This is a genomic window from Methanoculleus nereidis (assembly GCF_032944295.1).
Classification (GTDB): Archaea; Halobacteriota; Methanomicrobia; order Methanomicrobiales; family Methanoculleaceae; genus Methanoculleus; species Methanoculleus nereidis.
Map to the genome: position 1 here is coordinate 57,443 of NZ_JABFFQ010000002.1, position 112,318 is coordinate 169,760.

Annotated in this window: 115 protein-coding genes (1 of these 115 only partly in view); 62 read left to right on the forward strand and 53 right to left on the reverse strand. The window is 63.3% G+C overall.

What is annotated here, in order from left to right; translation table 11 throughout:
- Positions 1 to 101: 101 nt before the first annotated feature.
- The gene (locus tag HL657_RS04705; RefSeq protein ID WP_317295673.1) at positions 102 to 359 is read right to left on the reverse strand and encodes a hypothetical protein; all 258 of its coding nucleotides are present in this window, start codon (positions 357 to 359) and stop codon (positions 102 to 104) included.
- 5 nt (positions 360 to 364) lie between these two features.
- Here HL657_RS04705 and HL657_RS04710 point away from each other — a divergent pair, with 5 nt between their 5' ends.
- Genes HL657_RS04710 through HL657_RS04720 form a run of 3 tightly spaced genes read left to right on the forward strand, consistent with a single transcriptional unit; the run spans position 365 to position 1,055 of the window.
- Complete coding sequence (locus HL657_RS04710) at positions 365 to 661, forward strand: nucleotidyltransferase family protein (protein WP_317295674.1); 297 nt, start codon at positions 365 to 367, stop codon at positions 659 to 661.
- 16 nt (positions 662 to 677) lie between these two features.
- A complete protein-coding gene (locus HL657_RS04715) occupies positions 678 to 812 on the forward strand; it encodes a HepT-like ribonuclease domain-containing protein (protein ID WP_317295675.1) in 135 nt (44 codons plus the stop codon).
- A 9-nt stretch (positions 813 to 821) separates the two neighbouring features.
- On the forward strand, positions 822 to 1,055 hold the full coding sequence (locus tag HL657_RS04720) for a HepT-like ribonuclease domain-containing protein (RefSeq protein WP_317295676.1): 234 nt from the start codon (positions 822 to 824) through the stop codon (positions 1,053 to 1,055).
- A gap of 231 nt (positions 1,056 to 1,286) precedes the next feature.
- On the opposite strand, the gene HL657_RS04725 is transcribed toward HL657_RS04720, so the two are convergent.
- On the reverse strand, positions 1,287 to 1,817 hold the full coding sequence (locus tag HL657_RS04725; protein WP_317295677.1) for an SRPBCC family protein: 531 nt from the start codon (positions 1,815 to 1,817) through the stop codon (positions 1,287 to 1,289).
- Between the two features lie 164 nt (positions 1,818 to 1,981).
- Positions 1,982 to 3,103, reverse strand: coding sequence for an acyltransferase (locus tag HL657_RS04730; protein WP_317295678.1), 1,122 nt, complete (start codon positions 3,101 to 3,103; stop codon positions 1,982 to 1,984).
- 131 nt (positions 3,104 to 3,234) lie between these two features.
- On the opposite strand from HL657_RS04730, the gene HL657_RS04735 reads away from it, so the two are divergent.
- Together HL657_RS04735 and HL657_RS04740 are read left to right on the forward strand one after the other, a co-directional pair.
- A complete protein-coding gene (locus tag HL657_RS04735; RefSeq protein ID WP_317295679.1) occupies positions 3,235 to 3,684 on the forward strand; it encodes a PPC domain-containing DNA-binding protein in 450 nt (149 codons plus the stop codon).
- Positions 3,681 to 5,483: a YgiQ family radical SAM protein gene (locus HL657_RS04740; RefSeq protein WP_317295680.1), complete on the forward strand. Its 1,803-nt coding sequence runs from the start codon at positions 3,681 to 3,683 to the stop codon at positions 5,481 to 5,483. Before HL657_RS04735 ends, HL657_RS04740 begins: the two co-directional genes overlap by 4 nt.
- Positions 5,484 to 5,485: 2 nt before the next feature.
- On the opposite strand, the gene HL657_RS04745 is transcribed toward HL657_RS04740, so the two are convergent.
- On the reverse strand, positions 5,486 to 5,728 hold the full coding sequence (locus tag HL657_RS04745) for a hypothetical protein (RefSeq protein WP_317295681.1): 243 nt from the start codon (positions 5,726 to 5,728) through the stop codon (positions 5,486 to 5,488).
- Positions 5,729 to 5,778: 50 nt separating this feature from the next.
- Positions 5,779 to 6,075, reverse strand: a complete 297-nt coding sequence (locus HL657_RS04750) for an HNH endonuclease (RefSeq protein WP_317295682.1) — start codon at positions 6,073 to 6,075, stop codon at positions 5,779 to 5,781.
- Positions 6,076 to 6,362: 287 nt separating this feature from the next.
- Here HL657_RS04750 and HL657_RS04755 point away from each other — a divergent pair, with 287 nt between their 5' ends.
- Genes HL657_RS04755 through HL657_RS04765 form a run of 3 tightly spaced genes read left to right on the forward strand, consistent with a single transcriptional unit; the run spans position 6,363 to position 9,255 of the window.
- A complete protein-coding gene (locus HL657_RS04755) occupies positions 6,363 to 7,052 on the forward strand; it encodes a TIGR00266 family protein (protein ID WP_317295683.1) in 690 nt (229 codons plus the stop codon).
- A gap of 31 nt (positions 7,053 to 7,083) precedes the next feature.
- On the forward strand, positions 7,084 to 8,103 hold the full coding sequence (locus HL657_RS04760) for a DUF2117 domain-containing protein (RefSeq protein ID WP_317295684.1): 1,020 nt from the start codon (positions 7,084 to 7,086) through the stop codon (positions 8,101 to 8,103).
- A 3-nt stretch (positions 8,104 to 8,106) separates the two neighbouring features.
- Positions 8,107 to 9,255 carry a hypothetical protein gene (locus HL657_RS04765; protein ID WP_317295685.1) on the forward strand — a complete coding sequence of 383 codons (1,149 nt, stop codon included), beginning with the start codon at positions 8,107 to 8,109 and terminating at the stop codon, positions 9,253 to 9,255.
- Here HL657_RS04765 and HL657_RS04770 read toward each other — a convergent pair.
- Positions 9,252 to 10,904, reverse strand: a complete 1,653-nt coding sequence (locus tag HL657_RS04770; protein ID WP_317295686.1) for an ATP-dependent DNA ligase — start codon at positions 10,902 to 10,904, stop codon at positions 9,252 to 9,254. The two genes, HL657_RS04765 and HL657_RS04770, sit on opposite strands and share 4 nt — an antisense overlap.
- A 101-nt stretch (positions 10,905 to 11,005) precedes the next feature.
- Here HL657_RS04770 and HL657_RS04775 point away from each other — a divergent pair, with 101 nt between their 5' ends.
- Entirely contained in the window at positions 11,006 to 11,239 is a 234-nt protein-coding gene (locus tag HL657_RS04775; protein ID WP_317295687.1) for a hypothetical protein, read from the forward strand.
- 18 nt (positions 11,240 to 11,257) lie between these two features.
- On the opposite strand, the gene HL657_RS04780 is transcribed toward HL657_RS04775, so the two are convergent.
- Both HL657_RS04780 and HL657_RS04785 read right to left on the reverse strand, forming a co-directional pair.
- The gene (locus HL657_RS04780; protein WP_317295688.1) at positions 11,258 to 11,752 is read right to left on the reverse strand and encodes an SdrD B-like domain-containing protein; all 495 of its coding nucleotides are present in this window, start codon (positions 11,750 to 11,752) and stop codon (positions 11,258 to 11,260) included.
- 355 nt (positions 11,753 to 12,107) lie between these two features.
- Positions 12,108 to 14,918: an SdrD B-like domain-containing protein gene (locus HL657_RS04785; RefSeq protein WP_317295689.1), complete on the reverse strand. Its 2,811-nt coding sequence runs from the start codon at positions 14,916 to 14,918 to the stop codon at positions 12,108 to 12,110.
- A gap of 322 nt (positions 14,919 to 15,240) precedes the next feature.
- Here HL657_RS04785 and HL657_RS04790 point away from each other — a divergent pair, with 322 nt between their 5' ends.
- The 4 genes from HL657_RS04790 to HL657_RS04805 all read left to right on the forward strand — a co-directional run bounded on the left by HL657_RS04790 (position 15,241) and on the right by HL657_RS04805 (position 18,090).
- Positions 15,241 to 15,756: a DJ-1/PfpI/YhbO family deglycase/protease gene (locus HL657_RS04790; RefSeq protein ID WP_317295690.1), complete on the forward strand. Its 516-nt coding sequence runs from the start codon at positions 15,241 to 15,243 to the stop codon at positions 15,754 to 15,756.
- On the forward strand, positions 15,750 to 16,463 hold the full coding sequence (locus tag HL657_RS04795; RefSeq protein WP_317295691.1) for a dolichyl-phosphate beta-glucosyltransferase: 714 nt from the start codon (positions 15,750 to 15,752) through the stop codon (positions 16,461 to 16,463). Before HL657_RS04790 ends, HL657_RS04795 begins: the two co-directional genes overlap by 7 nt.
- 176 nt (positions 16,464 to 16,639) lie before the next feature.
- Positions 16,640 to 17,596 carry an HD domain-containing protein gene (locus tag HL657_RS04800; RefSeq protein WP_317295692.1) on the forward strand — a complete coding sequence of 319 codons (957 nt, stop codon included), beginning with the start codon at positions 16,640 to 16,642 and terminating at the stop codon, positions 17,594 to 17,596.
- 128 nt (positions 17,597 to 17,724) lie between these two features.
- Positions 17,725 to 18,090, forward strand: coding sequence for a hypothetical protein (locus HL657_RS04805; protein WP_317295693.1), 366 nt, complete (start codon positions 17,725 to 17,727; stop codon positions 18,088 to 18,090).
- Between the two features lie 160 nt (positions 18,091 to 18,250).
- Here HL657_RS04805 and HL657_RS04810 read toward each other — a convergent pair whose 3' ends face one another.
- Together HL657_RS04810 and HL657_RS04815 are read right to left on the reverse strand one after the other, a co-directional pair.
- Positions 18,251 to 18,400: a YHS domain-containing protein gene (locus tag HL657_RS04810; protein WP_317295694.1), complete on the reverse strand. Its 150-nt coding sequence runs from the start codon at positions 18,398 to 18,400 to the stop codon at positions 18,251 to 18,253.
- Positions 18,390 to 20,855, reverse strand: a complete 2,466-nt coding sequence (locus HL657_RS04815) for a heavy metal translocating P-type ATPase (RefSeq protein WP_317295695.1) — start codon at positions 20,853 to 20,855, stop codon at positions 18,390 to 18,392. The genes HL657_RS04810 and HL657_RS04815 overlap by 11 nt, the downstream gene beginning before the upstream one ends.
- Positions 20,856 to 21,019: 164 nt before the next feature.
- On the opposite strand from HL657_RS04815, the gene HL657_RS04820 reads away from it, so the two are divergent.
- Positions 21,020 to 21,967, forward strand: a complete 948-nt coding sequence (locus tag HL657_RS04820; protein ID WP_317295696.1) for a HEAT repeat domain-containing protein — start codon at positions 21,020 to 21,022, stop codon at positions 21,965 to 21,967.
- Positions 21,968 to 22,793: 826 nt separating this feature from the next.
- Positions 22,794 to 23,738 (forward strand): HEAT repeat domain-containing protein, encoded by a 945-nt coding sequence (locus HL657_RS04825; protein WP_317295697.1) that lies wholly within the window; start codon positions 22,794 to 22,796, stop codon positions 23,736 to 23,738.
- A gap of 132 nt (positions 23,739 to 23,870) precedes the next feature.
- Here HL657_RS04825 and hisD read toward each other — a convergent pair whose 3' ends face one another.
- Complete coding sequence (hisD, locus tag HL657_RS04830; RefSeq protein WP_317295698.1) at positions 23,871 to 25,121, reverse strand: histidinol dehydrogenase; 1,251 nt, start codon at positions 25,119 to 25,121, stop codon at positions 23,871 to 23,873.
- A gap of 189 nt (positions 25,122 to 25,310) precedes the next feature.
- On the opposite strand from hisD, the gene HL657_RS04835 reads away from it, so the two are divergent.
- From HL657_RS04835 to HL657_RS04865, 7 genes are all read left to right on the forward strand, one after another.
- A complete protein-coding gene (locus HL657_RS04835; protein ID WP_317295699.1) occupies positions 25,311 to 26,243 on the forward strand; it encodes a substrate-binding domain-containing protein in 933 nt (310 codons plus the stop codon).
- 169 nt (positions 26,244 to 26,412) lie between these two features.
- The gene (locus tag HL657_RS04840; protein WP_317295700.1) at positions 26,413 to 27,384 is read left to right on the forward strand and encodes a substrate-binding domain-containing protein; all 972 of its coding nucleotides are present in this window, start codon (positions 26,413 to 26,415) and stop codon (positions 27,382 to 27,384) included.
- Positions 27,385 to 27,444: 60 nt separating this feature from the next.
- Positions 27,445 to 28,140, forward strand: coding sequence for an ABC transporter permease (locus HL657_RS04845; protein ID WP_317295701.1), 696 nt, complete (start codon positions 27,445 to 27,447; stop codon positions 28,138 to 28,140).
- 4 nt (positions 28,141 to 28,144) lie between these two features.
- Positions 28,145 to 29,230 (forward strand): ABC transporter ATP-binding protein, encoded by a 1,086-nt coding sequence (locus tag HL657_RS04850; RefSeq protein ID WP_317295702.1) that lies wholly within the window; start codon positions 28,145 to 28,147, stop codon positions 29,228 to 29,230.
- Positions 29,231 to 29,352: 122 nt separating this feature from the next.
- On the forward strand, positions 29,353 to 30,444 hold the full coding sequence (wtpA, locus tag HL657_RS04855; protein ID WP_317295703.1) for a tungstate ABC transporter substrate-binding protein WtpA: 1,092 nt from the start codon (positions 29,353 to 29,355) through the stop codon (positions 30,442 to 30,444).
- Between the two features lie 69 nt (positions 30,445 to 30,513).
- Entirely contained in the window at positions 30,514 to 31,395 is an 882-nt protein-coding gene (locus HL657_RS04860) for an ABC transporter permease (protein WP_317295704.1), read from the forward strand.
- A complete protein-coding gene (locus HL657_RS04865) occupies positions 31,382 to 32,449 on the forward strand; it encodes an ABC transporter ATP-binding protein (protein WP_317295705.1) in 1,068 nt (355 codons plus the stop codon). Before HL657_RS04860 ends, HL657_RS04865 begins: the two co-directional genes overlap by 14 nt.
- Here HL657_RS04865 and HL657_RS04870 read toward each other — a convergent pair.
- Both HL657_RS04870 and HL657_RS04875 read right to left on the reverse strand, forming a co-directional pair.
- Entirely contained in the window at positions 32,430 to 32,609 is a 180-nt protein-coding gene (locus HL657_RS04870; RefSeq protein WP_317295706.1) for a SemiSWEET family transporter, read from the reverse strand. The two genes, HL657_RS04865 and HL657_RS04870, sit on opposite strands and share 20 nt — an antisense overlap.
- A 331-nt stretch (positions 32,610 to 32,940) precedes the next feature.
- Positions 32,941 to 34,074: a molybdate transporter family protein gene (locus HL657_RS04875; RefSeq protein WP_317295707.1), complete on the reverse strand. Its 1,134-nt coding sequence runs from the start codon at positions 34,072 to 34,074 to the stop codon at positions 32,941 to 32,943.
- 173 nt (positions 34,075 to 34,247) lie between these two features.
- Here HL657_RS04875 and modA point away from each other — a divergent pair, with 173 nt between their 5' ends.
- The 4 genes from modA to HL657_RS04895 are packed head-to-tail and all read left to right on the forward strand — an operon-like array spanning position 34,248 to position 37,459.
- On the forward strand, positions 34,248 to 35,066 hold the full coding sequence (gene modA / locus HL657_RS04880; RefSeq protein ID WP_317295708.1) for a molybdate ABC transporter substrate-binding protein: 819 nt from the start codon (positions 34,248 to 34,250) through the stop codon (positions 35,064 to 35,066).
- A gap of 25 nt (positions 35,067 to 35,091) precedes the next feature.
- Positions 35,092 to 35,595, forward strand: coding sequence for a tRNA (N6-threonylcarbamoyladenosine(37)-N6)-methyltransferase TrmO (gene tsaA / locus HL657_RS04885; protein WP_317295709.1), 504 nt, complete (start codon positions 35,092 to 35,094; stop codon positions 35,593 to 35,595).
- A complete protein-coding gene (locus tag HL657_RS04890; RefSeq protein ID WP_317295710.1) occupies positions 35,592 to 36,389 on the forward strand; it encodes an ABC transporter permease in 798 nt (265 codons plus the stop codon). The genes tsaA and HL657_RS04890 overlap by 4 nt, the downstream gene beginning before the upstream one ends.
- A gap of 11 nt (positions 36,390 to 36,400) precedes the next feature.
- Entirely contained in the window at positions 36,401 to 37,459 is a 1,059-nt protein-coding gene (locus tag HL657_RS04895) for an ATP-binding cassette domain-containing protein (protein ID WP_317295711.1), read from the forward strand.
- Here HL657_RS04895 and HL657_RS04900 read toward each other — a convergent pair.
- Positions 37,429 to 37,800: a hypothetical protein gene (locus HL657_RS04900; protein WP_317295712.1), complete on the reverse strand. Its 372-nt coding sequence runs from the start codon at positions 37,798 to 37,800 to the stop codon at positions 37,429 to 37,431. The genes HL657_RS04895 and HL657_RS04900 overlap by 31 nt on opposite strands.
- 48 nt (positions 37,801 to 37,848) lie before the next feature.
- Positions 37,849 to 38,085, reverse strand: a complete 237-nt coding sequence (locus HL657_RS04905) for a hypothetical protein (protein ID WP_317295713.1) — start codon at positions 38,083 to 38,085, stop codon at positions 37,849 to 37,851.
- A gap of 92 nt (positions 38,086 to 38,177) precedes the next feature.
- Between HL657_RS04905 and HL657_RS04910 the strand changes: the two genes are divergently transcribed.
- From HL657_RS04910 to HL657_RS04930, 5 genes are all read left to right on the forward strand, one after another.
- A complete protein-coding gene (locus HL657_RS04910; RefSeq protein ID WP_317295714.1) occupies positions 38,178 to 38,984 on the forward strand; it encodes an amino acid kinase family protein in 807 nt (268 codons plus the stop codon).
- A 53-nt stretch (positions 38,985 to 39,037) separates the two neighbouring features.
- On the forward strand, positions 39,038 to 39,769 hold the full coding sequence (locus HL657_RS04915; protein ID WP_317295715.1) for an ABC transporter substrate-binding protein: 732 nt from the start codon (positions 39,038 to 39,040) through the stop codon (positions 39,767 to 39,769).
- 125 nt (positions 39,770 to 39,894) lie between these two features.
- Positions 39,895 to 40,821 (forward strand): substrate-binding domain-containing protein, encoded by a 927-nt coding sequence (locus tag HL657_RS04920; protein WP_317295716.1) that lies wholly within the window; start codon positions 39,895 to 39,897, stop codon positions 40,819 to 40,821.
- Between the two features lie 50 nt (positions 40,822 to 40,871).
- Positions 40,872 to 41,573, forward strand: a complete 702-nt coding sequence (locus HL657_RS04925; RefSeq protein WP_317295717.1) for an ABC transporter permease — start codon at positions 40,872 to 40,874, stop codon at positions 41,571 to 41,573.
- Positions 41,574 to 41,577: 4 nt separating this feature from the next.
- Entirely contained in the window at positions 41,578 to 42,657 is a 1,080-nt protein-coding gene (locus HL657_RS04930) for an ABC transporter ATP-binding protein (RefSeq protein ID WP_317295718.1), read from the forward strand.
- Positions 42,658 to 43,008: 351 nt separating this feature from the next.
- On the opposite strand, the gene HL657_RS04935 is transcribed toward HL657_RS04930, so the two are convergent.
- Positions 43,009 to 44,385 (reverse strand): P-loop domain-containing protein, encoded by a 1,377-nt coding sequence (locus tag HL657_RS04935; RefSeq protein ID WP_317295719.1) that lies wholly within the window; start codon positions 44,383 to 44,385, stop codon positions 43,009 to 43,011.
- 97 nt (positions 44,386 to 44,482) lie between these two features.
- Here HL657_RS04935 and HL657_RS04940 point away from each other — a divergent pair, with 97 nt between their 5' ends.
- The gene (locus HL657_RS04940) at positions 44,483 to 45,268 is read left to right on the forward strand and encodes an MBL fold metallo-hydrolase (protein ID WP_317295720.1); all 786 of its coding nucleotides are present in this window, start codon (positions 44,483 to 44,485) and stop codon (positions 45,266 to 45,268) included.
- A gap of 4 nt (positions 45,269 to 45,272) precedes the next feature.
- Here the strand turns inward: HL657_RS04940 and HL657_RS04945 are convergent, their stop codons facing one another.
- On the reverse strand, positions 45,273 to 46,538 hold the full coding sequence (locus HL657_RS04945) for a PAS domain S-box protein (protein ID WP_317295721.1): 1,266 nt from the start codon (positions 46,536 to 46,538) through the stop codon (positions 45,273 to 45,275).
- Positions 46,539 to 46,705: 167 nt separating this feature from the next.
- Positions 46,706 to 47,887, reverse strand: coding sequence for a hypothetical protein (locus HL657_RS04950; RefSeq protein ID WP_317295722.1), 1,182 nt, complete (start codon positions 47,885 to 47,887; stop codon positions 46,706 to 46,708).
- 202 nt (positions 47,888 to 48,089) lie between these two features.
- Between HL657_RS04950 and HL657_RS04955 the strand changes: the two genes are divergently transcribed.
- The 7 genes from HL657_RS04955 (at position 48,090) to HL657_RS04985 (ending at position 54,433) form a co-directional block, all read left to right on the forward strand.
- On the forward strand, positions 48,090 to 48,500 hold the full coding sequence (locus HL657_RS04955; protein ID WP_317295723.1) for a PaaI family thioesterase: 411 nt from the start codon (positions 48,090 to 48,092) through the stop codon (positions 48,498 to 48,500).
- Between the two features lie 137 nt (positions 48,501 to 48,637).
- Positions 48,638 to 50,227 (forward strand): CTP synthase, encoded by a 1,590-nt coding sequence (locus HL657_RS04960; RefSeq protein WP_317295724.1) that lies wholly within the window; start codon positions 48,638 to 48,640, stop codon positions 50,225 to 50,227.
- A gap of 9 nt (positions 50,228 to 50,236) precedes the next feature.
- On the forward strand, positions 50,237 to 51,154 hold the full coding sequence (gene guaA / locus HL657_RS04965) for a glutamine-hydrolyzing GMP synthase (protein ID WP_317295725.1): 918 nt from the start codon (positions 50,237 to 50,239) through the stop codon (positions 51,152 to 51,154).
- A gap of 4 nt (positions 51,155 to 51,158) precedes the next feature.
- A complete protein-coding gene (locus HL657_RS04970; RefSeq protein ID WP_317295726.1) occupies positions 51,159 to 52,283 on the forward strand; it encodes an acetylornithine transaminase in 1,125 nt (374 codons plus the stop codon).
- Positions 52,267 to 53,325, forward strand: coding sequence for a histidinol-phosphate transaminase (hisC, locus tag HL657_RS04975; RefSeq protein WP_317295727.1), 1,059 nt, complete (start codon positions 52,267 to 52,269; stop codon positions 53,323 to 53,325). The genes HL657_RS04970 and hisC overlap by 17 nt, the downstream gene beginning before the upstream one ends.
- On the forward strand, positions 53,322 to 53,834 hold the full coding sequence (locus HL657_RS04980) for an adenylate kinase family protein (RefSeq protein ID WP_317295728.1): 513 nt from the start codon (positions 53,322 to 53,324) through the stop codon (positions 53,832 to 53,834). The genes hisC and HL657_RS04980 overlap by 4 nt, the downstream gene beginning before the upstream one ends.
- Positions 53,831 to 54,433 (forward strand): CDP-alcohol phosphatidyltransferase family protein, encoded by a 603-nt coding sequence (locus HL657_RS04985; protein ID WP_317295729.1) that lies wholly within the window; start codon positions 53,831 to 53,833, stop codon positions 54,431 to 54,433. The genes HL657_RS04980 and HL657_RS04985 overlap by 4 nt, the downstream gene beginning before the upstream one ends.
- A gap of 154 nt (positions 54,434 to 54,587) precedes the next feature.
- Here the strand turns inward: HL657_RS04985 and HL657_RS04990 are convergent, their stop codons facing one another.
- On the reverse strand, positions 54,588 to 55,073 hold the full coding sequence (locus tag HL657_RS04990) for a TspO/MBR family protein (protein WP_317295730.1): 486 nt from the start codon (positions 55,071 to 55,073) through the stop codon (positions 54,588 to 54,590).
- Between the two features lie 130 nt (positions 55,074 to 55,203).
- Positions 55,204 to 57,546 (reverse strand): PAS domain S-box protein, encoded by a 2,343-nt coding sequence (locus tag HL657_RS04995; RefSeq protein WP_317295731.1) that lies wholly within the window; start codon positions 57,544 to 57,546, stop codon positions 55,204 to 55,206.
- Between the two features lie 534 nt (positions 57,547 to 58,080).
- On the opposite strand from HL657_RS04995, the gene HL657_RS05000 reads away from it, so the two are divergent.
- Positions 58,081 to 60,492 (forward strand): PKD domain-containing protein, encoded by a 2,412-nt coding sequence (locus tag HL657_RS05000; protein ID WP_317295732.1) that lies wholly within the window; start codon positions 58,081 to 58,083, stop codon positions 60,490 to 60,492.
- A gap of 230 nt (positions 60,493 to 60,722) precedes the next feature.
- On the opposite strand, the gene HL657_RS05005 is transcribed toward HL657_RS05000, so the two are convergent.
- The 6 genes from HL657_RS05005 to nifS are packed head-to-tail and all read right to left on the reverse strand — an operon-like array spanning position 60,723 to position 64,171.
- Entirely contained in the window at positions 60,723 to 60,998 is a 276-nt protein-coding gene (locus HL657_RS05005) for a DUF1894 domain-containing protein (protein ID WP_317295733.1), read from the reverse strand.
- Positions 60,977 to 61,450, reverse strand: a complete 474-nt coding sequence (locus HL657_RS05010; protein WP_317295734.1) for a DUF1890 domain-containing protein — start codon at positions 61,448 to 61,450, stop codon at positions 60,977 to 60,979. The genes HL657_RS05005 and HL657_RS05010 overlap by 22 nt, the downstream gene beginning before the upstream one ends.
- Entirely contained in the window at positions 61,447 to 62,190 is a 744-nt protein-coding gene (gene fdhD, locus HL657_RS05015) for a formate dehydrogenase accessory sulfurtransferase FdhD (RefSeq protein WP_317295735.1), read from the reverse strand. Before fdhD ends, HL657_RS05010 begins: the two co-directional genes overlap by 4 nt.
- Positions 62,190 to 62,507, reverse strand: coding sequence for a divalent-cation tolerance protein CutA (gene cutA, locus HL657_RS05020; RefSeq protein WP_317295736.1), 318 nt, complete (start codon positions 62,505 to 62,507; stop codon positions 62,190 to 62,192). Before cutA ends, fdhD begins: the two co-directional genes overlap by 1 nt.
- A 24-nt stretch (positions 62,508 to 62,531) precedes the next feature.
- Positions 62,532 to 62,972, reverse strand: coding sequence for an iron-sulfur cluster assembly scaffold protein (locus HL657_RS05025; RefSeq protein ID WP_317295737.1), 441 nt, complete (start codon positions 62,970 to 62,972; stop codon positions 62,532 to 62,534).
- Positions 62,972 to 64,171 carry a cysteine desulfurase NifS gene (nifS, locus tag HL657_RS05030; RefSeq protein ID WP_317295738.1) on the reverse strand — a complete coding sequence of 400 codons (1,200 nt, stop codon included), beginning with the start codon at positions 64,169 to 64,171 and terminating at the stop codon, positions 62,972 to 62,974. Before nifS ends, HL657_RS05025 begins: the two co-directional genes overlap by 1 nt.
- A 114-nt stretch (positions 64,172 to 64,285) precedes the next feature.
- Between nifS and HL657_RS05035 the strand changes: the two genes are divergently transcribed.
- The 5 genes from HL657_RS05035 to HL657_RS05055 all read left to right on the forward strand — a co-directional run bounded on the left by HL657_RS05035 (position 64,286) and on the right by HL657_RS05055 (position 69,804).
- A complete protein-coding gene (locus HL657_RS05035) occupies positions 64,286 to 65,434 on the forward strand; it encodes an LL-diaminopimelate aminotransferase (RefSeq protein ID WP_317295739.1) in 1,149 nt (382 codons plus the stop codon).
- On the forward strand, positions 65,431 to 66,723 hold the full coding sequence (lysA, locus tag HL657_RS05040; protein WP_317295740.1) for a diaminopimelate decarboxylase: 1,293 nt from the start codon (positions 65,431 to 65,433) through the stop codon (positions 66,721 to 66,723). Before HL657_RS05035 ends, lysA begins: the two co-directional genes overlap by 4 nt.
- A gap of 16 nt (positions 66,724 to 66,739) precedes the next feature.
- Positions 66,740 to 68,023 (forward strand): nucleotide-binding protein, encoded by a 1,284-nt coding sequence (locus HL657_RS05045; protein ID WP_317295741.1) that lies wholly within the window; start codon positions 66,740 to 66,742, stop codon positions 68,021 to 68,023.
- 108 nt (positions 68,024 to 68,131) lie between these two features.
- Positions 68,132 to 69,106, forward strand: coding sequence for a DNA repair and recombination protein RadA (gene radA, locus HL657_RS05050; protein WP_317295742.1), 975 nt, complete (start codon positions 68,132 to 68,134; stop codon positions 69,104 to 69,106).
- Positions 69,100 to 69,804 carry a phosphoglycolate phosphatase gene (locus HL657_RS05055; protein WP_317295743.1) on the forward strand — a complete coding sequence of 235 codons (705 nt, stop codon included), beginning with the start codon at positions 69,100 to 69,102 and terminating at the stop codon, positions 69,802 to 69,804. The genes radA and HL657_RS05055 overlap by 7 nt, the downstream gene beginning before the upstream one ends.
- Here HL657_RS05055 and HL657_RS05060 read toward each other — a convergent pair.
- From HL657_RS05060 to HL657_RS05070, 3 genes are all read right to left on the reverse strand, one after another.
- Entirely contained in the window at positions 69,780 to 70,037 is a 258-nt protein-coding gene (locus HL657_RS05060; RefSeq protein ID WP_317295744.1) for a PRC-barrel domain-containing protein, read from the reverse strand. The two genes, HL657_RS05055 and HL657_RS05060, sit on opposite strands and share 25 nt — an antisense overlap.
- Before the next feature lie 261 nt (positions 70,038 to 70,298).
- Positions 70,299 to 70,508, reverse strand: a complete 210-nt coding sequence (locus HL657_RS05065) for a histone family protein (protein ID WP_011844756.1) — start codon at positions 70,506 to 70,508, stop codon at positions 70,299 to 70,301.
- A 144-nt stretch (positions 70,509 to 70,652) separates the two neighbouring features.
- Entirely contained in the window at positions 70,653 to 71,534 is an 882-nt protein-coding gene (locus tag HL657_RS05070) for a CBS domain-containing protein (RefSeq protein WP_317295745.1), read from the reverse strand.
- A 48-nt stretch (positions 71,535 to 71,582) separates the two neighbouring features.
- On the opposite strand from HL657_RS05070, the gene HL657_RS05075 reads away from it, so the two are divergent.
- Positions 71,583 to 72,560: an NOG1 family protein gene (locus HL657_RS05075; protein ID WP_317295746.1), complete on the forward strand. Its 978-nt coding sequence runs from the start codon at positions 71,583 to 71,585 to the stop codon at positions 72,558 to 72,560.
- On the opposite strand, the gene HL657_RS05080 is transcribed toward HL657_RS05075, so the two are convergent.
- Positions 72,496 to 73,407 (reverse strand): presenilin family intramembrane aspartyl protease PSH, encoded by a 912-nt coding sequence (locus tag HL657_RS05080; protein ID WP_317295747.1) that lies wholly within the window; start codon positions 73,405 to 73,407, stop codon positions 72,496 to 72,498. The genes HL657_RS05075 and HL657_RS05080 overlap by 65 nt on opposite strands.
- Positions 73,408 to 73,464: 57 nt before the next feature.
- On the opposite strand from HL657_RS05080, the gene HL657_RS05085 reads away from it, so the two are divergent.
- The 5 genes from HL657_RS05085 (at position 73,465) to HL657_RS05105 (ending at position 77,749) form a co-directional block, all read left to right on the forward strand.
- On the forward strand, positions 73,465 to 73,779 hold the full coding sequence (locus HL657_RS05085) for a hypothetical protein (RefSeq protein ID WP_317295748.1): 315 nt from the start codon (positions 73,465 to 73,467) through the stop codon (positions 73,777 to 73,779).
- A 48-nt stretch (positions 73,780 to 73,827) separates the two neighbouring features.
- Complete coding sequence (fen, locus tag HL657_RS05090) at positions 73,828 to 74,829, forward strand: flap endonuclease-1 (protein ID WP_317295749.1); 1,002 nt, start codon at positions 73,828 to 73,830, stop codon at positions 74,827 to 74,829.
- 387 nt (positions 74,830 to 75,216) lie between these two features.
- On the forward strand, positions 75,217 to 76,716 hold the full coding sequence (locus HL657_RS05095) for a DUF2193 domain-containing protein (protein WP_317295750.1): 1,500 nt from the start codon (positions 75,217 to 75,219) through the stop codon (positions 76,714 to 76,716).
- A gap of 11 nt (positions 76,717 to 76,727) precedes the next feature.
- Positions 76,728 to 76,937, forward strand: coding sequence for a DUF2180 family protein (locus tag HL657_RS05100; protein WP_317295751.1), 210 nt, complete (start codon positions 76,728 to 76,730; stop codon positions 76,935 to 76,937).
- A gap of 68 nt (positions 76,938 to 77,005) precedes the next feature.
- Positions 77,006 to 77,749: an MIP/aquaporin family protein gene (locus tag HL657_RS05105; RefSeq protein WP_317295752.1), complete on the forward strand. Its 744-nt coding sequence runs from the start codon at positions 77,006 to 77,008 to the stop codon at positions 77,747 to 77,749.
- 508 nt (positions 77,750 to 78,257) lie between these two features.
- Here HL657_RS05105 and HL657_RS05110 read toward each other — a convergent pair.
- The 3 genes from HL657_RS05110 to HL657_RS05120 form a co-directional block, all read right to left on the reverse strand.
- Entirely contained in the window at positions 78,258 to 79,877 is a 1,620-nt protein-coding gene (locus HL657_RS05110) for a thiamine pyrophosphate-binding protein (RefSeq protein WP_317295753.1), read from the reverse strand.
- Complete coding sequence (locus HL657_RS05115; RefSeq protein WP_317295754.1) at positions 79,858 to 80,061, reverse strand: rubredoxin; 204 nt, start codon at positions 80,059 to 80,061, stop codon at positions 79,858 to 79,860. The genes HL657_RS05110 and HL657_RS05115 overlap by 20 nt, the downstream gene beginning before the upstream one ends.
- A gap of 82 nt (positions 80,062 to 80,143) precedes the next feature.
- Positions 80,144 to 81,100, reverse strand: coding sequence for a slipin family protein (locus HL657_RS05120; RefSeq protein ID WP_317295755.1), 957 nt, complete (start codon positions 81,098 to 81,100; stop codon positions 80,144 to 80,146).
- 81 nt (positions 81,101 to 81,181) lie between these two features.
- Here HL657_RS05120 and nfi point away from each other — a divergent pair, with 81 nt between their 5' ends.
- The 4 genes from nfi (at position 81,182) to HL657_RS05140 (ending at position 85,917) form a co-directional block, all read left to right on the forward strand.
- Positions 81,182 to 81,904, forward strand: a complete 723-nt coding sequence (nfi, locus tag HL657_RS05125; RefSeq protein ID WP_317295756.1) for a deoxyribonuclease V — start codon at positions 81,182 to 81,184, stop codon at positions 81,902 to 81,904.
- 157 nt (positions 81,905 to 82,061) lie between these two features.
- Complete coding sequence (locus tag HL657_RS05130; protein ID WP_317295757.1) at positions 82,062 to 83,252, forward strand: FprA family A-type flavoprotein; 1,191 nt, start codon at positions 82,062 to 82,064, stop codon at positions 83,250 to 83,252.
- 102 nt (positions 83,253 to 83,354) lie between these two features.
- The gene (locus tag HL657_RS05135) at positions 83,355 to 84,377 is read left to right on the forward strand and encodes a phosphoribulokinase (protein ID WP_317295758.1); all 1,023 of its coding nucleotides are present in this window, start codon (positions 83,355 to 83,357) and stop codon (positions 84,375 to 84,377) included.
- Between the two features lie 82 nt (positions 84,378 to 84,459).
- Complete coding sequence (locus tag HL657_RS05140; RefSeq protein ID WP_317295759.1) at positions 84,460 to 85,917, forward strand: TrkH family potassium uptake protein; 1,458 nt, start codon at positions 84,460 to 84,462, stop codon at positions 85,915 to 85,917.
- Positions 85,918 to 85,961: 44 nt separating this feature from the next.
- Here the strand turns inward: HL657_RS05140 and HL657_RS05145 are convergent, their stop codons facing one another.
- On the reverse strand, positions 85,962 to 86,582 hold the full coding sequence (locus HL657_RS05145; protein ID WP_292560254.1) for a hypothetical protein: 621 nt from the start codon (positions 86,580 to 86,582) through the stop codon (positions 85,962 to 85,964).
- A gap of 229 nt (positions 86,583 to 86,811) precedes the next feature.
- Between HL657_RS05145 and cfbC the strand changes: the two genes are divergently transcribed.
- Together cfbC and HL657_RS05155 are read left to right on the forward strand one after the other, a co-directional pair.
- Positions 86,812 to 87,630 carry a Ni-sirohydrochlorin a,c-diamide reductive cyclase ATP-dependent reductase subunit gene (gene cfbC / locus HL657_RS05150; protein ID WP_292560251.1) on the forward strand — a complete coding sequence of 273 codons (819 nt, stop codon included), beginning with the start codon at positions 86,812 to 86,814 and terminating at the stop codon, positions 87,628 to 87,630.
- The gene (locus tag HL657_RS05155; RefSeq protein WP_317295760.1) at positions 87,590 to 88,657 is read left to right on the forward strand and encodes a nitrogenase component 1; all 1,068 of its coding nucleotides are present in this window, start codon (positions 87,590 to 87,592) and stop codon (positions 88,655 to 88,657) included. Before cfbC ends, HL657_RS05155 begins: the two co-directional genes overlap by 41 nt.
- Before the next feature lie 32 nt (positions 88,658 to 88,689).
- On the opposite strand, the gene HL657_RS05160 is transcribed toward HL657_RS05155, so the two are convergent.
- Entirely contained in the window at positions 88,690 to 89,958 is a 1,269-nt protein-coding gene (locus HL657_RS05160) for an RNA-guided endonuclease InsQ/TnpB family protein (RefSeq protein WP_317295761.1), read from the reverse strand.
- Between the two features lie 101 nt (positions 89,959 to 90,059).
- Here HL657_RS05160 and HL657_RS05165 point away from each other — a divergent pair, with 101 nt between their 5' ends.
- Positions 90,060 to 90,533 (forward strand): universal stress protein, encoded by a 474-nt coding sequence (locus HL657_RS05165; protein ID WP_317295762.1) that lies wholly within the window; start codon positions 90,060 to 90,062, stop codon positions 90,531 to 90,533.
- A gap of 36 nt (positions 90,534 to 90,569) precedes the next feature.
- Here the strand turns inward: HL657_RS05165 and HL657_RS05170 are convergent, their stop codons facing one another.
- From HL657_RS05170 to HL657_RS05195, 6 genes are all read right to left on the reverse strand, one after another.
- Positions 90,570 to 91,157, reverse strand: a complete 588-nt coding sequence (locus HL657_RS05170; RefSeq protein WP_317295763.1) for a PH domain-containing protein — start codon at positions 91,155 to 91,157, stop codon at positions 90,570 to 90,572.
- A 15-nt stretch (positions 91,158 to 91,172) separates the two neighbouring features.
- A complete protein-coding gene (locus HL657_RS05175; RefSeq protein ID WP_317295764.1) occupies positions 91,173 to 91,652 on the reverse strand; it encodes a GNAT family N-acetyltransferase in 480 nt (159 codons plus the stop codon).
- Positions 91,653 to 91,750: 98 nt separating this feature from the next.
- Positions 91,751 to 92,917 carry a nitrogenase component 1 gene (locus HL657_RS05180; RefSeq protein WP_317295765.1) on the reverse strand — a complete coding sequence of 389 codons (1,167 nt, stop codon included), beginning with the start codon at positions 92,915 to 92,917 and terminating at the stop codon, positions 91,751 to 91,753.
- A gap of 86 nt (positions 92,918 to 93,003) precedes the next feature.
- Complete coding sequence (locus tag HL657_RS05185) at positions 93,004 to 94,125, reverse strand: 3-isopropylmalate dehydrogenase (protein ID WP_317295766.1); 1,122 nt, start codon at positions 94,123 to 94,125, stop codon at positions 93,004 to 93,006.
- Positions 94,110 to 94,601 (reverse strand): 3-isopropylmalate dehydratase small subunit, encoded by a 492-nt coding sequence (locus tag HL657_RS05190; RefSeq protein WP_317295767.1) that lies wholly within the window; start codon positions 94,599 to 94,601, stop codon positions 94,110 to 94,112. The genes HL657_RS05185 and HL657_RS05190 overlap by 16 nt, the downstream gene beginning before the upstream one ends.
- A gap of 3 nt (positions 94,602 to 94,604) precedes the next feature.
- Complete coding sequence (locus HL657_RS05195; RefSeq protein ID WP_317295768.1) at positions 94,605 to 95,858, reverse strand: 3-isopropylmalate dehydratase large subunit; 1,254 nt, start codon at positions 95,856 to 95,858, stop codon at positions 94,605 to 94,607.
- A 146-nt stretch (positions 95,859 to 96,004) separates the two neighbouring features.
- On the opposite strand from HL657_RS05195, the gene mutS reads away from it, so the two are divergent.
- From mutS to HL657_RS05210, 3 genes are all read left to right on the forward strand, one after another.
- Positions 96,005 to 98,626 (forward strand): DNA mismatch repair protein MutS, encoded by a 2,622-nt coding sequence (gene mutS / locus HL657_RS05200; RefSeq protein WP_317295769.1) that lies wholly within the window; start codon positions 96,005 to 96,007, stop codon positions 98,624 to 98,626.
- Positions 98,623 to 100,377, forward strand: a complete 1,755-nt coding sequence (mutL, locus tag HL657_RS05205) for a DNA mismatch repair endonuclease MutL (RefSeq protein WP_317295770.1) — start codon at positions 98,623 to 98,625, stop codon at positions 100,375 to 100,377. Before mutS ends, mutL begins: the two co-directional genes overlap by 4 nt.
- Before the next feature lie 177 nt (positions 100,378 to 100,554).
- Entirely contained in the window at positions 100,555 to 100,719 is a 165-nt protein-coding gene (locus HL657_RS05210) for a hypothetical protein (protein ID WP_317295771.1), read from the forward strand.
- 147 nt (positions 100,720 to 100,866) lie between these two features.
- Here HL657_RS05210 and HL657_RS05215 read toward each other — a convergent pair whose 3' ends face one another.
- The 3 genes from HL657_RS05215 to HL657_RS05225 all read right to left on the reverse strand — a co-directional run bounded on the left by HL657_RS05215 (position 100,867) and on the right by HL657_RS05225 (position 103,485).
- Positions 100,867 to 101,442 (reverse strand): PsbP-related protein, encoded by a 576-nt coding sequence (locus HL657_RS05215; RefSeq protein WP_317295772.1) that lies wholly within the window; start codon positions 101,440 to 101,442, stop codon positions 100,867 to 100,869.
- Positions 101,443 to 101,578: 136 nt separating this feature from the next.
- Positions 101,579 to 102,445, reverse strand: a complete 867-nt coding sequence (locus HL657_RS05220) for a S16 family serine protease (protein WP_317295773.1) — start codon at positions 102,443 to 102,445, stop codon at positions 101,579 to 101,581.
- A gap of 242 nt (positions 102,446 to 102,687) precedes the next feature.
- Positions 102,688 to 103,485 carry a methyltransferase domain-containing protein gene (locus HL657_RS05225; protein ID WP_317295774.1) on the reverse strand — a complete coding sequence of 266 codons (798 nt, stop codon included), beginning with the start codon at positions 103,483 to 103,485 and terminating at the stop codon, positions 102,688 to 102,690.
- Positions 103,486 to 103,737: 252 nt separating this feature from the next.
- Between HL657_RS05225 and HL657_RS05230 the strand changes: the two genes are divergently transcribed.
- Entirely contained in the window at positions 103,738 to 105,558 is a 1,821-nt protein-coding gene (locus tag HL657_RS05230) for a C45 family peptidase (RefSeq protein ID WP_317295775.1), read from the forward strand.
- A gap of 134 nt (positions 105,559 to 105,692) precedes the next feature.
- Here HL657_RS05230 and HL657_RS05235 read toward each other — a convergent pair whose 3' ends face one another.
- The 9 genes in view from HL657_RS05235 to ftsY are tightly spaced (at most 21 nt apart) and all read right to left on the reverse strand, a layout consistent with a single transcriptional unit that may run on beyond the window.
- Positions 105,693 to 106,259, reverse strand: coding sequence for a HemK2/MTQ2 family protein methyltransferase (locus HL657_RS05235; RefSeq protein ID WP_317295776.1), 567 nt, complete (start codon positions 106,257 to 106,259; stop codon positions 105,693 to 105,695).
- Between the two features lie 2 nt (positions 106,260 to 106,261).
- Positions 106,262 to 107,035 (reverse strand): 16S rRNA (adenine(1518)-N(6)/adenine(1519)-N(6))-dimethyltransferase RsmA, encoded by a 774-nt coding sequence (gene rsmA / locus HL657_RS05240; protein WP_317295777.1) that lies wholly within the window; start codon positions 107,033 to 107,035, stop codon positions 106,262 to 106,264.
- The gene (locus tag HL657_RS05245) at positions 107,032 to 107,595 is read right to left on the reverse strand and encodes a DUF655 domain-containing protein (RefSeq protein ID WP_317295778.1); all 564 of its coding nucleotides are present in this window, start codon (positions 107,593 to 107,595) and stop codon (positions 107,032 to 107,034) included. The genes rsmA and HL657_RS05245 overlap by 4 nt, the downstream gene beginning before the upstream one ends.
- Positions 107,596 to 107,612: 17 nt before the next feature.
- Positions 107,613 to 107,963 (reverse strand): RNA polymerase Rpb4 family protein, encoded by a 351-nt coding sequence (locus HL657_RS05250; protein ID WP_317295779.1) that lies wholly within the window; start codon positions 107,961 to 107,963, stop codon positions 107,613 to 107,615.
- A 21-nt stretch (positions 107,964 to 107,984) separates the two neighbouring features.
- Positions 107,985 to 108,278: a 50S ribosomal protein L21e gene (locus tag HL657_RS05255; protein ID WP_214019624.1), complete on the reverse strand. Its 294-nt coding sequence runs from the start codon at positions 108,276 to 108,278 to the stop codon at positions 107,985 to 107,987.
- A 2-nt stretch (positions 108,279 to 108,280) separates the two neighbouring features.
- Positions 108,281 to 109,519, reverse strand: coding sequence for a tRNA pseudouridine(54/55) synthase Pus10 (locus tag HL657_RS05260; RefSeq protein ID WP_317295780.1), 1,239 nt, complete (start codon positions 109,517 to 109,519; stop codon positions 108,281 to 108,283).
- A complete protein-coding gene (gene trmY / locus HL657_RS05265) occupies positions 109,519 to 110,088 on the reverse strand; it encodes a tRNA (pseudouridine(54)-N(1))-methyltransferase TrmY (protein ID WP_317295781.1) in 570 nt (189 codons plus the stop codon). Before trmY ends, HL657_RS05260 begins: the two co-directional genes overlap by 1 nt.
- Entirely contained in the window at positions 110,085 to 111,416 is a 1,332-nt protein-coding gene (locus HL657_RS05270) for a signal recognition particle protein Srp54 (protein WP_317295782.1), read from the reverse strand. The genes trmY and HL657_RS05270 overlap by 4 nt, the downstream gene beginning before the upstream one ends.
- A protein-coding gene (gene ftsY / locus HL657_RS05275; RefSeq protein WP_317295783.1) for a signal recognition particle-docking protein FtsY crosses the window boundary here: on the reverse strand, positions 111,416 to 112,318 show its 3' portion. 177 nt of this gene lie beyond the right edge of the window; 903 of the gene's 1,080 nt are visible here — the last part of the coding sequence; its start codon lies off the right edge, out of view; its stop codon occupies positions 111,416 to 111,418. The genes HL657_RS05270 and ftsY overlap by 1 nt, the downstream gene beginning before the upstream one ends.

Below are 112,318 nucleotides of genomic sequence, written 5' to 3' on the forward strand. Positions count from 1 at the left end.
GATAACCTTGACCGCCATTTCCATCCACACACCTGCGAGGGGTGCGACAATACCGTTCCCTGCTTCATCCATGAACCCACCCGAGTTCGGCCGCTCCTCCTTCACCCCCCGCCGAGCACCTTCACCAGCACCGCCACGATCCCTCCGGCGACGACTACTACGTCACCTTCACCAGAAAGACCGTCCGGATCTCGTCCTACCAGGACGACGCCATCCGCACCGCGGTCGAGACCTGGGCCGACGCTGTTGCGTCGCTGGACTGAATCGGGGACTCTTCCCTCGCTCTTTTTTCCCCGGGTGCCGGGCAGAGCCTTTGTACCGGGGATATCTATACTTAAGAGAACAGCGCATGCCTCCATCGGGAATGGATACCGTCACCCGCGAGGCCGACGGGGAGTGTGCACGGATCATCGGCATTCTCCGGAGGAAGAAGGCGTACCTGGAAGAGACCTATCACGTCGGGTCCATCGGCATCTTCGGCTCGTGCCGGCGCGGCGAGGAGCGCGAGGAAAGCGACGTGGACATCCTGGTCGAATTCTCAGAAGTCCCGGGGATCTTCGGGTTCTCAGGCTTGAGCGCTACCTCTCCGAGATCCTCGGCAGACCGGTCGACCTGGTCGAAAAGAGCGCGCTCAAACCCCGTATCGGCCGCCGTATCCTGAATGAGGTTATCTACGTATGACGGCTCCGCGGAACACCCTCGACTACCTGGACGATATCCTTGACGCCGTCGATAAGATCGAGGTTTTCACCCAGGGTATGTCGTATGAGGAGTTCTCCGAGGACGATAAGACCGTCTACGCGGTCACGTGAGCACTGGAAGTGATCGGTGAGGCGACGAAGTGCATTCCCCGACGCGCCAGAGAGAGTTGTCCCTCTCTTCCCTGGAGCGAAATGGCTGGTATGCGCGACAAACTGATCCATGCCTACTTCGGGATCAACAGAGCGATCATCTGGAGGACGATTCGGGATGACATCCCTTCCCTCAGGTCCGCGATGCAGGCCCTCCGGGATGACCTGGCCGCGGACGGATCCACGAGCGGCGAGCACCGGTAAGCACGAATGGTGACGAGGGGGTCCCGGCCTGCAACCGGTCCCTCATCGCCGGTTTCACCCGATAACCTGGAGGAGAACCGGTACGCGTGGCGGGGAGAACCCCTCTGTTCCGGGTGGCGGGGATGATCCGGGAGCCATCCCGACTACCGATACCGTCCCCGCGCTGGACTGAGGGGAGATGACTCTCCCCCGTCGAAACTCTTTGAGTTTCTCAAGCTCCCCCCGACGACCCTACTCCTGCAGCCTCTCCAGAAGCTCGTCGAGCCTTGAGAAGGAGTCCTTCATGCCTTCCTCCATATCGGACTGCATCATCCCGTCGCGGTCCTCCACCGAGAGGAAGACCGACCGGCCGGTGAATCTCGTCCGGTTGCCGGGCAGTTCCTCGAACTTCGCCACGTCCAGGACGGCGTGCCCGGACTCCGGGAGTCCCTCGAACTCAAAGGTCTGGATGATCCGCTCGGGCGGCGTCACATCGTGGTTCACCCCGTGGAACCCAAACTCGTTGCCCTCCTCATCCATCTGAACATACCGCCAGCTCCCCCCGCTCCGGGGTTCAAACGTCTCTATCCTCGTGGTGAGGCCCCGCGGGCCGATCCACTGCTCATAGAGTTTCGGGTCGGTGTAAGCCCGAAAGACCAGGTCCCGCGGAGCATCGAACTCCCGGACGACGATCAGTTCCTGCTTTCCCGGTTCAGCAGTGATCCGGGTAGGGTTCCTCTCTCTGCGGGCCGACTCTTCGCTCTTTTGCAGTTCCTGTGCCATTCAATCCATCTCCTTTCGCATCCCCCGGGAGCCCTCATCTTGCTTATAGATTATCGGCCGTGCTGCAGGACACCACTGTGAACGATCGCGAACGATCGGAAGACTTTGCCAGGGGCGAGATTGTACGGCGAACCCGACGGTGTCGGATTTGAGGCACACTCCCTTCACTGCAACGGCCCCCGCCGCACCCGCGACTCCCCCACCAGGTACCCCGCGTACGGCACCCTCGACACCGCCCGCACCGCCCCGTAGCTCGCCGCCGCCGCCCCGAGAAAGATCACCGGGTAGGTCTCCCAGTCCGCCCACGACAGCCCGGTGAGGGAGAACCAGGCAGCCGCACCGGCGGCGATGACGAGCGGGTGGATGAGGTAGATCCCATAGGAGTGCTCCCCGAAGGACCGGGAGGCGCCCGCAGTCCTCCCCCCGCCGGCCTCCTCCAGCCGCCAGGCCGCGAGGACGAGCACGGCGATGACGGGAACGTAGTAGAACGGCTCAAGGATCCGGTAGATGCAAAAGACGGAGAGCGTCGCGCCGGAGAGGCTCCCGTAGTGGTGCACGGCCACCGCCCACATGCCCCCGAGGAGGAGGGCGCCCGCACCGGCCGCGGCGAGGACCCCCGCAGGGGAGAGAGACCGGAGCTGCGACCGGAACCGGTCCGTATGCCGGGCGACGTAGATCCCGAGGACGAAGTAGAAGAGGTGCGACGGGAAGACGCGGATCAGCACGGTGTACCACTCCGTGCCCGCAAACGCTCCCGCAAGGTGGGCGCCCACGTTCCAGAGGACCTGGACGAAGAGGAGGGCGAGGAGGAGAAAGAACGCCGCACCGCCCCGGTCGAACCGGTCGTAGCCTCTTGCGATCAGCGGGAAGAGGAGGTAGAGCTGGATGATCAGAACAAAGAACCAGAGGTTGTAGGCGGCGGTCCCGAGGAGGAGGGCTTCCGCAACCCTCCCGGGCGCCGGCACGCCGGCGAACCCGAACGTCCCCTCGACCGTCACCATGAGGTAGAGGGCGGTGAAGAAGAGGTAGGGCAGAAGGATTGTCTGGGCCCGGCGGCGGTAGAAGTCCCGGATGGAGTATTCACCTGAATACCGTGCGCCAAGCACCCAGCCGGATATGAAGATGAAGACCGGGACGGCGAAGTGGGCGACGACGTAGACGGCGACGTTTACGAGGGCAAGCAGGTTCACGCCGGGGATCCGGGTGTAGTTCATGGAGACGTGGACGGCGATCACGGCGAGGGCGGCAAACCCCCGCAGATATTCAACCTCCCGGAACCAGACCACCGCAGTCACACCTCTCTCTATCGCCCGGAGGGCACTGCATCATTGCAGGCCGGGTATATAACTGCCCCCACACGCAACGGGTCAAGCACTAATACTATCAGACGACACCATCATATCAGGAGAGTGAATCCATGCAGTACTCGGAAGGCCAGGTCGGCAGGATCTTCACCGTCCGGATCGACGACGGAGAGGACTTTTTACGGGAGATCCAGCGGTTTGTCACGGCGATGAACATCCAGAGCGGCACGATCCAGTTCCTTGGCGCCGTCCGGTCCGCAAAAATTGTCACCGGGCCAAAGGAGCCGGTCATCCCGCCGTCCCCGCGGGGCGAAGAGATCTTCGGGGGCTGGGAACTCCTCGGGTTCGCCACCATCTACCCCGGGGAGGACGGGCCGTCCATCCACCTCCACACCGCGGCAGGAAAGGGAATACGGTCGCTCGCCGGGTGCCTCCGTGAAAAAGCGGAGGTCTACCTGGTGATCGAGGCGATAATTACGGAGTTCGTCGGCATCTCCGCCCGGAGGCTCCCTGACGAGAAGACCGGTGTCAACCTCCCGGTCTTCGACCGGACGCTCCCATGACCGGGCAGCCGGAATACCTCCCGATGACGGTTGCGGAGGGGGAGCGTCTCGGGATCGACCAATTCGACGTCGTCCTCGTCACCGGCGACGCCTACGTCGACCACCCCTCCTTCGGGACCGCGCTCCTTGGCCGGGTGCTCTGGGATGCCGGATACTCGGTCGGCGTCATCGCCCAGCCCGACTGGAAGAGCGACGAGGACCTCCGGCGTCTCGGCGAGCCCCGGCTCTTCTTCTCGGTCTCGGCCGGGAACGTCGACTCACTGGTGAACGCCTTCACGCCGAACCTGAAACGCCGGCGAACGGATGTCTACTCCCCGGGGGGAAAACTCCTCCGGCCCGACCGGGCGACCCTGGTCTACACCGACCGGGTCCACGCCCTCTTCTCGAAGACACCGGTCGTCATCGGCGGGATCGAGGCGAGCCTCCGGCGGTTCGCCCACTACGACTACTGGTCCGACTCCGTCCGGCAGGCCATCCTCGCCGACGCCCCGGCCGACCTGCTCGTCTTCGGCATGGGCGAGCGCCAGGTGGTCGCGATCGCCGACCGGCTTGCCGCCGGCGAAGCCGCAAGAACCCTCACCGACATCCCCGGCACCGCCTACCGTGTCGAGAAGAAGGCCTGGCGAGGCATGGACCAGACCGGTTACGTCGTCCTTCCGGACTACGCAGAGATAAAAGAGAACCGATACGCCTACGCGAAAGCGTTTGCGCTGCACTACAACGAGCAGGACCCCTTCCGGGGCCGACCCGTGGTCCAGCCGCACCCAAAGACCGTCATCGTCCAGAACCCGCCGGCGATGCCGCTCTCGTCCGTTGAACTCGACCGGGTCTACGAACTCCCCTACACGCGGAGGGCCCACCCCTCCTACACCGAATCCATCCCTGCCCTCGAACCCGTCAGGTTCTCGGTCGTCAGCCACCGGGGGTGTTTTGGGGCCTGTTCGTTCTGCGCCCTCACCCATCACCAGGGGCGGATCATCCAGAGCCGGAGCGCGGACTCGATCGTCCGTGAGGTGGAGCGGATGGCGAAGATGCCGGACTTTACGGGCGTCGTCCAGGACGTCGGCGGGCCGACGGCGAACATGTACGGCATCCACTGCGGCCAGTGGGAGACCGCCGGCACCTGCCCCGACCGCCGCTGCACCGACTGCCCCGCACTTGACCGCAGCCACGAGGAGCAACTCCGCCTGCTCCGGCGCCTTCGGGAGATCCCGGAGGTGAAGCGGGTCTTCATCGCGTCGGGCATCCGCTACGACCTGATCCCGGAGGAAGAGAATTACCTCGCCGAGGTCTGCGCCAACCACGTCTCCGGGCACCTCAAGGTCGCCCCCGAACACGTCTCGGAACGCGTCTGCGTCTGCATGGGAAAGCCCCCCCGCGAGGTCTTCGACACCTTCAGGGAGCGGTTCGAGGCCCTCCAGGAAGGCAAGCAGAAGAGGCAGTACCTCGTCCCCTACTTCATGTCCGGCCATCCCGGGTGCCGGATCGAAGATATGGTCGAACTCGCCGAGTACGTCCGGGACACCGGTCTCTACACCGAACAGGTCCAGGACTTCACGCCGACCCCGATGAGCATATCGACGACCATCTACCATACCGGCCTCGACCCCTTCACCCTCGAGAAGGTCTACGTCCCGAAAGGGCGGGAGAAACGGGTCCAGCGGGCGCTCATGCACTACCGGGACCCGGAGAATTACGGGCTCGTCTGCGAAGGGCTCCGCGCGGCCGGGAGGGAGGACCTCATCGGGAATGCGTGGCGGTGCCTTGTCCCGGCGAGGAGAAAGGGCCGGGGAAGATAAGATTATCTCCCCAGAATCGAGCCCGCGGCAAACCCAGCAGCCACCGCGACAGCCCTGCTCGGGATCCGGGGGATCACAAACATCGTCACCGCCAGGGAGACAGCGGTGTTGGCCGTCGTGCCGGGGGTGACAGCGGCATCGATCATCCGCATCGTGCAGGAGCGCCATTGGCGGGACGGGGAAAGCGCGAACTTCCCGGCGATATCACTCGCCGTCTGCATGGCCGTCGACCGCCACTCACCCACTTCCGTTACTCTCCGCCTGCAGGGCATGATACAGGGTGTGGCGCCGTATACTACTTATTCCTATGGCCGGCCGTACCGCCGAACCGCTCCCGGATCCGGCGCATGCGGTTGCGGTGGCAGAAGGGGCAGAGGGCCTCGAAGTTCCCGAGCGTATGGGCCCCGCCGCAGATTGCCGGCTGCCGGAGGTCGAAATGCGTTGAGTCGGCACTGAGCGGGGCGTTACATCCGGCACACCGGTGGCACTGCCGTTCGAGGACGGTCTGCATGGCCTCGTCCGTGATGTACGCCCCCGGAATAAACGCATCGTCAGCATGCCCCGCTACCGGTGCTCCGCGCTCGCTTACCACGCGGAGAAATTATTTTTCCGGATTTTAAACCTTTTGGCAAGTCGGCAGGCGGCGAACCCGGGTACCAGGGCCATCAGAGGGATTCGCACCGCAACAAAACTTTTCAAAGCGCAATAACGGCCTCCCGAGGCGTTTCGAACGGCAGCAGAACCTCCGCTTCACGAGCGATTCCGGGAGAGCGAACCCCCGAGAACAGCCCGGAGAATGAGCGCAAGAACGCCGGAACCAGGGACATTTCAGCGAAATAAAAGAAAAACCTATTATTTTGCGACAGATTATGCATCAGCATGCAGTACGAGATCACCGGAGACAACCTGCAGATGGTGACCCTCCGCCTCGCCTCCGGCGAGAGCGCCTGCGCCGAGGCCGGCGCCATGGTCAACATGAGCGGGAACATGCAGATGACCACCAACATGAAGGGCGGGCTCTTCAAGGGACTCAAACGGATGATGACCGGCGAGGGGCTCTTCATGACCGAGTTCACCCCGGAGGGTGGGGATGGGTTCGTCTCGTTCGCCGGGAACGTCCCGGGGAAGATCTTCACCCTCGACCTCTCTGGAAACGAGTTCATCGCCCAGAAGGATGCATTCCTCTGCTCCGAGCAGGGCATCGACCTCGATATCGCGTTCACGAAGAAGCTCCGCTCAGGCGCTTTCGGCGGCGAAGGGTTCATCCTGCAGCGGCTCTCCGGGAGCGGGAAGGCGTTTCTCCACTGTTGCGGCGACATCATGGAGATGACGCTTGCACCGGGCGAGGTGGTCAGGGTCGAGACCGGCCTCGTCGTCGGGTTCGAGAGCACCGTCGACTACAGCATAGCGCTCGCCGGCGGCGTGAAGACCGTCTTCTTCGGCGGGGAGGGGCTCTTCCTGACCACGCTGACCGGGCCGGGCCGGGTCGTCCTGCAGTCCATGGATATCGCGAAACTCGCGAATTCCCTGATGCCCTACCTCCCCGTCCAGAACTCCTCGGGACGGTAACCTGATAGTCGGCGAGGGCAGAGAAGTACTGATGAACCTCGTCATGGTGGTGCACGGCCCCGAAGTCTTCGATGCCGGGGACGTCGAACGGCTGATCGGGCTCCTCTCTCCCCGGCGGGTGCTTGTCGCGGGTGTGATGGCCCGGACGGCCGCCGAGGAATCCGGGCTCTCGGTCATCTGCACGGACGAGCGGCCGAGCGTGGTCCTCGCCGCCCTCTCCGGGAGAGCGTGCCTGGTCAACCGGGGAAAGACCCCGAAGTCCGGCCGGATCTTCGGCGAGATCGTCGCCGGCCGGCTCCCGGGGCTCGTCCACGTGGAGACCTCAAGCGGAACCGTCTATCGCTGGAACCGTGGTGACCGGGATCTCGCGGAGGAGATCGTCCGGCGGACGGGGTACGATCTCGTTCACGCAAAGAGCACCGGCGACCGGGGAGACGGCGTCCGGGAGATCCGCGGCTGCATACCGGGGGAGGCGGTCTTCGTGAACGGGATCGTCATCGGGACGGCGACGGCGGAGACGGTCATCCTCTCCGGGGAGAACGGAGCCCTCAGGGTGGTCTCCGGCCTCGACCCAAAACCCCACGGGCTTGAGAAACTCCTCCGGGCGGGCCTCCCCGAGATCCGGAAAGCCTGGTGCAAGAGCGGACCGGTGCGTTCGGCCCCGCCCCGGCAGGGCGAGCGCGCCTCCCGCACGGGCAGGGTCGCGGTCATCGACCACTGCGGTCACGCCCTTTACCGCGAGATCGGGGAAGATGTCTGCGGCGTCCTCGCCGTCGGCGATGATACCACCGCCGTCTGCGGACATATCTGCTCGCATTCCGGCATCCCCGTCTTCGGGGTGGTCGACGGGGACGCCGACACCATCGTGAAGCCCGGGTACGCGCCGGGGTCGGTGGTGGTCGAGGTCCAGGACGGCCGTGACGACGACATCGGGTGGGAGCTTGCAGCCTCCCGGGACCTCGACCCTTCCAGCTGGGAGGAATGGGTGGAGGAGACGCTCCGCATCCTCGCGGGGAGGGTGCGGATCGTCGTCGACCGCCGCGGGGAGTGAGGCATGCGATGCGCCGAGTGTAAGGGAAAGGGACTCTGTGGGCTCGAGCGATGCCCGATCATGAGCAGGTTCTACGCCCAGGTCCCGGTCCGGCAGAGCGACCAATACCAGGGCTCCGCACCGTCGGTCTTTGTCGGGAGCTACGGCTACCCGAAGGTTGCGGGAGGCCCGCTGATGATCGACGACGCCGACCATCCGCCGGACTGGATTGCGAGAGGCCTTCAAATCGACGATATCGTGGGACTCCGGGCCCGGACGATACGCGGCGCCGGCGAAGCGAAAGGGCTCTCGGGGAACATCCAGGAGATCGCGCTCTCGAGCAAGCCGCTCGACGTGGAAGTCCGGTTTACAAAACCCGTCTCTTTCGACCTCCGGTTCGACGGGACGATCGCCCCGGTCGGGCTCACCGGCGCCATCCGGAAAATGGACGTCCTCGAGAACGCCCGGGTTGACCGGGCGGTCGACCGGGCGACCTCAGACACCGATCTCTCCGCAACCGACGCCTGCGAGATCCTCAACGCCTCGGGAACCGACGTCTACCGGATCACCCAGCTCCTCACCGCCGGCCTCCTCGGGAGCGAGAAGAAGCGGCGCGTCGTCCCCACCCGGTGGGCGATCACGGCGGTCGACGACACGGTCTCAAAGCAGCTCAAGAAGAAGATCGCCCGCTACCCACCGCTCTCCGGAATAGAGGTCTTTTCCGCCTCGCTCTACGGGAACCACATCGTCTGTCTCCTCGTTCCGGGGGACTGGAAGTTCGAGATGATCGAGGTCTGGGGAAAACAGTCGCTCTGGGGCGGCGGAAGCGAGACGATCGCCGTGGACGGCGAAGGCCTCACCAAGTCCGGCTACTCCCCGCTCGCGGGAGCCTACTACTCGGCGCGCCTCGCGATCGCGGAGTACCTGGAGAGCGTGCGGCGGTCGGCACGGGTGCTTGTGCTGCGAAACGTCACCGGCGAGTACTGGGCGCCGCTCGGCACCTGGGTGGTGCGGGAGGCGACGCGGAATGCCATGCGGGGCGAAAAGACCCCGTGCGCCGATCTTCGGCAGGCAACCGACCTCGCGTCCCGGCTCATCGGGTTTGGCCACTGGCGTCCCTACAGCCGGCTCATCCCGGAACTCGTGACACAGAAGACACTCTTTGACTTTTAAGAGGGGAAGGACCCCTGCCCGTTCTTCTGCCGGGCGTAGCGCTCGACGAGCGAGTCAAGGGTCTCGGCCTCGTCGACGCTCTTGTCCTCGCGCACCCGGACAAACCGCGGGAACCGGAGCGCGTAGCCGCTCTCGTAGTTCGGGCTCGTCTGAATCTCGGAATAGCCCACCTCGAAGACCACCTCCGGCTCAAGCGTAACCTCCTTTCCGGAGCGGGCAATCACCTTATCCTTGAAGAGGGCGTAGAGGTCGGCCAGCACCTCGTCCGTGATCCCGGTCGCAACCTTCCCGACCGGGAGGAGCCGGCCCTGGTCCTGGACCGCGAGCAGGAACGAGCCGAACGTCCCGGCTCGCCGGCCTTCGCCCCACTCGGCCCCGACGACCACGAGGTCGAGCGTCTCGACCCCGGGTTTCACCTTCACCCAGAGCCGGCCCCGGACGCCCGGGGTGTAGGGCGAGTCGAAGACCTTCACCATGATACCCTCGTGCCCGAGGTCGAGTGCTTCGGCGTAGATCGCCTCCGCCGCGGCCGCGTCGCCGACCAGATGCTGCGGAGCGACGTGTGCGCCGAGCACCTCATCGAGGGCTTTGCGCCGCTCCGCGAGGGGGCGGTCCATCAACGTCTCGCCGTCCAGGTAGAGGATGTCGAAGACCCTCGGCACGAGCTCGATCTGCTCCATCATCGAGTCCACCTCGTGCTTGCGCCGGAATCGCCGGATCACATACTGGAACGGCATCGGCTTCCCGTCGCGGACGGCGACCGCTTCCCCATCCAGGATGACGTCGTGATCGGTGGCCTCCAGGAGGAGGTTCGCGATGTCGGGGAGGCTCCCCGTGACGTCCTCCAGTTTCCGCGAGTAGATCCGGCAGACGCCGCCCACCTTGTGGAACTGGAACCGGCTCCCGTCGTACTTGTACTCGACCGCCACCTCGCCGTGATCCTCAATCTGGGCGGCGATGGTGCCCGCCTGCGCGAGCATCATCTTCACCGGCCGGAACGGCTCGATCGTCACGCGGGAGAGCGCATCCGGGTCGCTCCGGGCAAGGAGGGCGACCTCCCCGAGATCGTTCAGCGCCTGGTGGGCATGCTCGACCAGGCGGACGTCGACCTCGAACGCCTTCGCGACGGCGTCGCGGACGTTCCCTTCCCCCATGCCGATCCGGAGTTCCTCGAGCATCAGCCGCGCGAGGTACCGCCCCTCGAGCGGGCGGGCGTTGCCGAAGAGGCCCTCCACCACGCGGAGTTTCTCCCGCTGCGACCGCTGCCCCTCGGCGGCCGCCATCCGCTCGAACTCCCGGTAGACGTCGGTGAGGTCGAGTTCCTCGATGAAGAACGACGTCTGCTCCTTCTTTGCAAGGAGCGCCTCGACGGCGAGGCCCACGTCGCCGGTCGTGTTGATCGCCTCGCGGACGGTCTCCCGCTTCGTCCCGACGACATAGGCCACGGCGTCGTAGAGGAGATTCGGACCCACGCCGAGTTTTTTGGTGCTCCAGTCGGGGAAGACCCTGCCCATGACGAACCGGACGAAGACGGGGAGCTCCTCGTCGTCGAGCCGGGGGAGGACGGCGGCGACCTGCTCGATCATATCGAGGCGGCCGGGGATCCCTTCAAGGTGCTCGCAGACGCGGGCGAACTCCAGAAACTGCATACCCATATTCTTTCTACTATTTCCCGGCGGGGTCAATCAACCCTTCTGTTCTACTGGCCGGTTCGGCACGATTGATGTGGGAGCACGGCCTAATTGTACCCATGCACCAGGACGAAGAAACGAAAGAGATGCTCCGCGACCTTATCTGGCTCAACGCGCTGATAGCAACCGAGCTTATCCAGATCACCGAGAACACCTCCCAGATCCTCCGGAAGGCGGCTCCGCCGGAGTCCTGCATCGCCGAGCACGCGGCTCTCCGGGAGACAGCGCTCGAGATCGCTGACCGTTACAGGCCCGGCACGATGCTCCGGAAACACGTTGCAGAGCACCAATAAAAAATAGTGTGATCGCCGTCAGGCGGCGGCCGGCACCAGACCGGCATCCCTGACAATGAGGTCGCTGGTCGCGATCATCTCTTCTGTCAGGTCGATGCCGGTGGTCGTGCCGTTCGCCGCATCAACGGTGCTCGCCGTCTCGCCGGGTGCTCCCATGCCGGGAACGGTGAAGGCGTACCCCTCCAGCGGGATGACCTCGACGGTGTAGTTCCCGGGGAGGACACCGCTGAAGATGTAGAGCCCTTCACAGGCGTGGGCGAACGTCTCCGCCGTCGCGATCCTCTCCCCCGCGGCGTTGAGTAGGTGGACGGCAACGCCTCTCATACCCCATTCGCCGGCGTCCTGGACGCCGTTTGCGTCGGCGTCCAGAAAGATAGTTCCTCCTATCGTGCCGACGGTCTTCTCATATCCTGTACCCGGCTCCGCCGGGACTGCGGCGCTTGCGATCGAACCGAAGACGAACGCTGATACGATGATTGCTACAAGAACGCTGATATATCTCAATCGGCTCACCTCATCTCCCGGATGCCGTGAAGGCCTCCGGGCGTGTAACCCCCCGAAAGAACGCATTGTTCACATCTGCCGTCTTTCGGTGGCCGGACAGGCCGGAATTTTTTCCGATCCGATACCGGCCAGGGGTTCCGACACCCAATAGGCATTATAATATATTAATATTTTTATGATACCGGATAACAGGGCCCGGGAGTACAGGACGTCATTTGAGCAGCCAATACGGAGCCAGGCATGAAAGCAGGGAATAACCCGGCCCCTACAACCCCCAACGATCGGGAGCAGTAAACCACGATGTGCAGGAAACCATAGGAGGAGCGCGCACGTTTGTTGTCGACCGGCGTCTTATCCGCTCCGATTAATCATCTTCGTCTCGGTCGTCTTCGTCTCGGTCATCGTCATCTCGGTCATCGTCATCTCGGTCATCGTCATCCCGTCTTACGTTCTTCTCCCGGTCAGGTCTGCTTTCGTCATCCTTCTCAGCCCATTTCCGGTCATCGTCATCTTCTGCCTTCGTTCGGCCTCTATCGTCGTCTTTTACTTTCCGCTCATTATTGTCATCATCATCTTCTCTCTCTTTTCGGTCATCATCATCTTCCTTTACCTTCGTTCGGTCGTCTCCATCCTCTGTCTTCTCTTTTCGGTCATCGTTGTCGTCCTCTCCGGTCATTTTCCGATCGTCACCGGCATCATTCTTTGGGGCCTGCGGATCATCGGTCACGACCGGGCCGCCCTGATCATCGTCCGCCGCATCAGCGGCGGTCTCATCCCCCCACTCTTCGCGGGCAGCCGTATCAGCCTGTTCCTCCTGCTCATTGCCTGCTATGCCTGCGTCAACCTCATTCACCGGTCCTCCGGGCGCATCGCCCGGAGGCGGGATAGGGGTCAGGGAGAGGATCAACCCCGCATCCCTGACAACCATATCACCCCCGCCGACCGAAAACGGGGCCGTCGTCCCGGTCGAAGGATCGGCGTGGCTGTCGCCGCCGGTGCTCGTGAAAGCATAGCCATCCGGCGCAGTGAACGCGAGGGAGTACTCCCCGGGCGGGAGGGGGCCGAAGAGGTACATGGAGAAGTAACTGTCATGATAGCCGGTGCGGGCCGATGCCGCCACATTCCCGCCTGCATCCAGGAGGGTGACCTCGACGTCCGTCAGGCCGTCGGTTCCGTCCCTGATACCGTCCCCGTTGCCGTCGCTCCAGGTCGTCCCGAGCACCCACCCGTAGGCCGTAGCCGGGGTCAGGGGGAAGGGACTTCCGGTAAAGCCGGCGTTCAGGGTCCGCTGCCCGTCCACCACTTCGGCGTATGCCACATCCCCCCCGAGAGGAGCAGCATGGTTGTCAGGCCCCGAGATGGTGCAGGAGAAACCATCCGGCAGGACGAACTCGGTGCCGGCGTACCTGCCGGAGGCGACGTCACCGAACCCGTACGACCCGTCCGGACCGGTGATGGTGTAGTCCATCATGGTTCGCTCCCCGATCAGCCGGACGCTGATGCCGGGGATGCCCGGCTCACCGGGGTCGAGAATGCCGTTAGCATTCAGGTCGTACCAGACCATCCCCGAGAGCGATCCGATGGTCCCGGTATTGTTCTGGCCGTCGTTGTTATCGTCGTTATTGTCGTCATCGTCGTCGTTGTCATCATCGTTGTCGTCGTCGTTGTCGTCGTTCCCAGGTGTCAGGGTTGGGGCCATGGTTGGGGCCATGGTCGGGACCGGTGTGGCCGTCACCGTCGGCGCGCCGGTGGGCGCCGTGGTCCAGGTGGGTCCGGGCATCACGGGCCCCGTCGGGGCTCCGGTCGGTGACCTGGCCGGCACCGGCGTCGTCATCGTTGGGGCCGGTGCCGGCGGCTCCCGGGAAATAATCGGTGCTTTCGGGGGTTTGGCAGGTGGTGCCGTGGGCGCGGGCGTCGGGGTTGCAGTCGGTGACAGGGTCGGCGTGGGCGTCGGCGTGGGCTCCGGTCCCAGTCTCACCGCCCAGCCGTCCGTATTCACCGGCCCTCCCCTCTCCGTGGCGTTGAAGGTCCCCGCGAAGACGTGCTCTCCCGGTGCGATCTCAAGAAGCGATGCGGCCCGATCGCCGGGGTTGTGGCCCCCGAAGATCCTGCTCCAGGCCACCGCTCCTTCGGCGTCGGTCCGAACGAGCCAGGCATCGGTATCATCCGTTTCAGAGTAAGCGGTCTCCCCGGCGAAGAGGTAACCGCCGTCCGCAGTCTCGATGACGGCCGCCGCCGACTCGTTCACGCCGAAATCGCCGTAAATCCAGTTCCAGATGATATCCCCATCAGCCGTGAGCTTGATAAGGAGGGCGTCGGTATCGGCAGTCGTGTTATCGGGCCGCTCCGTAAACATGCCGGCGACGAGCAGGTTGCCGTCGGAGGTGTTGATCACCGCCCGACCAGCATCGTCGTCGGGGCTGCCGAACGTCCTGTTCCAGACCTCATCCCCCGACTCGTTCAGCCGGACCACCCAGACGTCGGCCATGCCCGCTCCCGAGGATTCGGTGCTGCCGGCAACGACAAAGCCGCCGCCGGGAAGCCGTGTGACGGCGTTCGCCCGGTTATTCCCCGCTCCGCCGAACGTCCGGTTCCAGACCTCCGTACCCGTCTCATTCAGTCGGACCACCCAGGCGGCGGACTCATTCACTTCCCGGGGTGCGGTGGTGCCGGCGAAGACGTAACCGCCGTCATCGGTCCCGATCACTGCGTTTGCCGAGGCATTGACATCCGGGCCGCCGTAGGTCCGGTTCCAGACCTCGCCGCCTGAGGAGTCTATCTTCACGATCCAGGCATCGGTATCCGCCTGCGTCCCGTTCGTCACGAGGGTGAGGTTCCCGGCGAAGAGCAGGCTGCCGTCGTCAGTCCGGATGATGGAGCGCGCGGTATCGCTCTCCTCCCCGCCATAGGTCCTGTTCCATTCCTCGGTGCCTTCCGGCGTCAGCCTGCTCACCCGGGCGTCCGTCTTCCCCCCTCCGGACGGTGCCGTCTCCCCGGCGAGGAAGAACCCGGGTCCTCCCGGGTCCCTGACGATTGCGTATGCCGCTTCCCCGGCATCCGCCCCCCCATAGGTCCTGTTCCAGATAACAGTCGAATCTCCTGCCTGCGCTCCCGCGACTGCGATGAGCGCGAGTGCCGAAAGGAGTATGATGCTGAAATAGGTGCTGCGTTGCATGATTTACCTCTCCTCATCTTCACCCCGGGAACGCGCTGCGGCCCGTGCCGGGACCACCGGTACCCTCCCTATCTTTCGGGGTTTACGGCGAACCGAAACACGGGTTTATCGTTGAAGACCGGATCCTCTGCAGAGATCGCCGGTCCCGTAGCACCGCGGGGCCCGCACTTCAATAGCACCATTATTATAATAATTTTATTTCGAAAATCGAACATGGCAGTTATTCGAGGGGACCCGATACTGTGGAACCGGGCGTGGCGTGATCCACCACATCCCACAACCATCAATACGCTTATGAACCAACCCTAGATAGGAGACCCATATGAAACTCTTGCTTGCGGTTGCACCGGAACGGTTCAGGGATGAGGAACTGGAGGTCCCGAGAAGGACTTTCGAAGAGGCGGGGATCGACGTCGATATCGCCTCCACGGTCGCCGGCACGTGCACGGGGATGCTCGGGGGCAGCGTGGAGGCGGCGATGACGTTTGACGACGTGGACCCCGACGAGTATGCCGGTATCGTGGTAGTGGGCGGAAGCGGTTCAGAGGAGCACCTCTGGGGAAGCGAGAAACTCATCGAGATCGTCAGGGCGTTCTTCGAGCAGGGCAAGGTCGTCGCCGCCATATGCCTCGCGCCGGTCGTGCTGGCGCGGGCGGGCATCCTTGCCGGGCGGCAGGCGACGGTATACCGGACCCCGACGTCGGTGAAGGAGATGGAGAAAGGGGGAGCGAACCTCCTCGAGATCCCCGTCGTCGCCGACATGCAGGTCGTGACCGCGAACGGACCCGGGGCGGCCGCACAGTTCGCCGACACTATCATCACGAAACTCGAATGCTAAACGATACCGGAGGCGGTGAGGTGAGCCGGGCGGACTGCACCCTGGTGATCCCCGCATACAACGAAGAACGGCGGATCCGGTCACTCCTTGAGGACATCGCGGGCTTTGCAGGCGATCTCATCTTCGTCTGCGACGGGACCGACGCCACTCCCGCGATCATCGGTGCGTTTGCGGACGAGCACCCGGTGCTCTCCATCCGGTGCCTGACGTTTCCGGCTCGGCTCGGCAAAGGGGGCGGAGTCGTTGCGGGCATGCAGGCAGCGACGACGCCCTTTGTCGGCTACATGGACGCGGACGGCTCGACGTCCCTCTCCGAGATGAAGCGCCTTTTTGACTGCCTGAAGGCCGCGGACGGCGCCATCGGTTCGCGCTGGGTCCCCGGCTCGGTCCTCACCGTGCGGCAGGGGTTCCGGCGCCGGGTCGAGAGCCGTCTCTTCAACCTCATGGTCAGGGCACTCTTCGGGCTCGACTACCGGGACACCCAGTGCGGTGCGAAGGTCTTCCGGAAGGAGGCAGTAGATGCCGTTCTCTCCTCCACCCGGTCAACCGGGTTTGAATTCGACGTGGAACTCCTCTGGCGGCTCGCGCAGAGCGGCTACCGGGTGGTCGAAGTCCCGATCACCTGGGAGAACCGGGACGAGTCGAAGGTGATGGCGTCGGACGCAAAGGCGATGCTTCGCGGGATGATCCGGCTCCGGTTCGGGTGAGGCTCGCCCCAGGCGCAGGTTTTACCCCCACGGCATCATGCGAAACCGTAACACGACTCTTCGTTAGCCTCACGCGAAGGAAGCGAAGCGGGCGGTATAATTCACCCCCGTCAGAACAAACCACCGGGTTTTAAGGTTTTCCGGGCGAACGGATTTTGCAGGAGCAGTGAAATCCGGTGCTTGAGAAGACAGTCTTTGTCGAGGAGATCAGCGGAAGCATGCAGGTCGACGCGCCCTTCGTGGTGGAGGCTGCGGACCTGAAGGAGAAGCGGGACGGCGGCAGGTACATCCAGCTCACCATCTCCGATAAGACCGGCCACGGGGCCTGCAAGGTCTGGGGGACGTCCGACCAGAGCGCGGAAGAGATCGAGGCGGTCTGCTGCGCGATCCGGCCCGGGGAGGTCTACCGCATCTGGGGTTATGCAAAGGTCTACAACGGCACCTGCGAGGTCAACGTAAACGACGGGATCTCCTGCCTCGCCGACCCGATGCCGCAGGAGGGGTTCGATCCGTCCCTGTTCGTCTATGCGCCCGTAGACCTTGACGAAGTTCGGCGGCGATTAGGCGGTATGATTGCGAAGATCGATGACCCCGGCATAGCGTCTCTCGTCCTGGAGGTTATCGACAGCACTCCTGGATTCTTCGAAGCGCCCGCAGCGAAATTCCATCACCACGCCTACATCGGCGGCCTTGCGGAGCACACCCTCGAGGCCACGGAAATTGCGCTCTCTCTTTCGGGCACCGTCAACCGGACCCGGATGGACACCGACGTCCTCCTCGCCGGAGCCCTCCTCCACGACGTCGGGAAAGCAGCCTGTTTCCGCCACCAGGGGTTCTCGTTCGTCGCGCTCCCGGAGTACACCCTCGTCGGGCACACGGCGATCGGGGCCGCGGCCGTCCTCCGGCACTCCGCCGGCGTCGACCCCTCGCGGTTCGCGCATATCCTTCACATCGTGATGGCGCACCACGGCCCTTACGGCGAGGTCAAGCCCCGGACGCCCGAGGCCTGGGCGGTCCACTTCGCCGACAACGCAAGCGCATTCCTCCGGGCGGCCCTGGACGACACCGCAGACCTGGCACCAGAAGAGGAGAGAAAGGGGGCACGTTGCCGGCAGACGGTCTACCGGTTCTGACGGCATCTCACGATCAAACAGGCAGGAAGCCCACCCCTTTAGGGGTGGGTAGTTGACTATGGAGAGAAGGGAACGACGATGATTGGAGGATGCGAGGCATGAATATAACCGTCATCACCGCATTCGGGGTGAGCGATATCGACACCCCGGAGATCTCGCCGGCAGTCCTGGAGATTGCAGTAGAGCCCGGGCAATGCCGCGCTGCGGAAGACAAACTCATATTCCACGCGGTTGCAGGGAACTTCCAGTACGCTGCAGGGCCGAGCCCCGATAGATTCCGGATTTTGCTAGATCAGTATACCGATCTTTACCATCTCAGAGAGGCACTGCTAGAGATTGCAGAGCTGGACCCTCGTCGCAGCGTCGACACATCCACCATATGGGATCTTATCGAAGCACTGCAGCAGCAGCGCGAGGAGACGATCGCGAGAAAGGATACCGATACCATCGAGGACGAGATCGCGACAGGGATTTACGGGGATGAGTTTTTTTGAGCAGGCTCAGGACCCTTCACCAACACCTGACATAAACCGCGGGCTGCTATATCAAAAATGCCGCCAGGCGTCACCCGGATCCGCAAATACCCTATTCTCCTTCGAGTATATCGTTCTTCCGGTCCCATCCAGGGGGCCGGACACCCGGCAAAAAAAGAGGTTACTCACCCTTCAGATACGCCTCGGGGTCGCGCTCGAAGAGTTTCTTGCAGCCCGGGGCGCAGAAGTAGTAGGTCTTGCCCTGGTACTCGGCGGTGTACTTCGCACTCGCCTCATCCACGTCCATCTTGCATACCGGATCAACTGCCATACGCATCAACCTCTGACGGAATCCCTCTCTTCGCCGGAGGTATATAAGTCTTGAGCAGCAGCGAGAGCGAGACGACCGTCACCGACGAGAGCGCCATCGCGAGCGCCGCAAGCTCCGGCCGGAAGGTGATGCCGAAGAAGGGGTAGAGCACGCCCGCGGCGAGGGGGATGAGGGCGGAGTTGTAGGCGAACGCCCAGAAGAGGTTCTGCTTGATCCGGCTCATCACCTTCCGCGAGAGTTCGACGGCCGCGACGGCGTCGGTCAGGTCGTCGCGAATGAGGACGATATCCCCGCTCTCGATCGCGACGTCGGTCCCGCTCCCGATGGCGATCCCGACGTCCGCCTGCGCGAGCGCCGGGGCGTCGTTGATCCCGTCGCCCACGAACGCCACGACCGCCCCCCGCTCCTGGAGCGCCCGGACTTCCAGCGCCTTCTCCTGCGGCAGCACCCCGGCGTGGACGTCCTCGATCCCGACCTCGCGGGCGATGGCGTTTGCCGTCCGCTCGTTGTCGCCCGTGATCATCGTAACAGCAAGGCCCATCCGTTTCAGCTCCGCAATGGCGCTCTTCGTCGTCGGCTTGAGGGTGTCGGCGATGGCGAGGATGCCCGCAAGGCCGGCCCCGGCGGCGACGAGAACCGCGGTCTTTCCCTTGTCCTGGAGGGCGGCTATCTCCCTCTCCGCCTCCGGCGGGACGGCGATTCCGTGCTCTTCGAGGAAGGGCTGGTTCCCGATCAGCACCTCCTCGCCCTCCACCACGGCGCTGACCCCCCTGCCGCTGAAGGTCGTGAACCGCTTCGACGCCGGGATACCGACTCCGGCGCTCTCTGCCCGCCGCACGACTGCCTCCCCGAGCGGGTGCTGCGAGTTGCGCTCGACCGCCGCCGCGACCGCAAGCAGCCGGTCCTCCGGCATCCCGAGCGGGATGATATCGGTGACGTCGGGTTTCCCCCGGGTGAGCGTCCCGGTCTTGTCGAAGACGATCGCGGTCAGTTTCTCCGAGACCTCCAGCGCCTCGCCGTTTCTTATCAGCAGTCCGAGTTCCGCGCCCCGGCCGATCCCGACGGTCACGGCGGTCGGGGTGGCGAGGCCGAGCGCACAGGGGCAGGCCACGACCAGGACGGAGATCAGCACCGTGAGCGCAAACAGGAGCGATGAACCGAGCCCCACGTACCAGACGAGGAAGGCGGCGGTTGCGATCGCGAGCACGGCCGGGATAAAGTAGGAGACCGCGACGTCGGCGATCCGCTCCACCGGCGGCTTCGAGCCCTGGGCGTCCCGGACGAGCCTGATAATCTGCGCAAGCACCGTGTCCTTTCCGATCTTCTCGGCCCTGACCCGGAGGACGCCGTTCACGTTCAGGGTGCCGCCGACGACCCCGTCCCCCTCATTTTTATCGGCCGGGATGGGCTCGCCGGTGATCATCGACTCATCGACCGAACTCTCGCCACCCACGACCGTCCCGTCCACCGGCACCTTCTCCCCCGGCCGGACCAGGAGGACGTCGCCGACGACGACGTCCTCGACCGGAACCTCGACCTCCTGTCCATCCCGGATCACCGTCGCGGTCCGGGGTCGCAGACCGACCAGTTTCTTGATGGCCTCAGACGTCCGCCCCTTGGCCCGGGCCTCCAGATACCTCCCGAGCGTCAGGAACGCCGCGAGCATCACCGAGGTGTCGTAGAAGTTGAAGTCCGCCGTCAGGACAATCCCGAATGTCCCGAGAAGGCTTGCACCGTAGGCGACGCCGATGCCCATCGCGTACATGACGTCCATCGTCAGCGCCCGGTTCCGGAGCGCCGCAGCAGCCGCCCTGAAGATGGGGGCGCTGACGTAGAGAAAGACCGGCAGGGTGATGACGAGCATGGCGAGGTTGACCGAGACCGGGAGGGCAGCCGCCCCCGGCATCCCGAAGAGCATGTAGAGGAAGAGCGGGATGCTCACCGCGAACCCAACGGTAAACCGCCGGAACTTGTCCCGGAGGTCCTCCTCCCGCATCTTCTCTTCGACGTCTTCGGAGACCTCCTCCTCAAGCCCCAGGTACTGGTAGCCAGCATTCTCGACGGCGGCACGGATATCCGATGTGGTGACGAGCGCGGGGTTGTAGACGACGTGTGCGTTCTCGGTCCCGAGGTTGACCCGGGCTTCGTAGACCCCATCGAGGTCGGCAAGCGATGCTTCAATCACCTGAGCGCAGGCCGCACAGACCATCCCCCCGATCCTGACGGTGGCCTCGTTCCTGATAACCTCGTAACCGGCGTCCGAGACCGTCCTCTCAAGGTCGGCAAGGGTGGCCTTCGTCGGGTCGTACTCGACGGTGGCGGTCTCGCCCGCGAGGTTGACCCGGGCATCGTGGACGCCTTCCCTGCCCTGGAGGGCCCGTTCTATGTTGAGGGCGCAGGACGCGCAGTGCATCCCGGAGATCTTCAACTCCGCCTTCTTCTTCTCCTCCGGCATGATATTCTCCTTACCGGGGGGGGTTAAATACCCGTAACTTCCGGGCCACGGTTGTACGATCACTCCCGGGAACGGGCCGGTTCCCCGTCATATTATGCGATGATTTTTATACACAAGATTATTATACTTCCAGCCAGTTACAAACGCCGTATCCAGAGGTGATTGTGGTGCAGAGAAGGGATATTACGACGGGGGAATTGCAGGAGGAGAAGCGGTATGATGTCAGTCATATGGCGTCGCGACAGGATATCGACGGCCTGACCGACGCAATGCGGAGCAGCGATCCAGAAGTTCGCCGGAGCGCTGCCCTCGCCCTCGGTGCGCTCGGGGAATGGAGGGCGGTTGACCCGCTCATCCAGGCGCTCGGCGACCCGGTGCAGGCCGTCCGGGAGGGGGCGGCAAACGCGCTTGTCCTGGTCGGAACACCGGCGGTCGAGCCGCTGATCGATCTCCTCGAGCGTCCCGACGTTGCGGCAGGCTACGAAGTACCGCGGGAAGCGCGCGGGGAAGGGCTGAGGCAGGTCGACCTGCTCGGGGGGCCCGACAACATACCGGCCGCGAAGAGGAGGCTCCGACACGGGGGAGGAATCAGGCAGCACGACGCGTTCGGCGGACCGGAGGATCTCCGGGAAGCAGGGGGAGGAAGAGCCCGCGACGAGGAAGAAGGCCTCGCCCAGCACGATGCGTACGGTGGACCGGAGGATATCCGGAGGGCGGGAGGCAAGGTATCCCGCGACACTGAGGGTGAGATCACCCAGCACGACCTCCTCGGAGGCCCGGGGGACGTCGGGACGAGAAAATCCCTCCAGCACCGCGAGCTTGCACAGCACGACCTCTTTGGCGGCCCGGAGGACGCGAGGGAGCACGAGGCTCTCTTCCCCGGAGCGAGGAGGGCGGGTGTCGTGACGGAGGGTGTTCCGCCCGGCCGGGGACTGCGCCGGGCTTATGCTGCCGTCATCCTCGGCGAGATCGCCGATCCGCGGGCGGAGGGTGCTCTCAGCCGATCGGTCTCCGATACCGATCCCGCCGTCCGGAGGGCGGCCGAGGACGGAATGACACGGTTCCGGGAAAGAAAGGGCGAGGCCAGGCCTGTCCCGCCGGCGTCCCGCTGATGCCGGGACGGACCACTCTTTCTTTGGGCGTGGCGAGAGCACTTCCGGACCGGAGGGACCTCGTGAGGATGGCGGAGCCAGGGGTATATAAGGGTGGACCTCGCACGTTAGACACCTGGGCACCCCGGGTGCAGCTATGACCCCGAAGACCGGGAGCGGCGGTATATGCCTCGACCGGAGTATCTCTGATGCGGGTCTTCACATTCCTGACTATATAAGATAGCAGCCGCCGGGCGTAGACCGATTCCGGGCGTGACGATATGCCGCGCACGAGAGGGTCGACCCGGACGGGTAGCCTCTACCACCCCGGTGAGACCGTTCCGTCATTCTCTTATGAGTTTTGCCAGATGGCGGCGGTTGCCTATGCTAAACAGCGAGCCCGAAGGAGATATGGAGTCTCCTTGCCGGGTTTGAGAGAATTATACCATGACAGCAGACACAACCGGAAACAACGCCGTCTATTACTGTGGCAGGTGCCATCACCGATGGACGGGGGAATCTACCAGTGGACACGTCAAGTGTCCGATATGTCGAAACTACAGCACCATCGGGCGCACTGAACCGAGAAGCCGGCGGAGGCCGTGACGGGCGTTGTCGTGAGCCCGGGAGGCCATGCACGACCGCGATCGTGACGGCCGCATGGACTCTGCCTCCCACCCTCTTTTTTGAAGACCGTCATCGCCCGGCAGGGTCGCGCCCGGGGCGGGGTGAAGAAACCCTGGAGCAGACGGTCTCTTTGATCGGGTCTTTTGGCGCATCAAGAGATCATATTACGAAAGTTATTATATCGACTGTTCGCCATACCCCGGCCACGGAGGCGAAAAGATTGGAGCAAGAGAGCAATCTTCCCGAAGAGCAGCAGGGGGAAAAGAGATTCAACATCGATCTGTTACGGGCCGAGAAGGCCGTAGACGGCCTGATCGAGGCACTGGGGAGCAACGACGCCCTGACGCGCCAGCGGGCCGCCCTGGCGCTCGGGGACTTCGGCGGCGCTGAGGCGGTCGGCCCACTCATCCGGGCGCTCGGCGATCCACTGACGGCGGTTCGGGAGGCAGCAGCGGACTCGCTCGCCCTGCTTGAGGGGGCGGCGGTCGGGCCGCTGGTGGAACTCATCGAGAACCCGGAGGCGTCGGGGAAGTACGAGGAGGAGGAGGCCAGGACCCCGGTGACCGTGACCGGGGCCGGCGGCCAGACCTGGGAGATCGAGACCCGGCGGGATCTCCGGCGGGTCTACGCGGCCGCCATCCTCGGCGAGATCGGCGATCCGTCTGCGGTGGAACCCCTCGCCCGGGCGCTCAAGGACGCAAACGACGACCTCCGGTGCCAGGCATCGGGAGCCATAGCGAAGTTCGGCCCCGGGGCGGTGGAGCCGCTCGCTGCGATGCTCGTCGACCCGGACCCGAATACCAGGATCCTCGCGGCCGGCGTCCTCGGGGATACCGGCGATCCTGCCGCGGTGGACCCGCTCATCGGTGCGCTCCGGGATGAAAACGACGACGTCCGGGGGGCGGCGGGAGGCGCCCTCTTCCGGATAGGCGATGCCGCGGTCGAGCCGCTGATCGCGGCGACGAAGGACGCCGACCGGAACGTCCGGCTCTACGCGGCGGGAGCGCTCAAGTACATCGGCGACCCGCGGGCGATCGATGCGCTGCAGGAGCTCGCCCGGGGTGGGGACGCGGAGGAGAGAAGCGTCGCGGAGGACGCGATCGAGAAGATTCGGATGGTCCGCGGGGAGGTTGCCCCGGAGCCTTCGGCGCCGACGTCGCGGTAACGTTTGGACCCCTTACTTTTTTGCCCGGGGATGGCTGGTGCGACACTTGGGCATCATAGTTGGGACGTTTGAGTTCGGAAAGCAGGCCTCCCGGCTCCCCACAAAAAAATCCCGCTAAAAAGAGCTATTCGCTTACCCCCTTCTCCGAACCCTTACCGACTCCGCATGGGCGTGGAGCCCTTCCGCATCGGCGATCGTCTCCACGACGTCGCCGATGGCCTCGAGTCCCTCCCGCGTGATCATCTGGACGGTCGAGCGCCGGCAGAAGTGGTTCACGTCGAGTCCGGAGTAGAGGCGGGCGTAGCCAGCCGTCGGGAGGACGTGGTTTGTCCCCGAGGCGTAGTCGCCGCAGGCAACCGCCGCGTAGGGTCCGACGAATATCGACCCGGCGCTCCTTATGTGGTTGATGACCGCAAGCGGGTCGGCCACCTGGATCGAGAGGTGCTCGGGGGCGATCCCGTCGACCGTCGCCACCGCCTCATCGAGGTCGCCGGCGACGATGTAGCCGGAGTTATCGAGGGCTTTTGCGACGATATCACGCCGGGCCGCGCCCGCCGCCATCCGTTTCACCTCGGCCCCGACCGCTTCCGCGAGAGCCGCGTCGGTCGTCACCAGGACGCAGGCGGCGTTCGGGTCGTGCTCGGCCTGGGCGAGGACATCGGCCGCGACGAACGTCGGGTTCGCCGTGCCGTCTGCGAGGATCGCGATCTCGCTCGGGCCCGCCGGGAAGTCGATCTCCGCCTCGTCGCGGAGAAGCATCTTCGCGGCGGTGACGTAGACGTTCCCCGGGCCGACGATCTTCTCCACCCGCGGGATTGACTCGGTCCCGAGCGCCATCGCCGCGATCGCCTGGGCGCCGCCGACCCGGTAGATCTCGTCAACCCCGGCGATATCGAGCGCGACCAGGGTGATTGGACTCGTCGGCGGCGGGGTGCAGCAGCAGATCTCCGCGACCCCCGCGACCTTTGCCGGGACCGTGCACATCAGCGCCGTCGAGGGGTAAGCCGCCCGCCCGCCGGGGACGTAGGCGCCTATCCGGGAGAGGGGCGTCGTCTTGACGCCGAGGGTGATCCCGGGCTCCATCTCCTGCAGCCAGAGGTCGCGCCCGCGCTGCAGTTCGTGGAACCGGCTGATCCGCTCCTCCGCCTCCACGAGGCTCGCGACCAGCTGCGCATCCACCTGGTCGTAGGCCGCCTCCCGCTCCTCGTCAGGGACGGCGATCTCCTCGAGATCGATGCCGTCGAACCTCTTCGTCAGGTCGATGAGGGCGGCGTCGCCCTCCTCCCGCACCCTCCCGATGATCTCCGAGACCGGTCCCTTCACCCGGTCAAGGTCCGACCGCCTTCCAGCGATCCAGGTCTCGATATCCAGCGCCTGCCACATGAGGAGCAAGGTCGGCGGGCGGGAGCGTTAAGGTTTCGACGCCAGGCCCTTCCGGGATGAACCTTATCCAGTCCCGGGGACGGAACCGCTTCCCCAATGAGGCCGGGTTCATGGAAACGGCTTACAATACGGCATTTGTTAACTATTATAAAAATGACTAAATACATTGCCTGTTGATGGCCTGCCCGTATGGCACGAAGATCTTGGATGCCCCTGCTGGGCATCATGGTAGTAATGCTCGCCTCCTGTGCCATGACAGTGACGGCACAGGAGGCCGCAGAACCGGGCGTGCTCCGGATAGCAACGACGACGAGCCTGTATGATACGGGCCTTCTCGACGAACTCGAACTGATGTACGAGGAGACCTCCGATGTGGACGTACAGATCACCGCCCAGGGAACCGGGCAGTCGCTCGATACCGCGAGGCGCGGCGACGTCGACCTGGTGCTCGTCCACTCGCCGTCGCTCGAGCAGGAGTTCATCAACGAAGGCTACGGCATCAATGAGCGGTGCTTCGCCTACAACAACTACATCATCGTCGGGCCCGAGTCCGACCCGGCGGGGATCGCGAACATGACCCCCGACGAAGCGTTCCAGGCGATCTACAACGCCGGCACGAACGAGACGGAGGGTGTCGCTTTCGCCTCCCGCGGTGACGATTCCGGCACGCACACCCGGGAGCAGGAGATCTGGGAGGCGGCTGGCTACAACTACACCACCGATATCCGGGACTCCGGGGCCTGGTACCTTGAGAGCGGAAGCGGCATGGGCGAGACCCTGACCCTCGCCAACCAGAGAGAAGCCTACACACTCTCCGACATCGGGACCTACCTCGCCCTGCAGGACCAGTTGAACCTCGTACAGCTGGTGACGGGGGGCGACGAACTCCTGAACCGCTACAGCGCAATCTCGGTCAACCCGGAGATGGCGGAGGGTGTCAACATCGATGAGGCCAACAACTTCACCGACTGGCTCACCTCGGACGAGACCAAGGATTACATCGGGAACTTCGGGGCCGAGGAGTTCGGCCAGCCGCTCTTTACACCCCTCTATCCCCCTGAATGCACCGAGCCGCCGTTCAACTGCACCTCCTGTTCGGGGTCGATGAACGCGACGGCGTGATCCGGAGACGTACATCCCCGCCGCCTGCCGGTTCGCCGGGTGAGCGGCGGGGAATACCACCCCTCTGTGAGAATGTACGGGGGATTGCCCTCCGGAGGTGGTGAAGGCGTAGTTGACACCAGGGCACCGTTAACTATTTAGCACAGGCTGGACATCCTAGCGCGTTGCTATGAAGACAAATGCGACCTATCTGACGGCAGGCATCATCACGATCCTGCTCATCCTCGCCCTCTGTGCCGGGTGCACGAGTCCGGCGCCGGGCGGAAACGAGACGCCGGCCGGCACGGCGACGACCGCTCCCGCCGGCGGGGGGAACGTGCTCCGGATAGCCACCACGACGAGCCTGGAGAACACCGGGCTGCTCGCGGAGCTCGAACGGGTCTACGAGGGCGAGACAGGAATGGATCTCCAGTTCATCGCCCAGGGCACCGGACAGTCGATCGACTCCGGCAGGCGCGGCGACGTCGATCTCGTCCTCGTCCACGCCCCGGACCTTGAGCAGCAGTTCGTCGACGACGGCCTCGGCATCAACCCGCGATGCATCGCCTACAACTACTACATCATCGTCGGGCCGGAGTCCGACCCGGCGGGGATCGCGAACATGACCCCGGTGGAGGCCTTCCAGACGCTCTACGGCGCCGGCACGAACGAGACGGCGGGCGTCGCGTTCGTCTCCCGCGGCGACAACTCCGGGACGCACAACCAGGAGCAGGTGCTCTGGGAGGAGGCGGGCTACGACTACGACGGCGAGATCCTGAACGCCGGGGGCTGGTATGTCGAGGCCGGCAAGGGCATGGGGGACACCCTGATCCTCGCGAACGAGCAGCAGGCATACACGCTCTCCGATGAGGGCACCTATCTCTCGTTCGCCGACCGGCTCGACCTGGTGCCGGTCGTCGCCGAGGGCACGGAACTCCTGAACCGCTACAGCGCGATCGCCGTCAACCCCGAAGAGCACCCCGGAGTGAACGCAGAGGGGGCCGCGGACTTCATCAACTGGCTCGCCACGAACGAGACGAAGCAGATGATCGGCGAGTTCGGGGCCGAGGAGTTCGGCAAACCGCTCTTTACGCCCCTCTACGCACCCGAGTGCACCGAGCCGCCGTTCAACTGCACCTGCGCGGAGCCGGTGACTGCCTGAAACGTGGAGTGGTAACAAGGTGATCGGCAGGGTGACAGGGAGTCCGGAGGGTGAGGGCGCGTGGTGAACGGAAACCCGATCATCGAGGGGTTCGTCGAGGCCATCGAGCTCATCATCACCCTCGACCCGCAGGTGGTGGAGATCACCATCCGCTCGCTCTACGTCTCCCTCACCGCCACCTTCTTTGCCGCACTGATCGCCCTCCCCATCGGGGCGCTCATCTACTTCTACGAATTCAGGGGGAAGCACGCGGTCGTCTCCACACTGCAGACGCTGTACGCGCTCCCGACGGTCATCGTGGGTCTGGTCATCTTCCTGCTCCTCTCCAACGTCGGGCCCTTCGGGTTCCTTCGTTTCCTCTACACGCCCGGCGGCATGGTCGTCGCCCAGACCGTCCTCATCATACCGCTCCTGATGGGGCTGACGGTCTCGGCACTCTCCGGGATCGACCGGGACAAGCGCTACACGATCACCGCGCTCGGTGCGAGCAGGCTCCAGACGGTCATGACCATCATCGCGGAGGCCCGGTTCGCGGTCATGGCCGGCGTCCTCCTGGGATTCGGGCGGGCGATCGCCGAGGTCGGGACGGTGATGATCGTCGGCGGCAACATCCGGGGCGCAACCCGCGTCCTCACCACCGCGATCGCGCTCAACACGTCGATGGCAAACTACTCCCTCTCGATTGCGCTCGGGATCATCCTCCTCGGGGTGGCGCTCGGGGTGAACATCGCCCTCTCCCTGGTGCAGCAGCGGTGATACCATGACGGTCATCGAGGCACACAACATCAGAAAATCCTACGGCAGCCTTGAAGTCCTGCACGACGTCGACCTCGCGGTCGGGGAAGGTGAGATCCTCGCGCTCATCGGTCCGAGCGGCTCGGGGAAGAGCACGCTTCTCCGGGTTCTCGACCTGATCGAGCCCGCGAACGAGGGGGAACTCTCGGTCTTCGGGATTGACACGGTAAAGGAGCACGGCCGCTGGCTCGACCTCCGCCGCCGGATGGGGATGCTCTTTCAGAGGCCGATCGTCTTCAACTCGTCCGTCTACGACAACGTCGCGATGGGGCTCCGGTACCGGCGTGCTCCCCGCGACGAGATCGACCGGAAGGTGAAGGAAGCCCTCGAAGCCGTCGGGCTCTCCCGCTACATCAAGAGCCGGGCGCTCGATCTCTCCGGCGGCGAGCAGCAGCGGGTGGCGTTATCAAGGGTGCTCGTGACCGACCCCGAGATCCTCTTCTTAGACGAGCCGACGGCGAACCTGGATCCAACGTCGACCGCCACCATCGAGGCGATCGTGACCCGCCTGAACCGCGAGGCAGGGATGACCGTCCTCATAAGCACCCACGATCTGGCGCAGGGGCAGCGTCTCGCCCACCGGGTCGGGGTGATGATCGAGGGCACGATCGCCCAGACCGGGCCTTCACGCGCGATCTTCCATGAGCCCAGAGACCAGCGGATTGCCAGGTTCGTGGGCGTCCAGAACATCATTCCCGCCCGGGTCGTCGCCCGGAGCGGCGATCTCACCGTCGTGGACGCAAGAGGTAAGGAGATCCTCTCGGCGACCCCGCCGCCCGCCGACGAGGTGGAGATGGTCATCCGTGGGGAAGACATCTCCCTGCACCGGAGAAAGCCCGGCTACGAGGAGGCGGAGAACCTCTTCCCCGCCACGGTCACCGCCATCGAGCCCACGGCACCGTTCGTGAATGTTGCGGTGCACTGCGGGTGCGATCTCGTCGCACTGGTGACCGCGAGGAGGGCGGAGACCCTCGAACTTCGCGAGGGCCAGGAGGTCTGGGTCTCTCTCCAGGCGAAGGCGGTTCACCTTATCCAGCGGAAAGAGCGCTAAATCGATATTTCCGGCTTTTTCTCCGGCTTCTGCCCAGGCGGGAAGCATCCAGTCAATTAATTTCATTTAACTTCTGCCTTAAAGGATACTTTTAACATTCGAGTTTCCCCACACGTTATTTCATGAAACCAACCCACCTATGTGCGCTTATCTGCCTCCTCGTTGCTGCCGCGGTCTTATTCTCCGGCTGCACGGGGACAACGAACACCGATTCGACGCCCGGAACGGGCACCCAGACGACGACCCCCACACCGACGGCAGCTGCTGCCGAAGATGTGCAGGTGAAGGTCTTTCATGCCGGGAGCCTGACCGGTCCGTTCGAGAAGGTGAAAGCCCAGTTCGAAGCCGAACATTCCGGCGTCACCGTGCTCCTCGAACCTGCCGGCAGCGTCGACTGCGTCAAGAAGATCACCGAGAACGGCAAACCCGCCGACGTCCTCGCCTCCGCCGACTACGCCCTCATCCCGCAGTTGATGGTGCCCGACGACGCCGACTGGTACCTTACGTTCGCGAAGAACCGGATGGTGCTCACCTACTCGAGCGAGAGCAAGTACGCCGATGAGATCACCGCCGAGAACTGGTACGAGGTCCTCGCACGCGACGGCGTCCGGTGGGGCTTCTCCGACCCGAACTCCGATCCCTGCGGCTACCGCAGCCCGATGGTGATCCAACTCGCCGAGGGCTACTATGAGGACGACCAGATCTTCGAGACCCTTGTCGGGGAGCACAGCGCGATCACGGCCACCGAAGAGGGCGGGGTCTACACGATCCACGCCGCCGACCCGAAGCCCGACAGCACCACCCTGACGATCCGGCCTAAGAGCGTCGAACTCGTCCAGATGATCCAGGCCGGCGGACTTGACTACGCCTGGGAGTACCGGAGCGTTGCGGTGCAGAACGAGCTCGAGTTCATCGAACTCCCCGAGGAGATCGACCTCTCATCGATAGACTTCGCGGAGAACTACGCGACCGTCCAGACCGAAGCGAAGAAGGGCGACGGCACCACGCTCTACGTGGGTTCCCCCATCGTCTACGGCGTGACCGTCCCGAAGATCGCAGAGCACCCCGACCTCGGTCTCGAGTTCGTCGAGATGCTGATCGGCGCCACCGGACAGGAGATCCTCACCGCCGACGGCCAGCCCCCGATCGTGCCCGCGGGCGGCTACGGCGACGTGCCCGACGCTCTCCAGTCGCTCGTCGAGATGAAAGCCTGAACCCCTCCCCTTTTTTATGCCATCAATTATCAGCGGACGCGTGCAACGCTTATTCAGGAACATACGGATATGAAGACCCAAACGGTGTCAGGCGACCCCCTCCGGGGCGATAGCGAAGTGTCTCCCTCCTGGTGGAGAGCGCGCGGGAGGCGGCAGGTAGACTGGTGCACCGTCTGGTTCTGCATCATGGGAGGGTTGCTTGTCGGCGTCACGGTGCTCGCGCTCGCGAACATCGCAACGACGGAACTCGCCGACCCGGCCCACCTCCTCGAGGTGGCGCTATCGTCGGAGGTGATCGGATCGATCTTCCTCACGTTCGGCGCGGGGGCGAGCGCCGTCCTCCTCCTCATCCTCTTCGGAACCCCGCTCGCCTACGTCCTCGCGCGGTCCCGCCCCTCCCGCTTCAAGGGGGTCGTCGAGAGCATCGTCGATATCCCGCTCATCCTGCCGCACACCGTGGCGGGCCTGCTCGTCTACCTCCTCTTCATGCGCCGGGGCTGGCTCGGCGCGCCGCTCTCGGAGATCGGGATTGCGTTCGAGGACGCGCTCCCGGGGACGATCGTCGCGATGCTCTTCGTCGCCTCGCCGTTCTACGTCAACACCATGCGGGAGGGGTTCGAGAAAGTGCCCGTCCACCTGGAGAACGTCGCCCGCACGCTCGGAGCGGGCACCTTCACCACGTTCCGCACGGTCACGCTCCCCCTGAGCCTCCGGCACATGTACAGCGGGGCCATCCTCGCCTGGGGGAGGGCGATCGGGGAGTTTGCCGGCGTCATCATGATCGCCTACTACCCGTTCATCATATCCACGCTGATCTACTACTCCTTCACGACGGACGGCATCCACGCGAGCAGGAGTATCGCGTTTACAGTCATCCTGGTCAGTTTCGGGGTTTTTTACCTCCTGCGGCGGATGACCCGGTACCTGGGGAGGTACGATGATCGCGTTTGACCGCGTCTCGCTTGCGCTCGGCTCGTTCTCGCTCGACGACGTCAGCCTGACGATCGGTAAGGGCGACTACTACTTCATCGTCGGACCGTCGGGGGCAGGGAAGACGGTGCTCCTCGAGGCGATCGCCGGCCTCCACCAGCCGGACAGCGGCCGCATACTCCTCCGGGGCACCGAGATCACCGCTCTCCCCCCCGATAGGCGGAAGGTTGCCCTCGTCTACCAGGACTACTCGCTCTTCCCGAACATGAGGGTCATCGAGAACGTCTCCTATGGGCTCCGGGTGCAGGGAATGGGGAAGAAGGAGGCCCGGACTGAGGTCGCCCCCCTCCTCGAGCGGTTCGGGATCGCCCACCTTGCAGACCGCTACCCGGGCACCCTCTCCGGCGGCGAACAGCAGCGGGTGGCGCTTGCGCGTGCAGTCGCGGTGAAACCGGACATCCTCCTCCTCGACGAACCGCTCTCTGCGCTCGACCCCGTCACGCAGGAGAAGTTCATCGATGATCTCCGGCGGCTCCACCGGGAGGACGGGCTCACCATCGTGCAGGTGAGTCACTCCCGCCGGGAAGCGCACTTCCTCGCCACCCGGATGGCGGTGATCATCGACGGGACGCTTGTGGACGAAGGAGAGGCCAACGTTGTGCTGAACGCGCCGAAGAGCCGCGAGGTCGCGTCGTTCATCGGGGTCGAGAACATCCTGGACGGGACCGTGACGGCAAACGACGGCGGGCACGCGACGGTGGATGCCGGGGGGCGGACCATCGAGGCGGTGACGGAGGCGGCGGCGGGCGAGGAGGTCAGCCTCTGCATCCGGGCCGACGACGTCATCGTCGCCGTCGAAGACGGCCGCCGGTCGAGCGCCCGGAACACGATGGCCGGGACGATTCTCCAGGTCGTCGAGAACGGTCCCGTCGCCGAGGTGAAGGTTGACGCCGGCGTGGAACTGACCGCGGTGCTGACCCGGCGGTCGGTGCGCGACCTCTCTCTCGTTCCGGGAACTTCCGTCACCCTCTCCGTCAAGGCGACGGCGATCCACGTCATCCGTTCTTCTTCTTGAGCGAGAGGGTGAGGATGACCAGGCCGGCGGTCGCGGCGTTCGCCGCGACGATGGCGATATCCCCTCTCACCACCCCATAGGCGAGCCAGAGCAGGACGTCCGCGAGGAGGACGACGAGCATCGCGAGCGAGAGGTCGGCGGTCGAGCGCGTGGCAGCCACGCCCGGATGGCCTGCGGTGCGAACGAGAGCGTCGTGAGCGTGCCGGCGAGAAGACCGAGTGCGGTGACGGTGTCCATCTCCCCCCGGTCTTACGCCGGATGAGATAAACCCTGGTCAGATCCTTCGCGGCTTCGCGTTCTTCGAAGACCTTCGGCCTTCTCAAGCTCCGGATGTCCCATCCATCGCACTTCGCGTGAGGCCGTATCATTGCTTATAAACCGTTAACTCACGCGAAGTGCGAGCGCAGCGAGCTTGAGCACCGCCAGGTGCGAGCCGCGAAGAACGCGAAGTTCAGTAGATGGGGGTGGCTCCCCTTCGCAAACTACCCTTATCACGACCGGGACGCTCCCGCTCCCTCCCGCCGCTCGAGGATGTAGGCAAGGACCATCCCGACGATGAACGCGACCGTGAGACCGATCGCGAGGGTGAGGACGGCGATGGTCCCCGTGACCAGGTAGGACTCCGTCTTTACGCTGTGCTTCCCGAGTTCGAGCGCCACGAAGACCAGGAGCGCGCCGAAGACGCCGAAGGGGATGAGGGTCAGCACCTCCGGCGGGGCGAAAGCGACGGCGAAGACGAGGATGAAGATGCCGGCGACGATGTTCGCCCCGCCGGTCCTCGCGCCGAACCGGTACATCGCGGCGAGTCCCCCGGCGCCGTGGCACATGGGGAACCCCCCGAGCGGCGTCGAGACCAGGTTCATGGCCCCGATCGTCCGGGAGAGGCGGTCGGGGTTCACGCCCTGCTTCGGGAAGAGGTCGTAGGTGAGGAGCGATGTCGCGAGGATGGCGTTCGTGAGCGTGAGCGGTATCTGCGGGAGGGCGAGGTCCCAGGTTCCGGTGATGAAGTCCATCGGCATCGGGATGACGAGGGCGGGGAGGGGCATCAGGCGGAACGGCGGCATCCCCTGCACGGCGATGCCGGCGGCAAGCCCGATGAGGAGCACCAGCAGGGCGGAGACGTCCGGGACCCGGGTGCGTTGCGACAGAACGAAGAAGATGAGGATGATCGCGATGGATACGGCTGCAAAGAGAGCGTCGGGAACGATGTAGCCGAGCGACGTCCTGAGGAGGATGAGCGCGAGACCCGCCTGCACCCCCCGGACGACGCTCTTCGGGATCCGCTCCCCGATCCAGGTCATGCCGCCGACAAGGCCGAGCAGGAGGAAGAGCGCCCCGACAACAAGGCCCGAGGCCACGATCTCGCCGGCACAGAGCCCTTCGGCGATGACGATGGCACCGATCGCCTTCATCGGTTCGATCGGCATGGGGAGGCGATAATAGAACCCGGCGATGATGTACCAGGCGGCGAGGAAGAGGAAGAAGTGGCTGACGTTCACGTCCGGGCAGACGATGGCGACGCCGAGCAGGATGGGGAAGATGGTGCCGAAGTCGCCCACGGCTCCGGCAACCTCCTCGAGGGTGATCCGAATGCCTCTCTCCTCCGTTCCGGTTTTCTCCGCCATTCCAGGGCCCCTTATCTTCTCCCTTTCGGGTTTTTGGTGAACGATCCGGTGCGTATCTGCCCGATTACAATAAACTTTATTACTACTTCCCAATAACCAAATTGGTTAACTTAAAATCGTTAACCCGTCCCGATTTATAAACGTTTATTTTGCCCTCCTGAGTAATTATTCTTATGAAAGCACACCTGCTTCTCATTGTAGCACTGCTTGTCGCGGCAACCGCCGCCTTTGCATGCGGATGTACCGGAACCACCGCCGATACGGCGGGAACGTCCGACACGACAGAGCCCGAGCTGCTCGTCTACTGCGGCGCGGGCATGCGCGAACCGATGGACGAGATCGCGGCGGCCTTCACGGACCGGACCGGCGTCCCGATCAACTTCGTCTTCGGCGGGTCGAACACCCTGCTCACCCAGATGGAACTGACGGAGATGGGCGACGTCTACATGCCGGGCGCGACCGCCTACTTTGACGCGGCCCGCGAGAAGGGGCTGGTCGAGGAGGAGCACCTTGTCGTCTACCACGTCCCGATCATCGCCGTCCCGAAGGGCAACCCTGCCGGCATCACCTGCCTTGAGGACATGGCAAAGCCCGGGGTGCGGGTGGCGCTCGGCGAGAATCCCGGCACCGCCATCGGCCAGCTGACCGACAAACTCCTTGAAAAGAACAACCTCCTTGCCGACGTGGAGAAGAACCTCGTGACCCGCAGCGGCACGGTGAACGAACTGCTGGTCTACCTCTCCATGGGGCAGGCTGATGTCGGTATCATCTGGGAGGATCTCTACGTGCCCGAGAAGATGGACATCATCTACATCCCGAACACGAATAACCTGGTGAAGGTCGTTCCCATCGGCGTGCTGACGGCCTCCGAGCACCCCGATGAGGCGGAGCAGTTCACCGCGTTCGTCATCTCCGACGAAGGGAAGGAGATCTTCACCCGGCACGGTTTCGTCACCTACCCGAGCGACACCTACGCGGATGTCAAACCCTGATAAACCAGGAAGGGGGAGAAGTCGCATGGAAGTCACCTACCAGATCATCGGAACCATTCACTCACCGTTCACCGACCAGGACACCACGCCCATCCAGAGCATCTTCTCCGAAGCGGAGGGGACGATCGAGGTCTTTCCCGAGTATGCCGAAGGGCTCGAGGGGGTCGAGGGATTCTCTCATATCATCCTCCTCTACCATTTCCACCAGGCAAAGGGTTTCCGCCTGCTCGAGCGCCCGTTCGTCGACGGCAGCAAAGAGCGCGGGATCTTTGCCATACGCCATTTCAACCGCCCGAACCCTATCGGGATCTCCCTCGTCGAAGTCGTCTCCGTCGAGGGCAACACCGTCCGGGTCCGCGGGATCGACGTGCTGGACGGCACGCCGCTCCTCGACATCAAACCCTACGTCCGCCAGTTCGACCATCGCGACGACGTCCGGAGCGGCTGGGTCGACGCAAAGCACATCGAGGAGGTGAAACTCAAGAGTTTCTCCCCAAAGGATCTCCGGGAGCATGAGGAGTCTTCATGAACCTGAAGAACTCCTCCTATTTTCGGATGGCGACCGTTGCGGTCGCTCTCCTCATCGCCGCCTTCATCATAATGGTCCTCGTCGGGGTGGTCACCCATTCCCCGCCGGCCGTTCTCATCGAATGCCTTCTCTCCGAGGAGATCCAGTTCGCCATCAGGCTCTCGATCGTCACCTCCGTCATATCCACGCTCCTCTGCATCCTGGTCGCCGTGCCGGTGGCCTATGCCCTCGCCCGCTACACGTTCCCGGGCAAGACGGTGATGAACATGCTGATGGATATTCCGATGGCGCTCCCGCCGCTCGTGGCGGGCGTGGGGCTCCTGCTCTTCTTCGGGGTATCCCCGGTAGGAAAGTCGCTTGCCGCGGCGGGACTTGCGTTCGTCTTTACGCCGCTCGGGATCATCATGGCCCAGTTCTTCGTGAACCTGCCCTACATGCTCCGGGTGACCCGTTCGACATTCCAGGGCGTCAACCCCCGCTACGAGTACGTGGCAAAGACGCTCGGGTGCACCGACGCGCAGGCCTTCTGGCGGGTCACGCTCCCGATGTCCGCAAACGGGCTCCTTGCAGGGTCGGTGATCACCTGGTCCAAGGGGATCGGTGAGTTCGGTGCCGGGCTGATGCTTGCCGGCGCAACCCGGATGAAGACCGAGACGCTCCCGCTCTCGCTCTTCCTGAACATGTCCACCGGAAAACTCGAGTATGCTATCGCTGCGGCGACGATCCTCATCATGATCTCGGTCGTCTCGCTCTACGCCTTCGAGCGCTACGGCGGAGCCACACACGTCTATTAGGAGGATCATCCATGCTTACCATCGATTCCGTATCAAAGAGCCTCGGAGAGTTTTCGCTCTCGAACGTCTCGCTCTCGGTCGAAGACGGGGAGTACTTCATCGTCCTCGGCCCCACGGGGGCGGGAAAGACGATCCTTCTTGAGACGATTGCCGGGGTCTACACCCCCGATGCGGGCAGGATCCTCTTGAATGGCCGGGACATAACGGACGTGCCCGCACGGGAGAGGAATATCGGCATGGTCTACCAGGACTACATGCTCTTCCCGCACCTGACCGTCGAAGCGAATATCGGTTTCGGGCTGAAGTCCCACCGCGCCGATCCCGCGTTCATTCGCGGGAAGATCCAGGAGAGCGCGGATCTCTTAAACATCAGCCACCTGCTCCACCGCTACCCGGGCACGCTCTCCGGCGGCGAACAGCAGCGCGCGGCGATTGCCCGGGCGCTGGTGATGGAGCCGGAAGCCCTGCTGCTCGACGAGCCGCTCTCCGCGCTCGACGTGAAGACGCGCGAGAGCCTGCGGGCGGAACTCGCCCGGATCCACGAGGCCACCGGGACGACGATCGTCCATATCACCCACAACTTCGAGGAGGTCTTCGACCTCGCCGACCGGGTGGCGATCATGCGCGGCGGCGACGTGGTCCAGGTGGGGACGCCGGAGGAGATCTTCCGGCGGCCGAACTCCGACTTCGTCGCGGGATTTGTCGGGGTGGAGAACCTCCTCCGCGGAACAGGCTCGGCCGACGGAACGGTCGCGGTGGGGGATCTCCGGATATGTGCGGAGAATGGCATACCCGGCCCCGTCTCCGTTGCAATCCGGCCGGAGGAGATCCTGCTGTCGAAGGCGCCCCTGCCGGAGAACGGAAGAAACGTCGTCTTCGGCCGCGTGGAATCTGTGCGGCCGAACGGGGGCCTGGTCCGGGTCTCGGTCGACGCCGGAGTTCTGTTTAAGGTGACGCTGACCCGGCAGGGATTCGAGGAGGCAGGCGTCGCACCCGGCGACGCAGTCCACCTCGCCTTCCGGCCTTCGGCGGCCCACGTCTATCCTTCAGGAGAAGAGGAAGAGGCCTGAGCGGCGCGGATCTCGAGCGCCCGGAGGACCCCGGCACCCAGGACCTCTTTTGCGCGCTCGCCGTGCCGCTCCGCCATGACCGCAAGGAGACGTTCTGTCCCCGCGGCCGTGGTGGAGATGCCGACCCGCTCAGCCCGGTGGATCAGCCCGTCCCGCTCCATCTCCCCGAACCGGGGGAGGACGTAGTAATGCGGGATCCCGAGGTGCTCGGCAAGTTTCCGGGTCGTCGGGAACCGCAGCGAGATGCCGTCCGGGGAAAAGCCGACAGTTATGCACCTGTCCTCTTCGAGGAGGATCCTGACGGCCGCATCGATTATCTCGTCGTGTTTGTGTGTGGACATCCGATCGTAGAAGGTCTGGTTGTTGTGAGAAAAAGGGAGTCGGTTTGATTACGCTGCTTCCGCCGCCTTCATCTCGCCCCGCTCTTCCTCGGGCATCTCCTCGAGGTAGACCATCTCCGCCCCGATGTCCTTTGCGATCTGTTCGAGCTCGATCTTTCTGAAGTGGGTCCCCTCCACCTTCAGGTGTTTCTGCTCGCCCTGTTCTTCGACGACGGCGACGACGCGGAATCTGGGTTGCTTCACGCCGGTGCCGACTTTCTGGCGTTCACGTACATAGATCTTCATGGTTCTCTCCATTCCATACCAGTTGGTATACCAACAGGTATACCGCAAAGACACTTAATGTTTTCTTTCATAAAAAATGTAAGGGTTAAAATATGGCAGAACGTTTTGAGATGGAATCAAGGTTCCGTGGTGAGAGTCTTGTCCGGCGGGGGCTGCTCCGCGAGACCCGAAGCGGCAAACAGGTCAGGATCATGCCGGACCTGAACGTGATCAAGATCGGGGGCCACGGCGTTATCGACTACGGGCGGGAAGTGATGTTCCCGCTGATCGAAGAGATCGGGGAACTCTCCCGGAAAAACAAGATCCTGGTCGCCACCGGCGGCGGCGTCCGGGTGCGGCACATCCTCGATGTCGGGATCGATCTCGGCATGCCGACGGGGGTGCTTGCGGAACTGGCGGGCAAGATCAGCGAGCAGAACGCGATCATGATGTCCATTCTCTTCTCGAAGTACAACGGCACCCGGATCCACACAGACGACCTTTTAAACCTCCCCTCGCTCATATCCCTCGGGATGCTGCCGGTCGTGCAGGGCACCCCACCCTACGGGCTGTATGAGCACCCGCCGAAGCTCGGGAGCATCCCGCCGCACCGGACCGATACCGGCGCCTTCCTGATGGCCGAGGTGATCGGCGGGAAGAACTGCATCCTCGGGAAGAACGTGGATGGACTGTTTACGGAAAACCCGTTCGTGAACCCCGACGCTGAGTTCATCCCGGAGATCACGGCCGACGAACTCATCGAGATGGAGATGGAGGATATGGTGCTCGAGCCGATGGCGGTCGAGCTCCTCCGTGACGCCGTCCATATCACAGAGATCAAGGTGGTGAACGCCCACGTCCCGGGTAACATCGCAAAGGCCGTGAACGGGGAGCGGGTCGGCACCATCATCCGGGCCTGACAACCCGGAGTCAACCTTTTTTGATTAACTCCAGAGAAGCCTTCTTTAGTCTTGTGGGCGGATCAGTACAGCACACGAGCGATTCCATGACCCTCTACCTTGGCATTGACGACACCGACACCCGCGAGTCCCGGGGAACCGGACGGCTCGCCCGCGCGATTGCAGCAGAACTCGCCCGGTCGTACACGGTGACCGGAGTGACCCGCCACCAGCTCTTTGTCCATCCCGACGTTCCGTACACCTCCCACAACAGTTCCGCGGTCATCCACATCCAGGATACCGGGAACGGGATCGCGGCCGACGTCTTTGCGGCGGCAAAGGAACTGATGCTTGCCGACTTCATCGAGGGGAGCGACCCCGGGGTCTGCGTCGCCACCGACCGGAACATCAACGGCGACCTCTCCCGCTTCGGCCTCTCCGCGAAGGCGAGCGTCGTGACGCAGGATCAGGCGCGCTCGCTTGCCCGGCAGGCCGGAATCCGCCTCGAGGGGCTCGGCGGCACCGAAGACGGCGTCATCGGCGCGCTTGCCGGCATCGGGCTCGCAGCATCGGGTAACGACGGCCGGTTCATCCAGAGGGGAACGACCCGGGACCTCCGCGGCAGCCAGACGGTCGCCGCAATCCTCGCTTCCGGCGTCGACCGGGTCCAGACCCGGGACGGTGCGGCGGTCGGGAACGGAACCGTAGCTCTCCGAAAGTTCCCGAAGCCCGCTTTCATCGGTGGGAAGGCAGTCCTGTTTGTCGAAGCGGACGGCGATGCCTACCGCGATATCGTGATGGGGTGAAGGGCAAATCAACAACATCCCATTTAATAATCCCATTTGTAAAATGCATTAATTATATTAAGTTGCCATTAACTCAAAACGCATCTATTTAAATGCACGTATTGTGATACATCTAATTGATAACTATGCATAAACGAATTATTTTTGCCGTTGCGGCCGTGATGGTCGCCCTCATGCTGATCTGCGGCTGTACCGGGACAACATCCGACCCGACCCCCGTGGAGACGCAGCAGCTTCGTATCGCCACGACGACGAGTCTCTACGACACTAAACTCCTCGATCACCTCACCTCGATCTTCGAGGAGGAGTACAACGCCGAAGTGCTGATCGTCTCCGCCGGGACCGGCAAGGCGATCGAATACGGACAGAACGGCGACGTGGACGTCCTGATGGTGCACGACCGTGCGCGTGAAGATGCCTTCCTCGCCGATGGCTACGGTACCGACCGGCGCGTCTTCGCCTACAACTACTTCGTCCTCGTCGGCCCCGAATCCGACCCGGCAGGCATCAAGGGCATGCAGCCTGAGGCGGCGTTCACCGCCATCCGCGAGGCGGGAATGGCCGACGGATCGGATGTCGTCTTCGTCTCGCGCGGCGACGCGTCGGGCACGCACTCCAAGGAGAAGGCCATCTGGAAGGGCGCCGGGTTCAACTACTCTGCAGACGTGCAGGGCTCCGGCGACTGGTACCAGGAGGCCGGGACGGGCATGGGTGCAACCCTGACGATGGCGAACGAGAAACAGGCCTACACCCTCTCCGACATCGGGACCTACCTTGCCTACAAGGGCGATCTCGACCTCGTGACGCTCGTGGACGAGGGCGACATCCTGCTCAACATCTACTGCGCCATGCAGATCAACCCCGCAAAGTACCCCGACACCAACACCACCGTCGCGAAAGACTGGATCAACTTCATGATCTCTGACGATGTCCAGAAGGAGATCGCCTCCTTCGGTGTCGACCAGTACGGCCAACCGCTCTTCTACGCTGCCCAGGACGACTGGGAGAAGATCGGCGTGCCCCAGGCTGAAGTGAAGGATCCGATCGCTTGATCCGGCTTAAATCACCCTTTTTTTCGGCCGCGTAAAGTCAGGTAGAGAGCATGTACGAGATCATCGAAGGATTCCTGGAGGCGATCCGGCTCATCGTCACGCTTGATCCCGACGTGATGGCCATCGCCGCACGAAGCATCACCATATCGCTCACCGCAACGATCATCGCCACGCTGTTCGCCGTTCCGCTCGGGGCCGCCATCAACTTCGGCACGTTCCCCGGAAAGAAGAGTCTCATCAACCTGATCCAGACGCTGTATTCCCTCCCGACCGTCGTCGTCGGGCTCCTGATATTCCTGCTCATATCCCGTGTCGGTCCGTTCGGCTTTCTGCGGCTGCTCTTCACCCCGACCGCCATGGTCATCGCACAGACGGTCCTCGTCCTGCCGATCATGACCGGCCTCACGATATCCGCGCTCTCGGGGGTCGACCCGGTGATCAGGGATACCCTCTACTCGCTCGGGGCGACACGTCTCCAGTTCCTCATAAACATCATGAAAGAGGCCCGGTTTGCGATCCTCGCGGCCGTCGCGGTCGGGTTCGGGCGTGCGATCTCCGAGGTCGGGGCGGCGATCCTCGTCGGCGGCAACATCATGGCGTCGTCGTTTGCGAGTTCGACCAGGGTGCTGACGACCGCGATATCGCTCGAGACGTCGATGGGGAACATCTCCCAATCTATCGCGCTCGGTATCGTCCTCCTCGTCATCGCCCTCGGCGTCAATCTCGCCATAGCCAGGGTGCAGCACCGGTGATCTCATGATTGAACTCGATAGCGTCTCAAAAAACTTCGGCGATACGACGGTGCTCGCCGGCGTCACCGGACAGGTGAACCGGGGAGAGATCTTCGCCGTCATCGGGCCGAGCGGGGCCGGGAAGTCGACCCTGCTGCGCCTCATCGACCTCCTCGATACCCCGACGGAAGGGGCGATCCGCATCAACGGCCTCGACATCCATGCGGATAAGGGAAGGCGCCTCTCCATCCGCCGGATGATGGGGATGGTCTTCCAGAAGCCTGCCGTCTTCAACACGACGGTCACGGAGAACGTCGCCGTCGGGCTCCGGTTCCGGGGAGCGGGCAGGAGCGAGATACGGAAGATGGTCGAGGACGCCCTCGATATGGTCGGCCTTGCCGGATACGGAGACCGAAAAGCCCGGACACTCTCGGGTGGGGAGATGCAGCGGGTGGCTCTCGCCCGGGCGATGGTGATCGAGCCGGAAGTCCTCCTGATGGACGAGCCGACCGCGAACCTCGACCCGGTCTCGGTGGAGATGATCGAGGAGCTGGTCATCCGGATCAACCGCGACCTCGGCACGACGATCCTCTTCTCGACCCACGACATGTACCAGGGGCAGCGGCTCGCCCACCGGATAGGGGTGCTGATGGACGGGACGTTTGCACAGGTGGGGACACCGAGAGAGGTCTTCACCCTCCCGGCAAGCCGGAACGTCGCCCGGTTCGTCGGCATAGGGAACGTCGTCGACGGGGTCGTCGTGGCCGCTGAAGACGGCATGTCCGCCGTCAACATCGGCAGCGCCCGGATCCGGGCGAGATCGTCGTTTTCCCGGGGGGAGAGGGTCTCTCTCTGCATCCGGTCGGAAGATATCCGGATTGCCCCGGCGATCAGAGGGAGGAGGGTCTTTGACGGGAACATCCTCCCTGGCACGGTGACGTCCGTCGTCCCGCGCGGCCCGTTCAGCAGGGTGACGGTCGACTGCGGGTTCCCTCTCTCGTCCGTCCTCTCCTGGAAGGCGGTGGAAGACCTGGACCTCAGGGAAGGCAGCCAGGTTACCGCCTCGTTTACGGCGGCGTCGGTTCACGTTGTCAGACGGGAGTGATGACCGCCGGAGTTTTCTGAGCACTTCGCGTTGCGCCGGGTGTTCACAGGAATAGCAACGAAATCTCGCCCTTCGCGTTCTTCGCACCTGACGGTGCTCACGCTCCTGCCCTGCGGCCAGGCGCACTTCGCGGCTTCGCGTGAGTTAATGGGGTGTGGTGCGGAACGCCTCACGCGAAGAACGCGAAGCCGCGAAGAAGAGTGTCAACATTCTCTACCAGACTTCGCGTCCTGCGCCCTGACAGTGCTCAAACTCCTGCTTTGCGGTCGGTCGCGCTTCGGGGGAGTCGTTCTTCGCAGCTTCGCGTGAGGCAACGGCGTGATGTGGATGAAGCAAGCCGCCCATCCCGGCTCACTCTTTCGCCGCAAGATGCTCCCGCACCTCCTTGAGGTGCCGGTCCAGCCGGCGCCGGAACTCCCCGGGATCGAGCGCCTGCGCTTCGTGGCCGGCAAGAACCAGGATCCGGTCGGCCTGCGCGATCAGGATGTCGAGCGACGAGGCGGCGAAGAGGATCGCCGTCTCCCCGAGCGCCTCGCGCCGGGTGGCGAGCAGGGTGGAGAGCGGCGTCACCTCGCCGCTCTGGAGGCAGCCCGGCACCAGCAGGTTGGTCGCGGAGCGGTCTTCGTCGAGGATGAGAAGCGGTGCGGCGGCCCGGAGCGCGGCCTGGATCTTGTGTGCCATCACGAGCGACCCGCTCCCCCAGCCGTAGGCAGACCGGGGATTGCCTGATAGTCCCGGCGGGAGGCTCCTGAAGAAGAGGCTGACGTCCGCGCCGACGAGTCCCTGCTCGTTCGCTTCCGCCCGGGCAATCCCGTTGACGCTGACGAGAAGCTCCCGTCCGTCCCCCGCGGCGTGGTCGTCCGCTCCCGCGACGACCGCGTGGAGGAGGGTGCTCTTCCCCTCGGCGTTCGAGCCTGCAATCGCGAAGGCCTCCCGCCGCCGGAGCCCCAGGCCGGTCACGATCCTGCCGCTTCCCGCTAGTTCCACCTCGACCGGATCGAGTTCCACGGGACAGCAGAAGGGGACGTGCACCCCCTCCTTCGGCCCCGCGATCCGGTGGTGGCACCGGAGCCGGGTGAACCGGCGGGCCGGGCGCGTGCCGTCGGCGATGAACGCGACGAGCCCCATCCCACAGAGAGCGCGCCGGAGTTCCTTCTGGTCGACGGAGAGGTCGCGCGCCGCGGCGAGGGGGCCGGCCGGCACCCGGCGCACGATGCGGTCGAGAGCATCGAGGAGTGCCGCGAGCGGTCCCGTAACCTCCCTGACCGCGCCCGGCACCGGCGGCCCCGGATACGGGAGGGCGCCCCTGATGACGAGGCGCAACCCACCGCCGTCGATCCGGTTATCCCCATCCGGCCGCCAGAGGTCGGTCCCGATGGCGCTCCGTGACGCGACCAGCGTGACCGGCTCCACGTTCGGCAGGCAGTGACGGGGGTGCTCCGTCCCCGTCCCGGCGATCGGCCCGAGGTCCCGTTCGGCGGGGACCGCCGCCTTGATCGCCTCGATGATGACCCCGGCGGCTCCGTCGGCCCCCGGGCCGGACGCTCCCGCCGGCGCCGGAAGCAGGACGGGGAGGCTGAACCGGAGCGCCGTCGTATCGAGCGACCGGACGAGGTAGGTGTTGACGAGGTTTCTCACCCTCTGCCGGTCGATGCGTGCCCGGCCGTCCCCGAGATCCGGGATGATCCGGTGAACCTCCGCCTGCCAGGAGCCCTCCGTTGTGCTCATGCGCTCTCATCAGGTAATGGTTCTCCGGATCCCAAGGCTTTTTTTGTACGGTCCCCTTCCCTGATCTTAAATAGCCGCACGGCCCACCATTTCTACAATGGAACTGACAGTCCTCGCCAGCGGGAGCAAAGGAAACTGCACCTATCTGCGAGGGGGGCGGGGCGCGCTGCTCATCGACGCGGGGCTCTCCGCTCGCGAGACCCTTCGGCGCCTCGAAGCCGCCGGTGGGGACGCATCGCTCGTCGAGGGGATTCTCGTCACGCACGAGCATATCGACCATATCCGGGGCGTCGACGTCCTGGCAAGGAGGCTCGGGGTGCCCGTCTACGCGACCGGCGGCACGCTTGAGGCGTTCATCAGGAAATGCGGGACGACGTCGGCAGAGGTCCGACGGTGCCGGTGCGGCGAGCAGTTTGTTGTGGGGGACTTCTCGATCCAACCCTTCGCCACCTCCCACGACGCCCAGGAGCCTTGTGGGTTCTCTGTCGCCGACGGCGACCTCCGCGTCGGGTGCTGCACCGACACCGGCACCGTCACCACGACCATCTTCGACCGGCTCGCATCCTGCGACGCCGTTCTCCTGGAGAGCAACCACTGCCCCGATATGCTCGAGAACGGCCCATACCCTGCGTATTTAAAGAGCCGAATCCGATCAAAACGCGGGCATCTCTCAAACCCGGATGCCGCCCGCTGCCTGCAGAGGCTCGCCGACCACATCCACATGGCGATGCTCGCCCACGTAAGCGAGATCAACAACACGCCGGAAAAAGTGCTCCACTCCGCGCTCGAAGGGCTCGGGTTCTACTCCGACCAGGTCGGAGTCACCGTGGCGCCCCAGGACCCCGGCGCGGTGCATCCGGAATCCTACGGTTTCAGGCTCTGAGGACTCACAGTTTCCGCAACGTGCACACCATGCCGATCACGGTGCCCGCAGCATCGATGATCGGGTCTGCGGCGATGCGGACCGCCAGCTCCGACCCCCCGTTTCTCACGAGTATCGCCTCTTCTGTGCACTCCGCGGTCCGGCCCTGCCCCAGAACCTCCCGGGTGAGAAGTTCCCGGGCATCGTCGCCCGAAAAAAGCGACCATACCGGCCGTTTGGCCAGTTCGTCTCCGGCATAGCCGGTCAGGCGCTCGGCCTCCCGGCTGACGATGACGATCATCCCGGCGGCATCGGTGGTGATCATTGCCTCCTCGGGTTCATTCGTCCCCAGAGTGCCCTGCTCAACCGACAGGTCCAGCCATCCCTCCGCGGCTTTGCGCTCGGTCATCTCGATATAGTAGAGGAGGCGCTCGAGTTCGGCGGTCCGTTCGGCGACGAGTTCCTCCAGATGCTCGCGGTGGCGGCGCAACTCCTCTTCCGCCTTTTTTCGCTCCGTGATCTCCCTGACGATAGCCACCAGGTGCATCTCATACAGCGGTACAACACGGACCTCGTAGTACCGGGTCTCCCCGGCCTCCATATGGCTGAACTCCAGGGCCGCGGCAGGCCTGTTCGTCCTGACCGCCTCCTGTAGCGCACCTAAGAGTGCTTCCCCCGCCCCGGCGGGGAGCACGTCCTGTACCCGCCGGCCGAGGTGCGCACGGGACACAAGCGGCGCTTCCGCGAGCCTCCCCGCCCGGAAGTCGAGGATCGTGCCGTCGGCGTTCAACCGGAGGAAGAGGTCGGGAAACGCTTCGATCACCGCGCTCAGTTCGGACGTCGCCTGCCTGCCGTTCTCCTCGGCCAGAGCATGCTCGGTGACATCCCGGAGAACGAACAGAACGCAGCCGCCATCCACCGCCACCCGCCGGAGTTCGATCTCACGCACCCTGCCGTCCCGGCGGACCACGCTGGCGACCAGGGCGGTGCGGCGGCCCGAAAAGAGTTCCTGCCCCAGCTCCTGCACGGTCTCCCGGTATGCCGGGTTCGGGTGGGCACGCTCAAACCACGCAGAAAGCGTCGGGACATCTTCCCGGGCATACCCGGTGATCCGGGTAAACGCCGGGTTCAGGTACCGGCATCTGCCCTCAGCATCCAGCAGAACGAGCCCATCCGGCGCTTCGCGGAGGATCGAGAGGCAGACGCCCTCCCCGGGATGAGGCGATTCCCGGACATCCCCGGCTCCAGATGCTCCCTCCCAGGTGTCCTGAACTGTTTCGTTTCCCGTCATCGTAACCGGCCCTCCCCGGTAGAGCAGTACGCCCGGGCCCGCAGGCGCCAATCATAGGAGGTTTTACTTTGTGCGATACATATACTCATCGTTCTGCCTTTCCGTTCAATTATTGAGATTAACCGCTTTACAGCAAATTTTGCTCTCTTCGCGGCGTAAAAGCATCTTCAGGGCTCCTTGATCTTCAGGAGATCCATGCAGTACTGGTCGACGCTCGTAAAGAACACCGACCTTGCCCGTTTTGACCGCTCTTCATCCCCTTCGGCGAAGTCCCGGAGGACGTATTCCACCGCCGTGATGTAGTGCTCCTCCTGCCGGCAGGCAACCTTCTTCGCCTCCTCAAAGCACCGGAGACTCTCGTTCTTGTGGGTGCACATGACCTCGAGCACGGTATCGAGCATCAGGAGCAGAGGGCGGGGGAATTTCTTCAGGATCGCCAGCTTCCTGAAACTGGCGTAGGATTTCGGCTGGCCTCCGAGGAGGGCTAGTTTCATCCCGTAGTAGAGCGGCTCGTGGTCGTCGGGATACTGCTGCATCATCTGTTTGACGATAGCCGCGGCAGCGCTCCCTTTGCGCATCTCCACGTGGGTGTTGAACGCCTCTGCGAGGAAGAACCTGTTGTCGGGGAACCGCTCCGCCGCACGGGTCAGGAGGAGGCGGCGGCGCTCGGCACTCCCCTCGTGCTTCGTCCAGATGAAGCCGATGCGGTAGAACTCCGGTTCACCGGGAAACCAGGTGAACGCAAGGTCCAGCATAAACCAGAAGATCGAGTACAGCCGGCTGCCTTTCTGTTCGAAGAGCCCGAGACGGTTGTGCGGGACACGGGCCCGGGAGAGATTCAGCATCTCCTCGCGGGCGCGGAGTTCCAGATCCTCGGGACGGAAATTCACCTGCCGGTTCTTTGTCCGGGACATGCCGTAATAGCAGTAGGCGATTGCAGCGTTGATGCGGGCATCATAATTCATGTAGCGCGCAAGGTAATCGAGTGCCTGAGAGTAGTTGCCGGTATCGATCAGTTTGAGGCCGACGAGCACGTCAAGCGTTGCCCTCCCCTTTTTCCGCCGCTTGCTCCCCATGGCGTGCCGGAGGACCTTCTCGAAGTACTCCGGCGCAGGAGCCTCACGTGTGGCGTCGAGGAGCGCAAAAACGGTCGCATCGATGAAATCGTCATAGGCCCTGTCGTCGAGATCCGGAAGGGTTTTCGCGAGCGTGGCGGCAACATGCCCGAAGAAGACCGGGAGGTTCGCCTCCACCTGTCCGGTATGCTTTGCAATGTAATCGTCCATGGTAGCCCGGAGCTGCTCAAGTCTCCTGTCCCGGAGCGCTTCAGGCTGCCATGCATCTTGCATACCCTAAAGGGGAAACAAAACGAGATATGTGTTGTTATATCATCTTCAGGCGCAATCCCAGGTCCACTCCCGTATTCCCCGCCATCCGGAGAGAAACCGCGCCGGGCAGGGTTCTTTCCCGGACCGAATGCTCCATCAGGCCTGGTATTGACAATGCTTATCCCGGCGGACCCCGAAACCTCTTGCACAGAGGTGCAGCCACGTGGGTTACCTTGACGAACTAAAACGGGTGGGAAGGGATGTAAACCCCTTCTTTACGTTGATGGGGATAGAAGTGGACGATTTCGGCGACGGATGCGCCCGCCTCACCATGGAGGTCCGGCCGGATATGCTCAACGGCGCCGGGTGGCTCCAGGGAGGAATCTATGTGGCGCTCGCGGATGAGGCAATAGCGCTTGCGCTCTACACACTCCTTGCCGAGAATGAGAGGATCGCCACGATCGACGAGCACACCAGTTTCATAAAGGGTGTCAACGCCGGGACGCTCGCCGCCACCGGGAGGGTCATCCGTAAAGGGCGCCGGGTGGCGTTTGCGGACGGAGAGATCAGGGACACGGCGGACGGCATGCTGCTTTCCCGGACGTCGACATCGTATGCGATCATCGGGGGATAACACCGCGACAGCCCGTCCGGCGAAACCCATATTGCGCCGGCAGGGATTTCCCGGCAACGCCTGAGCAATACATTCTCAACATCCGAGATCACATACATAATACAGAGTATCCGGGGCAACCGGAGGGGAACGAGAGCTTGAAGTATATCGTTGTAACCGGAGGCGTCATGAGCGGGCTCGGGAAGGGCATCACCACCGCATCCATCGGGCGTCTCCTGAAAAACCGCGGCTACCAGGTGACGGCGGTGAAGATCGATCCGTACCTGAACATAGATGCCGGCACCATGAACCCCGCCCAACACGGTGAGGTCTTCGTCCTCTCTGACGGCGGGGAAGTCGACCTCGATCTCGGCAACTATGAACGGTTCTTAAACATCAACTTAAAGTCGATCCACAACATCACGACGGGCAAGGTCTACCGGAACGTCATTGAGAGGGAACGACGCGGGGATTTCCTCGGCGCAACCGTTCAGATCATTCCCCACATCACCGACGAGATCCGGCACTGCATCAACCGTGCGGCACAGGAGGAGATCAACGGCGACAAGAGGGCCGAGATCTGCCTCGTGGAGGTCGGAGGTACAGTCGGCGATATCGAGAGCATGCCATTTCTAGAGGCGGTTCGCCAGATGCACGGCGAACTCCCGCCGGAGGACATGATCCTGGTCCACGTCACCCTGGTCCCGATGGACACCATGGGCGACTTCAAGACCAAACCCACGCAGCACTCAGTCAAGGCACTCCGGGAACTCGGGCTGCAGCCCGACATCATCGTTGCCAGGAGCAGCGAGGTGGTCACCCCGCAGACGAAGAAGAAGATATCCGCTTTCACCGATGTCCCGGCAAAGGCCGTCATCTCCGCAAAAGACGTCCCGGACATCTACCAGATCCCGGTAGAACTGGAGAAGGAAGGGCTTGCGGATGTCGTCTGCAACTACCTTGCCCTCGATAACCGGGAGCCGGACCCCACGTGGTACCGGGTCGTCTCGCAGGAGTACACGAACCGGGCGACGGTCGCCATCGTCAGCAAATACGGGATCGAGGACGTCTACATGTCCATCAAGGAGTCGCTCAAGCACGCCGGAAGAGCGCTCTCCACCGAGGTGAGCGTCCGCTGGCTGGATGCGGAGACGTTCGAACTCCACGAACTCGCCGACGTCGACGGCATCCTGATCCCGGGCGGATTCGGCAAGCGCGGGATCGAGGGCAAGGTCCGGGCGATACGATACGCCCGCGAGAACAAAAAGCCATACCTCGGCCTCTGCCTCGGGTTCCAGCTCTCGGTAATAGAGTACGCGCAGAACGTCCTCGGCATCCCTGACGCCACCAGCGAAGAGATGGGCGACGGAACGCACATCATCGCCATCCTCCCCGAGCAGGAAGAAGTCTGTGACCTCGGGGGCACGATGCGCCTCGGCGACTGTGGCGTCGTCCTGAAAGATGGGACGATGGTGGCCGGCCTTTACGGCAGGACAGAGATCGTGGAGCGGCACCGCCACCGCTACGAGGTGAACCCGGCGTTCATCAGCGACCTCGAAGGCGCCGGCCTTGTCTTCTCGGGCTCCTGCGGGCCGCGGATGGAGGTTTGTGAAATCCCCGACCACCCCTTCTACCTCGCGACACAGTTTCACCCCGAGTTCAAATCGAGCCCGACAAACCCCTCCCCGCCCTACATCGGCTTTGTAGAGGCATGCAAGAAGAATAAAACATCATCCCAGACCAGGTGAGATGAGAGAATGGTAAACGTCGAGAAATTTATCGACCAGGCAGTCAAGCAGATACGCGATGCGGCCGGAAACGATAAGGTCGTGATGGCGCTCTCCGGCGGCGTGGACTCGTCGGTCTGCGCAGCGCTTGCGACCCGCGCGATAGGTGATCAACTCGTCCCGATATACGTGGATACCGGCCTCATGCGGAAGGCTGAGACCGAACGGATTCAATCCCTCTTTGCCGACGCGAACCTCCGTGTCGTGGATGCGGCGGATGAATTCTTCGAGGCGCTCGCGGGCATCACCGATCCCGAGGAGAAGCGCAAGGCCATCGGCGAAAAGTTCATCCGGATCTTCGAGCGGGAAGCAAAACGGACGGGAGCAACGATGCTCCTGCAGGGGACGATCTATCCCGACCGCATCGAGAGCGAGGGGGGCATCAAGAGCCACCACAACGTCGGCGGCATGCCCCTCGATATTGAATTCAAAGGCGTCATCGAACCGCTTGCCGACCTCTACAAGGACGAGGTCCGTGAGGTCGCCGGCGGGCTCGGCCTTCCCGCGGAGATCCAGCACCGGATGCCCTTCCCGGGCCCGGGGCTCGCCGTCCGGGTGCTCGGTGAGGTGACGGAGGAGAAGATCGCGGTCGTCCGGGAGGCGAACGCCATCGTCGAGGAATGCCTGGTGGAGGAGTACCACCCCTGGCAGTGTTTCGCGGCCCTCATCGGTCTCGGGACCGGGGTGAAGGGGGACGTCAGGCTGCACGGCTGGATCGTTGCGGTCCGGGCCGTCCAGTCACGAGACGGCATGACCGCCGATCCGCTTCTCCTGCCCTACGAGACCCTCTCCCGGATGGCAACAAGGATCACCGCCGAGATCCCCGGCGTCGCCCGGGTCGTCTACGACGTCACCCCTAAACCCCCGGCAACAATCGAATACGAGTGAGATTATGGCAGAAGATTCACGCGTGCTTGATGCACGCTACTACATGCCCGCGTTCGGCCGGACGATGAAGATCGTCCGCGGCGCGGGGTCGCGCGTCTGGGACGACCAGGGAAAAGAGTATATTGACTGTGTGGCAGGAATTGCGGTCTGCAGCACCGGCCACTGCCACCCGTTGGTGGTAGAGGCGATCTGCGGCCAGGCGAAAGATTTGATCCACTGCTCGAACCTCTACTACGTCCCGAACCAGGCAGAACTCGCGGAGAAACTTGTGGGGATCACGGGACTCGCGAAGGCGTTCTTCTCGAACTCCGGCGCGGAGGCAAACGACGGCGCAATGAAACTCGCCCGCGTCCGGACGGGACGGAAAAACTTCGTCGCGTTCGCCCACGGGTTCCACGGCAGGACCTGCGGATCGCTTGCCGTCACCCACAAGCCCGCGATCAGGGAGCCGTTTGAGCCGCTCTCGGCCCCCTGCGCCTTCGTGGACTACGGCGACCTGGACGCCCTCGCAGAAGTTGTCGATAACGATACCGCCGGGGTCTTCGTCGAACCGATCCAGGGCGAAGCGGGCGTCATAATCCCTCCTGACGGATTCCTCCAGGGCGTCCGGGAGATCTGCGACGACACCGGCGCGCTGATGATTGTCGACGAGGTGCAGACCGGGATGGGCCGGACCGGCAAATGGTTCGCCTTCCAGCACTCGGGCGTGATCCCCGATATCATCACGATCGCAAAAGGGCTTGCGAGCGGATTTCCGATCGGCGCGCTCGTCGCCCGGGAAGGGCTCGAGTTCACGAAGGGCGAGCACGGGAGCACCTTTGCCGGAGGCCCGCTCGCCTGTGCGACGGCACTCGCGACGATCGGCGTCGTCGAGGAGATCCTCCCCGATGTCACACGGAAGGGCGAACGGTTCATGAAAGGGCTTGCCACCCACAACCCCCGGGGCCGCGGCCTGATGATCGGCATGTCGGTCGGCGACCGGTGCCCGGAGGTGCAACAGACCTGCGCCGAGAACGGGGTGCTCGTCAACTGCGCAGCCGACGGGAACCTCCGGCTGATCCCGCCGCTGGTTATCACGGACGAGGAGATCGACACGGCTGTCGGTGTCATCAATGCGGCGCTTGGTTAGGGCGTGCTTTACGGGCACGGGCGGTTACTCCTACGCGAAGAAAGCCGAAAACGTCGCGCGGGAGCCCGGAATCGACCGGGTGGCTCGCCTCGCAAGCAACGAGAACCCCTGGCCGCCGTCGCCCGCCGCAATCGGAGCGGCGACGGAGGCCCTCCGGACCGTGAATCGCTACCCGGACGAGCGGGCGACGGTGCTCGTAGAGGCGCTCCGCCGCTACCACGGCGACTACCGGTTCGTCACCGGCGCAGGCATGGACGGCGTCATCGAGACGGTGATCCGGACGGTCGTCGAGCCCGGCGAGACGGTGGCCGTCTCGACCCCGACCTTCTCGTTCTACGGGATCGCGGCCGCGGCGCACGGCGCCCGGGTCGTGAACGTCCCCAGGGGGGAGGACTTCTCGGTCGACCCGGCGGAGTTCGTTGAAGCCTGCCGCGGGGCGAAACTCGCCTTCCTCTGCTCTCCGAACAACCCTACGGGGAACTCGATCCCGCCGGAGGACGTCGAAGAGATCCTCGAAGGGATGGAGGGGCTGCTCTTCCTCGACAACGCCTACGTCGATTTTGCGGATACCGATTACCGGCCGCTGATGCGGCGGCACGAGAACCTGGTCATCGGGCGGACGATGTCGAAGATCTTCGCCCTCGCCGGGCTGCGGGTCGGCTACGCCTTTGTCCCGGAGTGGCTGGAGCCGTTCTACCAGAAGGCCGCAACCCCGTTCGCGCTGAACTCGGTCTCTCTCGCCGCGGCCGCAGGGGTGCTCGCCGACACCGACCGGGTGAGAGAGACCCGCGACCATATCGGGCGGTGGCGGCAGCGGTTCCTCACAGAGACACCGTTCCGGACATACCCCTCGGACGCAAACTTTGTTATGATAAACGTCGCTCCCTTAACGGGCGACGAGGCGACTGAGCAACTCGCGGCAAAAGGCGTCCTCGTCCGGTCCTGCACCAGTTTCCCGGGGCTCGGGAACCACTACATCAGGGTCTGCATCGGCGAAGATTGGGAAAACGTTCGATTCCTCGAGGCGATTAACACCCTATGATGACAGGCATCACCGGTACTCCGGGAACAGGAAAGACATCCATCGCAGCCGAACTCGAGCAGCGGGGCAACCGTGTCGTCCGCCTGGCCGATACGGTGCGGCCTTACATCATCGAGGAGGACTGTTCCCGCCAGACACTGGTGGTGGACGTCGACCGGTGGGTAGAGGAGTTCGAACCCCTCAACGGGATCGTCGAAGGCCACCTCGCCCACCTCCTCCCCTGCGACCGGGTGGTGGTGCTCCGGTGCCGCCCCGACGTCCTGCGAGAGCGGCTCGCCCCGAGAGACTACCCGGAGGAGAAGGTCGCGGAGAACGCCGAGGCGGAGGCGCTCGATGTCATCCTGATCGAGACGCTCGAGGAGCACCCGGACGAGCACGTCTTTGAACTGGATACAACCGATCTCTCCGTCGACGAGTGCGCAGACCGGATCGAGCGGTTCATCAGGGGAGAACTCCCGCCGTCCTGCGGGTCAATCGACTGGACGGATTACCTGGAGGTCGGAAGATGACGCTCGACCAGTTCCGGCCGCAGGTGCAGGGCATCATGCAGCCCGTGGTGGACCTTGTCCGGAAGATCGGGATCACCCCGAACGCGCTGACGATTGCCTCATTTCTGGTATCGGCACTTGCAGGTATCGCATTCTATGCCGGGGGCGTCGTGCTCGGCACCGTCATGGTCGCGCTCAACGCTGTCTTCGACGCGCTCGACGGAGCGCTCGCCCGGGATATGGGGATTGCGGGCATCCGCGGGGATTTTCTGGACCACGTCATCGACCGCTACGCCGACATATTCATCATCACCGGAATCTTTGCGGGCGGCGCCGCACCCTGGCCGATCGGTGTCTTCGCGCTGACCGGGGTCCTGATGTCCTCGTACCTCGGCACCCAGGCACAGGCTGTCGGGATCGGCAGGTTCTACGGGGGCATTCTCGGCCGGGCAGACCGCCTGGTGCTGATCATCATCGCCGGCGCCCTCACGGTGCTGATCCCGGGAGAGATCTACGGTCTGAACTACCTCGGGTGGCTCCTCGTCATATTCGGCGTCCTCGGGCACTACACCGCTTTCCAGCGGTTCGCCCATGTCTGGCGGCAGATTGAGAAATACTGAGGCTCGTGAGGGGTTTCCCTGGTCATGGACCAGGGCCGATACCAACACCTATCGCTTTTTTTGCGTTCTTCGCAACTCGAAGACCTTCGGGCCATCGCACCCTCCGGCCCGGGGGCCCGTCACTCGCTCAAAAAGTGGGGTTGTAAGTGGGGCTCTACGGGTTGAGGGCGTAGATGCCGTAATTCAGGTAGGCCGCGAAGGTCACCCAGAGAATGTAGGGAACAAGGAGCACCGCCGCAGGTACCGATACCCGGTAGAAGGCGGCTATCGTCATAACGATCGCAATCCAGAGGAGCACAATCTCAATGAGAGCGAAGTACGGTGCCTGCATGCCAAAGAAGAGGTACGACCAGAGGACGTTCAGGACCAGCTGGACGGCGAAGATCGCCGTGGCAACCTGCACGTTCTTACGCTCCCACCCCTTGCTCCAGACAAGATAGAGCGCAATGCCCATGAGGATATAGAGTATCGTCCAGACCGGGCCGAAGACCCATGAAGGCGGGTTCAGGGCGGGTTTTATGAGGCCGGCATACCAGGTAGGGATGGCCGGTGTCGTGAAGAGCGACCCGATGACCCCCGCAAGCAGGCAAACTGCGACCGCCACAACGAACTGGGTGACCCGGACGTATACAGATGCCACGACGCTAAGTAGTGGCGGCACGGCTTAAATCTTTTGATGCGGGGGCGAAACGTCAGCCTCTGCCCCGACGTAAAGCCGACAATGCGCAGGTCCGGTCGCAAAGGGTGGAGGTTCGCCGGAAGAGGGGTGTTCAGTCGCACACCTCTTCGTCCAGATATTCGTCATCCTCGTCATCCCCAGAAGAAAGGAACTCCCGGAGAGTAAACCTGAACGCCGCACCGAGATCCGGCCTCCCCTCCACCCGGTCTTCCACGCGGATGGTGCCGCCGTAGCGCTCAACCAGGGTGCGGACGACGAAGAGCCCGAGCCCGTCACCGCACCCGCCAACCCAGCCCCGCTCGAACCGGTGGAAGATCGACTCTTTTATGGGGTCGGGTATGCCCGGCCCGGTATCCTCGACGGAGACCAGCACGCTCTCGCCATCGTAATCCTCCACCCGTATGGCGATCCTGACCTCCTGGCCGCCGAACTCGACGGCGTTTCGGATGAGGTTCGCGAAGACCTCGGAGAGGAGGTCATCCGCCAAAACCCGGCGGTGGCTGGCCGAAAACTCTATCGCAACCTCCGGGAAGGCGGCGACCTCCTCCCTGACGACGATATCAAGGTCAACCGGCCCGGAATCGTGCGGATCGTGGTGGATGCGGCGGATCGTGGTGACGTTGCCGAGGATATCTGCGCTCCTCTGGATGCAACTGCGGATCTTTCTCGCGTATAGGGCCTTCTCTCCCTCAAGCATCTCACCGAGGAGATCGGCGTACAGGCCCGAAACGTTCTCGGCGTTCCTGATGTCGTGTGTCATGATGTCGAGATACAGATTCGCCTCCCGGTTCGCCGCCTCCAGTTTCTTATTCAGCATCCCTTTCAGGATGCCCGACCCGATCTCTTTTCCCACCATCTCCAGAAGCGCCATCTCCTCGCGGGAGAAGGATTCCTTTGTCCTGCTGCCAACGTACACCGACCCGACAACGACCGATTCGGCGATGAGCGGGATGCAGGCGAGTATCGATACCTTGAGCTCCTCGAGTATACCCGCCTCGATGGAACTCAGGTCGGGCTGCTGCTCGATGTAGCGGGGCTGGCCGGCGACGAAGATAAAGTTGAACGGCCAGTGGTGGACCTTGATGATACGGCTCCGCGGCATCGCCGACGGGGGGAGCCCCTTCTGGTGCTGCAGCAACGCCCGCTTGCGCTCGGCATCGAGCATATACACGATACCGACATCAAACCCCATCATCTCAAGCGTCTTCTCAAGCGATTCCTCCAGGAGTTCGGCAAGAGAGAGGGAGGCAGCCGAGGCGCCGACCACCTGGTTCAGCACCATGAGCTGCTCGTTTCTGATCCGGATCTCCTCTTCGGCACGTTTACGCTCGGTGATATCCATCACGCCGGCGATCAAGCCCCGGAACTCGCCGGAATCGTCGGTGAACGGGGACGCAATCATCAGCGCGGTGATGCTGCCGCCGTCCTTGCGGACGAACTCGCACTCATACTGCTCCCGGACGCCGTCATCCCGGCTATTCAGGTGGTCCCACATCGTGGAGCCGCAGGAGGGGGCGAGGAACGAGTAGAAGGACTCCCCGATCATCTCTTCAGAGGTATAGCCGAGCATCTCCGCCATCCGGGGGTTGACAAACGACGTGCAGCCGTCCCGGTCGATAACCCAGATCCCCTCGCTGAGACTCTCTACGACAAGCCGGTACTTCTGCTCGCTCTGCCTGAGTGCCTCCTCCGCCCTTTTGCGGTCGGTGATGTCGAGCACTCCGGCAAAGCACCCGCGGAAGACGCCGGCGGCGTCGAAGACCGGCGAGGTGACCACGAGCGCGTGGACGCGCCCGCCGTCGCTGGCAAGGAGATCCAGTTCAAACTCCTGCTTCCGGTCGGTTTCCTGGCAGAGCGGGTTTTTTCCGCCCGGGGAGGTTCCGGCGATGAACCCGGCGACCGGCGAACCTATCAGGCGATGCGCGGGGCAGCTGAGGATCTCCTCCATGCGCGGGTTTGCGAAGGTGATGCGGCCGGCCTCGTCCACGGCGACGACGCCTTCGTTGAGGTTCTCGACCAGCCTTCGATACATCGCCTCCGAGTGCCGGAGCGCGGCCTCCACCCGCGTCCGCTCGAGCGCGTACCGGATCGCCCGACAGAGCAGTTCCGCGCCGGTCTTCCCCCGGACAAGATAATCCTGCGCGCCGTTCTGCATCGCATGGAGCGTGGCGGGAGACGAGCCCGCCGCAGTGAGCACGATGACCGGGAGATCGGGCGCCCTCCGGCGCAGGCGGTCGAAGACCTCCGTCCCCCGGTTGCCCGCGAGATCGAGGTCGAGGAGCACGACGTTGATTCCGCCTCCCGATACCCGAGCAAGCCCGTCCTCGGGGCGCTCGCAGTGGATCAACTCAATGTCGCGCCCGCACTCGCGAAGCATCTCCCCAAGATTGCCGGGACTCTTTCCGATCAACAACACGCGTAAGGGTTCGCTCATGGTCTCACTCGCATCCTGGGCCGTTACCTGCCCGTATCGGTGTAGATTCAGGTGTCCCGGCCGCAGGACGGCTCGCCGCGCGGGCATGGCCGCACGTGGCCGGGTTCTCAATACTGTAGTACGGTTCTCCGGGAATTTATATCTCGTTCTTTGAGCGCGCCCGCCGCACCGGGCCGGGGGCTCCGGGGACGGTGATATCGCGTGCGGCAGCAGAACCCACCACAGAACAGACCACGATCGTCCTTGCAGCCGGGGCCGTCCTGGTACTCGCCGCTGACGGGTTCCTGGTCCGGCGCTGGTGGATGCACCGGCAGAACCTGGCCTTATTTATGGTTTATGAATGATGGAAAACTGTGAAACAAAGCAGGAAATGTTCAAACTCTATCAAATTCTATCAAATACCAAAAAAGATGCAAACCCAGGCACTATCACTAAATCCGTTACATTTAAAAACGCATTTGCAGCAAAAATTGCCGTCAAGCGCGTAAAATGAAAGCGAAATACGTATATTTTTACAATTCTTTTTAATACACTATGGCAAGGCCTCTCAAAAGCATTCCAGTGATGACGCTGTGCCTGATCGCTGCAACCCTGCTGCTGATCGGCACCGCAAGCGCCGTCGCACCTGACGCGGCGTTCAGCAGCAACACGACTTCCGGGGCAGCGCCCCTGACCGTAGACTTCACCGATAACTCGGCCGGCGCGACCGGCTGGGCGTGGTTCTTCGGCGACGAGACGTATAACGGGACGTGGACGGCGGTGAACACGAGCGCCGGGTGGTCGGCAAGAGGGGGGCACACCAGCGTCGTGATGCCGAACGGGAGCATCATACTCATGGGCGGAATTGACGGCGGCTCAAGGAACGACGTGTGGCTATCAACGGATAACGGTGCAACCTGGGAAAATATCACGCCGCACGACCCCAATGACATATGGTCAGGACGATACGGCCATGCGGCGGTCGCGGTCAATGATACCATCGTTCTCATGGGCGGCATGAACGTCATGGGCGACGAGTACACCTTAAAAAACGATGTGTGGCAGTCGCGCGATTACGGCGCGACATGGACATGCGTGAACACGAGTCCCGGGTGGTTGGCAAGATACGCTCACACCAGCGTCGCGATGCCGGATGGAAGCATCGTACTCATGAGTGGTACCACCGGTTCCGGCCTGAAAGACGTCTGGAAGTCGCCTAGTAGTGGCAGAACCTGGGAGCGGATGACCGACATCTCCGACAGCGCAGAGTGGCCAGGAGAAGGCCCCACCAGCGTCGTACTGCCGGACGGGAGCATCGTAATCATGGGCGGGGCGGGCAGCTCGGGCAGGGTATGGAAGTCGACCGACGGCGGGGCCATATGGACGGAGTTGTCCAACCCCGGGGAGGGGTACTCAAGATACTCTCACACCAGCGTCGCGATGCCGGACGGGAGCATCGTAATCATGGGCGGCTGGTACCTCGGCCTGAAAAACGACGTCTGGCGGTCGACCGACAACGGCACGACATGGACGCAGGTGACCGAGCACGCCGAGTGGTCGCCAAGGCTGGGCCACACCTCCGTCGCGATGCCGGACGGGAGCATCGTAATCATGGGCGGGGATGGCAGCACGAGCGACGTCTGGCGCCTTGAAACCGCAGGATCAAACGCCCGGAACCCATCGCACACCTATACCACCCCGGGCACCTACACGGTAACGTTGCAGGCATACAACGACGACGGTTACAACGTCACGCGACAGGTCATCACGGTCACGGCTGCGGTCGCCCCGACGGCAAACTTCACCGCCAACCGGACTTCCGGCACCGCGCCGCTCGCCGTGCAGTTCAATGACACCTCGACAGGAGGACCGACTTCGTGGGCCTGGGACTTCGGCGACGGCGAAACCTCGACCGATCAGAACGCCACCCACACCTACGCCGCCGCCGGAAACTACACCGTCAGCCTGAATGCCACCAACGCAGCAGGAAGCAACACGCACACCGAGACCGACTACATCACGGTCTCCGCCGCACCGGTTCCGCCGGTGGCAAACTTCACCGCCAACCGGACCTCCGGCACCGTGCCGCTCGCCGTACAGTTCAATGACACCTCGACGGATTCACCCACGGGATGGAACTGGTCGTTCGGCGACAGTGCGTGGCACAACACCACAGACGCGGCGGAGAGGAACGCCACGCACACCTACGCCGCCGCCGGAACCTACACGGTCAGTCTGACGGTCGATAACGCGGACGGAACCGACATGCTCTCCCGGGCCGGCTACATCACGGTCACGGAACCCACACCGACCCCAACCTCAACTCCAACCGCAACCCCGACCAGCCGGCCGGTCTACAGCGGCGGCGGTGGCGGCGGCTCGACGGGCGGGCCGGACGGGTATAACGTGGGCGGCGACTCCGCCGTGAGCAAGGTCAACGTCACCGGCACCGGGCTCAAGTCATTCATCGTCACCGGCCGGACACAGTCCTCCCCGGGAACCGGGATCCCCCCGGCGCCGGGCACCCCGTACCAGTACGTCGACCTGGTGCCGGCCCGGTTCGAGGAGATCACCGGGGCGACGATCACCTTCTCCGTCACGGCCGCGTGGCTGGAGGAGCACGGGTTCACCCCCGAAGAGATCGTGATGTACCGCTACAGCGGCACGGCGTGGGAGGCGCTGCCGACGACGGTCGAGAGAGCTACCGGGACGGCGGTCACCTTCACGGCAACGAGCCCCGGGTTCTCCCTCTCCGCAATCAGCGGAGTCGAGCAGGCCGAAGAGCCCGCAACGACCCCGACAGCGGCACAGACGACAGCGCAGGCGGCAGCACAACCCACCGCGGAGCAGACCACAGCCGCACCGGCTGGCAAACCGGCGCCGGGGTTCTCGGCCGGAACAGCCGCCCTTGCATTCGGGGCCGTCCTGGCGCTCGGCGCAGGCGGCTACCTGGTCCGGCGCAGGTAGAGATACCGGCAGAATCCGGCACTGTTCCGGAGATACGATCAGGCCGGAAAAGATAGACCTCCCTTTTTTACGGCGCAAAGCATGCTGCTACAGACCGGGAGTGCGCACCGGATCGGCCGGGAGACCTTTTTGAAACGACCGGTCTCCCCTCCACCGCGTCTTCTGAAAAGGGCAACATCGCCCCCGGCATCATCAGACAGTGAGAACAGACAGGAAGGGTCAAAATAGGGTTACTTCTTCCTCGCCCGCAGCCGCGCGAGCTCCTCGCCGCCCGGGACCTTCACCACAAACGTCCCGTGGCAGGGCTTGGTGTAGGGGAAGATCAGGTCCTCGCCCTCGATGCCGACATAGAGCGGCGGCACACCAATGATATGGACATCATGGATCTTGTAGCCCGGTTCAACCTCGTAGTACTCCCGGACGTTCTTCTTGATGTACTCCCGCGCCTCCTTAAAGGTGGTCTGGGAGAGGATGATCTCGGGTTTCATCGCTTCGAGACAGCCCATTGCATCACCTCGTCAAGTTTCCGCTTCAGCGGCATAGGGTTGTGGACGGCTTTCGCCGCGACGACCTCGCAGGGGAACTCAATCTCGCCTGCAAGGTCCTGTGCGTGCTCCCCGAAGAGGAGCGCATACACCCGTGCCTTCGATATGTAGGCCATCGTCCCGGCATACGCGATCCCCGAATCGTTGTGGATGAAGACGAAACATAGGTCGAAATCCCTCTCCTTCCCCGTTATCTCGTCGATTGCGGCGTCGAGATCGGTCATCTCCGAAACGTAGTACCGATCAGGATCGGCCACCTCCATCAGTTTCCGTGCCGCCACAGTCCCGGCAATCACCGGCCGGATGCCATGCTCCTTTAAGCCATGCACCAGGTAGAGCGCCATGCTCGTCTGGACAGGTACCTGCGGACACCCGAGCAGGATCAGCGCGGTCTTCTCGTTCTTCTCAGTCATGGTTTCTCCAGTATTCCCAGAACCTCAGGCACCCTCTCAGGGTGCGTGTAGATGGTGAACCGCTCTCCACGTGAAAAGCCGATCAGGGTGAGTCCTGCGCGCTGTGCCGTGAGGATGCCGCGGTCGGTCGTGGCGGCGCGGGAGACGACGACCGGGATACCCGCGTTTGCTGCCTTCGACACCATCCCCGCCGGCTGCCTCCCGGTGCAGCCAAGGATGCATTTCGACCGGTCGAGCCCCCGGAGGGCCGCATGGCCCACGACCTTATCGACGGTGTTGTGCCTCCCCACATCGCAGGCCCGGGTGACGAATTCGCCGTCGCAGAAGAGCACCGAACAGTGGACACCACCGGTCCTCCGCCAGGTATCGGACTCGATCGCCGCCGTGACCGCACGGACGGTATCCACCGTAACCGTGATCGCCGATCTGACCGCTTCAGGCTCGCCGATCACGTGGGAGCCGCCGGACGACTCCACCTCGAGCCGGACCTCCTTTCTGGCCGGGGCGGTGATGTAGACATCCTTCCCCGAGACCTCCACCGAGTCGACGCTGTCCGCCAGCCCCTCGCAGACGACGAACCCGGCCCCGAGATCATCCAGACGGTCGGCGCTCGCCACCAGAGCCGTGAGGAACTCGCCGTTCAGGAAGAGCCGGACATGGTCCTCGACGATGATGTCGTCGTGAACCTCACGCGCGCCGTCACCCGTCACCTGGATGCCGGCGCGGCAGACGATCTCCATCAGGCCGTCTCCTCCCGCAGCCAGTCAAGGTACGGGGCGTAACCGCCGATGACGGGCATGGCGATGATCTCAGGTGTTTCGTAGGAGTGGAGTTCCCGGATCCGCTCGATGAGCGGGTCGAGCAGGCGGTGCTGCGTCTTGATGACCAGGAGGCGCTCGGCCTCGCGGGAGACCGCGCCCTCCCACCAGAAGCAGGACTGCACATCGGCAACGTTCACACATGCGGCCAGCCGGGAATCGACGAGCGCTTTTGCGAGCGGTTCCGCCTCGCCGGGAGAGGCCGTGCAGAAGACCACAACAAATTCCGGGAGAGCCATGGTTTACCTTCGCTCCGTCCGTATTTAACCGTTTTCGGGGTGGGAACCGCACCCGGCCCCTCCACAGCACTCACAGGGCCCCGCCTCCCAGGGCTCAAGCCCCCGGCGGGTTCGGTAGTCGTTGATCGCGGCCCGGACGGCGTCCCGGGCGAGGACCGAACAGTGCACCTTCCCCGCCGGAAGGCCGCCAAGGGCATCCACCACATCAGCGTTCGAGAGGTCCCACGCCTCGGAGAGAGAGAGGTCCCGGATCATCCGGGTAGCCATGGAACTCGAGGCGATCGCCGCCGCACACCCGAAGGTCTGGAACCGGGCGTCTACGATCCGGTCTTCCTCGACCTTCAGGTAGATCCTCATGATATCCCCACAGGTCGGGCTCCCGACCTCGCCGACACCGTCGGCATCCGCCAGTTCACCCACATACTGCGGGTTCGTAAACTCTGTAATCACTTTTTCCGTATACATCAGTCGACCTCCGGTATCCGGGCGCAGGAAGGCGTCAACGGCGATATCTTCCGCAGCCGCCCGATCACCTCCGGGAGCACTTCAAGGACATAATCAACGTCGTCTTCCGTGTTCGCGTCGCCGAGGGTGAGCCGGAGCGAACCGTGCGCCTCCTCGTGGGGGAGCCCGATCGCGAGCAGCACGTGCGAGGGTTCCGACGAACCCGAGGAGCAGGCGCTTCCTGTTGAAGCACAGATCCCATGGGCATCGAGGAGCAGGAGGATCGACTCGCCCTCGACATAGCGGAAACTAAAGTTCGCGTTGTTCGCGAGCCGCTCTTTTGGGTGGCCGTTTACGCGGGTGTCCGGGATCGACGCAAGAATCCCCCGGACCAGCCGGTCCCGCATCGCGGCGATACAGCGGTTGTGCCCCTCGATATCAGCGGTCGCAAGTTCGATCGCGCGGCCGAACCCGACGATGCCCGGGACATTCTCGGTCCCGGCCCGCCGACCCCGTTCCTGCCCGCCGCCGTGAATGAGGCTCTCGATACGGGTCCCTTCCCGGATGTAGAGTGCTCCGGCCCCCTTGGGGCCATAGAACTTGTGCCCGGAGAGCGAGAGGAGATCGATCTCCATCCGCTCCACGTCGATCGGCACTGCCCCAACCGCCTGGACCGCGTCGGTGTGAAAGAGGACGCCGTGGTCGTGCGCGACCCGGCCGATCTCCGCAACCGGCTGGATTGTCCCGATCTCGTTATTCGCGGCCATCACCGAGACCAGGGTTGTCCGGTCGGTGATCGCCTCCTCGACGTCGGCGGGGTCCACCCGTCCGAACTCGTCGACCGGGAGGTAGGTGACGGAGAACCCCTGCCGCTCCAGCCATTCGCAGGTATGGAGGACAGCATGGTGCTCGATCGCGGAGGTGACGATATGGTTGCCGCGCTCCCGGTTCGCGAGAGCTACCCCCTTGATCGCCCAGTTGTCGGCCTCGCTGCCGCCGGCGCAAAAGTTGATTTCCCCCGGATTTGCACCGATCGCTGCAGCCACCTGCCGGCGCGCCGTCTCAACGCCCTGCCGGGACTCGGCGGCAAACCGGTAGAGGGATGAGGGGTTGCCGAAGTGCTCTGAGAAGTACGGAGCCATCGCGGCAATGACCTCGGGCTTCATGAATGTCGTCGCCGCGTGGTCCATATACACGGGACGTGGATCCAGGTCGTTCATGTCCACTACAGCGTTGGGTCTAAAACCGTATCAGCGTTACCGGTCATGGGAGCCTCCGAAGCCCCGGAAGCGTGAGTGAGAAAATACATAGGGTCCTGTGCGCAATATTTGACGATGTATTCGAGACGCATGGATCACCTTCCCCCCTACCTTTTTGCACGCATTGACGAGATGAAAGAGGAGAAAATACGCCAGGGTGTCGATGTCATCGACCTCGGAGTCGGCGATCCCGATCTCCCTACCCCCCCGCATATCGTGGAGGCGCTCTGCACCGCGGCACGCGACCCGAAGAACCACCACTACCCCTCCTACACCGGCATGCTCGCCTACCGCGAGGCGGTGGCAGAGTGGTATCGGGCCCGGTTCGGGGTCGACCTCGACGCGAAGAAGGAGACCCTCGCGCTCATCGGGTCCAAGGAAGGCATCGCGCACATCGCCGAGGCCTTCGTCAACCCCGGCGAGGTCGTCCTCGCCGCCGACCCCGGCTACCCGGTCTACAAGACCTCCACGCTCTTTGCTGAAGGGAAAGTCTACGAGATGCCCATCAGAGCGGAGAGCGGCTTTCTCCCGGTGCTCGACGATATTCCCGCCGACGTGGTGAAACAGGCAAGACTGATCTTCATCAACTACCCGAACAACCCCACGGCCGCAATAGCGCCCCTCTCGTTCTTCGAGGAGGTCGTTGAGTTCGCGCGGGAGCACAACATCGTCGTCGTCCACGACAACGCCTACTCCGAGATCACCTTCGACGGCTACCGCGCGCCCTCGTTCCTCGAGGCCGACGGCGCAATGGAGGTCGGCATCGAGATGCACTCGCTCTCGAAGACCTACAACATGACCGGGTGGCGGATCGGGATGGCCTGCGGCAACCCGGAGATCATCGCCGGGCTCGGCCGGGTCAAGACCAACGTCGACTCGGGCGCGTTCGACGCTATCCAGCACGCGGCCATCACCGCGCTCACCGGCCCGCAGGACTGCATCGCGGAGGCCTGCTCGGTCTACCGGGAGCGCCGGGACGCGCTTGTCGCAGGGCTCACCGAGATCGGGCTTGACGTCACGGCGCCGAAGGCCACCTTCTACGTCTGGGCGCCGGTCGACGACAGCATGGCGTTTGCCGCAAAGCTCCTTGATGCGGCGGGCATCGTCGCGACGCCGGGCGTCGGGTTCGGCAGGAACGGCGAAGGATTCGTCCGGTTCGCGATCACCCGGTCGATCGACCGGATCAACGAGGCCGTAGAGCGGATGCGGGGGATTGACCTGTGATCCTCCCCTCCCACCTCTCGGTCAGGGACGACCACCTTGTGATCGGCGAGCACGACACCGTGGACCTCGCGGAACGGTTCGGCACCCCGCTCTATGTCACCGACGAGATGCGGATCTGCCAGAACTTCCAGCGCCTTTCCGGCGCGCTCACCGCCCACTACAAAAAGATCCGCATCCTCTACGCCGCAAAAGCAAACGGCAACCTCGCGATCTTTAAGACGCTCGCTTCCATGGGCGCCGGCGCCGACGTCTTCTCTGCGGGAGAGGTCGCGCTCGCCCTCGACGGCGGGATGCGCCCGGAGTCGCTCCTCTTCAACGGAAGTTCAAAGACTTCTGCCGACCTCGCCCTCGCGGTCGAGAAGGGCATCCGGGTCTCGGTGGACTCACCCGACGAACTCCGGCAGCTCGACCGCGCGGCCGGAGAGGGCGGGAAGACCGTCGATATCGCGTTCAGGGTCAACCCTGCAATAGAGGTCCCCACCCACCCGAAGATCGCGACGGGGCTCGCCACGAGCAAGTTCGGTATCCCGGCAGGACAGATCCTCGATGCCTACCGGGAAGCGCTCGCGCTCGAGCACGTAAACCCGGTCGGGATCCATTGCCACATCGGCTCGCAGATCCTCGCCGTGGAGCCCTTCGCCCGCGAGGTCGAGGTGCTGATCGACGTCGCCCGTGATCTGCTCGATATCGGGGTCGACCCCGCGTTCATCGATATCGGGGGCGGCCTCGGGATTCCCTACCGCCGGGAGACCGACCGCGCTCCGACGCCGGAAGAGTATGCCGGAGCGGTCATGCCGGTCTTCCTCCGGGGCATCCGCGACCTCGGGATCGAGCCAGAACTCTGGGTCGAGCCCGGCCGGTGGCTCGTCGGTGACTCGACGATCCTCTTGACACGGGTCAACTCCGTCAAGACCGCTCATAAGACGTTTGCGAACGTTGACGCCGGGTTCAACCTGCTCGTCCGGCCGACGATGTACGACTCCTACCACGAGGTCGTGGCGGCGAACAGGGCCGACGCGCCCGCCGTGCGGGAGTACTCCGTCACCGGGCCGATCTGCGAAACGGGCGACATCCTCGCAAAAGACCGGATGCTCCCCGAACTCGAGGCAGGCGATCTCATCGCGGTGCTGGACGCCGGGGCATACGGGTTTGCGATGTCGTCGCAGTACAACAGCCGTCCCCGGTGCGCCGAGGTGCTCCTCGCGGGCGAGAAGGCCGCCCTGATGCGCCGGGCCGAGACGATCGACGACCTGACCGCCCCCATGGTGACGGTGCCCTGGCAGGAGTAGGAGCGGAGCCGCAGCCGTGAAGTTTCACTACCTCCTGGTCGACGACCTCCTCAAAAAGGAAGAGTTCGAGCGGCGGGTGGAGGAGAAAGTAGCGGAATCGGGCGACTTGCTCGATGATCGGACGGCGGCGATGCTGGTCGTCAAAGACCTTGGCCGCTCGCATATCAGGATAGCCGACCTCCCGGCGGCCCCGAGCCTCGCGTGCTTCTTTGCAAAGGTGCTCGCCGTCGAGGAGCCCCGGGAGTTCGAACGGCCCGACGGCGCGCCCGGCATCGTCGCGAACGTGATGGTGGGCGACGAGACCGGCAGGGCCCGACTGACCCTTTGGGACGAGAAGGCCGCCGGCGTCGCTGAGATCGAGGCCGGAGACGTGCTCGAGATCCTCGGCCGGCCGAAAGGGGGCGGGAGGGTCCCGGACGTCACCGCCGTCGCGGTCCAGCAGGCGGCATGCGAGATCGCCTGCGAAGAGGACGCAGATGCCCCGGGGCCGGGGCCGGTGGGGGATCTTGAAGTCCGGGTGATCTCGATCGAGAACCCGCGGACGTTCAAGAGGCGCGACGGAACCCCAGGGGAGATGGTCGAAGCGGTTGTCGGGAACGAAGACGGCGTCTTCCGGCTCGTCGCCTGGGTGCCGGCCGTCCTCCTCGGGGTGGAACCCGGAGAGAGCATCGTCATCCGCGGCGCCGTTGCACGGGATAGCGACCGCGGCATCGAGTACAGCCTCGGGGAGGCGGCATCCATATCGCCTTCCGACCAGGAGATCGCCGTCCAGATGAACACCGTCGCCGACGTGGAGGAAGGGGGATCGTATTCACTCACAGGAACGGTGGTGCGTGTGCAGCCCCCTCACTCATTCGTCACGCGGAGTGGGCGGCAATCCTCGGTCAGGAACATAGTCATCGCCGATCCGACCGGGGAAGTCCCGGTCGTCATCTGGGGCGAGAAGGCAGACGAGCACCTGGTGCCCGGCGACCGGATCGAGGTCTACAACGCGGCAGCCCGGCGGGGAAGGTACGGGGACCTTGAGGTGCATCTCTCCTGGGGGAGCGCCCTCGTCGTCCTCACCGGAGAGGAGAAAGAGGTGGAGGTCGAGGGGACGGTCGTCGCCACCCGGCAGGGAGCCGCTCTTGATACCGGCGACGCCTGCTACCTCCTTCGTGAACCGCTGCCCATCGGAGACCATCTGCGCGCCAGGGGTACGGTGCACAGGGGCGTGATCAGTCTAAGCCACCTGGAGGCTATAATACCCGATTCAGAAGCTCTGCAACGCCGCCTGGATCGGATCCTCAGGCAACCCTGATCCCGATCTTCACTTTCACCCCGCACGGCAAGCGACCTTTATGTCCCACGATAGAGACTCTTAGTGTAGCATAACAGAACACACCATAGAGATCAAGTGAGGAATGAGATGTCAGAGATTGATCTTGAAGATTTACCCGGCGTCGGGGCGACCACTGCCGAAAAACTCCGCGAGGCCGGATACGGGACCGTCGAAAGCGTTGCGACGGCCACCACGTCGGATCTCGCCGAGGCGGCGGAGATCGGTGAGGCGACCGCAAAGAAAGTGATTCTCGCCGCCCGGAAGATGGCGGATATCGGCGGCTTCAAGACGGGCCGGGATATCCTGGACAAGAGAAAGGATATCAAGAAACTGAAGACGCTGGTCCCCGAGTTCGACGAACTGGTCGGCGGCGGCCTCGAGACGCAGGCGATAACGGAAGTCTACGGCGAGTTCGGGTCAGGTAAGAGCCAGCTCGTCCACCAGATGGCCGTCAACGCCCAGCTCCCCGAAGAACTCGGCGGGCTGCACGGTGGGGTCATCTACGTCGATACCGAGAACACGTTCCGCCCGGAGCGGATCGAGCAGATGCTCAACGGACTCCCCGGAGAGGCGGAGATCGGAGATATCGAGGAGGTTCTCGAACGGATCCACGTCGCCCGGGCGCACAGCTCCGACCACCAGATGCTGCTTCTTGAGACCGCACGGGAACTCTCAAACGAACTGCGGAACTCCGATTACCCGGTCAGGCTCTTCGTCATCGATTCGTTGACGTCCCTCTTCCGTTCGGAGTACGCAGGACGGGGCACCCTTGCGCCCCGGCAGCAGAAACTGAACCGCCACATGCACGATCTCCTGAAGCTGATCGACGACCACAACGCCGTCGGCCTCGTGACCAATCAGGTGATGTCGAACCCCGGCATTCTCTTCGGCGACCCCACGAAACCGATCGGCGGCAACATCGTCGGACACACCGCAACCTTCCGGCTCTATCTCAGAAAGAGCAAGGGCGGTAAAAGGGTCGCCCGCCTGGTAGACAGCCCCAACCTTCCCGAAGGCGAAGCGGCATTCATGGTCGAACAGGCAGGGCTCAAGCAGTGTTAAAGGCGCTTGTAACGGATGTCGACGGCACCATCACCGACCGGCGGCGGCGGATCAGCACCGCGGCCATCGAGGCCGTCCGGACGCTCGTCGACGCCGGCATCGAGGTGGTGCTCGCAAGCGGCAACACCGTCTGCTTCATGGACGGCCTCTGCAAGATGGTCGGGACGGACGGGACGATCATCGGCGAGAACGGCGGGGTCTACCGGAGGGGGTTCTCAGGAACCCTCCATATTCCCGGCGACAAGAAACCCTGCCTGGAAGCGTTCGAAGTTCTCAAAGACTATTTTGCCGGGAAGGGCATAGAACTCGAACTCTACAGTGCGCAGTACCGGTTCGCCGACGTTGCCTTCGCCCGGAACATCAACCCGGATGAGGTCCGAATGGTCATTCACGACCGCCACCTTCCCGTCCGGCTGCTGGATACCGGGTTTGCAATCCACCTCCAGGCGCTCGGTATCAACAAGGGAACCGCGCTCCGGGAGATCGCCGGGGAGATGGGGCTTCATCCAGCCGAGATGATGGCCATCGGAGACTCCGAGAACGACATTGAAATGCTTGAAGTCGCCGGCATCGGCGTTGCGGTGCGAAATGCCCCTACTGCGACCCGTAGAGCGGCTGACTGGGTCACCGGATCGGCGTATGGGGACGGATTTCTGGAAGCAGTAAAAAAGTATTATCCCGATCTCTTCAGCAGGTAGCGGTCGACCACGACATAATCTTTTATATCCTTTACCGCCTCGAACGGCACGAGCATCTTGTCCCCATCCGTCCTGTAGCCGTCGGTCTTGAACGTCTCGTCCGGTTTAACGAGCAGGTCGGCAACCTGCCCTGTGGTGAGGTCGACTATGATATTCTTGATCGTCCCGATGAGCATCCCATCGTTACTCATCACTCTCTTCTTGGCAAGCGCACGGCAGAACGTTTTACTCATACAGAACCGTGGGTTGTTTGTACTATTTAAATCTTCTAAAGTCTATAAAATCACGGAAAATTTACTTTCTAGATTCTTTATCAGTGAGGCAGATTTTTCATCAGAAAGGGATTGCGCCGCCGTTGCCCGGGGCCAGAGGGTTTGTCAAGAAGGGCACATACCAGACCACCGGTACTAAAAACACTTTTTTTGCTTTCCCGGAACCGGAGACTCGTACTGCGATCAGGCACCTTCGTGCTGCAAAAAGAGTTGAAGTTGGTTTTACTTCACGGTTTCGGCCGCCATCCGGACATCGGTCGCCTTGACCGTCTTTCGCCCCGCGTGACCCGCCAGTTTGATCGCCTCTTTTGCGATCCTTGAAGCGTACTGCTCCATCAATTTCGCAAGTTCCTCATTAGCATCGGAACTCACGCGCTCCGCGCCGGACTTCTTTACGATTCTGCCAACAGGTGCCAAAGGTATATCAGTCATGATCTCATTTCCCCCTTTTCACTGAGTTCTGTGAAATGCACTCACACACAGAACTCGTTTAACAGAAGCACCATAGGTATTCTCATATAAATACTTATCCGTCCCCAGAGGGGTTGAAGCGCCAAATTCCGAACAGGGAGGGGATCAAAGTGAGGGAAAGACCCGAATAATATCGGTCTGGGTAACGATCCCAACGGGCTTGCCGTCCTCGACCACAATCAACCTCCCAATCGCCCGTTCCTTGAACCGCCCCACGAGTTCATAGAGCCGGATCGACGACGGCGCCTCCACCACATCGGGGGTCATGACCCGTGAGACGGGCGCATCCAGCGTCAGGCCCTCGTCCAGGCCGCGGGCGACATCGCTCAACGTTACGATGCCCGCGAGGCCACCGCTGTCCTGTAGCACCGGCGCCCCGTGAATATGATGCGTATTGAAGAGATGCACGGCATCCCGGAGGGTTGCCGTGAGCGGCAGGGTCAGGAGCGGGGTGCTCATATAGTGTTTGATCGATTGCTTCGGCAGGGATATCATCTCCGAGACGCTGATCAGGAGCGCCTGCAGGTTTTCGTCCATACCGAAGATCTCGCCGCGGACGAGCAGTTTGTTCACCGGTGTGGGCCCGATCGTGACCATATCTCCTACGCGAAAGAGTTTCACGCTTCCGATGATCCTGGCCATCGCCTGACAGAGGTCCGGGTGGCAGAGGGTGGTGAACCCGAGCTCGGCAACCCGGACGCCCTTCACCTTCTCCCCGTCGCGGATGATCGGCACCTCGGATTGGTGCTCCAGGTCTCCGAGATTTAGTTCCTTGTACGCGTTTGCAGTCGGGCTGTAGCCCCCTTTGGGGCCGGGGACCCCGTCGACAAGCCCCAGTGCTTTTAGCGCCTGCATCTGGTTGCGGACGGTGCCGGGGTTGCGCTTCAACACATCCGCGATCTCCTCACCTTTTATAGAGTGAGAAGACTGATGGTATAGGGTAATCAGAGTTATCAGGATGTCCTTCTGAATAGGAGAGAGATCCATAATTATCACTCATAATACGTTGTTTAAATACATTAGGTTGTGCGTACAGTGGAGTTTGAAACTATCCCGACCGTTCCGACGGCGGACGAAGTGCTCGACCGCAGTCTTCGCAGGGCGGCAGCCAAAAAGAAGCTGAAGATCAACGTCGACCGCGCGAATGAGGAATTCGTGAGATCGGTCGCGAAAGCCCTCCACGACAAGTTGAAAAGCGTGGTCAGTTCGTTCCCGAGCTTCGAGCGCCTCTCCCCCTTCTACCAGGAGGCGACCGACATCCTCGTCTCGCTCGATCGGCTGAAACAATCTCTCGGCGCCGTCAACTGGGCGGCCGATCAGGCCTGGATCATCGGCTCCGGTTACGCCCGCAGCATGCGATCCGGGATAGACACCGACAAGAAACGGCGGCAGGCCGTCGCCCGCATAGCCTCCATCGTTCACCAGGTTGAAGATGACCTTTTATACCTCAACGAAGCGAGAAACATCCTGCGAAAACTCCCGCACGTGAACGAGGACGATTTCACCGTGGTGGTCGCAGGATTTCCGAACGTCGGAAAATCTTCGTTCATCAGGCTCGTTTCCACCGCAGAGCCCGAGATCGCCTCTTACCCGTTCACCACCAAGGGGATCATCGTCGGCCACCGCGATATCGGGAAACGCGAACGGCTGCAGTTCATCGATACGCCCGGGGTCCTCGAACGTCCGGCGGCCGAGAGGAACCCCATCGAGCGGCAGGCGGTAAGCGCTATCATCAACACGGCTGACGTCGTTCTCTTCATCCTGGACGCAAGTGAACACTGCGGGTACGCGCTCGACGACCAGCTCCGGCTCCTCGACGAACTGCGGCTGCTCGTCGACGTGCCGGTGGTGACTGTCGTAAACAAGGCGGATATCCGGGATATCGAGGGCTACCCGGCGATGTCCACGCTCACCGGCGAGGGGGTGGAGGCGGTGCTCGACCTGTTGCTCACACACAGAAGGGAAGCCACGAGAACGAGCCTGCGAGAGCCGCCCCAACCAGAAAACCAGTAATAGCTCCGCCGTTTAAGGGCGGGAGTCCCGCCTGGGGATTCCCTTTGTTGACGAAGTAGAGAAGGATGGCAAGGCCGGCAAGCGACCCGGCGATCGCGCCGAGTGTCGGGACAGAGAGGACCCAGAGAACCGCGGGCGCATCCACGAAGACGTGCGACGATGCCACGAGGATGGAGGGCATGATCAGGTCACCCATACCCATGACGAACGCGCCGCGCTCCGTCCCCTCCGAGATGTTAAGCCCGTCTTTCCGGAACGAGTAGTCCATTCTCTTCGGAACCACGACCATGATAGGGGCTTTTGTCTCAAGAACGCCTTCAGCAAGCGTGATCATGTGCTTTGTCCGGTATACCGAGATAGCATCGTAGACCGCGAGCAGTACGAGCAGCACGAGCACCGGCAGAATGGCGAGGGAGACGCCGAATATTGAAGCAACCCCGGCGGAGATCAGTACGCCGAGGATGTCGATGACGTACCACTCCGGGTAGAGGTAGAGGAGCGCAGTCGCCGCCCCGGCGCCGATGAACGTCACGGCGGCGGCGGCACCGGTTGCCCCGAGCACGAGGAGGGAGAGCGCTGAGAAGATGTAGATGAACGTCAGGAATATGGAAATGCCGATGAAGACGGAGATGAAGCGCCTCCCCCCCATCCGGATCAGGAGGAGCAGGACCAGCGTGAAGGCGAGCAGCATCCCGATAAAGATCAGGGGATTTGCTACCGACTCGGGATCTTCAAACGCCACAAGCCCCGCCGCCTGCATGGGCATGACGAGGAGGATGGCAATCAGCTGGACAAACAGAAGCATGAGGGGCATTCCGAGAAGTGGCAGCCAGTCGCGTATCTGCATTACAAAACTCCATTCATTATAGGTAGGTTAATTAATGCATCCTCATCACTTTAAAATATGGAGATTCGCGAACTCATCGGCGACATCGTTCTCACCATCGTGATGGTGGTCTCCACCGTCGTGCTGGTGATGCGGTTCTGGCAGGACCTGATCATAGCAGTTGCTGCGACGTTCATGATGCTCTCCCTCGGGGGACTGCTCATCTCTCTCGGCATGAAGGTCGTGAGCCTTGAGGCGAGCATTGCACAACGGGAGCGCACCATGCGCGTGAACATGGAAGAGATGGGGAAGACGATGACCGCCAGATACGACAATACGGTCAGCCACATCGAGGAGATCGTCGACGGGCTCTCCCGCCGGATGTATCGGTGAACCGGACCGTCATCTTAATGGCCTCTCCCCTTCTCATGATCAGGTAGCATGGGCGTTGCAATCCGAGATATACTGGCAGAATGTAAAGAGACGGTGGCATGGGACGACCTTTCCGGCATCGCCGCAGTGGACGCCCACAACGCGCTCTACCAGTTCCTCTCCATCATCCGGCAGCCGGACGGCACCCCGCTGATGAACGGTGCCGGCCGGGTCACTTCCCACCTTTCCGGCACCCTCTTCCGGACAGCCAACTTTCTGGAGAAAGGCATCAGGCCGGTCTTCGTCTTCGACGGGAAGCCGCCGGAGTTCAAGCAGGAGACGATCAACGAGCGGCGCCTCGTCCGTGCCAGGGCTGACGAGGCCTGGAAGACGGCGCTCAGGGAGGGGGATATGGAGGAGGCATACAAACAGGCGAGCGCGTCCGCGCGTATCGACAGCCACACCATCGAGTCGTCCCGTGAACTCCTCGATCTCCTCGGCATCCCCTGGATACAGGCTCCGAGCGAAGGCGAAGCCCAGGCGGCCTATATGGTGCAAAGGGGAGAAGTCACCTACGCGGTCTCGCAGGACTACGACTCGCTCCTCTTCGGCTCCCCGGTCCTGATCAGGAACCTCACCGTCAGCGGCCGGCGAAAGAGCCGCGGGCGGACGATCACGGTAAATCCCGAACGGATCGTCCTCTCCTCCCTCCTCGACCGTCTCGGTATCACGCGGGAGCAACTCGTCGAGATCGGCATTCTGGTGGGCACGGACTTCAACCCGGGTATCCGGGGCGTCGGCGGCAAGACGGCCTTAAAGATCGTGCGAAACGGCGAGTTTGAGTCGGCGATCGCCGAGAAGCAGCCCGATTTCGACCCCGCCCCGGTTCGGGAGTTCTTCCTCGACCCGCCGGTCACCGACGACTACTCCCTCGCGTGGAAGACGCCGGACGTTGAAGGGGTCGTGGAGATGCTCTCTGGCCGCTACGACTTCTCAGAAGAGCGCGTCAGGAGCGCTCTTTCCAGGGTCTCAGTGAAGGCGACGCAGAAGACGCTGGATGCCTGGTTCTGACCGCCGAAACGGCGAGCACCCAAAAGAGCCGACTTTAGTTGCCCGGGAAGCAAAAAAACCCTTCTTTTTCACCGGATACAGGCTCCGGCGAACGACACAAGAGATATATGTAAGGACGACCAACTAGGCCGATTGAAGAACCCTTACCGGGATTTCAAGGCATGATGGAGGGTGCACGAGCCGGACAACGGGTATCGTATCCCCGATCGCCGTCCTTCTGGCTCTTCAGCCCCCTTTCCCGGGCCGCCATAGCCAAACCATCCGCATTCTCCATCGCTCAGAGTAGCTCCGCATGATCCGGAGGTTCCGCAGGGACCGCCGTAAGAATCGCTTTCTTGAACATGCTGTCCGAAGAACCGGGCGGCAGGAACCATACAGGTGATTGATATGAGAGAACTCTACGAGAAGATGATCAACGAGGCCATGACCGCCCAGCGGGCGGACGTGGAGACGTTAAAAGCAAAACGCGGCCAGAAGTTCGTCCTCTCTGACACGAAACCCTACGTCGACGCCGTCCGGGGCATGACTGCGATCGGCGACCAGAGCCGGGCGGTCATCGACCTCCACAAGAACTCGGTGATCTCGCATGCCGAGGTTCTGCAAGGCCTCACGACAACCGTTCGGCCGGAAGACGATCCGTTCGTCGAGCACTACCAGACACCCGTGGTGCTCGATATCCTCAAAAACCAGGACGAGGCGTTCGCAAAGAGCGTCGACGCCTTCACGGAGGCGATCGCCGCCGCGGAGGCCAGGATCGGCCTTGAAGCGGTGCGGCGCTACGGCGGGTTCTACGGCCCCACCTGCGTCGTCGACTTCGCGCTGATCCCGGGCAGCACGAGCAACGTGGTGAACCGGGTGCTCCAGAAGACCGATATACCGGTCGAGCACAAGCGCGCCATCCTCGCTGCCAAATCGTGGGGGATGAACACCTCCTATGGGTTCGGGGACACCTTCGCCCACGCCCTCGAGGGGGGCGCCACCCCCGGCGAGGCGACGGCGAACGAGGTCGGGATCATGCAAAAGATCTACCGCGACCCGATCGAGGCCCAGGCGGAACTGATGGATGGGGCCGGGATGTCGTCATTCGACCCGCGGAAGTACATGGCCGAGTACCGGCGGCGGATGGAGCCGACGGTTCGCGCCGCCGTCGACGACGGCGTCCACTATGCGAACATCCTGACGGTTCCCGCCTACAGCGTCGGCGACGTCGCGCACCACATCGCGCAGTCGACCTTCAACATGTGCAAGGACGACGTCGTCATGGCGGTGATCGAGGCGGTTACGGAGGTGATGGAGTCGTCACTCAAGAACTCGCTCGACGCCTACAAGAGCTACTGGGACGTCCTCTCGGTCGCGACCGGGTCGTCTGCCGCCGCGACCGAGTACCTCCTCCAGCTCGACGGGTTCAACGCCCCCATGATCGTCGACCTGCTCACGAGGCGGTTCCACAATTACGTCCAGCTCTACCCGTCCCGGGGCGCGGCGGCGGAACTCCACAACTGCGACTTCATGGACATGATCTACCGCGGGTGGAAAATCCTCGACAAGGCACAGCGGATGCGGAACGGCTCCGGTGAGACACTGGTCCCCATGGTCGGCAAGTACCCCGTCGACCTCTCGCCCATCAGCAAGAATGAGGTGCTGATGAACCCGCAGTGGTACACCTACCCGGCCTGTGCGATATCCGTCCGGTTCGCCGCCCTGATGAGTCTTGCCGACTACCCGTGCCTCCTGACGAGCGAGCCGGTGACCGCGACGATGATGACGAACATCATCGCTCTCGAGAAGGAGACACCGGCGGCCCCGGTGCGGGCCTGCAAAAACTGTGCCTCGGCGTGCCTGGTCGACATGCGGCACCAGTACTGCCAGTGGAAAGAGGCGGTATAAAAGGAGCGGTCATGAAGTGCTACTACTGCGCCCTCGAGGGGAAGGATAGCGAGGCGGTGGCGATCTGCATCGTCTGCGGGATGGGGCTCTGCATGGAGCACGCGATCCGGAAGGAAGTTGACGTCTGGGAGGGCGGCTACCCGCTCCCCAGCAAGCGCGTGAAGGCCCCGCTGCCGCGGATCCTCTGTCCCGCGTGCTATAACGCCCTGTATGCGAAGTAAAAGCAACCTCAAGCCCTTTTTTGGGCTCGACTTCATTAAAAAGGAGTATCTTACGTACTGGTGAAACCATGACCACATCTCTTGGAAAACGATGCATAGCCGAAGCCGTCGGCACATTCATTCTGGTCTTCTTCGGTGCCGGCGCCGCGGTCGTCACGCTGATGCTCGCCGCGGGGACGACCCCGGCGACCCCCTTCAACATAGGAATCGGGGCGCTCGGGGGGCTTGGCGACTGGCTCGCGATAGGGCTCGCCTTCGGCATCGCCATCGCCGGCTCGATCTACGCCCTCGGGCGAATATCGGGCTGCCACATCAACCCGGCGGTGACGATAGCCCTCTTTGCAACCCGCCGGCTCCCGGGCCGCGACGTCGTTCCGTATATCGCGGCGCAGCTCATCGGTGCCGCGGCAGCGAGCCTGCTCTTCGCCTGGGCCGTCGGCCCGGACGCCGTAGCCATCGGAGGGCTCGGGGCGACGACACCGTTCCCCGGTATCGGCTACCTGCAGGCGATCGTCATCGAAGCCGTCGGGACGTTCCTTCTGATGCTTGTCATCATGGGCGCCGCCGTCGACGAGCGGGCCACACCGGGCTTTGCCGGGCTTGTGGTAGGTCTCGCGGTCGCGGGCATCATCACGACGACCGGAAACCTGACCGGCGCGTCGCTGAACCCCGCCCGTACGTTCGGCCCCTTCCTCGGGGACTGGCTGCTTGCCGGGCAGAACCTCTGGGAGTTCTTCCCCATCTACATCATCGGCCCCATCGTCGGTGCGGTGCTCGCCGCGTTCCTCTACGACTACCTCTGCGGAGAATGATACAACCCTACCGCTTTTTTATAGAATGCGACGTTCCGCCAGGAACGGAGCTTGAGAAAACGCGAAGCGTTTTCGAATGACGACGTTCCGCCAGGAACGGAGCTTGAGAAAACGCGAAGCGTTTTCGAATGACGACGTTCCGCCAGGAACGGAGCTTGAGCACCATTCGGTGCGAGTGACGACGTTCCGCCATCCATCCTTCGCGTAAACTCTGCAAGAATTCTTCTAAAAACTGCTTCACACAAGAGCAAACCGGCCGACAGAAGAGCGGTGAACCGGAGCGGATCCGGTTTGCCGCAAGTACGCCCGGAATGCCTGTTCGGGCACCCGGGTCCCTTAGCGTGGAGCGAGCAACGAGTTCTCGATGCCCCCACCCGGATCGATATCCGGAGAGCCGCGCTTGCCCGGTGCGGGCGCCATTGATCGGCACCCGCGACCGGACTGTTCACATTTACCCTCGGCTCTCATTCCCGCGGGAAACATTTATAGATTTCGGGTATGCGGCGCCTCACTCGAACCGTTTCGGGTCGGTCTCGATATCGACGACGACGGGCCTGTCCATCCGCACAGCGCGGAGAATAGCCTCCGGGAGGTCCTGCGGACGGGCCACCCGTATTCCGGCGCCGCCGCAGGCTTCTGCATAGAGAGCAAAGTCCGGGTTCACCAGATCGGTGCCGTACGGCGGATAGCCCGCCTCCCGCTGCTCCTCCCGGATCATGGCAAGTTCGCGGTTGTTGAAGACCACAACGACGATAGGAAGATTGTACTTGACCGCCGTGACGAAGTCGGCCATGACCATGGAGAACCCGCCGTCCCCGGTGATGCAGACGACGGTCGCATCAGGGTAGGCCAGTTTCGCTGCGATCGCTCCGGGGAGGCCGAACCCCATCGTCCCCAGGTAGCCCGACATCGCGAACCGGTGCCGCTTCATCCGGAAGTTCCTTCCGAACCACCACTGGTTCTCCCCGACGTCGAGGGAGATGACCGCGTCCTCCGGCAGGGTCTCGGAGAGGACTTTCATGATGTACGGCGGGCGGATGGGGACGGCGTCCGGGTCTGCCTCCCGGTCGAGCCGGCTGAACCATTCCCGCTTTCGCTCCGCAAGCCACTCCCCGACGCCCGGGTCCTCCCGCGGCCGGACCTGCTCCCGGATCCGGGGTATGGCGACGGCACAGTCACCCCAGACCGCCACGGCAAACGGGTGTTTACCGAGCTGGAGCGGATCGATATCGATATGAACGGCCCGCTTCTCCCCCGGGATCCCGGTGAAGTCGGAGAAACTTGCCCCGCAGGCGATCACGAGGTCCGACTCTGCGATAAGCGTGCGGGCATGCGGCGTCCCGAGCGGTCCGTGCACCCCGGCGACCCACTCGTTCTCGTCGGGGAGGATACCCTTCGCCCGGAAGGTGGTGACGATGGGTGCCCGGATGGTCTCTGCAAGATCGAGGACTGCTCCCGCCGCACGCATGGCCCCGAAGCCCGCGAGGATGACCGGGCGTGCGGCGCCGTCGATCACCCCGGCCGCCGCCCGGACGGCCTCGTCGGTCGGGGCCACCGTGACCTCCGGTAGACAGGTCTCGCGCTCACAATAGGCCGGATCAAGCGGTTCCCTCTGGATATCGTTCGGCAGCGAGAGCTGGGCGACGCCACGGTCGATGATGGCGTACCGGAGCGCCCGGGTGAGGAGTTTGACCGCTGTCGCCGGGTCGGCGACGGTGTTGTTGAAGACTGCGATAGGGCGAAAGAACGCGTCCTGGTCGATCTCCTGGATCCCGCCCGGACCGGCGTACTGCGTCTTCACCTGCCCGGAGAGCGCGAGCACGCTCGCCCGATCCTCCTTCGCGTCATAAAGTCCGGTCGCGAGATTCGTCGCTCCCGGACCCGCGATGGTCAGACAGACCGCGATCTTTCCTGTGAACTTGTTGTAGGCAGATGCGGCGAGGGCTGCGGTCTGCTCGTGCCGGACGACGATATACCGGGCATCCGGGTTCCTCCTGACCGCGTCCACGAGCGGGAGCGACGATGAGCCGGGGATGCCGAAGTACAGGGTGATCCCCCATGCCGCGAGTTCCGAGACCAGCACATCAGCCACGGTCACGGCGGCCCCTTCAGAGGTAGTCTTCTTCATCCAAACTCACCTCTTCCTCCTCTTCGCTCGCCCGCACAAACGCTTCCTTTCCCACACTGCAGCCGGGACACCGCCAGTCGTCGGGGAGGGCTTCAAACGGCGTCCCCGGCGGAATACCGGCTGCCGGGTCTCCCGCCTCTTCGGTGTACTCATAATCACAGACACTGCACACCCATCGTGCCATACCGTCCACACTCCAGAGATGATTCTCCGGGCCGTATCCCCACCTTCACGTATAAAAATGCCTCGTCCCGGGGTGGCGGGCATCAAAGAGACCCGGGTTCTCTCACCGTAGAGGGACGGGGCTTCTCATCGCCGGCTGCGGCTCCCCTGCTGCCCCCGTTGCCCTCCGTCACGTCTTTCGCCAGTGCCGAGAGGCCGAGGGTGGTCCCGAGGTTCATCGTGTCGAGCACCGATGCCGGGACGAGGACGAGCGTCGCCTTCTCCTTGAGGCCTTCGTAGAGCATGTTCATCGCCCGGAGATGGAGGGCGGTCGGGTTGTCCTGGTAGGTCCTCGCCGCCTCCTCGAACTTCTTCGCGACCTGCAGCTCCGAGTCGCCGAGGATCACCCGCGCCTGCCGTTCCCGCTCCGCCTGGGCCTGCATCGACATCGCGTCCTGCAGCTCGCGGGGGATCAGGATGTCACGGATCTCCACGGAACTGACGTGGATCCCCCACTGTTCGGTCCGGACATCGATGATCCGCTGCAGCTCCACGTCGAGCCTCTCCCGGCCCTCGAGCATGTTCGCGAGGTCGGACTTCCCGATGACCTCCCGGAGCGCCGTCTGGGCCGCCCAGCTGATGGCCGAACGGTAGTCCTCGACCTCCAGCGCCGCTTTCTCCGGGTCCCTCACGCGCCAGAAGAGGACCGCCTCGACATCGACCGGAACCGTATCGCGGGTGAGGGTCTTTTCCGCCTTAAACGATGTCGTGATCGTGCGGAGATCGATCCAGTAGGCAATCGTATCGACAAGCGGCATGATTATGAAGACGCCCGGACCCCGGAGGCCTGAGAACCGGCCCAGGCGCAGCACGACCGCTTTCTCCCACTGGTCGGCTACCTGTATCGCAGCGGCGACGAGCACCGCCACCAGTATGACGGCGGCGGCAATCCACAGTAAGAGGGAGAGGCCGGGAGTCGTGAAGGCGGCGTACGCGACCGCCACTCCGAGGAGGGCGATCAGGATGGCGACGGCATATCGCAACGGGTTCTGGCGGCTCATAGGTTTTTCCCCGCGGGGGGCTACACGCGGCAAGTATATAATAATATTTATATAATTAACTCCGAAGCAATGCCGGCCGCCGTGCGGCAGGAGCCGACCATGGAGATCCGTGACGTTCACGCATTCGACCTGACACCTGCCGAAGCGATCCGCCTCCAGGGGGAACTCCGGGCCAGAGTCCGCCTCTCCGGCGATATCGGAGAGGTCTCCCTGGTGGCCGGCGCCGACGCCTCATACACGAAAGGCTCGGATGAGATCCACGCGGTCGTCGTCGTCCTCCGCTACCCTGATCTCGCCGTCGTCGAGCGCGCCTCCGCCTCCGCGGTGACGGCGTTTCCCTACATCCCCGGCCTCCTGACCTTCCGAGAAGGCCCCGCCCTCATCGAAGCGTTCCGGAGGCTGCGGTCAGAGCCCGACGTCGTCGTCTTCGACGGGCAGGGGATCGCCCACCCCCGGGGACTCGGCATCGCGAGCCACATGGGCGTCCTGCTCGACCGCCCCACCGTCGGGGTCGCAAAAAACCTTCTTGTGGGAACAGCGGCCGAGCCCGCGGCAGGCAGGGGATCGACCGCCCCCATACTCCGCGACGGCGAGACGATCGGGATGGCGGTGCGGACGAAAGAGAGGGTGAAACCCGTCTACGTCTCGGCAGGCCACCGGATCGCTCTTTCAACCGCAGTCGACCTCGTCCTCGCGACCGCACGGGGGTACCGGCTCCCGGAGCCGACCAGACAGGCTCACCTCTATGCAAACGCCGTCAGGAGGGGGGAAGGGCAGACCACCCTCTCCACCTCCGGAGGATAGAGCGAAACCGTTATCAGCGTTCGTGCCGGAGAGACATCTGCCGACCGGCGCGGCAGGGCTTCGCCGGGACGGTCGATAACCTAGGAGGCGCAAGCATGTCGGATACCTTGATAACCTGTGTGCCAGCCGGAACAGAACCGACGGAGGCGAAGGAGTAATGGCCGCACGCGAGATCGTGCCGGGCGTCTTTGCCGTCGGCGCTATCGACTGGGACCGCCGGCTCTTTGACGAACTGATCCCGCTCCCCGACGGCACCACCTACAACAGTTACCTGGTGCAGGGCAGCGAGAAGACGGCGCTGATTGACACCGTCGATCCCATGAAGACCGCAGAACTCGTGGGGAACCTGGACAGCCTCGGCGTTGACGCCATCGATTACATCATCTCCAGCCACGCCGAGCAGGACCACTCGGGCTCGATACCGGCGATGCTTGAGAGGTTCGGCGACGCAAAGGTGGTGACGAACCAGAAGTGCCGCGACTTCCTGGTCGACCTCCTCCACGTCCCACAGGACCGGTTCATCGTCATCGGCGACGGCGATACGCTCAGCCTCGGCGACCGGACCCTTGAGTTTATCATCGCCCCCTGGGTCCACTGGCCGGAGACGATGCTGACCTATCTTCAGGAGGACCGGATCCTCTTCCCCTGCGACCTCTTCGGCTCGCACTACGCGACGAGTTCCCTCTACGTCCCCGATGAGGGCGTGGTCTATGAGTCCGCGAAACGCTACTACGCCGAGATTATGATGCCTTTCAGGTCGAGCATCAAGGGGCACCTCGACAAACTCGCGACGCGGCAGATCGACCTGATCGCCCCGAGCCACGGCCCGGTCTATGACAGGCCGGCGTTCATCATCGATGCCTACCGGGACTGGACGGGCGATGCCGTGACGAATATGGTGGTGCTTCCTTACGTCTCCATGCACGGGAGCACGCAGGCGATGGTCGACCACCTGGTCAACGCCCTGATGGAGCGGGGTGTCGGGGTGCAGCCGTTCAACCTCCCGAAGACCGATACCGGCGACCTCGCGAAAGCGCTGGTGGATGCTGCAACCGTCGTGATCGGGGCGCCGACGGTCATCTTCGGCCCGCACCCGCAGGCGGTCTATGCTGCCTACCTCGCAAACCTCCTCCGCCCGAAGACCCGGTACGCAACGGTGATCGGGTCGTACGGCTGGGGCGGGAAGACGGTCGACACCATAGTAGAGATGCTCGGCCGGCTTAAAGTTGAGTTTCTTGAACCGGTCTACGTCAAAGGCCATCCAAAGGAGGAGGACTTCGCGGCGCTCGACCGGCTCGCCGACGAGATCGCAAAGAAACATGAGGAGGCGGGGATCGCCGGCTCCTGAGAACTTCCCCCTTCTTTTTTGTGTTGATTGCAGTTCCGGAACCATCCGCCCGGGACCGAAATGTTAACACGGTAAGATACCGACCAATCCTCGAGCTGACTTATGCCCCCGTCCGACTTCAAGAGAGTCATCATAGAATCACCCTACGTCTTCGTCATCGGCGTCGCGGGAGACAGCGGGTCCGGCAAGACCACGTTCACCCGGGCGATTCGAGAGATCTTCGGACAGGATCTCGTCTCCACCATCACCATCGACGACTACCATAAATATGACCGCCGGGAGCGGAAAAACCTCGGGATCACGCCGCTCGTCCCCGAAGCAAACCGGTTCGACCTCCTAGAAGAGCACCTTGCCGAACTGAAGGCAGGAAGGCCAATCGAAAAGCCGGTCTACAACCACGACAACGGTATGTTCGATCCCCCGGTGCCCTTCAGCCCCACAAAGATCCTGATCCTCGAGGGGCTGCATCCATTCATCACCCCGACGCTCCGGGACCTGATTGACTTCAAACTCTACGTGGACCCGGACCCCGCCGTCAAGCGTGCCTGGAAGATCAAGCGCGACGTGGAGCGGCGAGGATACTCCCCGGACGCGGTAGAGAAAGAGATGGAGGAGCGTAAACCCGACTACGAGCGGTACGTTGCGCCGCAATGCCAGTTCGCAGATGCGGTCATCCGGATCGCCTTCTCCAAGTACGGGAGGGAAGTGAGCGAAAAGCGTAACGTCTACCACGTCACCCTCTGCCAGAGCAAACTGGATCGAAGCATCGGGGACGTCGACCTCTCCATCGACCTCTTTCCCCTCCTCTCCCTCTCGGAACGTAACTTCATGGTCGAGTTCACGACTGAAGACGTCGGAGGGAAGGCGATGGGGGCGCTCACGTTCGACGGAGAACTAAACGACGCTGTCGCGAGAAGACTGGAGAGGAATATCGAGCTCCAGACGCAGGTGGAGCCTATCGACCTCAGTCAGGACAGCGATTACCTGACGGCAGGGGATATAGCACAGCTCATCCTCGCCTGGCGGATCATCAACCGGCGCATCTTCATCGAGAGCGCTCCGGGAGCGTCCGGCACCGAGGAGGAGGCGTCTGCTGGAAACAACAGGCGCGGGTGCGGCCGATAACGATTATCAGCGCATCTAAAACCCCGAAAGCCAAACTGACTGCAGGAGAAAGTAAATAAGAGCATCCGGAGAACGTGTACTGATGGATAGGATCGAGCAGTTCTCGATCATCGCACCCGACATCGGCAATATCTTCAGGTATATGAGCATCGCCACGGCGGTGCCGCTTGTCGTAGCGGTGATCTACCGGGAGTGGGGGATGATCCTGCCCATGGTCTCCGTCCCGGTCGTCCTTTTTCTCCTCGGATCGCTTCTTGTCCGGGTCCCCCGGCAGGAGCGCGAGGCGCCCCTATCCGCCGCCCTCATGGCCGTCGCCCTGATCTGGCTCGCCATGGCGCTGGTGAGCGCCCTGCCGTTCTGCCTCGGGCTCGGCGTCCCGTACCTCGACGCCGTCTTCGAGGCGATGTCCGGGTGGACCGACACGGGCCTGACGGTGATGCGGTCGGTCGAAGACCTGCCCCGGACGCTCCTCTTCTGGCGGTCGCTGATGCAATGGCTCGGCGGTATCGGGATCGTCGCCTTCACCGTCGCGATGGCTTCACGGACCGGGCTGACTCAGTTCCGCCTCTACCGGTCAGAGGGGCGCTCGGAGGCGCTGATGCCGAGCGTCGTCGCGACGGGGTTCGAGATGTGGAAGATCTACCTGGTGCTGACCGCCGTCTCGATCGTCCTCGTCCTCCTCTCGGGCATACCCATCTGGGACGCAGTGAACATCGCCCTTGTTGCCATCGCCACCGGCGGATTCTCCGTCCACTCGGAGGGGATCCCGTTCTACAACAACCCGCTGCTTGAAGTCCTCATCGTCCCGGTCATGATCGCCGGCGCCCTGCCATTCAAGCTCTACTACCTCCTCTACCGCCAGAGAGGCGTGCGGTTCTTCGGCGACCAGCAGGCCCGCCTCCTCTTCATGCTCGTCGCGCTCGGGATCGTCGTGATAGCGTGGGACCTCGTCACGCTCACGGCAACCGATATCCCCACGGCTGTCCGCCAGGCGCTCTTCATGGCTACCGCGGCAGCCACCAGCACCGGGTTCCAGGTCGCTTCCCCAAACGAGTGGGCGAGCGTGACCGTCCTCTTCCTCGCGATGCTGATGGTGATCGGCGGGGCAGCGGGGAGCACCGCCGGCGGTATCAAACTCTCCCGGGTGGTCCTCGGGTTCCAGAGCCTGGTCTGGTGGTTCCGGCGGATGTTCGTCTCCGGAAAGGTGCTCGTGCCCTTCAAGTATGACGGAAAGGTGATCCCGAAGAACATCGCCGACCTCGAGGTCTCGCGGAACATGCTGATAATCATGCTCTACTTTTTGATCATCTTCGTCGCCACGATACTGGTGATGCATCTGCAGCCGACATCTTTTGATTCGAGCAACGTGATCTTCGAGGTCGTCACCGCGATGTGCAACAACGGCATATCCACGGGGTTCGTCTCGCCCGATATGGCCAGTTCGGCGAAGGCTCTCTTCATCATGGTCATGTGGATCGGGCGTCTGGAGGTCATTCCGGTGATCATGCTCGTTATGGGTCTCTTCAAGCGATCCGATTGAAGGAGCCGATCCGCGGCGGGGCCGCAAAAAAAAGAACCAGCCGGTTATTCCGGCAGGTAATGAAGGTACAGGTCGTCCACCGCTGCCCTGTCCCCGCCGTTCTTGACGAGCAGGTCAATGTAGGTGTGAACCTCCGGGGCATACGTCTTCAGGACTTCCGGGGAGGTGTGGTAGAGCATGAAGGCCTCGGCGAAGATCGCCGCCTCCCTCTCCTCACCGGCGGGTGCGGTGATCCGGGCCAGGTAGGTGCCCGGGTTTTCGGCAAGCGCCGCAAACGCCTTACTCTGCCCAAATCCCATCGTGTGGTAGGCGCGGTAGCCCACCTGCTGGACGAAGACCTCATCGGCCCGCGCCGGGTCCCTGTCCGACCGGATGTAGATGGCGTTCTCTTCGAGGACGTAGACCCCACTCACGCCCCCAGACATACCCTCCTGCCTGAACACTTCGCTCCTGCTGTCGATGTAGACAGTAAGGTTCTCAATAAATTCTTCTCGAATTTTGCTGCTCTGTTGCAGCACCAGGGCCTCCGCAAGTGCCGCTTCGGTGCCGCTTCCATCCCTGTTCTCCAGACGGAAACCGGCAACCGGGCTCACTGAGAAGGCCGAACAAACGACGACGATGAGAACGATCGCCGCAATCAACCGTGATCGGAATCGTGGGTCCATGAGTCGTTTTCCCTCTGCTTGACAAGAGTTTCAAACGATTTATTATATACTTTTCTGAATGTAAAAATCACATAATAATCGTCTGATTATTAAAAAGACACAATTTATATCATATTTTAGACGAAGGACAGGTTTGGAGTGCTATCCAGGATACAACAAAGTATATATAGACATATAATAAGAACCGCATCCGACACCTAATTACCCATGCAAGCGCATACTAAAAACAATGAAACAGATCGCCCTCTACGGGAAGGGGGGAATCGGGAAATCCACCACTGCAGCAAACCTCTCGGCAGCACTCGCAGGAGAGGGGCTCGACATCCTGCAGATCGGCTGCGATCCAAAGCACGACAGCACCCGCATGCTGATGCATGGGACCTGGATCCCAACGGTTCTCGACCTCATCCGGGAGCGCGGGGACGAGAAGATCACCGTCGACGACGTGGTCTATGAGGGGTTTCGGGGCGTACGGTGCGTGGAGGCCGGCGGGCCCGAGCCCGGAATCGGCTGCGCCGGCCGGGGGATCATCGCAACGTTCCACCTCCTCGAACGCCTGGACGCCCTCAAGGGCGACGTGATCGTCTACGATGTTCTCGGTGACGTCGTCTGCGGCGGGTTCGCGATGCCGATGCGCGAGGGATACGCCCGGGAGATCTACCTGGTCACCTCCGGCGAACTGATGTCCGTCTACGCGGCAAACAACATCGCAAAAGCCATCGCCCGCCTCTCGCGCCGGGTGCGGAGCAGGTGCACGCTCGGGGGCGTGATCTGCAACGCGAAGAACATCGAGGGGGAGCGGGAACTGGTCGAAGAGTTCGCACGCCGGATCAACTCCCGGCTCATCGCCTACATCCCCCGCTCAAGGATCGTGCAGGTTGCGGAACTGCAGAAGCAGACAGTCGTCGAGTATGCTCCCGAATCAGACCAGGCGGCGGTCTACCAGGAACTTGCCCGCACGATCTACGGCAACGAGACAACAAGCATCCCCACCCCCCTCGAGATGGATGAACTCGAATCCTTCGCCCTCGAATTCGTCCAGGTTTGAGGGGTGCACCCTGACCGGGGCGCTCTCGGTGCTCACAGAGATACGGGACGCCATCTGTATCGTCCATGGCCCGGCAGGATGCACCCACCATAACTTCTCCCTCCTCCACGCCACACTGCTCTCGAACGACCGGCTCGAAGTTCCACGCCTTCTCTCCACCCGCTTAACGGAGAACGATATCATCTTCGGGGGCGAAGAGGCGCTGGAGAAGACCCTGACGCGGGCGCTCTCGCTCTCGCCCGCATCCATCTTCGTCCTCTCGACCTGCATCGTCGAGACGATAGGAGACGATACCGAGGCCGTCTGTGCGAAAGACCGGGGTGTCCCGGTGATCGCCGTGCCGACCGCAGGGTTCCTCGGCGGGGTCTTTGAGACCGGCATCAGGAATGCCCTCTCCACGGTCGCCTCGCTCGCCCGGCCGGCGGCCGGGACAACCCTCTCGGCAAACCTGGTCGGCGAGAAGAACCTGGAGTACGGCGTCGACGAGAACGCAGCCGAGATCGCACGCCTTCTTTCCCGGCTCGGCATCGGCATCAACCTCCGGTTCGTGCGGGGGATCGGCACCCGGGACATCGAACGCCTCGGGTCCGCCACCGTCAACATCCTCAGAGAACCGGCGCTCCGGCCGGTCGGCGAAGGACTCAGGCAGAGGCTCGGCACGCCGTATGTGGACTCGTTCCCGACCGGCCTTGCGGGGACGTGCCGGTTCCTCGAGGATATAGGCCGGATCTGCGGCGTCGACACCTCGACCGCCATCGAAGAGGAGCACGCCTTCCAGGCCGCGATGCTCCACCAGTTTGCCGATATTGCCGGGAGCCGCGTGCACTTCCAGTCCCCTCACCCCATGCTCAGGGGCGATCCGGGCGCGGAGGCCATCTGCAACGAGTGCGCCGAAGCCCTCGATCTTGCCGCCGACCCGGACGGGGCGGTCATCCCCTATCCGTACCCGGCGCCTGTGGGGACCGCAGGGCTCAGGCGGATGCTGCACCGGTGGAGAATCCTGATCCGGGAGAAGCAGCGGGGGTGAGAGGGATGCCCGCTCCCGACCGTATGCGTGAACTACCCCGCCCTGAAGGGCGGGGCTTCCTGCTTCATGGACAACACTTGCACCACAGAGATGTGATGTAGAGGCATCGTCTCCACAGGCTCAAAGGGCTGTTCCATCCCCACGCGGTGGATATTCACCGCAGCATTGTAATCTCGATCAGCAACAAACCCACAGTATGGGCATTCGTGGACTCTCTCAGAGAGACTTTTCTTCACGATGCTTCCGCAGTTCGAGCACATCTGTGTCGTGTCGCGGGGATCGATTTGGATGAAGTTCGTACCAGCACTTTCAGCCTTGTACGCGAGGTAAGAATAGAATCGCCCCCATGAAGCATCGTGAATACTCCTGCGGAGTCCGCGAGATTTACCCTTCTCTTTGAGATACTTGATATTCAGGTCTTCAACGCAGATCGTTGCATAGGTGTCAACATACTGGCGGGAGAGTTTGTGCAGGAAATCTCTCTTCTGGTTCGTGATATGATCATAGACCTTCTCCAGGTTACTCTTTGCCTTCTTCCAGTTCTGCGAGAACCGCTTTTTCCGAGTAATGCTCTGTTGCAGCTTCTTGATCTTCTTCAGCGAGTGCTCATGGAACCGAGGGTTCTCGATCACTGCCCCGTCGCTATCGACTGCAAACGAGTTCAGACCGACATCGATCCCGACGGATCGTCCCTCTCTCTTCGGTTTGGAGACCTCCTGTTCCGCCTGAACGATCACATACCATCGATCTCCTGAATGGGTGATCAGGACGCCCTTCACCGTGCCAGCGTACGGGCGGTGCATCGAGAACGGAAGTGCTCCGATCTTCGAGAACGTGATCGTGCTCTGTTCCCGGTCGATCTTGAACCCCGACTGGTTGTAGTTGAGCGTCCGATACCGGCATGCGCTCTTGAACCGGAGTTTGCCAATCTTTCGATTCCTCTTCTTTGTTTGGGAGAGAGCGGCGATGTTACTCCAGAGGGTATAGTTCACCATCTGGAGCACCTTGGAGTATACGCCCTTCAGAAATGGATTCTCCTCCTTCAGCGTGACGATCCGCGCCTGCGATCCTCGCATCGTCGGGGTGAGCCCGTGTTCCCGCGCAGTAGTACATTCTTCCAGAAGTTTGTTGTAGAGCCACCTACAGGTATCGAGTGCGGTATTCAGCCGTGTCTCGGTGATTGCGTCTGGATATGCTCGATACTTGTAGGAAATAAGCATAGGCAACAGAATAATCAGGCAGAGGCATGATATACTCGAGCCGTGCGGGGTGAAAGTGAGGAAGGGCGGCTCCGCTTGCATCCCCGGTCCTCTCGACCGGGGACTTCCCGCTCCACCCCCTTCACCCCCGCAAGTTAAATATCCGATGCGCGGAGAGGGAATACAGGAGTGAGTATCATCGCATGTTTGAACGCATCCTGTTTCCCACAGACTTTTCAGAACCCTCCATGAAAGTGCTGGATTACATCCCCGCACTGCAGGAGGCCGGAACCCGGGAGGTGGTCCTTGTCCACGTCATCGACTCAAAGGACATCACGCTGATCGCTTCAGGCGGGCAGGGGTTCCTCGGGACCGTTCCCGACCAGGAGACCGAGACCCAGCGCCAGCTTCGGGAAGAGATCCAGCACCGGATCCTCGATACCCGCCGGGCGCTTGAGAGGCGGGGCGTGAAAGTGACCGTCCGGACGCCTGTGGGCAGCCCGGGGAAGGAGATTGTGGCCGCGGCCGATGCGGAAGGAGCCTCGCTCATCGTCATCGGCTCCCACGGCCGGTCGAACATCCGCGACCGCCTGCTCGGGACGGTCTCGGAGTACGTGATCAAGAACGCCCGCCAGCCAGTGCTGGTCATCAAGCGGGACATTGTTATCGGGAGGTAGTTCCTCCACCACCTCCCGGTATTTTAAAGGCAGTCTTTACCGCTCCTGCCGACTCTCCAGCAACCGCCGGATCGCCCGGAGTTCCTCCACCACGGCATCGGCTGCCGGCCCCTCTTCTGGCTCGCCCCCGGTCGCGGCGACCGGCCTGGTAGTCCGCACGAAGTTCATGATCTTCTCCTGAAGATCCTTCGGGTCCGCTATCCCGTTGAGGACGATCTCCGCCCGGGCCTGCGCCGAGTACCCCGCGGTCTGCACCCTGACCGCCGAGAAGGAGAAGAACCGCATCAGGGGCCCCTGGGCGATATCGACGTTCGTGATCCGGTTGTAGGGGACGATCCCCGTCTGCCGGAACCAGACCCCGCGCTGCCAGGTCACCTCGGTGACGGTGAGCCGGTAGACGATGCTCTCGTGGTAGAGCGGTATCCAGTAGGCGACGAAGACGACGATGGCGAGCACCGGGACGGTGAAGGCGAGAGCGACGGGCAGCCGGCTGAAGATGACGATGGGAGCGAGCCACGGCAGGACGAAGACGACGACGGCCAGGATCAGGGACGCGTAGAGGTACGACCGGAACTGCGGCACCGGTTTGAACGCTTCCCCTATGCGGTAGGTGGTGAGGGACATGGTATCGCACTGATCTCAATCGGAACAGATTAAATCTTGCCGGCCGGTGAGGTCTCTTCGGAGGATACAGCGATCGCCTCCCTCGCCGAAGTAGGCCGGAAAGAAGTCCGTCTCCAAAAAGCCGTGCCTCTCGTAGAGCGCCCGGGCGGCGTGGTTCTCCGGCGCGACCGAGAGGTAGACCTCATACGCTCCCCGCTCCCGGAGACCGGTGATAACAGCGGCAACGAGGCTCTCCCCGAATCCCCGGCGCCGGTAGCGCTCCGCCACCACCAACCGGATGATCCAGCCCGTTGCCCGCTGGTGCTGCACGAGAGCCCCGATGGTGTAGCCGACGATCTGCCCGTCGCATTCCGCAACCAGGAAGGTGTCGCCGAAGAGGGCGCCGGCCTGTCGGACGAAGACCTCGGGCTTGCAGTCTCCCGGGCTGTTCTCCCGCTCGAGAGCACAGACCGCCTGGAAATCCTCGTCACGGTATTCCCTGATCGTCAGGTCCATGGCGCAATATTCGTCGTGAAGAGTAAAAAGAGCCAGTACCCTCCTGTGTGTCCCGATCCTGGCATGGATGATCCGGCAGCGGGAGTATTGACGCTTTCCTAGAATAGGGGCGTGCTCTCGCTCCCCGGGCGCCGGTTCCGGTTGATGCAGGTGTTGAGCACCTCTTCCATCAGCCGGAGCGCCCCTTCCACCCCGGCGACCGCATGGGAGGAGAGCGTGACCCTGTCCCTGAGCGGGGGCGTCAGCCCGACGAACGCGGCGCCGGGGGAGAGCGCCGCCTCGTAGGAGGAGCCGAGGATCAGGTCGGGTTCGGCGTCCCGGATCATCTCCTGGATGACCGAGAAGTCGGTCGTATGGGTGACGCCGTCACCGGATGCGCCGGAACCGTTCCGGGTGGCGACGCAGGCGATCTCGGCACCGAGATACCGGTCGAGGAGATCGGCGGCAAACGCAGCGTAGGCGCTTCCGGCGGCGATCGCCACCCGGGGAGGGTCGAACCTCCTGAGGTACTTCTCGCAGGCCTTCCTGAGCCGGGCATCGGCCCACGCAACTTCATCCATGACCGGACGGGCATCCACGCCGTCGATAACGGCACCAAGCCGCTCGAAGGTCTCGCCGACGGCATCGAGGCCCAGGAGCGAGCCGTAAGAGGTCCCGACGCCGCTTGCAAGATCCGGGTTCGTTCCGACCGTGAACGGCGCCGCCCGGCGGGTCGCGGCGTAACGGTCGAGGCAGAAGGTGGTGGCGACGGGAGCACCGGCGAGGTTGAGCAGGCGCCGCGCCTCGAGGGCGTTCCCCCGGCAGAAGGGATCGGTGCGGCAGATGCCGTCGATGTTGACGCCGGGGGCGTCGGGGTCGACCTCCGGCCCGACCGTATCGAGCGCCCGGCGGTACCCGGCCTCGAGGTCGCCGAGGAACCCGGGGCTGTCGACGAAAAGAACCTGCCCCTCATGGGTAAGGTCGGCCATATCCTCGCCCATGATCGCCGGCACGCAGGTGTTGACCACGGCTATCCGGGCGTAGCGGCCAACGAGTTCCCGGATCACCTCCGCGAGGCGGGACTCCGTGCCGAAGATGACCTCGTTCTCGACGAGGAACGTCCCGTAGATGGGAACCCCGACGAGCGACGCGGGGTAGAAGTAGCATCCGCTCGAACCGTGGACGACGACGGCGACGTCCTCGAACCCCGAAAGACAGGCGACCGCCCCGGTCATCGCACAGGGCCAGAGCGGGTTCTCGCACGGTATTTGCTGCTCTTCTTGCATCGGTCTACAAGATCATGGTGGTACGGGGATATAAAAGACAGGATCCGGGGAAACGCCCCGGAAGGCGCCTGCAGTTACCGGCGGCCCTACACCGTCCTCACGAGCGAGGCAAGGTGGCGCCCGACCTCGCTCGTCTTCTTCGCGCCGCCCATATCCCGGGTTACGTATCCCTCGAGGATACTCCTCTCGATTGCCCTGAGGACTGCCGCCGCCGCCTCGTGCTCGCCGAGGTGGTCGAGGAGCATCGAGCCCGCCCAGACGGTGGCGAGCGGGTTTGCGACATCCTGCCCGCGGTACTTTGGCGCGGAGCCGTGGATAGGCTCAAACATCGAGGTCCCCGCGGGGTTGATGTTCCCGCCGGGGGCGAGCCCGAGCCCGCCCTGGATCATGGCGCCGAGGTCGGTGATGATGTCGCCGAACATGTTCGGGGTGACGACGACGTCGAACCACTCGGGGTTCTTGACGAACCACATCGTGACGGCGTCGACGAAGTTGAACTCCGTTGCAACGTCCGGGTACCCGGCGGCGACGTCCGTGAAGACGTCGCGCCAGAGGCCGTAGACATCGGAGAGGACGTTCGCCTTGTCGACCGACGTGACCTTCTTCTCCCTCCTCCCGGCGAGATCGAAGGCGTAGCGGATCGCCCGCTCTGCGCCCTCCCGGGTGACGACACCGATCTGGTAGGCAAGTTCGTCGGCGTCGGTCTCGACGTCGAGGCCGAACCTGACGTGGTAGATGTCGCGGACGACCTCGAGGGTCTTTTCCTCCCGCCGTCCGGCAAACCGGGAGCCGATACCAACGTAGAAGTCCTCGGTGTTCTCCCGGACCACCACGAAGTCGATATCCTCCGGACGCTTGTTCGCGAGCGGCGTCGTGACGCCGTCGAGGAGTTTGATCGGCCGGAGGTTGATGAACTGGTCGAAGTGGAACCGGATCGCAAGCAGGATGCCCTTCTCGAGGATCCCGGGCTTCACCCTGTCGTCGCCGATCGACCCGAAGTAGATCGAGGAAAACTTCGAGAGTTCCCGGATATCATCCTCGGTGAGGAGTTCACCGGTCGCGAGGTAGCGGTCGGCCCCGATATCAAAGTCCGTCCACGCGATCTCGAACCCGTAGCGCTCTCCCGCGGCGTCGAGGACATCCTTTCCCGCCGCAACGATCTCGGGGCCGATCCCGTCTCCGCCGACTGCGGCTACCCGGTGCTGCATGTCTCCACCTCATCCAGGTCTTTCGCGTAGGCCACCAGGCCGCCGGCATCGACGATCTCCTTCAGGAACCCGGGCACCGGCTCGACGGCGAGGTGCTTCCCGTTCACCTCGATGTAGCCGGCGGCGACGTCCACCGTGAGGGTGTCGCGGTCCCGGATAGCATCCGCCTCCGGACAGACCAGCGGCAGGAGCCCGGTGTTGACGGCGTTGCGGTAGAAGATCCGCGCAAAGGACTTCGCGACCACGACCTTCACCCCGGCGCCGAGGAGCGCGAGCGGCGCGTGCTCGCGGGATGAGCCGCACCCGAAGTTAGTTCCGGCGACGACGATGTCGCCCTCCCGCGCCTCCTTTGCGAACTCGTCCCTCGTCCCCTCGAACGCGTGCTTCGCAAGTTCCACCGGATCGTAGATGGTGAGGAACCGCCCGGGTATGATTGCATCCGTATCGATATCGTCGCCGAACTTCCAGACTCGCATGATTCACACCTCCCTCGGGTCGGTTATCTCCCCGTAGAGGGCGCTCGCAGCTGCCGTCGCCGGCGAGGAGAGGTAGACCAACGCCTGCGCGCTCCCCTGCCTGCCCCGGAAGTTCCGGTTCGAGGTCGAGAGCGAGACCTCGCCGGGAGCGAGGAGCCCGAACGCCCCGCCCATGCAGGGACCGCAGCAGGGGGCTTCCACAAGGGCCCCTGCCTCGACGAACCGCTCGATCAGTCCCGCCCGGAGGGCCTTGAGGTACTCGGTCCGCGAGGCCGGGATGACGATCACCCTTACACCGTCGGCGAAGCGATCGGCGTTACCGAGCACCTCCGCAGCCTCGAAGAGGTCTTCATAGCGGCCGTTCGTGCAGGAGCCGATGAAGATCTGGTCTACCTTCGTCCCGGCGACGTCTCCGACATCCACGACGTTGTCGACGTTATGGGGGACGGCGACCTGCGGGGCGAGGTCGGTGACGTCGTAGTGCCGGCGCTCCCGATAGGCCGCGTCCGGATCGCCGGCAAGGTCGAACGGTTCGATATCGCGGCGGGCGGTCACGTAGTCCCAGGTGGCTGCATCGGGCTGGACGATTCCCGCCTTTGCCCCCATCTCGATCGCCATGTTCGCGCAGGTCATCCGGCCCGCCATGTTCATCTCGCGCATCGCCCGGCCAGTGAACTCGAGCGCCATGTAGGTCGCCCCGTCGGCGCCGATATCGCCGGCGAGGGAGAGGATCAGGTCTTTCGCCCCGACCCTCCGGCCGAACGCGCCCTCGACCTCGACGAGAATGCTCTCGGGCACCCGGAAGTAGAGCGCCCCGAACTTCAGCACGAACCCCATATCGGTCGAACCGATGCCGGTCGCAAACGCCCCCGCCGCGCCGTAGGTGCAGGTGTGGGAGTCGGTCCCGACGATGATCTCGCCCGGAGCCGCCCGCCCCTTCTCCATCACGACCTGGTGGCATACGCCTTCGAGGAGGTCGTAGTTGTGGATCCCCTGCTCATCCGCAAACCGCCGCATGAAGACATGGTTCTCGGCAGCCGGTATCGAGTCGGCGGGGACCTGGTGGTCGAAGAGCATAATGATCCGTTCGGGATCATAGACGCGCTCTCCACCCATCTCGCGAAAGACCCGAACCGCCAGGGGACCGGTGATGTCGTGGATCATCGCTGCATCCACGGGTGCCATCACAACCTCTCCCGCGCGGACAGCCCTGCCGCACTGTTGAGAAAATATCTTTTCTGCGATAGTCGCCGACATACAGTATCGTGTTCCTGGTACGCGTTCCGGACGTATGTAGTTTGCCGGAGGCCGCCGGAGTGGTGCAGCAAATCTGAGCCCTTTCCGGCCGTTTCCCCGGGACAGTACCCTTATGTGACTTTATGCGGATTCTATAAGGAGAAGCGATGACCGACGGACCGACCCCGGCCATGCGGCAGTACTATGCAGCGAAGGCCCGATACCCCGATGCCGTCCTCTTCTTTCGGATGGGGGACTTCTACGAGACCTTCGGCGAGGACGCCGGCGTGGTGGCCCGGGAACTCGACATCACCCTGACGGCCCGGGGCAGGGATAAGAACGGCGACCGGATGCCGCTCGCGGGCGTTCCCCACCACGCCGCCGACGGCTACATCGCCCGCCTGGTGAACAAGGGCTACAAGGTGGTGATCTGCGACCAGGTGGAAGATCCGAAGACCGCAAAAGGCGTGGTGAAGCGGGACGTCACCAGGGTGATCACCCCGGGAACCCTGATCGACTCCTCGATGCTCGCCTCGGCCGGCGCCCACTACCTGATGGCGGTCGCTCCCGACCGGAAAGAGACTTTCGGGCTCGCGTTCCTGGACGTCTCCACCGGCGAGTTCTTCGTCTCCGCGGGGAGCGGCGGGCGCGACTATGCCGATATCGTCTCGGAGGCCGTGAGATACCGGCCGATGGAGGTGATCGTCCCCGAAAGCCTCGGCGACGGGCTCCCCGGCCGTCTCGAAGCCCTCGGGGTGACGGTGAGCCGCTACCGTGACGACGCTTTCGAGAGTGACGCGGCATACGAGCGGCTCTGCGGGCAGTTCGGGACGGCAACGCTCGACGGCTACGGGTGCGCGGGAATACCGGGGGCAATCGCCGCGGCCGGAGCGGCGCTCCGCTACGCCCAGGATACACAGCAGTCGCCCCTCTCCCACATCTCGGGGCTCTCGACACGGGTTCCGTCGGGGAACATGGCGCTCGACGCAATCACCCTGCGGAACCTGGAGATCACCGCGGGCATCCGGGGGGAGGGCGACGCAAACACCCTTCTTGCCGCGCTCGACGCCACGGAGACGTCGATGGGGAGCCGGACGATGCGGTCGTTCCTGATCGCTCCTCTGCTCGGGAAAGGCGCTATCGAGGCACGGCTCGATGCGGTGGAGTGGTTCTTCGACCACGCGCTTGAGAGGCAGGCACTTCGTGCGACGCTCGACGACTTCGTCGATATCGAGCGGATAGCGGGAAGGATCGCCTACGGGAACGCCGGGCCGAGGGATCTCGCGACGCTCCGGGAGTCTCTTTGCGCCATCCCGGACGTAAAGGCACTCATCCCTGCCGACGCACCCGTGCGGGTCCGCAAGGTCCTCGATACCATGAGCGACCACGCCCGGGTTACGGACCTCATCGGCCGGGCGATCGTGGACGACCCCCCGGCACGTGCGCTGGCCGGCGGGATGATTCGCGAGGGGTTCAACGCCAAACTCGACGAACTCCGGCACCTTGCGACGACCGGGAAGGACTGGATCGCGGAGTTCCAGCAGCAGGAGCGGGAGAGGACCGGGATCAAGTCGCTCAAGGTAGGCTACAACCGGGTCTTCGGCTACTACATCGAGGTGACGAAACCGAACCTGCACCTGGTGCCGCCGGAGTATGAGCGGCGGCAGACAACCGCGAACGGCGAACGCTACACGATCCCCGACCTCCGGGAGAAGGAAGCGATGATCGCGAACGCCGAAGACCGACTTACCGCCCTCGAGGCGGAGATCTACGCCGAACTCGTCCGGACGCTCGCAGCGGAGGTCGCCGGCCTCCAGGCGACCGCCCGGGCGGTGGGGCTGCTCGACGTCTATGCGGCGCTCGCCGAGGTCGCCGCCCGCTACAGCTACACCCGCCCGGTGATCGAGGAAAGCGGCCGGACCGTCATCCGCGACGGCCGCCACCCGGTAGTGGAGCGGCACCTCCCGGTGCCGTTCGTTCCGAACGACACGGAACTTGATTCCGCCGGCGACCAGATCATGATCATCACAGGGGCGAACATGGCAGGCAAATCCACCTATATGCGGGCGGTGGCGCTCTGCTGCATCATGGCCCAGATGGGGAGTTTCGTCCCGGCCCGGCACGCCACCGTCGGGATTGTGGACAGAGTCTTCACCCGGGTGGGGGCGTTCGACGACCTCGCCTCCGGCCAGTCCACGTTCATGGTCGAGATGCTGGAACTCGCGAATATCCTGAATAACGCGACGCCGCAGAGCCTTATTGTCCTCGACGAGATCGGGCGGGGGACGAGCACGCTTGACGGGTGCTCGATTGCCCGGGCGGTGGTGGAGTTCCTGCACGGGAAAGCGGTCGCCGGTCCCCGGACACTCTTTGCGACCCACTTCCACGACCTGATCGACCTCGAAGGGACGCTCAAGCGGGTGAAGAACTTCCACTTCGCCGTGAAGGACACCGGGCAGGACGTCGTCTTCCTCCGTAAGATCATCCCCGGCGCGACCGACAGGAGTTACGGCGTCCACGTCGCCCACCTTGCAGGCATCCCGAAGAAGGTGACCGACCGTGCGATGGAGCTCCTGAAGGAGGCGTCGACGCGGGAGTTTCCGGCCGGGGTGCGGGCTCCCCGCTACACCCAGATGCTCCTCGTCGACCCCGGTGAGGGGGTCGTGGAGGAGAATCCGGCAGTCGAAGAACTCAAAGGCCTGAATCCCAACGAGATGACTCCGATCGAGGCGTTGAATACCCTCTGCAGGCTCCAGAGGATTGCAAACGGCAGGGACGCCGAACGATGACGAAGATACGGGTCCTCGACCCCGATACCGTGAACCAGATCGCCGCCGGCGAGGTCGTGGAGCGGCCCGCGTCGGTGGTGAAGGAGCTCCTGGAGAACGCGATCGACGCGGGCTCGACGAGCATTCTGGTCGATGTCGCATCGGATATGGCCGGGATCACGAAGATCCGGGTAACCGACAACGGCGAGGGCATGACCGGGGAGGAGGCGGCTCTCGCGTTTACCCCCCACGCGACGAGCAAGATCCGGGATATTGCCGATCTCTGTGCCGTCCGCACCCTCGGGTTCCGGGGGGAGGCGCTCGCGAGCATCGCCGCCGTCGCAGAGGTGACCCTGGTCACCCGCCCGCGGGGAGGGGGAGCGCTCGCCGGGACGCGGCTGGTGGTCAGGGGCGGCGAGATCGTGGAGAAGAACGAGGTCGGGGCCCCGGAGGGGACGACGATCGCGGTGGAACGCCTCTTCTACAACACCCCCGCCCGCCGGAAGTTCTTAAAGAGCAGGAACACCGAACTCGCCCACGTCTACGGGGCCGTGGAGAACCTGGCCCTCGCCCACGGCGAGGTCGCCTTCCGGGTGGTGCACAATGGGAAAGAACGGGTGGCAACCCAGCGATCGGAAGGGCTCTTAAACACCATCGCAGGCCTCTACGGCGCAGAACTCGCCCGCTCGCTCGTCCCGGTCGAGGGAAGGCTTCCGTTCCTCCGTATCGGCGGCTACATCTCCCGGCCATCGGAGAGCCGGGGGAGCCCCTCGCAGATCTCCGTCAGTATCAACGGCAGAAGCATTGCCTCACGCCAGATCGCCGCCGCCGTGCGGGAGGGCTACGGCACCCTCCTCCCAAAGGACAGATACCCGGTGGCGTTCATCGAACTTTCGATCGACACCGGCCTCGTGGACGTCAACGTCCACCCGACCAAACGGGAGGTCCGCCTCTCCCGGGAGCGGGAGATCACAGGAGCGATCGCGGCCGCCGTCGAGGAAGCTCTCGCCGGGCACGACCTCGCACGCGAAGCGCCGGCCGAGCCGGTGCAGCAGCAGATCGCGGTGCAGGAGCCCGAACCGATACCGGCCCCGGCGGCCGGCGAGCCCGGAGCGCCCTACACAGCCGGCCACCGGGAACTCACCCTCTCTGATAAGCAGCTCCGCCGGACGGAGACGGAAGGCGGCGAGAACCTCCTCCCCGCAATGGAGCCGATCGGGCAGGTGGCAGCGACCTACATCGTGGCGGAGGGGGCCGACGGCACCCTCTACCTCATCGACCAGCACGCGGCCCACGAGCGGATCCTCTACGACCAGGTCGTCGAACAGCGTGACGCGGCGTCCGGGTCGCAGGAGTTGATCATGCCCGTCGTCCTCTCGCTCCCCCCGAAGGAGTCGGCCGCGCTCCGGGACGCGCTCCCTCTCCTCGCGGACGGCGGGTTCGTGGTAGAGGAGTTCGGCCGGGATACCTTCGCCGTCCGGGCGGTGCCCGCCGCCCTCGGCGCGGTCGAGGATCCCGGGACTGTCCGGGAGGCGATCGCAGACCTCCTCGCCGACGAAGCGCGAACCGCTCCCGACCGGCGGGAAGCGGTCACCTGCATCGTCGCGTGCCGTGGGGCGGTGAAAGCCGGCGCCCATCTCACGCACGATCAGCAGAAGCGCCTCCTCGCGCAACTCGCCCGTACAAAGACCCCCTGGACGTGCCCGCACGGGAGGCCGACGGTAGTAGCGTTCGACAAACGGAAACTTGACAGGATGTTCAGGCGGGGGTGACCGGATCCGACGCCCTCTGCCGTAAATACGGAAAATAAACAACTTTTTTTGAAATTCGTCAAAGATTATTGGCACTCCGGGCAAAATCCCGTATCATAATGGATTTATGCTCGGGAGATCAGAACGGCTATATGTCACAGCGGGACTCACCCGTTGCAGACGAAAGGATTGAACCACGTGACACTACTCCAGCAGATTCGCCTCTGGATGAAGACCCGGAGTGGAGAGACGCAGTATCACGATTGTGAAAACGACCCGATTATCGAACCCTACTTCGATATCTCCCCCGAAGCGACCCTCTCTCCAGATATCACCGATATTCCGCTGGAAGAGATCAGGTGACGGGGAACCTCCCCCAAACGTCCTGCCGAACGAATCACCTCTAACTCCAAATCTCTTACTAACCATCCCTTTTTTTCGGGAAACCACCTCCGCCGGAACGAAGCACTGCGGGACAGAGAACCGGTTTTGCGGGCGCCTAAAAAAAGGTCAGAGGAACCGGAACGACTCCGCCACCGGGGCCGCGTCGGCGTTGTAGATATCATACTCCGGAGGGAAGACCGTGTGCATGACCGAGTAGGTGACGTTGTCCCTGACGGCGTACCGGATGACGAAGGTGTAGCGGTCTTCCTCGACGATAGGGGCGGAGAAGACCGACTCGTATGCCGGGACCCCGTCAAGGGAGGTGTTCGTCGTGGAGACCCATTCGGCATCGATGCCGGCGCGGAGATCTTCTATGTAGGTCGCGTTCAGGGCCTCAAGGACCTCTTTTTCGTCGGCGTTCTCATTCAGCGGGATTGCGTTCACCCGGACCTCCTCGTGCTTAACCGGTGAGGAGAACCATACGCTCTCGCCGGACTCGGTGTAGAACCACCCCTCCGGGTAGGTGACAGCATAGCCGTAGGTGGTGTTGACGTACGTGCCGTTCCCGGAGACAGGCACCGGGGTGGGGGTAAGGCCGGGATCGGGTGGCTGCGGCGAGAAGAGCCCCGGCAGCAGAACCGCCCCGACAACGGCCAGAGCAACCACAAGAACCCCGGCGATCAACAGTCTCTCTGATCTCATGCTATCCGGACACTTGGCCCGGGAGAGAATAAATACCCTTCAGTCGGGTCCTGCTGACGGCCGGGATCAGCCCTTTCAACCGTGGCTTCGGAGCATTTTTTCCGACAGGCGCCTCCCCCACGGCGGTCGTCCGTCGTCAGGAAGCCCCGGCGGCCTCAGATACGGGGGCACGAAGATCGGCAAGCAGGTCGTCGATGGTATCCACATACTTCACCCGGATGCCGAGGTACTTCTCGATATAATCTTTTGCGTCCACGACGACCGGCCGTTGCCGCGCTATTCGCAGTCCGCCGAACGAACGGACCTCCTCCCGGTAATCAAACACCTGGTTGTTCTCGTCAGAGAGGATCAGGAGCGTTTTGCCGCTCCCTGCGGCGGCCTCGGCCTTCTCGAGGATTCCTCCGACCGGGCCGATACTCCCGTTCTCATCGATGGTTCCCGTCACGGTCACGCTCTCGTTGAGCGGAAAGTCCTCCAGCACGGAGAGAAGCAGCGCGGTCATCAGTGCCCCCGCACTGGGGCCGTCGATCTCGGAGACCTCCTCCGGCCCCTGGATGCTGAAGATGATGTCGCTCCTCGTGAGGTTCACACGGGAATGGTCGGCGGCGACAACGACCGCAAGGTTTGCAGCATCCTGAAAGGCTATCCCCATCAGGGGCGTCGTCTGGACAAGCACCCTTCCTTTCCCGGGCACGACTTCGACCGAGACGTTCACCATCGCCCCCTCTTCGGTCACCTCCTCGTAGAGAAGCGGGCCGCCCCGATCGACCTCGACCGTCTGGATGATGACCGGCACCTGCAGCGAGGCAGCACTCCCATTCCCTGCCCCCCTCACCAGAGAGAGCGGGATCAAGGTCGGCGTCGGGAGGGGGTCGGCTACCTCCGGTTTGGAGAGGGCCGGGGAGATCTCGTCTTCCGGCACGAGAACGACAGCCAGGAGAGAGACGTTCGCAACAAGCGATAAAACGAGCAGGATCGTCAGGGTCTTCTCCCGTATGCGCATACGCTGCCCGAATACCATGTGTCCGGATATATAACTTTCCGGTGCGCGATGGCTCGTTAGAGCCGGAGCGGGAGCACCGCCAGGTGCGACTCGCGACTGGCGTGAGCATCACGAGCGGCAGGAGCGTGAGAAAACGCGAAGCGTTTTCGAATGCGACGGGCCGAAGGGTGCGAGGGGCCGGGGCAACCTTCCTGATCCCCGTCACTACCCCCGGATGACGTTCTTCAACCCGCCTACCCGGGTCAGGGCTCCGGCTCTTTGACCGCCTCCACCTCGAGGCGCACCATGGGGACGTGGATCCGGCCGTCGGGCGAGGGGAACCTCTCCACGTACCGGCTCACCACCCCGGCGATGAACGCCGGCCGGGCCTCTTCGGGCAGCCGGTCGAGGTAGAGGTGCCAGGTGGTTCGGATCCACCCGGCGAGACTGTCAATCTGGTCGAATGCCATGTCTTTCCCGATCAACTCGACCCGCAGGGGCGTGAGCCCTGTCGCTTCCAGGAGTTCACGCTCCTCCTCGGCGCCGTAGAAGGCGTAACAGGGGGCCGGACCGTCGAAGAGCCTCGTCCACGGATCCTCCGCGAGCGTCTCGTCCGCGATCGCGACGATCGGCGCGGCGTTGCCTCTCCCGCCCATCTGGAGGAGGACCCTTCCCCCCGGCCGGAGAGCGCAGGCGATACCCTGAAAGACCCTGCCGTGGTCGGCGACCCAGTGCAGGGCAGCGTTCGAGAAGACGACGTCGAACTCTTCATCGAACGGCAGGTCGAGCATGTCCCCCTCAATGAGGCGGAGATTCGGATACTGCTCCGGTGGGAAGCGCTCCCGGGCGAAGGCGATCATGTCGCGGGATACGTCAAGGCCGAGTACCGAGCCGGAGGGGAGGCGGGCTGCAATCTCCGCGGTCACCTTCCCCTCGCCGCATCCGAGATCGAGCACCCGCTCATCGCCGGCAAGCGCGAGCTTTGCTATCAGTTCATGCGCCCAGGTCTGCTGGGCGGCGGAGTGCCGGTGGTAGTCGCCCGGGTTCCACGCGTGTGCCATGATGTTCACCTCCGTGCTGTCTGCACGTTCTCCCGGTGAGAGGTATCGCCTCCACCCGTCATCATACCTTCGGCAACGGGCCGTCCCGGCAGGTCCTGCAGGCCGTCACGCTCCGCCCCCTCACTCTTGAACCATCCAGGACCTAAAAAACCGATAACCGGCAAATTTCACCAGGATTCTCGCGTTTCGGCACGTATCGTACACAGGAACACTTCAATACGATTTTATCCTCCTCCGTTGGAAGAAAAAATAATGAACCGGGTACCAGAGCGCTCTCTGCGCACATACCTGCCCGTGTGCGTCCTCGGCGTGGTGATCCTCCTCATCGCCGCTGCAGGCTGCACGAACGTCACCACCCCGACAGGTGGAGATTTCATCTCCGGGAGTGTGGCGGGGGATTACGCGGGAGGAACAATCTACGTTGCGGCGATCGACGCCGCGGCGTATACGGCATCGGATATCAGGGTTATGGAGACCGGGGAGCATCCCGAGCGCTCGCAGTACGTCAGCGGCTTTGCCGCGCTCGATGCGCCGGGCGATTACGTCATCTCCGGACTCGCCCCGGGCAACTACACCGTCTACGCCTGGGCGGATACGGATGATGACGGCCGGATCGACCACCTCGATTACCGCGACCCGACCGGATGGTACTGCACGCCGTCGCACCTTACCCCCGTCGGGGTCGCCGTTACACCGGGGAACGCCGCGACCGGGATCGATGTAACCCTCATCGCCCCGACGCCCTACCCCGACGATGATCGGGAGATCGCCGTCGGCAGCGGCGGCGGAAGGCTCGCCGTCATGAAAGGCTGCCATGTCCTCCAGGTATGGGGAACGCCGGAGGAGAGGGCGTATGCCTACGGCTACCTCTGCGGCCCGCAAATCCGGGACTGGATCGACTACGTCCTGATCGAGTCGTTTATGCAGTCGCCCGCCGACTACGAGGACCTCTTCATCCCCTACATAGAGGAGCATATGGCACCGGCAAACCCGACGTATATGGCCGAACTCGACGCCATGCTCGCCGGGATGAACGCAGGCGGCACGGATCTCTACCTCCCGTCGGTCTCGCGGAACCTCACCCGCTACGACCTCCTCGCGGAGAACACGTATGACTTCATGCTCTACTACAAACTCTACGGCCTCTACATGGGCGACCTCGGCATCAACCGCACCACAACAGGCGACGCCGGCGTCTCGCCGCACCTCTGCACGAGCGCGATCGCCTGGGGCAACCTGACGGAGAACGACGAGCTCGCCGGCGGGATCATCCACGGCAAGAACATGGACGGTGAGAACGACCTGCGGAAGGTCACGGTCAACAGCCTGCTCGTCATCGCGACCGACCCGGGTCCGGGCGCGAAACGCACGGTCGGGATAGACTGGCCCGGGTTCATCGGGACGTTCAACGGCATGAACGAGGACGGCCTTGTGCTCGTGCCCCACTCGTCGCCGTCGATCCCGGACTGGAACGCGACCGATCTCATGCCCACCACCTTCCTCTACAGGAATACGCTCCAGAGCGAGAGCGACGTTGCCGGGGCGTGGGCCTACTGGGAGAAGGTGAACGGGACCAGGACCGGCGGGAACAACGCAGGGGTCTCGGCACCCTACGGGAGCGGGACGGGAAGCGTCCCGGCGGCTTTCGAGACGGACTCCTACGGCGGCGCGGTGCGAGGACCGGGCGTCGTCGAGCCGAACGACTGCCTCTTGATCGCGAACAACTACTACCTCTACCGGGGCGCCCATCCCCCCGCCGTCGAGCGGGTGGACGGCTACCACGCCGAAGTCAGGCCCGAGGACTACCGCTACCAGAACATGCTCGCCCTCCTCGACGGCTACCGGAAGGAGGAGAGAACCATCGGCACGCCCGAGATGATCGCGCTCATGCAGTCGGCGTCCGTCTCGGAGGAGTACCAGGGCACCACCGAGTACACCTTCATCGCGTACCCGGACGCGGGTGCGTTCGCCGTTGCAAAAGAGGATCTCGCGGCAGGGATTTTAGATGCACCGTTCGCGGAGTTCGCGCACTTTGAGTTTGAGGAGGTGTTCGAGCGGCCCTCGACGGTGTGACCGAAAGAACTCGCCACTCTTTTTTCATCAAAACACGCAAGAAAACCGCAGATGCCGTTTTGCGAATTATTTTCCGGCCGAGGATCCAGGCGGCAGGCGGCGCCGTGCGACACTCGAACCCGCTACCCGGAAAATCACGCCCCCATCCGGCAGAGGTCCCGCGCCGCCCGGAGCACGTAGAGCCGCTCCCCCTCGAGTGCCTCCTCATCGACGACGAACGAGACGAACCCCGCACGGGCGAAGAGGTCCCGGACTTCGTCGAGATCCGTCAGCGACGAGACCAGGAGCAGAATCCTTCCGAAGGGCGCGAGCACTCTCCCGGCATCCGCGACGAACCGTTCTATCACTACCCTTCCTGTCGGCCCGCCGTCGAGGGCGTACTCCAGCCAGTCATCCATCCGCTCATCGGGAGCCGTCGGGAGGTAGGGGGGGTTGAAGAGGATGAGGTCGAACGGGCCGGAGACACCCGAAAAGAGGTCCGTCCTGATCGCCGCTACCCCGCGGCCGCGGGCGCACGCCACCGCATGAGGGTTGATGTCGGTCGCGACCACCGCCGCCGCCCGGCCGAGAAGCCCGGCCGCGACGTAGCCGCTCCCGGTCCCGACCTCCAGCACCCGGTCGGTCGGCCGGACCTCGGCAAGTGCCGCCCGGAGAAGGAGGTATGAGTCCTCAGCGGGCGGGTAGACCTGGTCGGGAAGCATCCCTAACTCCCGCTCATCGTGTTCGCGATCAGCGCGAACTCCTCGAGCGTCAGGTCTTCGGGCCGGCGCTGCAGGAGGTCGTCGGGCAGCCCCGCGATCGTCCGCTCGATCGCCTGGGCGGGAAATGTGTCCTTACCGCTCCGAAGGCCCTTCCGGACGGTCTTTCTCCGATGGGAGAAGAGCACCCGGACGACGTCCGCGTAGACCTCACGATCCGCGATCGGGTACGGCGGCTCGTGCGGCGTGATCCGGACCACCCAGGACCGGACCTGTGGTCTCGGCCGGAATGAGGAGGGCGAGAGATCAAGCAGCGGCTTTACGGAGGCGTAGGTCTGCACCATCACCGAGAGCCGCCCGACGTTCGGCGTTCCCGGCGGCGCGACCATCCGCCGGGCAAACTCCTTCTGGTACATCAGGACCGCAACCTCAAACCCGATCGCAAGCAGCCGGAACGTTAACTTCGAAGAGACAGAATAGGGGAGGTTCGCGACGACGATATCGAACGGCGGGATATCCACCCTCTTCGCGTCGCCCCTGATGATCTCGAGACGGCCCTCCTCGATCTCGTCGGCAAAGGCGATCTCGAGCTCCTCCACGAGAGCCGGATCGATCTCTACCGCAATGACGTTCGCACCCCTGTCAAGGAGGGCGCGGGTGAGGATCCCTTCGCCGGGACCGATCTCGAGCACCTTCCGGCCGGAAACATCGACAAAACCGGCAATCTTCTCGACGGCCCTTCGGTCGACGAGAAAGTGCTGATCCTTCGGAGCACTCATCTCGATGTGAAGACGTGATACTTCTCGTCCGGATCTTCAATCTCGCGCAGGATCCGGCTGACGACCATCCTGTCCGGGTGCGGGAGCGACTTGATCCGCCCGGAGATGTCGGCGAAACTCTCGAACGGCTTCTTACCGCGCTGCTCGATGATCTCCCACAGCAGTTTCTTCCCGATGCCGGGAAGCAGGTGCAGCATGTGGAACTTCGGCGTAATGGGTACGGACTTGTTGAAGAAGTCGACGAACCGCAGCTCGTTCTCGCGGACGATCTGCTCGACCACGAACGGCAGTTCGAGCTTCGCGGTCGCCGTCAGGTCTTCGTAGCCGATCCGCCGCTTGACACGTTCGACCTTCTCCCGCTCCGCATCGCCGATATAGACGCGGTCGTAGATCTGGATGTCCGCACCCGGTTTCGGGACGAGCTCGAGCAGTTTGAACTGGTCCACCCCGACTGCCTGGACAACCGGTTCGCGCTTGTAAGTAGGACGCTGGTCGCTAACGTATCCCATAGGGAGGATATCAATAACTACAGCGTTCTCCTCTTTCTTTTCGGTCTTCATTGGCACCACCCCTTCAATCAGAAGTGGGTCATTACCAGGTCAAGTATCTCGTCCAGCTCTTCCGTCGTGAGATTGAACCGTTCTTTGGCGTAGATGGCCCGAAGTTCGTCCCGGGTTCGCGGCATAAGGTTCGCAATGCGATAGGCAATCTCTTCCTTCATCTTCTCGAGTTTTATGAGCTCGTCGACAAGGGCGCGAGCCCTCTCGGAAGATGCCTTTGAGAGATGATTGGCATGCTCGATACTCTTACGAAGTTCGTATGACATCTCCTCTTCTGACTCAAGCCGGGCTGCCTCCACGGAAAGGAGGGTGTCGCGCAGCTCGGGAAGCAGCATCCGCTCTTCGCTAACGATCCGTTTTACTTTCATGCCAATCACTACTGCTGAGGGTTATACTTTCTGCGCTTTTAGATGTTGCGGTCTCGCAATCACCTGTTTTATTGTCTCTCCATCCCTGACTTCGAGCACCCATGCGCGTCCGCGCTGCCCGATGACCGTGCCGGTCTTCCCATGGAACCTCCGGTGGGGCATGCCCTTCTGGACACTCGGCTCGACCACGACGTGTACCCTCTGCCCGATCTCGAAGTTCTGAATCACTGAGGTGACCGGGGGGATACCGCGTTTTCTGAGGTCCTTCTTGAACTTATACCGCGTCTTCTTGCGTGGTCCATTGTGATGTGCCATGATTACTCACCATACTCGTTTGCTGTTTTGACCAGCACCACATCGAGGCTGACAACACTTGCGGTGCGCCCCAGGATCTGGGCAAGGCTGGGCTGGGTTCTGCCGCTGTCACCCGATATCAGTTCTTTGATGTAGAGGCCAGCTTCGCCGACGACTTCGACCCAGTATCTGTCGTCTTCTTCGCCCGTACACCCGATATCGAGGACCTGCCGTTCCCGAACTTTATCTGCCCGTCGGTGTGACACCCTATTCGGGGTGCGCTGTCGTATCGTTACACCTTTTAACTGATCGAGGGCCGCTCTGAACTCATCTGGGGTTACAGAACCGTCGATCTCGACCAGGATCCTGTATTTTTTATGCGCTTTGTCGGATTTAAGGCTTTGCACCATCTTCCGGTCCGCCCATCCGGCGAGATGAATCTCCACCCGGCCGGCGGCAGTCCGGTTGATCTCCTCCTCGAGCTGAGCCAGGTCCACCGACCGTTTCCGTGGCGCCTCGATCTCCATCACGAAGGGGCGGCCCGTCCCGAGCATCCGGGCGTCGATATCCTCCCGGCCGGCTCCATGCAGGACGGCGTTCTCCGCGCTAAAAGCCTCGATCGCCGGCCGGCCGATCAGTTCCTCGACGGAATCGGCGTACTGCTTGCCGGTGAAGTTGCACTTCTCGCACCCGGCCCCCCGACACGCCCGGCAGTCCCAGTGGGTCTGGGGGATGCCGCGCTCGTACTTCAGGTACCGGCCGGCGAAGAAGACGGGGTTCACCTGCACCTCGACCGCGTCCTCGGCGAGGTCGAGGATCGCTACAACGTCGGGCTTCTTCAGGTCGGCCGTCTTCCCGGTGAGGAGCGAGACGGCCTTGCCCACCTCCCGGTTCATCTCCGCCTTCAGTGGTTCGGGGTCATGGAGGGCAAGATCGCTCCAGACCATCTCCTCGCTCTCCGTGACAAGCGGCGGCACTTTCGTTCCGATGAGGAACGTGCCGAACTCTATGCCGGCGAGCGCTTCGGCGACCCTCGCCGCCCAGACATCGATGCGGGAGAATTCGCCGCTGCAGATCCAGCAGGACTCCGGGTCCGGTTCGTGGTGCGGTTCGTTTGCCGTAAGCTCGTGCGCGATCCGGAGCGCACGGCCGCGCTCCTCGTTCGTCAGCCCAAACGACCGCTTGCCGAAGAAACGCCCGAGGCAGTGGTTGCAGATTTCGCCGTATCCAAGAATTGCTTCTACCTCTTCGATGATATCCATCAGGATTCCCTCCGGTCCATCTCGTTTAACAGAACAGTGATCGTGTGATCGGCATGCAGCGACCGCGGCCCCACCGAGTAGCGGGCATAATCTGCCATCAGCGCCTGCTCCTCGGGGGTGAAGTTGTGGTGGTCGGAGAGGATGCAGGACTCCGGGAGCGCCGGAGCGGTTCTGATATCCTCCCCCGCCTCGTCGAGGACCGCAAACGAGATCTCCCCGAGGAGCCTTGCGAGCCCGCCGCGGCGGACGTAGACGCCCGGAGTCGACTCCCGGAACTCGTCCCCGCAGGGGATCGAGAGCGCCTTCTTGATCAGGGCGGCGCTGCTCCGCTCGTCCGGCGAGAGGTAGCGGACCTCGGCACCGCGGAAGAGGACGGTCTTTTCAGGACCGGGCTCTCCGCAGAGGATGAGGAAACACTCGACGTCGCGCCGGAGGTCATGGGAGAGGAAGAACGAAGAGTTGATGCAGCGGCAGAGGACGTCCATCCTCCCGCCGCTTCCGGGCAGATCGTTGAGGCTGAAGGTGCCGCTCGTTACGGCAAGGTGGCCCACGACGGCAAACCGCTTCATCTACTGGGTCCACCGAACTTCTTCATCATGCGCTGCATGTTGAACTTGCCGCCGCCCATACCGCGCATGCCTTTTAAGGCACGCTGCATGATCTTGTAGTATTTGATGAGGTCGCGGACGTCTTCGGGCGTCACCCCGGCGCCCCGGGCGATCCGCTGGATCCGGGAGCTCCCGATCACCGACGGGTCGTCGAGTTCCGGGGGCGTCATCGAGTCCATGATCACCCTGTAGCGCTGCATCTTGGTGCTGGTGATGTCGTAGGCGTCGTCCGGGATCTGCATGCCGCCCAGGGGGAGCATGCTCATGATCTGTTTTAAGGGCCCCATCTTGTTCAACGCCTCGAGCTGCTTGTACATGTCCCGGAGCGTGAACTTCCCCTTGAGCATGGCGTTGACGTCGAGCTCCTCGGCCGAGACCGCTTCCTCCGCCCGCTCGACGAGGGCTCTTAAATCGCCCATCCCGAGCAGCCGGGAGATGAACCCGTCCGGGTCGAACCGCTCAAGGTCCTCGATCGTCTCGCCGCTCCCGATGAAGACGATACCGCTCTGCGTCTCGGCAACCGCCGAGAGCGCGCCGCCGCCTTTCGCGGTGCCGTCCATCTTCGTGACCAGGACGCCGTCGATCCCGATCGCCTCGTGGAACCGGCGGGCCTGCTCGCTCGCCTGCTGGCCGAGCGCCGCGTCGATCACGAGCCACCTGTGCTCGGCGTGCGAGATCTCGTTGATGTTGACGATCTCCTCGATCAGGTTCTCCTCAAGGGCGTGCCGCCCCTGGGTATCGATGATGATCACTTCGTAGAGCTTGCGGTATTTCGGGAGGCCTTCGCGGACGATCTTGAGCGCGTCGGGTTCGTTCGGGTCGCCAAAGCAGGGGACGCTGATCCGGTCGCAGAGGGTCTTTAGCTGGTCATAGGCACCCGGCCGGAAGGTATCGGCGCAGATCACCCCGACCCGCAGCCCTTTGCGCTGGAAGTAGCGGGCGAGCTTCGCCGTCGTCGTGGTCTTCCCGCTCCCCTGCAGCCCCGCCATCAGGATCGTCTGGGGCCCGAGCGCCACCTCGCCCGGTGTTCCCATCAGCCGGACAAGTTCCTGGTAGACGATCCGGAGAACGTGCTCCCGGACACCCATCCCTTTCGGGGGCTCCTCTTCGAGGGCGCGCTGCTTGATCGCCTGGGAGAGCTGCATCACGAGTTTGACGTTGACGTCGGCGGAGAGGAGCGCCCGCTGCAGGTCGCGCACCAGTTCGTCGACCGCCACGCGGTCAATCACTGTCTTGCCGGCGAGTTTCTTGACGGCATCTTTTAAGGACGTACCAAGGTTATCGAGCATCAGGCTTCACCCCCGAGAAGTTCGTTCACCACGGCCCGGGGCTGAAACGGCATGATATCGTCGTAGCCCTGGCCGGTCCCGAGGAAGAGGATCGGTTTTCCGACGGTATGCGCGACCGATATGGCCGCACCGCCCTTGGGATCCATATCCGCCTTCGTCAGGACGACCGCGTCGGTGCCGACGGCCTTGTTGAACTCGTCTGCCCGGATGACGGCATCGTTCCCTGCAACCGCCTCGTCGACATAGACGACGAGGTCGGGCTTCATGACCCGCCGGATCTTGTCGAGCTGGTTCATGAGATTCGCCCGGTTGTGGAACCGGCCGGCCGTATCAGCGAGGACGACGTCGATATCATGCGCCTTCGCGTACTGGACGGCGTCGAAGAGGACTGCGGAGGGGTCGGCGCCCGCCTGGTGCTGGATCGTCTTGATCCCGAGGCGGTCAGCGTGGGTCCGGATCTGCTCGATCGCACCCGCACGGAAGGTATCGCCCGCACCGATCACGACCGTAAAGCCGTTCTTCTGCAGGTAATGGCCGACCTTTGCGACCGTCGTCGTCTTGCCGGTCCCGTTCACGCCGGTGAAGAGGATCTTGACGGGGCGCTCGTGCTCGCGGATGTAGTGCGAGAGATCGAGACCTTCCCCCAGCACGCCGCAGAGCGCGGACCGCAGGGTGGAGGCAACCAGGTCATCGACCGAGGAGCCGATCTTCCTCTGCTGCCCCACGAGATCTTTTCGCATCCGGCCGATGATCTCATCCGTGACCGGGAGTGCGACGTCGTTTTCGAGGAGCACCATCTCAAGTTCAAAAAGCGGCTCCTCGATGTCCTTCTCCCGGAGGAGGACCTCCCGCTCCTGGACAAGAACCTTCACTTTTTTGAAAAATGTGGGTTTTTCCCGCTC

Coding starts and splice junctions, on each gene's coding strand:
- HL657_RS04705 (WP_317295673.1), bottom strand. CDS start 359: ATGGAGGCATGCGCTGTTCTCTTAAGTATAGATATCCCCGGTACAAAG.
- HL657_RS04710 (WP_317295674.1), top strand. CDS start 365: ATGGATACCGTCACCCGCGAGGCCGACGGGGAGTGTGCACGGATCATC.
- HL657_RS04715 (WP_317295675.1), top strand. CDS start 678: ATGACGGCTCCGCGGAACACCCTCGACTACCTGGACGATATCCTTGAC.
- HL657_RS04725 (WP_317295677.1), bottom strand. CDS start 1,817: ATGGCACAGGAACTGCAAAAGAGCGAAGAGTCGGCCCGCAGAGAGAGG.
- HL657_RS04735 (WP_317295679.1), top strand. CDS start 3,235: ATGCAGTACTCGGAAGGCCAGGTCGGCAGGATCTTCACCGTCCGGATC.
- HL657_RS04740 (WP_317295680.1), top strand. CDS start 3,681: ATGACCGGGCAGCCGGAATACCTCCCGATGACGGTTGCGGAGGGGGAG.
- HL657_RS04755 (WP_317295683.1), top strand. CDS start 6,363: ATGCAGTACGAGATCACCGGAGACAACCTGCAGATGGTGACCCTCCGC.
- HL657_RS04760 (WP_317295684.1), top strand. CDS start 7,084: ATGAACCTCGTCATGGTGGTGCACGGCCCCGAAGTCTTCGATGCCGGG.
- HL657_RS04765 (WP_317295685.1), top strand. CDS start 8,107: ATGCGATGCGCCGAGTGTAAGGGAAAGGGACTCTGTGGGCTCGAGCGA.
- HL657_RS04770 (WP_317295686.1), bottom strand. CDS start 10,904: ATGCAGTTTCTGGAGTTCGCCCGCGTCTGCGAGCACCTTGAAGGGATC.
- HL657_RS04775 (WP_317295687.1), top strand. CDS start 11,006: ATGCACCAGGACGAAGAAACGAAAGAGATGCTCCGCGACCTTATCTGG.
- HL657_RS04785 (WP_317295689.1), bottom strand. CDS start 14,918: ATGCAACGCAGCACCTATTTCAGCATCATACTCCTTTCGGCACTCGCG.
- HL657_RS04790 (WP_317295690.1), top strand. CDS start 15,241: ATGAAACTCTTGCTTGCGGTTGCACCGGAACGGTTCAGGGATGAGGAA.
- HL657_RS04795 (WP_317295691.1), top strand. CDS start 15,750: ATGCTAAACGATACCGGAGGCGGTGAGGTGAGCCGGGCGGACTGCACC.
- HL657_RS04810 (WP_317295694.1), bottom strand. CDS start 18,400: ATGGCAGTTGATCCGGTATGCAAGATGGACGTGGATGAGGCGAGTGCG.
- HL657_RS04815 (WP_317295695.1), bottom strand. CDS start 20,855: ATGCCGGAGGAGAAGAAGAAGGCGGAGTTGAAGATCTCCGGGATGCAC.
- hisD (WP_317295698.1), bottom strand. CDS start 25,121: ATGTGGCAGGCGCTGGATATCGAGACCTGGATCGCTGGAAGGCGGTCG.
- HL657_RS04835 (WP_317295699.1), top strand. CDS start 25,311: ATGGCACGAAGATCTTGGATGCCCCTGCTGGGCATCATGGTAGTAATG.
- HL657_RS04840 (WP_317295700.1), top strand. CDS start 26,413: ATGAAGACAAATGCGACCTATCTGACGGCAGGCATCATCACGATCCTG.
- HL657_RS04850 (WP_317295702.1), top strand. CDS start 28,145: ATGACGGTCATCGAGGCACACAACATCAGAAAATCCTACGGCAGCCTT.
- wtpA (WP_317295703.1), top strand. CDS start 29,353: ATGAAACCAACCCACCTATGTGCGCTTATCTGCCTCCTCGTTGCTGCC.
- HL657_RS04860 (WP_317295704.1), top strand. CDS start 30,514: ATGAAGACCCAAACGGTGTCAGGCGACCCCCTCCGGGGCGATAGCGAA.
- HL657_RS04865 (WP_317295705.1), top strand. CDS start 31,382: ATGATCGCGTTTGACCGCGTCTCGCTTGCGCTCGGCTCGTTCTCGCTC.
- HL657_RS04875 (WP_317295707.1), bottom strand. CDS start 34,074: ATGGCGGAGAAAACCGGAACGGAGGAGAGAGGCATTCGGATCACCCTC.
- modA (WP_317295708.1), top strand. CDS start 34,248: ATGAAAGCACACCTGCTTCTCATTGTAGCACTGCTTGTCGCGGCAACC.
- tsaA (WP_317295709.1), top strand. CDS start 35,092: ATGGAAGTCACCTACCAGATCATCGGAACCATTCACTCACCGTTCACC.
- HL657_RS04890 (WP_317295710.1), top strand. CDS start 35,592: ATGAACCTGAAGAACTCCTCCTATTTTCGGATGGCGACCGTTGCGGTC.
- HL657_RS04895 (WP_317295711.1), top strand. CDS start 36,401: ATGCTTACCATCGATTCCGTATCAAAGAGCCTCGGAGAGTTTTCGCTC.
- HL657_RS04900 (WP_317295712.1), bottom strand. CDS start 37,800: ATGTCCACACACAAACACGACGAGATAATCGATGCGGCCGTCAGGATC.
- HL657_RS04905 (WP_317295713.1), bottom strand. CDS start 38,085: ATGAAGATCTATGTACGTGAACGCCAGAAAGTCGGCACCGGCGTGAAG.
- HL657_RS04910 (WP_317295714.1), top strand. CDS start 38,178: ATGGCAGAACGTTTTGAGATGGAATCAAGGTTCCGTGGTGAGAGTCTT.
- HL657_RS04920 (WP_317295716.1), top strand. CDS start 39,895: ATGCATAAACGAATTATTTTTGCCGTTGCGGCCGTGATGGTCGCCCTC.
- HL657_RS04925 (WP_317295717.1), top strand. CDS start 40,872: ATGTACGAGATCATCGAAGGATTCCTGGAGGCGATCCGGCTCATCGTC.
- HL657_RS04930 (WP_317295718.1), top strand. CDS start 41,578: ATGATTGAACTCGATAGCGTCTCAAAAAACTTCGGCGATACGACGGTG.
- HL657_RS04935 (WP_317295719.1), bottom strand. CDS start 44,385: ATGAGCACAACGGAGGGCTCCTGGCAGGCGGAGGTTCACCGGATCATC.
- HL657_RS04940 (WP_317295720.1), top strand. CDS start 44,483: ATGGAACTGACAGTCCTCGCCAGCGGGAGCAAAGGAAACTGCACCTAT.
- HL657_RS04945 (WP_317295721.1), bottom strand. CDS start 46,538: ATGACGGGAAACGAAACAGTTCAGGACACCTGGGAGGGAGCATCTGGA.
- HL657_RS04950 (WP_317295722.1), bottom strand. CDS start 47,887: ATGCAAGATGCATGGCAGCCTGAAGCGCTCCGGGACAGGAGACTTGAG.
- guaA (WP_317295725.1), top strand. CDS start 50,237: ATGGTAAACGTCGAGAAATTTATCGACCAGGCAGTCAAGCAGATACGC.
- HL657_RS04970 (WP_317295726.1), top strand. CDS start 51,159: ATGGCAGAAGATTCACGCGTGCTTGATGCACGCTACTACATGCCCGCG.
- hisC (WP_317295727.1), top strand. CDS start 52,267: ATGCGGCGCTTGGTTAGGGCGTGCTTTACGGGCACGGGCGGTTACTCC.
- HL657_RS04980 (WP_317295728.1), top strand. CDS start 53,322: ATGATGACAGGCATCACCGGTACTCCGGGAACAGGAAAGACATCCATC.
- HL657_RS04985 (WP_317295729.1), top strand. CDS start 53,831: ATGACGCTCGACCAGTTCCGGCCGCAGGTGCAGGGCATCATGCAGCCC.
- HL657_RS04995 (WP_317295731.1), bottom strand. CDS start 57,546: ATGAGCGAACCCTTACGCGTGTTGTTGATCGGAAAGAGTCCCGGCAAT.
- HL657_RS05000 (WP_317295732.1), top strand. CDS start 58,081: ATGGCAAGGCCTCTCAAAAGCATTCCAGTGATGACGCTGTGCCTGATC.
- HL657_RS05005 (WP_317295733.1), bottom strand. CDS start 60,998: ATGGGCTGTCTCGAAGCGATGAAACCCGAGATCATCCTCTCCCAGACC.
- HL657_RS05010 (WP_317295734.1), bottom strand. CDS start 61,450: ATGACTGAGAAGAACGAGAAGACCGCGCTGATCCTGCTCGGGTGTCCG.
- fdhD (WP_317295735.1), bottom strand. CDS start 62,190: ATGGAGATCGTCTGCCGCGCCGGCATCCAGGTGACGGGTGACGGCGCG.
- cutA (WP_317295736.1), bottom strand. CDS start 62,507: ATGGCTCTCCCGGAATTTGTTGTGGTCTTCTGCACGGCCTCTCCCGGC.
- HL657_RS05025 (WP_317295737.1), bottom strand. CDS start 62,972: ATGTATACGGAAAAAGTGATTACAGAGTTTACGAACCCGCAGTATGTG.
- nifS (WP_317295738.1), bottom strand. CDS start 64,171: ATGAACGACCTGGATCCACGTCCCGTGTATATGGACCACGCGGCGACG.
- HL657_RS05035 (WP_317295739.1), top strand. CDS start 64,286: ATGTATTCGAGACGCATGGATCACCTTCCCCCCTACCTTTTTGCACGC.
- radA (WP_317295742.1), top strand. CDS start 68,132: ATGTCAGAGATTGATCTTGAAGATTTACCCGGCGTCGGGGCGACCACT.
- HL657_RS05060 (WP_317295744.1), bottom strand. CDS start 70,037: ATGAGTAAAACGTTCTGCCGTGCGCTTGCCAAGAAGAGAGTGATGAGT.
- HL657_RS05065 (WP_011844756.1), bottom strand. CDS start 70,508: ATGACTGATATACCTTTGGCACCTGTTGGCAGAATCGTAAAGAAGTCC.
- HL657_RS05070 (WP_317295745.1), bottom strand. CDS start 71,534: ATGGATCTCTCTCCTATTCAGAAGGACATCCTGATAACTCTGATTACC.
- HL657_RS05080 (WP_317295747.1), bottom strand. CDS start 73,407: ATGCAGATACGCGACTGGCTGCCACTTCTCGGAATGCCCCTCATGCTT.
- HL657_RS05085 (WP_317295748.1), top strand. CDS start 73,465: ATGGAGATTCGCGAACTCATCGGCGACATCGTTCTCACCATCGTGATG.
- fen (WP_317295749.1), top strand. CDS start 73,828: ATGGGCGTTGCAATCCGAGATATACTGGCAGAATGTAAAGAGACGGTG.
- HL657_RS05095 (WP_317295750.1), top strand. CDS start 75,217: ATGAGAGAACTCTACGAGAAGATGATCAACGAGGCCATGACCGCCCAG.
- HL657_RS05100 (WP_317295751.1), top strand. CDS start 76,728: ATGAAGTGCTACTACTGCGCCCTCGAGGGGAAGGATAGCGAGGCGGTG.
- HL657_RS05105 (WP_317295752.1), top strand. CDS start 77,006: ATGACCACATCTCTTGGAAAACGATGCATAGCCGAAGCCGTCGGCACA.
- HL657_RS05110 (WP_317295753.1), bottom strand. CDS start 79,877: ATGAAGAAGACTACCTCTGAAGGGGCCGCCGTGACCGTGGCTGATGTG.
- HL657_RS05115 (WP_317295754.1), bottom strand. CDS start 80,061: ATGGCACGATGGGTGTGCAGTGTCTGTGATTATGAGTACACCGAAGAG.
- HL657_RS05120 (WP_317295755.1), bottom strand. CDS start 81,100: ATGAGCCGCCAGAACCCGTTGCGATATGCCGTCGCCATCCTGATCGCC.
- HL657_RS05130 (WP_317295757.1), top strand. CDS start 82,062: ATGGCCGCACGCGAGATCGTGCCGGGCGTCTTTGCCGTCGGCGCTATC.
- HL657_RS05135 (WP_317295758.1), top strand. CDS start 83,355: ATGCCCCCGTCCGACTTCAAGAGAGTCATCATAGAATCACCCTACGTC.
- HL657_RS05140 (WP_317295759.1), top strand. CDS start 84,460: ATGGATAGGATCGAGCAGTTCTCGATCATCGCACCCGACATCGGCAAT.
- HL657_RS05145 (WP_292560254.1), bottom strand. CDS start 86,582: ATGGACCCACGATTCCGATCACGGTTGATTGCGGCGATCGTTCTCATC.
- cfbC (WP_292560251.1), top strand. CDS start 86,812: ATGAAACAGATCGCCCTCTACGGGAAGGGGGGAATCGGGAAATCCACC.
- HL657_RS05155 (WP_317295760.1), top strand. CDS start 87,590: ATGAACTCGAATCCTTCGCCCTCGAATTCGTCCAGGTTTGAGGGGTGC.
- HL657_RS05160 (WP_317295761.1), bottom strand. CDS start 89,958: ATGCAAGCGGAGCCGCCCTTCCTCACTTTCACCCCGCACGGCTCGAGT.
- HL657_RS05165 (WP_317295762.1), top strand. CDS start 90,060: ATGTTTGAACGCATCCTGTTTCCCACAGACTTTTCAGAACCCTCCATG.
- HL657_RS05170 (WP_317295763.1), bottom strand. CDS start 91,157: ATGTCCCTCACCACCTACCGCATAGGGGAAGCGTTCAAACCGGTGCCG.
- HL657_RS05175 (WP_317295764.1), bottom strand. CDS start 91,652: ATGGACCTGACGATCAGGGAATACCGTGACGAGGATTTCCAGGCGGTC.
- HL657_RS05180 (WP_317295765.1), bottom strand. CDS start 92,917: ATGCAAGAAGAGCAGCAAATACCGTGCGAGAACCCGCTCTGGCCCTGT.
- HL657_RS05185 (WP_317295766.1), bottom strand. CDS start 94,125: ATGCAGCACCGGGTAGCCGCAGTCGGCGGAGACGGGATCGGCCCCGAG.
- HL657_RS05190 (WP_317295767.1), bottom strand. CDS start 94,601: ATGCGAGTCTGGAAGTTCGGCGACGATATCGATACGGATGCAATCATA.
- HL657_RS05195 (WP_317295768.1), bottom strand. CDS start 95,858: ATGTCGGCGACTATCGCAGAAAAGATATTTTCTCAACAGTGCGGCAGG.
- mutS (WP_317295769.1), top strand. CDS start 96,005: ATGACCGACGGACCGACCCCGGCCATGCGGCAGTACTATGCAGCGAAG.
- mutL (WP_317295770.1), top strand. CDS start 98,623: ATGACGAAGATACGGGTCCTCGACCCCGATACCGTGAACCAGATCGCC.
- HL657_RS05215 (WP_317295772.1), bottom strand. CDS start 101,442: ATGAGATCAGAGAGACTGTTGATCGCCGGGGTTCTTGTGGTTGCTCTG.
- HL657_RS05220 (WP_317295773.1), bottom strand. CDS start 102,445: ATGCGCATACGGGAGAAGACCCTGACGATCCTGCTCGTTTTATCGCTT.
- HL657_RS05225 (WP_317295774.1), bottom strand. CDS start 103,485: ATGGCACACGCGTGGAACCCGGGCGACTACCACCGGCACTCCGCCGCC.
- HL657_RS05230 (WP_317295775.1), top strand. CDS start 103,738: ATGAACCGGGTACCAGAGCGCTCTCTGCGCACATACCTGCCCGTGTGC.
- HL657_RS05235 (WP_317295776.1), bottom strand. CDS start 106,259: ATGCTTCCCGACCAGGTCTACCCGCCCGCTGAGGACTCATACCTCCTT.
- rsmA (WP_317295777.1), bottom strand. CDS start 107,035: ATGAGTGCTCCGAAGGATCAGCACTTTCTCGTCGACCGAAGGGCCGTC.
- HL657_RS05245 (WP_317295778.1), bottom strand. CDS start 107,595: ATGAAGACCGAAAAGAAAGAGGAGAACGCTGTAGTTATTGATATCCTC.
- HL657_RS05250 (WP_317295779.1), bottom strand. CDS start 107,963: ATGAAAGTAAAACGGATCGTTAGCGAAGAGCGGATGCTGCTTCCCGAG.
- HL657_RS05255 (WP_214019624.1), bottom strand. CDS start 108,278: ATGGCACATCACAATGGACCACGCAAGAAGACGCGGTATAAGTTCAAG.
- HL657_RS05260 (WP_317295780.1), bottom strand. CDS start 109,519: ATGGATATCATCGAAGAGGTAGAAGCAATTCTTGGATACGGCGAAATC.
- trmY (WP_317295781.1), bottom strand. CDS start 110,088: ATGAAGCGGTTTGCCGTCGTGGGCCACCTTGCCGTAACGAGCGGCACC.
- HL657_RS05270 (WP_317295782.1), bottom strand. CDS start 111,416: ATGCTCGATAACCTTGGTACGTCCTTAAAAGATGCCGTCAAGAAACTC.